The 84,485-nt window shown below is 61.3% G+C and carries 82 protein-coding genes, 2 tRNA genes and 3 pseudogenes (2 of these 87 cut by a window edge); 35 read left to right on the top strand and 52 right to left on the bottom strand.

Features of this window, described 5'->3' with window-relative positions; all coding sequences use genetic code 11:
* The 6 genes from BDB13_RS06610 to cspE all read right to left on the bottom strand — a co-directional run.
* Positions 1–366 carry the 5' portion of an RDD family protein gene (locus BDB13_RS06610; RefSeq protein ID WP_094270942.1) on the bottom strand. Its footprint begins 246 nt before the window's first position, so the window shows 366 of its 612 coding nt (coding positions 1–366); the start codon lies at positions 364–366; the stop codon falls past the left edge of the window.
* Positions 367–488: 122 nt separating this feature from the next.
* A tRNA-Thr gene (locus BDB13_RS06605) sits at positions 489–561 on the bottom strand.
* A gap of 30 nt (positions 562–591) precedes the next feature.
* On the bottom strand, positions 592–1,821 hold the full coding sequence (locus BDB13_RS06600; protein ID WP_094270941.1) for a DNA polymerase III subunit delta': 1,230 nt from the start codon (positions 1,819–1,821) through the stop codon (positions 592–594).
* Between the two features lie 36 nt (positions 1,822–1,857).
* Positions 1,858–4,785, bottom strand: a complete 2,928-nt coding sequence (topA, locus tag BDB13_RS06595) for a type I DNA topoisomerase (protein ID WP_094270940.1) — start codon at positions 4,783–4,785, stop codon at positions 1,858–1,860.
* A 168-nt stretch (positions 4,786–4,953) separates the two neighbouring features.
* Positions 4,954–5,538, bottom strand: coding sequence for a hypothetical protein (locus tag BDB13_RS06590; protein WP_169632425.1), 585 nt, complete (start codon positions 5,536–5,538; stop codon positions 4,954–4,956).
* A 188-nt stretch (positions 5,539–5,726) separates the two neighbouring features.
* A complete protein-coding gene (gene cspE / locus BDB13_RS06585) occupies positions 5,727–5,930 on the bottom strand; it encodes a transcription antiterminator/RNA stability regulator CspE (protein ID WP_003946117.1) in 204 nt (67 codons plus the stop codon).
* A gap of 459 nt (positions 5,931–6,389) precedes the next feature.
* On the opposite strand from cspE, the gene BDB13_RS06580 reads away from it, so the two are divergent.
* Positions 6,390–8,678: a DEAD/DEAH box helicase gene (locus BDB13_RS06580; RefSeq protein WP_094274721.1), complete on the top strand. Its 2,289-nt coding sequence runs from the start codon at positions 6,390–6,392 to the stop codon at positions 8,676–8,678.
* A 4-nt stretch (positions 8,679–8,682) separates the two neighbouring features.
* Here BDB13_RS06580 and BDB13_RS06575 read toward each other — a convergent pair whose 3' ends face one another.
* The 7 genes and pseudogenes from BDB13_RS06575 to ssd form a co-directional block, all read right to left on the bottom strand.
* On the bottom strand, positions 8,683–9,033 hold the full coding sequence (locus BDB13_RS06575) for an Rv3654c family TadE-like protein (RefSeq protein WP_094270938.1): 351 nt from the start codon (positions 9,031–9,033) through the stop codon (positions 8,683–8,685).
* Entirely contained in the window at positions 9,030–9,386 is a 357-nt protein-coding gene (locus tag BDB13_RS06570) for a TadE family type IV pilus minor pilin (RefSeq protein ID WP_094270937.1), read from the bottom strand. Before BDB13_RS06570 ends, BDB13_RS06575 begins: the two co-directional genes overlap by 4 nt.
* Positions 9,386–9,493, bottom strand: a pseudogene (locus BDB13_RS32830) (DUF4244 domain-containing protein); the annotation flags it as partial. The pseudogene BDB13_RS32830 and the gene BDB13_RS06570, both read right to left, overlap by 1 nt.
* A gap of 33 nt (positions 9,494–9,526) precedes the next feature.
* The gene (locus tag BDB13_RS32825) at positions 9,527–10,114 is read right to left on the bottom strand and encodes a type II secretion system F family protein (protein ID WP_094270936.1); all 588 of its coding nucleotides are present in this window, start codon (positions 10,112–10,114) and stop codon (positions 9,527–9,529) included.
* Positions 10,111–10,899 carry a type II secretion system F family protein gene (locus BDB13_RS06555; RefSeq protein ID WP_094270935.1) on the bottom strand — a complete coding sequence of 263 codons (789 nt, stop codon included), beginning with the start codon at positions 10,897–10,899 and terminating at the stop codon, positions 10,111–10,113. The genes BDB13_RS32825 and BDB13_RS06555 overlap by 4 nt, the downstream gene beginning before the upstream one ends.
* A complete protein-coding gene (locus BDB13_RS06550; RefSeq protein ID WP_094270934.1) occupies positions 10,896–12,080 on the bottom strand; it encodes a TadA family conjugal transfer-associated ATPase in 1,185 nt (394 codons plus the stop codon). The genes BDB13_RS06555 and BDB13_RS06550 overlap by 4 nt, the downstream gene beginning before the upstream one ends.
* Positions 12,077–13,177 (bottom strand): septum site-determining protein Ssd, encoded by a 1,101-nt coding sequence (gene ssd / locus BDB13_RS06545; protein WP_254922732.1) that lies wholly within the window; start codon positions 13,175–13,177, stop codon positions 12,077–12,079. Before ssd ends, BDB13_RS06550 begins: the two co-directional genes overlap by 4 nt.
* 331 nt (positions 13,178–13,508) lie before the next feature.
* Between ssd and BDB13_RS06540 the strand changes: the two genes are divergently transcribed.
* Positions 13,509–14,327 carry an HAD-IB family hydrolase gene (locus BDB13_RS06540; RefSeq protein WP_094270933.1) on the top strand — a complete coding sequence of 273 codons (819 nt, stop codon included), beginning with the start codon at positions 13,509–13,511 and terminating at the stop codon, positions 14,325–14,327.
* 387 nt (positions 14,328–14,714) lie between these two features.
* On the opposite strand, the gene BDB13_RS06535 is transcribed toward BDB13_RS06540, so the two are convergent.
* Entirely contained in the window at positions 14,715–15,467 is a 753-nt protein-coding gene (locus tag BDB13_RS06535) for an oxidoreductase (RefSeq protein WP_094270932.1), read from the bottom strand.
* Positions 15,468–15,669: 202 nt separating this feature from the next.
* On the opposite strand from BDB13_RS06535, the gene acs reads away from it, so the two are divergent.
* Positions 15,670–17,601: an acetate--CoA ligase gene (gene acs / locus BDB13_RS06530; RefSeq protein WP_094270931.1), complete on the top strand. Its 1,932-nt coding sequence runs from the start codon at positions 15,670–15,672 to the stop codon at positions 17,599–17,601.
* A 59-nt stretch (positions 17,602–17,660) separates the two neighbouring features.
* Here acs and BDB13_RS06525 read toward each other — a convergent pair whose 3' ends face one another.
* Complete coding sequence (locus BDB13_RS06525) at positions 17,661–19,061, bottom strand: MFS transporter (protein ID WP_094270930.1); 1,401 nt, start codon at positions 19,059–19,061, stop codon at positions 17,661–17,663.
* Between the two features lie 240 nt (positions 19,062–19,301).
* Between BDB13_RS06525 and nhaA the strand changes: the two genes are divergently transcribed.
* Genes nhaA through BDB13_RS06510 form a run of 3 tightly spaced genes read left to right on the top strand, consistent with a single transcriptional unit; the run spans position 19,302 to position 21,989 of the window.
* The gene (nhaA, locus tag BDB13_RS06520; protein WP_176459702.1) at positions 19,302–20,540 is read left to right on the top strand and encodes a Na+/H+ antiporter NhaA; all 1,239 of its coding nucleotides are present in this window, start codon (positions 19,302–19,304) and stop codon (positions 20,538–20,540) included.
* Positions 20,537–21,046 (top strand): phage holin family protein, encoded by a 510-nt coding sequence (locus BDB13_RS06515; protein ID WP_094270928.1) that lies wholly within the window; start codon positions 20,537–20,539, stop codon positions 21,044–21,046. Before nhaA ends, BDB13_RS06515 begins: the two co-directional genes overlap by 4 nt.
* 10 nt (positions 21,047–21,056) lie before the next feature.
* Entirely contained in the window at positions 21,057–21,989 is a 933-nt protein-coding gene (locus BDB13_RS06510; protein WP_094270927.1) for an alpha/beta fold hydrolase, read from the top strand.
* A gap of 3 nt (positions 21,990–21,992) precedes the next feature.
* Here BDB13_RS06510 and BDB13_RS06505 read toward each other — a convergent pair whose 3' ends face one another.
* The 4 genes from BDB13_RS06505 to nth are packed head-to-tail and all read right to left on the bottom strand — an operon-like array spanning position 21,993 to position 25,341.
* A complete protein-coding gene (locus BDB13_RS06505) occupies positions 21,993–23,183 on the bottom strand; it encodes a MarP family serine protease (protein WP_094270926.1) in 1,191 nt (396 codons plus the stop codon).
* Entirely contained in the window at positions 23,180–23,899 is a 720-nt protein-coding gene (locus tag BDB13_RS06500) for an NUDIX hydrolase (RefSeq protein ID WP_094270925.1), read from the bottom strand. Before BDB13_RS06500 ends, BDB13_RS06505 begins: the two co-directional genes overlap by 4 nt.
* Positions 23,896–24,549, bottom strand: coding sequence for a TlpA family protein disulfide reductase (locus tag BDB13_RS06495; RefSeq protein WP_094270924.1), 654 nt, complete (start codon positions 24,547–24,549; stop codon positions 23,896–23,898). The genes BDB13_RS06500 and BDB13_RS06495 overlap by 4 nt, the downstream gene beginning before the upstream one ends.
* 6 nt (positions 24,550–24,555) lie before the next feature.
* Positions 24,556–25,341, bottom strand: coding sequence for an endonuclease III (nth, locus tag BDB13_RS06490; protein ID WP_094270923.1), 786 nt, complete (start codon positions 25,339–25,341; stop codon positions 24,556–24,558).
* 80 nt (positions 25,342–25,421) lie between these two features.
* Here nth and BDB13_RS06485 point away from each other — a divergent pair, with 80 nt between their 5' ends.
* The 6 genes from BDB13_RS06485 (at position 25,422) to BDB13_RS06460 (ending at position 30,098) form a co-directional block, all read left to right on the top strand.
* Positions 25,422–25,685, top strand: a complete 264-nt coding sequence (locus tag BDB13_RS06485) for a hypothetical protein (protein ID WP_094270922.1) — start codon at positions 25,422–25,424, stop codon at positions 25,683–25,685.
* Positions 25,686–25,892: 207 nt separating this feature from the next.
* Positions 25,893–26,567 (top strand): Crp/Fnr family transcriptional regulator, encoded by a 675-nt coding sequence (locus BDB13_RS06480; RefSeq protein ID WP_094270921.1) that lies wholly within the window; start codon positions 25,893–25,895, stop codon positions 26,565–26,567.
* A gap of 175 nt (positions 26,568–26,742) precedes the next feature.
* Positions 26,743–27,168, top strand: a complete 426-nt coding sequence (locus BDB13_RS06475) for a nuclear transport factor 2 family protein (RefSeq protein ID WP_094270920.1) — start codon at positions 26,743–26,745, stop codon at positions 27,166–27,168.
* Between the two features lie 15 nt (positions 27,169–27,183).
* Positions 27,184–27,744: a TetR/AcrR family transcriptional regulator gene (locus BDB13_RS06470; protein ID WP_094270919.1), complete on the top strand. Its 561-nt coding sequence runs from the start codon at positions 27,184–27,186 to the stop codon at positions 27,742–27,744.
* 92 nt (positions 27,745–27,836) lie between these two features.
* The gene (locus BDB13_RS06465; protein WP_094270918.1) at positions 27,837–29,120 is read left to right on the top strand and encodes a carboxylesterase family protein; all 1,284 of its coding nucleotides are present in this window, start codon (positions 27,837–27,839) and stop codon (positions 29,118–29,120) included.
* Between the two features lie 51 nt (positions 29,121–29,171).
* The gene (locus BDB13_RS06460; RefSeq protein WP_094270917.1) at positions 29,172–30,098 is read left to right on the top strand and encodes a LysR substrate-binding domain-containing protein; all 927 of its coding nucleotides are present in this window, start codon (positions 29,172–29,174) and stop codon (positions 30,096–30,098) included.
* Between the two features lie 47 nt (positions 30,099–30,145).
* Here BDB13_RS06460 and BDB13_RS06455 read toward each other — a convergent pair whose 3' ends face one another.
* The 9 genes from BDB13_RS06455 to BDB13_RS06415 all read right to left on the bottom strand — a co-directional run bounded on the left by BDB13_RS06455 (position 30,146) and on the right by BDB13_RS06415 (position 37,443).
* Positions 30,146–31,492 (bottom strand): MFS transporter, encoded by a 1,347-nt coding sequence (locus BDB13_RS06455; protein ID WP_094270916.1) that lies wholly within the window; start codon positions 31,490–31,492, stop codon positions 30,146–30,148.
* Between the two features lie 142 nt (positions 31,493–31,634).
* Positions 31,635–32,648 (bottom strand): amidohydrolase family protein, encoded by a 1,014-nt coding sequence (locus BDB13_RS06450; protein WP_094270915.1) that lies wholly within the window; start codon positions 32,646–32,648, stop codon positions 31,635–31,637.
* 3 nt (positions 32,649–32,651) lie between these two features.
* Complete coding sequence (locus tag BDB13_RS06445; RefSeq protein ID WP_094270914.1) at positions 32,652–33,173, bottom strand: 3-hydroxyanthranilate 3,4-dioxygenase; 522 nt, start codon at positions 33,171–33,173, stop codon at positions 32,652–32,654.
* Positions 33,170–33,622 carry a RidA family protein gene (locus BDB13_RS06440; RefSeq protein WP_094270913.1) on the bottom strand — a complete coding sequence of 151 codons (453 nt, stop codon included), beginning with the start codon at positions 33,620–33,622 and terminating at the stop codon, positions 33,170–33,172. The genes BDB13_RS06445 and BDB13_RS06440 overlap by 4 nt, the downstream gene beginning before the upstream one ends.
* Entirely contained in the window at positions 33,619–34,389 is a 771-nt protein-coding gene (locus tag BDB13_RS06435) for a 2-keto-4-pentenoate hydratase (RefSeq protein WP_094270912.1), read from the bottom strand. Before BDB13_RS06435 ends, BDB13_RS06440 begins: the two co-directional genes overlap by 4 nt.
* Before the next feature lie 52 nt (positions 34,390–34,441).
* A complete protein-coding gene (locus tag BDB13_RS06430) occupies positions 34,442–35,917 on the bottom strand; it encodes a 2-hydroxymuconic semialdehyde dehydrogenase (protein ID WP_094270911.1) in 1,476 nt (491 codons plus the stop codon).
* 100 nt (positions 35,918–36,017) lie between these two features.
* Complete coding sequence (locus BDB13_RS06425) at positions 36,018–36,803, bottom strand: MBL fold metallo-hydrolase (protein ID WP_094270910.1); 786 nt, start codon at positions 36,801–36,803, stop codon at positions 36,018–36,020.
* Positions 36,803–37,273, bottom strand: a complete 471-nt coding sequence (locus BDB13_RS06420; protein WP_094270909.1) for a RidA family protein — start codon at positions 37,271–37,273, stop codon at positions 36,803–36,805. Before BDB13_RS06420 ends, BDB13_RS06425 begins: the two co-directional genes overlap by 1 nt.
* Positions 37,274–37,278: 5 nt before the next feature.
* Complete coding sequence (locus tag BDB13_RS06415) at positions 37,279–37,443, bottom strand: hypothetical protein (RefSeq protein ID WP_094270908.1); 165 nt, start codon at positions 37,441–37,443, stop codon at positions 37,279–37,281.
* 53 nt (positions 37,444–37,496) lie between these two features.
* Here BDB13_RS06415 and BDB13_RS06410 point away from each other — a divergent pair, with 53 nt between their 5' ends.
* Positions 37,497–38,513 carry an ArsA family ATPase gene (locus BDB13_RS06410; RefSeq protein ID WP_094270907.1) on the top strand — a complete coding sequence of 339 codons (1,017 nt, stop codon included), beginning with the start codon at positions 37,497–37,499 and terminating at the stop codon, positions 38,511–38,513.
* Between the two features lie 29 nt (positions 38,514–38,542).
* Complete coding sequence (locus tag BDB13_RS06405; protein ID WP_094274718.1) at positions 38,543–39,697, top strand: ArsA family ATPase; 1,155 nt, start codon at positions 38,543–38,545, stop codon at positions 39,695–39,697.
* 1 nt (position 39,698) lies between these two features.
* On the opposite strand, the gene BDB13_RS06400 is transcribed toward BDB13_RS06405, so the two are convergent.
* The gene (locus BDB13_RS06400; RefSeq protein ID WP_094274717.1) at positions 39,699–40,022 is read right to left on the bottom strand and encodes a WhiB family transcriptional regulator; all 324 of its coding nucleotides are present in this window, start codon (positions 40,020–40,022) and stop codon (positions 39,699–39,701) included.
* Positions 40,023–40,315: 293 nt separating this feature from the next.
* Between BDB13_RS06400 and BDB13_RS06395 the strand changes: the two are divergent.
* Positions 40,316–42,623, top strand: a pseudogene (locus tag BDB13_RS06395) (penicillin-binding protein).
* Between the two features lie 69 nt (positions 42,624–42,692).
* Here the strand turns inward: BDB13_RS06395 and BDB13_RS06390 are convergent.
* Entirely contained in the window at positions 42,693–43,169 is a 477-nt protein-coding gene (locus tag BDB13_RS06390; RefSeq protein ID WP_094270906.1) for a GatB/YqeY domain-containing protein, read from the bottom strand.
* Between the two features lie 57 nt (positions 43,170–43,226).
* Between BDB13_RS06390 and BDB13_RS06385 the strand changes: the two genes are divergently transcribed.
* From BDB13_RS06385 to BDB13_RS06375, 3 genes are all read left to right on the top strand, one after another.
* Positions 43,227–44,195: a metallophosphoesterase gene (locus tag BDB13_RS06385; RefSeq protein WP_094270905.1), complete on the top strand. Its 969-nt coding sequence runs from the start codon at positions 43,227–43,229 to the stop codon at positions 44,193–44,195.
* A 54-nt stretch (positions 44,196–44,249) separates the two neighbouring features.
* Positions 44,250–44,323: transfer RNA gene (locus tag BDB13_RS06380), tRNA-Pro, on the top strand.
* Between the two features lie 119 nt (positions 44,324–44,442).
* Positions 44,443–44,766 carry a hypothetical protein gene (locus tag BDB13_RS06375; protein ID WP_141210618.1) on the top strand — a complete coding sequence of 108 codons (324 nt, stop codon included), beginning with the start codon at positions 44,443–44,445 and terminating at the stop codon, positions 44,764–44,766.
* Here BDB13_RS06375 and BDB13_RS06370 read toward each other — a convergent pair.
* Positions 44,763–46,064 carry a wax ester/triacylglycerol synthase domain-containing protein gene (locus BDB13_RS06370; RefSeq protein ID WP_094270903.1) on the bottom strand — a complete coding sequence of 434 codons (1,302 nt, stop codon included), beginning with the start codon at positions 46,062–46,064 and terminating at the stop codon, positions 44,763–44,765. The genes BDB13_RS06375 and BDB13_RS06370 overlap by 4 nt on opposite strands.
* 71 nt (positions 46,065–46,135) lie before the next feature.
* Positions 46,136–47,710 carry an acyl-CoA synthetase gene (locus BDB13_RS06365; protein ID WP_094270902.1) on the bottom strand — a complete coding sequence of 525 codons (1,575 nt, stop codon included), beginning with the start codon at positions 47,708–47,710 and terminating at the stop codon, positions 46,136–46,138.
* 167 nt (positions 47,711–47,877) lie between these two features.
* Here BDB13_RS06365 and BDB13_RS06360 point away from each other — a divergent pair, with 167 nt between their 5' ends.
* The 5 genes from BDB13_RS06360 (at position 47,878) to BDB13_RS06340 (ending at position 52,528) form a co-directional block, all read left to right on the top strand.
* Positions 47,878–48,909 (top strand): ABC transporter substrate-binding protein, encoded by a 1,032-nt coding sequence (locus tag BDB13_RS06360; RefSeq protein WP_094270901.1) that lies wholly within the window; start codon positions 47,878–47,880, stop codon positions 48,907–48,909.
* Positions 48,910–49,153: 244 nt separating this feature from the next.
* Complete coding sequence (locus BDB13_RS06355; RefSeq protein WP_094270900.1) at positions 49,154–50,119, top strand: ABC transporter substrate-binding protein; 966 nt, start codon at positions 49,154–49,156, stop codon at positions 50,117–50,119.
* Between the two features lie 20 nt (positions 50,120–50,139).
* Positions 50,140–51,168, top strand: coding sequence for a FecCD family ABC transporter permease (locus BDB13_RS06350; RefSeq protein WP_094274716.1), 1,029 nt, complete (start codon positions 50,140–50,142; stop codon positions 51,166–51,168).
* The gene (locus BDB13_RS06345; protein WP_094270899.1) at positions 51,168–52,013 is read left to right on the top strand and encodes an ABC transporter ATP-binding protein; all 846 of its coding nucleotides are present in this window, start codon (positions 51,168–51,170) and stop codon (positions 52,011–52,013) included. Before BDB13_RS06350 ends, BDB13_RS06345 begins: the two co-directional genes overlap by 1 nt.
* Positions 52,013–52,528, top strand: a complete 516-nt coding sequence (locus BDB13_RS06340) for a pyridoxamine 5'-phosphate oxidase family protein (RefSeq protein ID WP_176459535.1) — start codon at positions 52,013–52,015, stop codon at positions 52,526–52,528. The genes BDB13_RS06345 and BDB13_RS06340 overlap by 1 nt, the downstream gene beginning before the upstream one ends.
* Before the next feature lie 56 nt (positions 52,529–52,584).
* On the opposite strand, the gene BDB13_RS06335 is transcribed toward BDB13_RS06340, so the two are convergent.
* From BDB13_RS06335 to BDB13_RS06325, 3 genes are all read right to left on the bottom strand, one after another.
* The gene (locus tag BDB13_RS06335; RefSeq protein ID WP_094270897.1) at positions 52,585–54,321 is read right to left on the bottom strand and encodes a cholesterol oxidase substrate-binding domain-containing protein; all 1,737 of its coding nucleotides are present in this window, start codon (positions 54,319–54,321) and stop codon (positions 52,585–52,587) included.
* Positions 54,322–54,418: 97 nt separating this feature from the next.
* Entirely contained in the window at positions 54,419–55,213 is a 795-nt protein-coding gene (locus tag BDB13_RS06330) for a metal-dependent hydrolase (RefSeq protein WP_094270896.1), read from the bottom strand.
* Between the two features lie 142 nt (positions 55,214–55,355).
* Positions 55,356–55,724: a hypothetical protein gene (locus BDB13_RS06325; RefSeq protein ID WP_094270895.1), complete on the bottom strand. Its 369-nt coding sequence runs from the start codon at positions 55,722–55,724 to the stop codon at positions 55,356–55,358.
* Positions 55,725–55,886: 162 nt separating this feature from the next.
* Between BDB13_RS06325 and BDB13_RS06320 the strand changes: the two genes are divergently transcribed.
* Entirely contained in the window at positions 55,887–56,585 is a 699-nt protein-coding gene (locus BDB13_RS06320; protein WP_176459534.1) for a response regulator transcription factor, read from the top strand.
* 26 nt (positions 56,586–56,611) lie between these two features.
* Positions 56,612–57,871, top strand: a complete 1,260-nt coding sequence (locus tag BDB13_RS06315; RefSeq protein ID WP_254922731.1) for a sensor histidine kinase — start codon at positions 56,612–56,614, stop codon at positions 57,869–57,871.
* On the opposite strand, the gene BDB13_RS06310 is transcribed toward BDB13_RS06315, so the two are convergent.
* From BDB13_RS06310 to BDB13_RS06285, 6 genes are all read right to left on the bottom strand, one after another.
* The gene (locus BDB13_RS06310) at positions 57,858–58,847 is read right to left on the bottom strand and encodes an LLM class F420-dependent oxidoreductase (RefSeq protein WP_094270893.1); all 990 of its coding nucleotides are present in this window, start codon (positions 58,845–58,847) and stop codon (positions 57,858–57,860) included. The two genes, BDB13_RS06315 and BDB13_RS06310, sit on opposite strands and share 14 nt — an antisense overlap.
* A 257-nt stretch (positions 58,848–59,104) precedes the next feature.
* Positions 59,105–60,556, bottom strand: a complete 1,452-nt coding sequence (locus tag BDB13_RS06305) for a catalase (RefSeq protein ID WP_094270892.1) — start codon at positions 60,554–60,556, stop codon at positions 59,105–59,107.
* Between the two features lie 33 nt (positions 60,557–60,589).
* Positions 60,590–61,099: a Fur family transcriptional regulator gene (locus tag BDB13_RS06300; RefSeq protein ID WP_094270891.1), complete on the bottom strand. Its 510-nt coding sequence runs from the start codon at positions 61,097–61,099 to the stop codon at positions 60,590–60,592.
* A 252-nt stretch (positions 61,100–61,351) separates the two neighbouring features.
* Positions 61,352–61,999, bottom strand: coding sequence for a hypothetical protein (locus BDB13_RS06295; protein WP_094270890.1), 648 nt, complete (start codon positions 61,997–61,999; stop codon positions 61,352–61,354).
* A complete protein-coding gene (locus tag BDB13_RS06290) occupies positions 61,983–63,479 on the bottom strand; it encodes a flavin-containing monooxygenase (RefSeq protein WP_094270889.1) in 1,497 nt (498 codons plus the stop codon). The genes BDB13_RS06295 and BDB13_RS06290 overlap by 17 nt, the downstream gene beginning before the upstream one ends.
* Positions 63,476–64,000: a TetR/AcrR family transcriptional regulator gene (locus BDB13_RS06285; protein WP_206041122.1), complete on the bottom strand. Its 525-nt coding sequence runs from the start codon at positions 63,998–64,000 to the stop codon at positions 63,476–63,478. The genes BDB13_RS06290 and BDB13_RS06285 overlap by 4 nt, the downstream gene beginning before the upstream one ends.
* A 195-nt stretch (positions 64,001–64,195) precedes the next feature.
* Between BDB13_RS06285 and BDB13_RS06280 the strand changes: the two genes are divergently transcribed.
* From BDB13_RS06280 to BDB13_RS06265, 4 genes are all read left to right on the top strand, one after another.
* Positions 64,196–64,888 carry a response regulator transcription factor gene (locus BDB13_RS06280; protein ID WP_094270887.1) on the top strand — a complete coding sequence of 231 codons (693 nt, stop codon included), beginning with the start codon at positions 64,196–64,198 and terminating at the stop codon, positions 64,886–64,888.
* Positions 64,889–65,023: 135 nt separating this feature from the next.
* Positions 65,024–65,332 (top strand): response regulator transcription factor, encoded by a 309-nt coding sequence (locus BDB13_RS06275; protein WP_094274714.1) that lies wholly within the window; start codon positions 65,024–65,026, stop codon positions 65,330–65,332.
* A gap of 16 nt (positions 65,333–65,348) precedes the next feature.
* Positions 65,349–66,572 (top strand): sensor histidine kinase, encoded by a 1,224-nt coding sequence (locus BDB13_RS06270; protein ID WP_254922730.1) that lies wholly within the window; start codon positions 65,349–65,351, stop codon positions 66,570–66,572.
* Entirely contained in the window at positions 66,569–67,603 is a 1,035-nt protein-coding gene (locus BDB13_RS06265) for a hypothetical protein (RefSeq protein WP_094270886.1), read from the top strand. Before BDB13_RS06270 ends, BDB13_RS06265 begins: the two co-directional genes overlap by 4 nt.
* A 6-nt stretch (positions 67,604–67,609) precedes the next feature.
* Here the strand turns inward: BDB13_RS06265 and BDB13_RS06260 are convergent, their stop codons facing one another.
* The 4 genes from BDB13_RS06260 to BDB13_RS06245 form a co-directional block, all read right to left on the bottom strand.
* Positions 67,610–68,506 (bottom strand): hydroxymethylglutaryl-CoA lyase, encoded by an 897-nt coding sequence (locus BDB13_RS06260; protein WP_094270885.1) that lies wholly within the window; start codon positions 68,504–68,506, stop codon positions 67,610–67,612.
* 1 nt (position 68,507) lies between these two features.
* Positions 68,508–69,722 carry a CaiB/BaiF CoA transferase family protein gene (locus BDB13_RS06255; protein WP_094270884.1) on the bottom strand — a complete coding sequence of 405 codons (1,215 nt, stop codon included), beginning with the start codon at positions 69,720–69,722 and terminating at the stop codon, positions 68,508–68,510.
* A gap of 38 nt (positions 69,723–69,760) precedes the next feature.
* Positions 69,761–71,536 (bottom strand): multicopper oxidase family protein, encoded by a 1,776-nt coding sequence (locus BDB13_RS06250; RefSeq protein WP_094274712.1) that lies wholly within the window; start codon positions 71,534–71,536, stop codon positions 69,761–69,763.
* A gap of 143 nt (positions 71,537–71,679) precedes the next feature.
* Positions 71,680–72,612 carry an oxygenase MpaB family protein gene (locus BDB13_RS06245; RefSeq protein ID WP_094270883.1) on the bottom strand — a complete coding sequence of 311 codons (933 nt, stop codon included), beginning with the start codon at positions 72,610–72,612 and terminating at the stop codon, positions 71,680–71,682.
* 145 nt (positions 72,613–72,757) lie between these two features.
* On the opposite strand from BDB13_RS06245, the gene BDB13_RS06240 reads away from it, so the two are divergent.
* Positions 72,758–73,432 (top strand): TetR/AcrR family transcriptional regulator, encoded by a 675-nt coding sequence (locus BDB13_RS06240; protein WP_094274711.1) that lies wholly within the window; start codon positions 72,758–72,760, stop codon positions 73,430–73,432.
* Between the two features lie 117 nt (positions 73,433–73,549).
* On the opposite strand, the gene BDB13_RS06235 is transcribed toward BDB13_RS06240, so the two are convergent.
* The 4 genes from BDB13_RS06235 to BDB13_RS06220 are packed head-to-tail and all read right to left on the bottom strand — an operon-like array spanning position 73,550 to position 77,191.
* Complete coding sequence (locus BDB13_RS06235; protein ID WP_094270882.1) at positions 73,550–74,584, bottom strand: aspartate-semialdehyde dehydrogenase; 1,035 nt, start codon at positions 74,582–74,584, stop codon at positions 73,550–73,552.
* 7 nt (positions 74,585–74,591) lie between these two features.
* The gene (locus BDB13_RS06230) at positions 74,592–75,857 is read right to left on the bottom strand and encodes an aspartate kinase (RefSeq protein ID WP_094270881.1); all 1,266 of its coding nucleotides are present in this window, start codon (positions 75,855–75,857) and stop codon (positions 74,592–74,594) included.
* 36 nt (positions 75,858–75,893) lie between these two features.
* A complete protein-coding gene (locus BDB13_RS06225; protein ID WP_094270880.1) occupies positions 75,894–76,829 on the bottom strand; it encodes a hypothetical protein in 936 nt (311 codons plus the stop codon).
* Positions 76,826–77,191, bottom strand: coding sequence for a hypothetical protein (locus BDB13_RS06220; protein ID WP_094270879.1), 366 nt, complete (start codon positions 77,189–77,191; stop codon positions 76,826–76,828). Before BDB13_RS06220 ends, BDB13_RS06225 begins: the two co-directional genes overlap by 4 nt.
* A 271-nt stretch (positions 77,192–77,462) precedes the next feature.
* On the opposite strand from BDB13_RS06220, the gene leuA reads away from it, so the two are divergent.
* Both leuA and BDB13_RS06210 read left to right on the top strand, forming a co-directional pair.
* A complete protein-coding gene (gene leuA / locus BDB13_RS06215) occupies positions 77,463–79,271 on the top strand; it encodes a 2-isopropylmalate synthase (RefSeq protein WP_094270878.1) in 1,809 nt (602 codons plus the stop codon).
* 197 nt (positions 79,272–79,468) lie between these two features.
* Positions 79,469–79,846 carry an SHOCT domain-containing protein gene (locus BDB13_RS06210; protein ID WP_094270877.1) on the top strand — a complete coding sequence of 126 codons (378 nt, stop codon included), beginning with the start codon at positions 79,469–79,471 and terminating at the stop codon, positions 79,844–79,846.
* A gap of 77 nt (positions 79,847–79,923) precedes the next feature.
* Here the strand turns inward: BDB13_RS06210 and BDB13_RS06205 are convergent, their stop codons facing one another.
* On the bottom strand, positions 79,924–80,817 hold the full coding sequence (locus tag BDB13_RS06205) for a LysR family transcriptional regulator (protein WP_094270876.1): 894 nt from the start codon (positions 80,815–80,817) through the stop codon (positions 79,924–79,926).
* 72 nt (positions 80,818–80,889) lie between these two features.
* Here BDB13_RS06205 and BDB13_RS06200 point away from each other — a divergent pair, with 72 nt between their 5' ends.
* Genes BDB13_RS06200 through BDB13_RS06190 form a run of 3 tightly spaced genes read left to right on the top strand, consistent with a single transcriptional unit; the run spans position 80,890 to position 83,816 of the window.
* The gene (locus tag BDB13_RS06200; RefSeq protein ID WP_094270875.1) at positions 80,890–81,831 is read left to right on the top strand and encodes an EamA family transporter; all 942 of its coding nucleotides are present in this window, start codon (positions 80,890–80,892) and stop codon (positions 81,829–81,831) included.
* Positions 81,832–81,856: 25 nt separating this feature from the next.
* Positions 81,857–83,110: a Mur ligase family protein gene (locus tag BDB13_RS06195; RefSeq protein ID WP_094270874.1), complete on the top strand. Its 1,254-nt coding sequence runs from the start codon at positions 81,857–81,859 to the stop codon at positions 83,108–83,110.
* A complete protein-coding gene (locus tag BDB13_RS06190) occupies positions 83,103–83,816 on the top strand; it encodes a type 1 glutamine amidotransferase (protein ID WP_094270873.1) in 714 nt (237 codons plus the stop codon). The genes BDB13_RS06195 and BDB13_RS06190 overlap by 8 nt, the downstream gene beginning before the upstream one ends.
* Here BDB13_RS06190 and BDB13_RS32820 read toward each other — a convergent pair.
* A pseudogene (locus BDB13_RS32820) lies at positions 83,813–84,166 on the bottom strand (low temperature requirement protein A); the annotation flags it as partial. The gene BDB13_RS06190 and the pseudogene BDB13_RS32820 sit on opposite strands and share 4 nt — an antisense overlap.
* Before the next feature lie 19 nt (positions 84,167–84,185).
* On the bottom strand, positions 84,186–84,485 hold the 3' end of the coding sequence (locus BDB13_RS06185) for a low temperature requirement protein A (protein WP_254922729.1). Its footprint extends 510 nt past the window's final position; 300 of the gene's 810 nt are visible here — the last part of the coding sequence; the start codon falls outside the window, past its right edge — the gene reads right to left on this strand; it ends in the stop codon at positions 84,186–84,188.

Here is an 84,485-nt window from a genome sequence, read left to right as displayed (position 1 = left end):
TTCGATCAACAGAATTGCCAGGCCGCCGACAACCATGACCGCGATTCCGGCACCGTTCACGCCGTCGATGTTGCTCGATTCATACGTGTCATACGTGCCGTAGGTTTCGTAGGTAGAGACTTCGGCGCCGGAGAACGCAATCACCGCACCGACGATCATCAAGATCAGGCCAGGCAGCGGCACGATGAAATTGTCGAGTAAATACGCCCAGACTCTCGAGATCCACGACGCGTATGGATAAGCAGGCTGCGGCGGCAGGTACCCCTGCGGCGACATCGGCGGCATCTGTCCGTACTGCGGCGGCTGGTTCGGCGGCACCTGTCCGTACTGCGGCGGCTGGCACGATCCCCAATTCTGCTCCGACATCGCGGTCTCTCCCCTGCTCAGGCGCGCATGCGCAAGATCAGGATAAACCGGTCGTCGAGTTTGTGTACGTACAAACGGCAAGAGCCCCACACCCAAGATTGCGGGTGTGGGGCTCTTGACCGAGCTGCCTGAGAGAATCGAACTCTCGACCTTTTCATTACGAGTGAAATGCTCTACCGACTGAGCTAAGGCAGCGTGCCTTTCGGCGAGGGCGAGTCTAACTGGTCAACCCCCAGAACGCGAAAACGGGGGTCGGAAAGCCTCCCCGATGCGCGCAACCATCGCGTCGAGAGCCCATTGCAACTTGACGTTGAAATCGACAGCCTCACGGCAAGCCAGCACCGCTTCGATGCACGTCAACAGCCCTTCGGGCGAAGTGCGAGCAGCCAGTTGGGCGGCTTCCGTCGTCTTATCCGGATGTGTGGCCGTCGACGACGATCCCAGCGAATAGGACAACGCGTCCCGGTACATACCGGCAAGGTCGATCAGCGTCCGGTCGAGAAGGTCACGACGCCCTCTCGTATCGCGAGATTTCTGTCGATCCTCGAGTTCTTTGATCAATCCGGCGGATCCGCGGATGGCACCGGCGGTGCCCTTACCCGTACCTCCGGCACCGAGCGAGACCTTCAGTTCTTCGAGCTCTTGTTCCTTGAGATCGGCATAGAGCGCCTTGGTTTCCGATTCGATCGACTTGACCAATGCCTCGGCCGCTTTGTACGCCGTAGATGCGGAAGCAGCATCGAATGCAAGTCGCAATGACCGTGATCGTTCATCGCGGGCACCGTCATCGGTAGCCAAACGCCGTGCTCGACCGACATGTCCACCGCTGATCGACGCGGCAAACGCCGCCTGTTCGGGAGAAAGCCCGTCGCGCTCGACCAATACCTGCGCAATCGACTCGACAGAAGGAGTCACCAATGGCATATGCCTACATCTCGACCGCAGTGTGACCGACATGTCCTCGGGATCGGTCGTGGGCGCACACAGCAGGATGACGGTGCGGTCCGGCGGCTCTTCGACAACCTTCAGAAGCGCATTTGCAGCACCCTCGGTCAACCGATCAGCATCTTCCACCACAATGATCTGCCAGCGTCCGGTAGTCGGCCGGCGAGACGCGATGTTGACAATCTTGCGCATTTCTTTGACCGGGATGCTCAAGCCGACAGGAACGATCCGTCGTACGTCACCGTGAGTTCCGGCCATCGTCGTCGTACACGCATGGCACTCGCCGCATCCTGGTGCGCCATCTGACGTGCATTGCAAGGCTGCGGCGAAGCAGAGCGCCGCAACGGAACGCCCGGACCCTGGCGGGCCCGTGAACAGCCACGCATGGCTCATATCGGAACCGGTGGAATCGCCCCTGGCGGCCAGCGCGGCGGCTCGCAAACTCTGCTCGACGTCGTGCTGGCCTACCAGCCGGCCGAACACACCGCGCTCGGCCACCTCAATACTCATGCAAAAACCCTAACCGCCGGTACCGACGAGCCCGGCTCAATCCTTCTTCGCCGGGGCCTTCTTTGCAGCGGCCTTCTTGGCCGGAGCCTTCTTTGCAGCCGTCTTCTTGGCGGCGGCCTTCTTGGCCGGAGCCTTCTTGGCAGCAGCCTTCTTCTTCACCGGTCCGCGGGCACGACGGTCAGCCAGCAATTCAGACGCGCGAGCATCCGAAATCGACTCGACCTCGTCGTCCTTACGCAAGCTGGCATTGGTCTCGCCGTCGGTGACGTACGGACCGAAGCGACCGTCCTTGATCACCATCGGCTTCTCACTCACCGGGTCGACGCCCAGCTCACGCAGCGGCGGAGTAGCCGACGCCTGACGTCCACGACGCTTCGGCTCGGCGTAGATCTTGAGCGCCTCGTCGAGCGTCACCGTGAACATCTGCTCCTCGTCCGCAAGCGAACGAGAATCGGTGCCCTTTTTCAGATACGGACCGTAGCGGCCGTTCTGCGCGGTGATCTCTTCCTTGGACTCCGGGTCGACACCGACAACGCGCGGCAACGAGAGGAGTCGCAATGCGTCTTCGAGCGTGATGGTGGCCAGGTCCATCGACTTGAGCAACGAACCGGTGCGCGGCTTGGGACCGGCAACCTTCTTGGCAGCCTTCTTCGCGGGAGCCTTCTTGGCTGCGGCCTTCTTCACCGCAGTCTTCGTGCTGCCCGCACTGATCTCTTCAGGCTCAAGCACCGGAACGATGTCCGGTTCCGGTTCGGCCGGCGGCTCAGGCAACAATTCCGTGACGTAAGGGCCGAAGCGGCCCTCCTTCGCGACGATTTCGTGGCCGGTCAGTGGGTCGACACCGAGCTTGCGACCCTCTTGAGGCGTCGAGAACAGCTTTTCCGCGAACTCGGGAGTGAGCTCGTCCGGCGGCAGATCATCAGGAAGATTGGCCCGTTGCGAGATCAGATCGCCTTCGGGATCGTCCGGATTTTGGACCATACGCTCGAGGTACGGACCGAAACGTCCGACGCGGACGTGAACATCACGGCCTTCGGCGTCGTCGAACAAACGAATGGAGTTGACCTCGCGGGCGTCGATCTCCTCGAGATTGACACCGACCATCTTCTTCAAGCCACCCTCGCGGGCCACCGAACCTTCGGCGCCGGTCTCGCCGCCGAAGTAGAAGCTGCTCAGCCAGTTGCCGCGCTGCTCTCGTCCACCGGCGATGGCGTCGAGGTCGTCTTCCATGCCGGCGGTGAAGTCGAAGTCGACCAGACGGCCGAAGTGCGCTTCGAGCAACCCGATGACCGCAAAGGCGACCCAGGCGGGGACCAACGCACTGCCACGCTTGTAGACGTAACCACGGTCGAGGATTGTCTTGATGATCGACGAGTACGTCGACGGGCGACCGATGCCGAGTTCTTCGAGCGTCTTGATGAGGCTGGCTTCGGTGTATCGCGCCGGCGGGTTGGTGCTGTGACCATCCGGATCGAGCTTCGTTGCCGTGACTTCCTGGCCCTTGACCAGCACCGGAAGTCGGGATTCTGCGTCGTCGGACTGTCCGCCGGCCTCTTCGTCGACACTCTCGACGTAAGCCTTGAGGAAGCCCGCGAACACGATGGTGCGACCGGACGCGGAGAACGTGCAGTCCTCACCCGTGCCTGCTGTACCCGAGATCCGCAACGTCAGCGTTGTTCCGCGAGCGTCGGCCATCTGCGAAGCAACAGTGCGCTGCCAGATGAGTTCGTAAAGCTTGAACTCGTCGGTATCGAGCTTCGAATGCAACTGCCCGGGAGTCTGGAAAACGTCACCGGCGGGACGGATCGCCTCGTGCGCTTCCTGCGCGTTCTTGACCTTGCGGGTGTACTGCCGTGGCGTCGGGTGGACGTACTCCGGGCCGTACAGTTCTGCGGCCTGCGTACGAGCAGCAGTGATCGCAGACTCCGACAGCGTCGTCGAGTCGGTACGCATGTAGGTGATGTAGCCGTTTTCGTACAACCGCTGCGCGATACGCATGGCCCGCTCGGACGTGAAGCGAAGCTTGCGGCCGGCCTCCTGCTGGAGCGTCGACGTCATGAACGGCGGGTACGGCTTGCGGGTGTAGGGCTTGTCCTCAGCGGAGGAAACCGTGAGGTCAACGCCCTGCAGTCCTTCTGCGAGACGACGCGCAGCGGCCTCGTCCAACACGGTGACGGCACTGCCCTTGAGTTTTCCGTCGGGTCCGAAATCGCGACCCGAAGCGACGCGCGAACCGTCGACAGTGACAAGACGAGCACCGAAACTGCGCGGGCTGGCCTCGGCGCCGGCATCGAGAGTGGCAGAGATATCCCAGTACGAAGCCGACTTGAACGCCATGCGCTCACGCTCACGCTGAACGATGACACGGGTTGCCACGGACTGAACGCGACCAGCCGAAAGCTTCGGCATGACCTTCTTCCAGAGAACCGGGCTGACCTCGTAACCGTAAAGACGGTCGAGGATACGGCGGGTTTCCTGGGCGTCGACGAGGTCGGTGTCCAACTCGCGGGTGTCTTCGGCGGCGGCACGAATTGCCGGCTCGGTGATCTCGTGGAAGACCATTCGACGAACCGGAATCTTGGGTTTCAGGGTCTCGAGAAGATGCCAGGCAATTGCCTCGCCCTCGCGGTCAGGGTCAGTTGCGAGGAATAGCTCGTCGGCGTCCTTCAAGAGCGCCTTGAGCTCGGCGACCTTGCCCTTCTTCTCCGGGCTCACGACATAGAGCGGCTCGAAATCGTTGTCGACGTTGACGCCGAGGCGGGCCCAGGACTCGCCCTTGTACTTGGCCGGAACATCCGCTGCACCGCGCGGCAGGTCACGAATATGACCGACCGATGCCTCTACGACGTAATCTTTACCGAGGTAGGGAGCGATTTTGCGCGCCTTGGTCGGTGACTCGACGATCACGAGGCGACGAGGGTTACCGGACGCTCCCTGACCGCTGCCGTTGTCCGCTTTAGCCACCTGCTGCCCGAACCTTCCTTTGGACGATCACTGCCGTCGGCAATGACGATCTACTGCCGTCGGCAGTACTGAGAACTAGACGTCTGGAGCAATTTATACCCCGTGCCGCCCTTTACAGAGTGACATACCCACAACACATTCGTGCAGATCAGTACAGTATGGGAACGATCAGACATGTGGCCAAGCTGACTCGACGTCCACGTGACGGGGTGCCTCCCCGAGGTATTCGACGAGCTTTGTCAGTCGCTTCTTCCCGGAAACTCGAAGCCCCGGACCCGGTGTCCGATTACCCAATTGAGTGGGTGCGATACCCACCCGCATCAATGCCTGCGCCAACGGCGCATGGGTGTTGGTGGCATGCGGGTCGAGGCCGAAGACGAAGCGGTCACCGTCCTCTTCCAGACGACCGGCGGCTACGGCCCAGACCCGGAGTTGGCGCGAGTTCGGGACCCAACCAGCCGGAACAGACTTCACGGCGCCTTTGGTCCACTGCACGGACAGCGGCAGCAATGCCGGCGTCGACTGCGTCCGCACCAGCGGGCTGCCTTCTTCGCTGCGCGTCACCTCCGCGCCGAGCCCGCATTGCGCGATTAATTCCGCGACAGCCTGCGCTCGCCAGTCTCGATCCACGACGATGGAGATCCGGGCACGATCCTCGGTGGTCACTACCTGACCGGGTCCGGCCAGCATGCCAGCGAGGTCGGTCACGGCCGGAGGAATCGACTCGGCGGAGAAAAAGGACAGTTGGCTCACAGAGTGCAACGTAGGGCACGAAGACCGCTGCGGCATAGACGGCCACTCAGCGGGCGAGTTGAAGAATCAACTTCCGACCGCCGGCAATAACACGAAAAGGAACGTCCCCCCACCGCTACGCAACTTGCGTCGCAACGATGGGGGACGATCCTGCCCAAAACTATTCACCCGAAGTACGAGCGGAAGAATCAGACTGCGCGAACTCCGGTCGCCTGGGGTCCCTTGGTTCCCTGGCCGACCTCGAACTCCACACGCTGGTTCTCCTCGAGGGTGCGGAAACCGTTGCCCTGAATCTCGGAGTAATGAACGAAGACGTCTGCGGAACCGTCTTCGGGAGCGATGAAGCCGAAGCCCTTTTCAGCGTTGAACCACTTCACAGTGCCCTGTGCCATGCTTTTCCTTCTCTTTCTAACACCGGATTCGGTGAACTGCCCTTATCAATTCACCGGGCCGGTTCCGACCGCCGTACTTTTGTTTCCCCCAGGCTTGAATCCTCGTAGGAAAGGCAAGACACCGCGCTCGCAACAACGATCCTGCGAGCGTGCACTTTCTCAAGCCAACGAACACAGAAGCTGCGACCGGTTGTCAGTCAACCATGTTCTGCGCGTACAGAACAGTCGAAATAGGTTAAAAATTTGCTACGAGAAAAACCGTCTGCCGGCGGCAATCCCGGAGGTCGCAGTCACCACCCCACGCCGACACGATTCAGAACCGATGCGTATCATCAAAACTGCAGGTAACGGCAGCTTCGCACTGCCGGGACACCCCGAACGCCGATCCCGGAGAGTCACGTGAACGCAGCCTCCCCAATTCCTGATCCCGGCGGGACCCCTGGCGAAACCTACGGACAGATGCTTCTCGGCCGCGTCGTAGCGGGTGTTACCGGAAACGAAGATCCGTTGACCTTCACGGCGCAGCTACCCGCTCGCCGTGCACAGTTCGCCGAATGGCCGGAGTGGTTGCACCCCAGCGTCGTACGTACGTTGCGCGAGCACAGCGTGACCGCCCCCTGGACTCATCAGTCCGAAGCTGCAAATCTTGCCCATCAAGGGAAACACGTCGTCGTCGCCACTGGAACAGCGTCGGGCAAGTCACTGGCATACCAACTTCCGGTTCTGACTGCGATGGCGTCGGACCCGCTCGCTACTGCGCTGTATCTCTCCCCCACCAAAGCGCTCGGCAGCGACCAACTGCGAGCAGTGCTGTCCCTCACCGACTTCGACGCCGAACTACGGGGAACCAACCCGAGCGCGTACGACGGGGACACCTCGACGGAACTTCGCACCTGGGCGCGTGAGAACTCACGATGGGTGTTCACCAATCCCGATATGCTGCATATTTCACTGCTCCGTACCCACCAACGATGGGCACACTTCTTCCGCAATCTGAAATACGTGATTGTCGACGAATGCCACTCCTACCGTGGCGTCTTCGGATCCAATGTCGCCCTCATTCTGCGCCGACTGCGACGCATCGCCGCCCGGTACGGAGCCGAACCCACCTTCATCCTGGCCAGTGCTACCACCGCCGACCCCGGCGTAGCCGCCTCCCGGCTGATCGGCGCTCACTGCACCGAAGTCACGGACGACGGGTCACCCCACGGACCACGCACCGTCGCGCTCTGGGAACCGCCACTCGTACCGGCACTCACCGGAGAGAACGGCAGCCCGGTACGTCGTCCTGCCGGCGCCGAAGCAGCCCGGATCATGGCCGACCTGATGATCGAAGGCGCTCGAACTCTCACCTTCGTCCGTTCGCGGCGCGGCGCCGAACTGACCGCCCTGGCGACCAAACGTCTACTCGCCGAGGTCGACACCGATCTGGCCGAACGCGTCGCACCGTACCGAGCCGGATACCTCGCGGAGGATCGTCGAGAACTGGAAGCAGCTCTCGCGGACGGCACGCTGCTGGGAGCCGCGACCACCAACGCCCTCGAACTCGGCGTCGACATCGCCGGTCTCGACGCCGTTGTCGTAGCCGGCTTTCCGGGAACCGTGGCGTCGTTCTGGCAGCAAGCAGGCCGGTCCGGCAGACGAGGCGAAGGATCATTGGTCGTATTGATCGCCCGCGACGATCCACTCGACACATATCTCGTCCACCACCCCGCCGCGATTCTCGAGAAACCGGTCGAGGCTACCGTCACAGATCCCGGAAATCCCTACGTTCTCGGACCTCAACTTCTCTGCGCTGCAATGGAACTCCCACTATCCGAAGCCGAGGTCGAGGCGTTCGGGGCACTCGAGGTCCTGACCGCACTCGCCGAGCAGGGCAAGATCAGACAACGCAAACACGGCTGGTTCGTCACTGCGGATTCCAACCCGCACGGCTCCCTCGACATTCGCGGCGGCATCGGCACCCAAGTAGCCATCGTCGACGGCCAATCCGGCCGAATGCTCGGAACCGTCGACGCCGGACGCGCGCCCGCCACCGTTCATCCGGGTGCAGTGCACATCCACCAAGGTGAGTCGTACGTTGTCGACGAACTGGACTTGGAAGTCGGCCTGGCCCTCGTCCATGCGGAGAACCCCGACTGGACCACCTCAGCGCGCGAAACCACCGAAATCACCGTCACCGAACAGCTCGAGCACAAGAATTACGGCGACATCGCCGTATCGCTCGTACGGGTCGAGGTCACGCATCAAGTTGTCGGCTACCTGCGCCGCCTGAACTCCGGCGAAGTCCTCGACTCGATCGAACTCGACATGCCGGAACATACTTTGCAGACTCGGGCCGTGATGTACACGATCACCCCCGAATTACTCGAGTCCGTCGGTGTTGCACCGGAGCGGTTCCCGGGATCACTCCACGCCGCAGAACATGCCGCGATCGGTCTCCTGCCGCTGGTCGCGATCTGCGATCGAGGAGATATCGGCGGAGTCTCGACTGCGGTACACGCCGACACCGGTCTGCCCACCGTCTTCGTCTACGACGGCCATGCCGGCGGCGCAGGATTCGCAGATCGCGGGCACAGTGAGCTCTCCCGCTGGCTCACCGCCACCCGCGACGCGATCACCTCGTGCGAGTGCTCCCACGGCTGCCCGTCGTGCGTCTACTCACCCAAGTGCGGCAACGGAAACGACCCACTCGACAAAGACGGTGCCATACGAGTTCTGACGGCGGTCCTCGACACCATCAACTGAGCACCTACCCGGACGGCCCGGCCCGAGCGGATGCCTCGGCGTCGCCGATACCGAAGGCCGACAACAACACCGGCGCCCGCACCCGGACAACAACATCCCACTCCTCGATCACACATTCCGCGAGGACAGTCCGCATCCGCACGGCAACTTCAGTGGCCTTCTCACACCCGGCGCCGGCGCCACGATCGAGCGCTCCGGCACCGGCCAATGCCGAAAGGTCTGCCGAAGACTGGGCACTATGACGGGCGACAACTGCCGAACCGACATGCAGGAACCCGCCCGTAGCCACCACGATTCCCGCCAGCGCAATGCACGAAAAGACTGTTGCAACACCGTCGTCGGACCGGATATTCATCCGCTCACCCCTGGTTCGACCGACGCCACCGCCTCCGCTGAAATATTCACCATGGGTAGCAACGCACTGTCCGCGCTCACCACCGCCACGGCAAATCCGTCGACGATCTGCACCGAAATTCGCGCGTCGGAAGGACCGATACGACGCGCCGTGGTGATCGCATTGTCGCGATCACCACGCGCAGTCAGTCTTGCCGCCTCACGAGCAGCATCCACGCACCGAACTTGCATCGACACTGCCAATACCGCTCCGATGCACAGCACCACCACAGCGATGATCGAGGCGAGACCGATCGCAGCCTCGACTGTGACCGCGCCGTCGTCGGATCGGCGAATACTTCTCGTGGACAACATCACACAGCTGTCTTGAGCGCTTTGTCGATGATCCCGGTAAGTGCAGTGACAATCGAATCACCAGTGACCACTGAATAAAGAACCGCACCGAACGCGGCAGCCGCGACAGCTGTTCTGCCGCGGAAGAATTGCGCGCTGCGTCAGATCAATCCGTCGCCGAGCACCGAAGTTGCCAATCCGATCACGACCGGCACTATTCCGAGGCAGAGAAACGCAGGCAGAAAGCACAGCCCGAGCGGACCGCTGATCAGCACACCGGCGCGTTCCGCTGATGCCGCGGCCGCATCCTCCGCCTCGCCTCTGCTTCGATCTGCGAGTTCGGTCATCGCGACGGAGAGTGACGTACCGGAACGCGAAGACCTGCGGGCCAACCGCGCCAGCGATTCCGTGCTGGGATCGAGAGCTGCCTCGCTCCAGGCCACATCCGGATCTGCACCCAAAGCCAAAAGGTCTGCCACCCGGCGGAGCGTGCCTGCCATCGGGTTCGGGGCCGTAACAGCAACCGCGGCAACAGCCTCCGCGACCGGAAGCCCTCCGCGCAGACAGGCGGCCAGCAGATCGAAACTTGCCGCCACGGCGAGAGGATCAATGTTGTCGACGTGCGTCTCCGGGCCGGGAAGGACATCCTCGGCCCCACGAAATATCTCCGTAGTCCGGGACAAAGATGTGCGCGCATTCGGAACAACGAGGAGCGAGCAGCCGACCATCAGGACCGCCTGCCACATCATGAGCTGACCTTCGCGGTGATCTTGTCGGTCCACAGCAGACCCAGGGAAACAAACACGGTTCCCGCGACGAGCATCATCCCGCCGACGCCTCCCCCGAAGAGCACAGTCAACGGGGAGGCACCCATCAGTTCACCCAATCCGATACCGAGAAGCGGAAGCCCCGCAAGGACGGATGCGGTGGCTCTCGCGCCGGCCAAGCCAGACTCGGTGCGCTGACGAAAGCGTTTGCGACCCAACATATCCGTCCGAACAGCGTCAAGCAGATCGGCGAGAGCCAACCCGTGGTCTTCGGCCACCGACCATACTGATCCGACTCGCGCCAACTCACGCTCGACCAGCGATCCGACAACTCCGAACGCGTCAGCAGCGGTGCCGCCCAATCGAGCCCGGGCAGAACCCCGTCGAAACACTTCCCCGACCTCACCCGCACACTCCTCACCGGCAACGGCACACGCCGAAGCGGGATGCGCACCAATCCGCAACTCCGCGATCAGGATCTCCAAGCCGGCAAGCAGGACAACCAGTTCCGAGTCTCTCGACCGGGTTACTTTCTTCTGCCGACCACGAATCATGGTCGTTCCGCAGATCACCACGACGGCCACTACCGCCGAGTATCCGCCGAACATCCAACTCAGGAAGATCACCAGAAACGCCGCCGGCAACAACCACGGCACTTTCCGGGATGCACCGGTATCCCGATCAACCAGAGCGGCAAGCCTTGTACGCGAATCCGCCACCGGCGCAACCATTACGGACAACGCACACAGCAACAACGTGACGCTCATCGAACGAGGCTCTCTCGATCGCGAAGGCGCAACAGCCGCTCGAGTTGATCGCGGCCCGGACCCACCGTCGGCCAGGCCTCGTTGATGCGTACGAAACCGTCGGCGCCACGCTCGATTACGCCGATCTGTTCGAGTCGCCTGGATCCGTCAGCACTGCGATGAACATGCAAGATCACCTGGACTGCTGCTGCAAGCTGACTGTGCAACGCATTTCGGTCCATCCCACCCAAAGCTGCCAGTGCCTCCAGCCTGGCCGGCACCTCCTCCGGAGAGTTGGCATGGATGGTTCCGGCGCCGCCGTCATGACCCGTATTCAAGGCTGTCAGAAGGTCGATGACCTCGGCTCCACGAACTTCTCCGACCACTATGCGGTCAGGGCGCATCCGCAGCGCCTGACGTACGAGATCGCGTACCGTCACCTCCCCGACACCCTCCACATTCGGCGCACGTGCAACTAACCGAACGACATGGGGATGCGGCGGAGCCAACTCTGCGGCGTCCTCGACACAGATGATCCGCTCTCGGGGATCGACGGCACCCAGGACCGCCGACAGCAATGTAGTTTTTCCGGCACCGGTGCCACCGATCACGAGAAACGCCAAGCGGCACGCAATGATTCGATCGAGCAACGTTCTGGCCCCCGGTTCGATCGCGCCGCGTTCGCACAGTGCGTCGAGTCCCTGCGTCGCCGGCCGAAGCACGCGCAAGGACAAGCAGGTTCCGCCCTGCGCAACCGGTGCGAGAACAGCGTGCAACCGAACACCGAAGTGACCGTCACCCACACCGTGCAGCCGACCGTCGACCCACGGCTGCGCGTCGTCGAGTCGTCTACCCGCCGACAAAGCCAACCGCTGCGCGAGGCGTCGTACCGCGGCCTCGTCGGCAAATCTCACCGTGGTTCGCTCCAACCCGACGCCTCGATCCACCCACACCTCGTCCGGCGCGGTCACCAGAACATCGGCGACACCGGGTTCGTGCAAAAGCGATTCGAGCGGGCCAGCGCCGGTCAGTTCGGTCTGGAGGATTCGCAGCACCTCCAACAAGTCGGTATCACCCAGCACCCCTGAGGATTCGGCGCGAACAGCGTCGGCCACCGTAGCCGCTGTCGGCTCCAGGCTTGTCGACGCCGTCAATCGTTCACGGACTCGCTCGAGCAGGTCCGCCGTGACCAGGCCGCTCATGCTGCAGTGCCCCAGATGCGTGCCCCTGAAGTAATCGCGTCCAGAACGGCGCCGGAACCGACACTCAAAGGACAATGACGTGTCAATTCCAACCCGCCACGCTCGAGCATCGACGCAAGTGATCGATGCCCACGCATGACCGCGATCAACGGCAAACCGAGCATGTTCGCAACATCGACCCCGCGGAGACCTCCCGGAGCCGGACCGCGCACCAGCAGCCCGATATTCGAATTATGTTCCGCCGCCCACACCCCCACCTTCTCGGCCGCGACACACGACGCCACCGTGGCCGGGACGACCATCACCACGAAGTCCGATGCTTCGAGAACCGCTTCGACCACCGGGCTTCGATCGCGCGGAACGTCGCACACAACCACGCCGCCCGACCGTCGTCCGGCGTCGAGCACCGCCGCCACAGCCGTGACCGAAGGACCGCAAACTTCCCGCCTGCTGCACGCGAGTACCCGCAGATCCTTTCCCAACGCGGGAAGTGCATCGCGAAGCGCTTCCGGCGACAACCGTCCACCCTCGACCGTCAACGCCGACCAACGCAACCCCGGAACAGAATCGATACCGAGCAAGACGTCCGCGCCGCTGCCGAGTGCGTCGACGTCGACAAGCAATGTCGGTGTGTGACGAGCAGCAGACGTCAAGGCAATCGCGGCGGCACTCACGGAAGCCCCTGCTCCACCACAACCGCCGACAACGGCCACGACTGTGCCGTCGCCGCGGCTTGCGGAATGCTCGGCCAGCACGGCGACCAACGCATTCTCGTCGGCGGGCAACGTGAACACGGACTGCGCCCCGATGGAGGTGGCGTACTTCCACTCGTCGATCGTGGGTTCCCCCTCGTTGACGATGAATACACGCGAACGTCTGGGGTTGCGACTCGAACAAGCTCTGGCACTCGCCGCGTCGAGAACTACGGCCGACGCTCGATTCCATTGCTGCCGCGAGACCGGATGCATCGCCTCGTCCACTGCCTGATCAATCGCGGCAGCGACGCGTCGCACACTGGCGAGAATCATCGGATCGTCGACCATCACCAAGACATCCGCGCCGGTCTGCCCTGTGCCTGCTGCTGCCATCGAGTTCATGGGCAAGAGCCTGTTCTCGATCGCCCGGAAACGACAGACACCCGAAGAAGTCTGTGGACAACTCGCGGTCTGTGGATAACTCACGCGACTGGGCCGGCGACTGCCCCCAGAAAAAGCGAACGACCCCCGTCTGGGGGGAGGCGGGGGCCGTTCATCAGTTCAGCCCCGGGGGGTTGGGCTGAACTCGTCCGAACGAATCGAACTGCGCTAACCCTACACCGCGGCAATCCTAAAAATGCAAGCCTGAGCAGCACTGATTCACAAATTTCGCCACAGAATCCCACGCTTTCGAGGCACATACGAACCGTCTGTCGGACTATCCTCGGTAGCTGTGACCGACAAGCTTGCGAATGGACTGACAACCGGGCGGACTGCCGCTTTCTTCGACCTCGACAAGACCGTCATCGCCAAATCCAGCACGCTGGCTTTCAGCAAACCGTTCTTCGCTCAGGGACTGATCAACCGACGCTCCGTCCTCAAGAGCAGTTACGCCCAATTTCTGTTTCTACTCTCCGGTGCCGATCACGATCAGATGGAACGGATGCGCGAACATCTCACCGCGATGTGCGCCGGGTGGGATGTGGAGCAGGTGAAATCGATCGTCGCCGAAACTCTGCACGACATCGTGGATCCACTCGTCTATGCCGAGGCTGCCGATCTGATCGCCGACCACAAGTTGAGAGGGCACGACGTCATCGTGGTGTCCGCTTCCGGAGAGGAAATCGTGGCTCCGATCGCCCGGGCGCTGGGGGCAACTCACTCTGTGGCGACGGCTATGAAGGAAACTGACGGGCACTACACGGGCGAGGTCGAGTTCTACTGCTACGGCCCCGGCAAGGTGGAAGCGATGGAACGACTCGCAGACCGGTACGGCTACGACCTCAGTTCCAGTTACGCCTACTCCGACTCCGTAACCGACTTGCCGATGCTCGAAGCTGTCGGGCATCCTACGGCAGTCAACCCGGACCGCGCACTTCGTAAGGCAGCGGCCGGAAACGGTTGGCCCATACTAACTTTCTCGAATCCGGTCTCCCTCCGGGCACGGTTGTCGGCGCAGTCGAACACTACGGTCGCAACTACGGCGGCAGTCGGCATCGGGGCCTTGACCGCCGGGGTTGTGACGTTTGCACTGTTGCGTCGAAAACGCTGAAATCCGAAGCCCACAAACAAAAATTGCCACTTGCTGTGAGCGGCGACACAGAGTACAAAGGAGTTACGGAAGAACGGAAGGCCAGGAACGGCTCGGAAGAGAAGGGCCGTTTCCCCAACTGAAATTCCCAGCACGGGCACTAGGGCACCCACGCGGAGCACAAGCCACTATAAGGGCAGAAGCGTTGTGGGCCTGCGAGATTCGTTCAGTTTGAGCGAGGACTCCGCACAGGTTGCGGAGACAAACTCAGAAGGGCGATCCCTCGCCGAGGCCACCCACACAACCCACCGAGCACGCTTGGTAACGAGCAGTCCGTGCTAACGGGCGGCGAAGTCGATTTATCGGCAGCGCCGCCCGTTTTGTGCGTGTACCTAGTTTGTGGTGGAGCTAGCCTGCGGCAGCAGCATCAGCAATCGACGCGGCTTCGCGAGCGCCGGCTTCGAGAGCACCACAGCACAGAATCACCCAACTGCCGACGCCCTCGGCCCGACCGGAGGCAAACCCCGCAGCACCATCCGCATACGCCTGCGGCCTACGCAACCAACTGACCTCCGGGACACCGAGGTTGTGCGGATCCAACCCGGACGACACGGCAACCAGACGAGACGCCGCCCGCGCCACAATTCCGTCGGCAGTGCCGAACGGACTCAATGCCAGAAGTTCACCGTGAACAACAGCAGCCAGAACCGGCGCCGGCGCCGACGTACCACCGGTGACGAGTTGAGCCAGGGCGTCGAGGCGTTCCCCAACTCCACGATCCGATCGAGGCCTACCGAGTTCGTCGGAATCCTCCACCAGATCCGCGGCCGCCAGCAGATGCAACCGCGCCAACGCCTGCAACGGCGCCCGCTTCCACGTCGCTTCCATCAACGGAAGGCTGTCTCCGTCGAGCGCCTGGGCGACCCGCAACGCGCCGGCAAGAATCGGATCTCCCGCCAGACCCTCGGCCGGCAACACTGTTGATCCGCCAGCCAAGGAGGCCGAGGCCCGGGCGGCGCGAACTGCGGCCTCCGCAGCAGTCGTCGGCCAACCCCGCCTGTTTGTTTTGTGCCGATGCACTTCACCGAGCGCGTCGCGCGCGTGATCAGCGGCGGCAAGAACGCCGGGGAGATCTACGAGGGGCTGCAAGGGATCAGTCACGATCAACGACGGTACCCGTCAGGTGCACCCGAAAAGTAGCCGCCCGCTTGTCGCCGTCGGCAACCACCCGTCGCATCGATTCGACCGATTGTCGCAGGACAAGCAGTTGCAACGTGATGCAACGGTGCGATTGACAGCTCTTGTGACTACCCTCACACGGAGCGATGTACTACCGATCCGAAGCGAAAGAAGGCCGTCAATCATGACCAGTGCAGCCGAAACAGACGTCCCGCAGGCGTACCCGCCCAGCGCAGAATTTGCCGCGGCCGCCAACGCCGGACCGGAACTCCAGGCTGCCGCCGACACCGACCGCCTCGGCTTCTGGGCCGACCAAGCCGAACGTCTGCACTGGCACGAAAAATGGACCGACGTCCTCGACTGGACCGACGCACCCGTAGCCAAATGGTTTGTCGGCGGCAAACTCAACGTCGCCTACAACTGCGTCGACCGCCACGTCCTCGCCGGCAACGGCGACCGCGTCGCAATCCACTTCGAAGGCGAACCCGGCGACAGCCGCGACCTCACCTACAACGACCTGCTCGCCGAAGTCAGCCGCGCCGCAAACACATTCACCGACCTCGGACTCGTCGCCGGTGACCGCGTTGCCATCTACATGCCGATGATCCCCGAAGCGATAGTCACGATGCTCGCCTGCGCCCGCCTCGGACTGACCCACTCCGTCGTCTTCGCCGGATTCTCCGCCACCGCCCTACGCTCACGCATCGACGACGCACAAGCCAAACTCGTCGTCACCGTCGACGGCCAATGGCGCCGCGGATCTGCAGCCCCCATCAAGGAAGCCGTCGACGAATCCGTCGACGGCGCGCAATCCGTCCAAAACGTGTTGGTAGTCAACAGGACCGGCATCGACGTCGCCTGGACGCAAGGCCGCGACCTGTGGTGGCACGAAACCGTCGCTACAGCTTCCCCCGAACACGAAGCTCAGCCGTTCGACGCCGAGCATCCCCTGTTCATCCTCTACACCTCCGGCACCACCGGTAAGCCCAAGGGCATCATCCACACCTCCGGCGGCTACCTCACCCAGGCGTCGTACACCCACCACAACGTCTTCGATCACAAAGCCGGACAAGACGTTTACTGGTGCACCGCCGACATCGGCTGGGTCACCGGACACTCCTACATCGTCTACGGCCCACTCTCGAACGGCGTCACCCAGGTCGTCTACGAAGGCACCCCGAACTCCCCGAACGAGCACCGCCACTTCGAGATCATCGAAAAGTACGACGTCTCCATCTACTACACCGCCCCCACCCTCGTGCGCACATTCATGAAGTGGGGGCGCGAGATTCCCGACGCCCACGACCTGACCTCGATCCGCCTCCTCGGCTCCGTCGGCGAACCCATCAACCCCGAAGCGTGGCGCTGGTTCCGCGACGTCATCGGCGGCGGCAAGGCGCCCATCGTCGACACCTGGTGGCAGACCGAAACCGGCGCGATCATGATCTCGCCGCTGCCCGGAATCACCGCCACCAAGCCCGGATCCGCGATGGCACCACTACCGGGTATCTCCGCGAAAATCGTCGACGACGACGCAAAGATCCTCGGCGCCGGCGGAAACGGCTACCTCGTGCTCGACCAGCCGTGGCCGGCGATGCTGCGCGGCATCTGGGGCGACATGGAACGCTTCAAGGACACCTACTGGGCCCGCTACGCCGAAGAAGGCTGGTACTTCGCCGGTGACGGCGCCAAGTACGACGACGACGGCGACCTCTGGGTTCTCGGCCGCGTCGACGACGTCATGAACGTCTCCGGCCACCGCATCTCCACCTCCGAGGTGGAATCGGCACTGGTCAACCATCACGGTGTGGCCGAAGCCGCCGTCGTCGGAGCAGCCGACGAGACCACCGGCCAAGGCATCGTCGCCTACGTGATCCTGCGCGAGGGCGTCGAAAACACCGGAGAAATCCTGATCGCGGAACTCAAAGCACAGGTGTCCAAGGACATCAGCCCCATCGCCAAGCCCCGTCAGATCACCATCGTGCCCGAGCTCCCGAAAACCCGCTCCGGCAAGATCATGCGTCGACTCCTGCGCGATATCGCGGAAGGCCGCGACCTCGGAGACACCTCAACGCTGGTGGATCCCAAGGTATTCGACGCAATTCGCGGAAAGTAGGGCCTGCGGCCCTGTGCGCCTTTTTGGTAGTGGGCACTACCAAAAGGGCGCACGGGGGGCTATGCCCCTACATCGTCGAGCGACTCGTCCTTCGTCTCACGCATGACGAGCAGCGCGACAAACGTCAGGGCCGCGGCAACCAGCAGGTAGATTCCGACCCAGCCGACGCCGTAGTGGTCGACCAGATAGACCGCGATGAACGGTGCAACTGCCGCACCGAGGATGCTTGCGGTGTTGTAGGCGATACCCGAGCCCGTGTACCGGACGTTGGTCGGGAACAGTTCCGGGAGAACAGCACTCATCGGCCCGAAGGTCAGACCCATCAGGATCATGCCGACGATCAGGAAAGCCAGCATCCGGCCGTCGCTCATGCCGTCGGACTGCAGGAAAAGGCCGAACGTGAGACCGAATACCATCAACATGCCCGTGATGACCAGCAGCGTGATGCGTCGGCCGTAGCGGTCAGCCAGCCAACCCGATACCGGCACTGCGGCAGCGAAGAAGACCACTGCGATCAGCTGCAGCACAAGGAAATCGGTGTATTTGAAGCCCGCTCCGACGCCGCCTTCGGCGGGAGTCTTCGCGATTCCGTAGCTGAGCACCCACGTGGTCATGAGGTAGAACAGCGTGTAGGTGGCGAGCATGACGAAGGTACCGATGATCAGCTGACGCCAGCTGGTCTTGAATACCTCGGCGAGTGGTGTCTTGACCTTCTCGCCGCGCTCGACTGCGCGCGCGAACACCGGAGTTTCCTCGAGACGAAGCCGCACGTACAGGCCGATCATCACCATGATTGCGCTGAGCAGGAAGGGAATTCGCCAGCCCCACGAGAGAAATGCTCCGTCGAGGTCCGGATTCGCGCTGTCGTGGTTCATCATCAGCGAGATCGCCAGGAACAGACCGTTCGCAAGGAAGAAACCGATGGGCGCGCCCAACTGTGGCCACATGGCCGCCCAGGCCCGCTTGCCTTCCTTTGCCGTCTCGGTTGCAAGCAACGCTGCACCGGACCACTCACCGCCGAGGCCGAGTCCCTGACAGAAACGCATCAGCGCAAGAAGCGCCGGTGCGAGCAAACCCACTTGCGCATAGGTCGGGAGCACACCGATGAGGAACGTCGCGACACCCATCGTCAGGAGCGAGCCGACCAATGTCGCCTTGCGGCCCACCCGGTCACCGAAGTGACCGAAGAGGATCGAACCGAGCGGACGCGCTACGAACGCGAGACCGAACGTCGCCAGCGACGCCAGGAGCGCGGTGGTGTCGTTGCCTTTGGGGAAGAAGAGATGCGGGAACACCGAGACCGCAGCCGTCGCATAGATGTAGAAATCGTAGAACTCGATCGACGTGCCGATCGTGCTGGCGACGATGATTCGACTGCGAGGCACACCGCCGACTGTGTCAACGCCGGTTGTGTCACCACCGTCAGGCGTCGGCGGGTTCTTACTCAGTGACGTACTCACTCGGGGTGCTCCTGCAGCTCTACAACGGTTGTCCAATTGGTGGGATGAATCCCAATCCGTAGGAATTCAACACGGGCGTCATTTCGTACGCAAATTCGGTTCCGAGCCCGATCCGCGATAAAATCTCGTAAAAGGTGAGCCGGGAAGTCTGGTCGGCACGTGATTTTTCGCGTCCATATGTCCGCAGCGTCCGTATGTCTGCACACCGAACAAAGGTCGTATCCTCGCGTGATCTCCACTATGCGGTCAGAGTTGTCCCGCTACCTCCGCACCGAAACAGTGGGCGGGTCCATCCTCCTGGTCGCCGCTGCCATCGCTCTGATCTGGGTCAACTCGCCCTGGGGTGACAGTTACCTCGCATTGCGCGACTTCCAGATCGGGCCGTCGGCGCTCCACCTCGACCTCAGTCTCGGCACCTGGGCACAGGATGGTCTGCTTGCCGTCTTCTTCTTCGTGGCCGGCCTCGAACTCAAGCGCGAACTGGTCGTCGGGGAACTCGCTGACCGCAAAGCCGCCATGCTTCCGATCATCGCCGCGTGTGGCGGAGTTCTCGTTCCCGCGATCATCGCGGCGTCGATCGGCTGGGGTACCCCGGGCATGGAAAAGGCGTGGGCCATCCCGGTTGCCACGGATATTGCTTTTGCCCTCGGAATCCTGGCCTTGACCGGTTCCCGCATTCCGACCAGCGCGCGGGTATTCCTGCTCAGCCTTGCCGTAGTCGACGATCTCCTGGCCATCATCCTGATCGCCGTACTGTTCACCGCGTCGATCGCGATGCTGTGGTTGCTTACCGCTGTGGCGGCACTTGCCGTCTATGCCTACGCCCAGCACAAACGCATCACAACACCGTTCCTCTATATTCCGCTAGCTCTTCTGGCCTGGTATTCGATGCACGAGGCCGGTATCCATGCCACGCTCGCCGGCGTCGCACTCGGCCTACTCACGCGGGTTCGTCGTGACCCGGACGAGGAGTATGCGCCCGGGACCCGGCTGGAACATCGCATCCAACCGTTCTCGGCAGGGTTCTGTGTTCCCGTGTTCGCACTGTTCGCGTCCGGCGTTCCCATCAACGGCGCGGTGCTGGGCGACATCTTCACCGAACCCTTCGGGCAGGCTGTTGTTGTCGGCCTCCTTGTCGGAAAGACCGTCGGAATCTTCGGAATTTCCCTGCTCGCGATCAAATTGGGTATAGCCACAAAACCCAAGACGCTGGAACTGCGGGACATGTTTGCCCTCTCAGTTCTCGGCGGCATCGGGTTCACCGTTAGCCTGCTTGTAGCAGACCTCGCACTGGACGGGGTCGGCGATGGCAGTGAGGCCGAAATAGCAAAGGCCGCAGTTCTCGTGACATCGTTGTTGGCGTCGCTGATCGGATCAGCGCTGCTGTGGCGACGTGGGCGGTTTCATGCGGCCCGAGACGAAGAGTCCGCTGCCATCGCTACGGACGCTAGAGAACTACCTGGAGAGGTCGACAAGTGAGCTTGACCAACGGAGAGAGCCAGCGCTTCAACGGAGACGGAGTGCCGAACACGGTGTCCTCGATTCCACTGACCGATGTGGACGCCCGCACACCGAGCGAAGCCAGCATCGGCGCCCTTGTCAGGGATGCGACAGCTCAGGTCTCGACATTGGTGCGTGCAGAAGTCGAGCTCGCCAAGGCCGAGGTCACCGGCGAGGTCAAGAAGGGCCTGCAGGGCAGTGTCTTCTTCATCCTGGCATTCACGGTTCTGCTGTTCAGTTCCTTCTTCTTCTTTTTCTTCCTGGCAGAGCTGCTCAGCCAGTGGCTCGATCGTTGGGCTGCGTTCTTGATCGTGTTCCTGATCATGGTGCTGACCACCGCGCTGCTCGCGCTGCTGGGCTACATGCGCGTCCGGAAACTCCGGGCTCCGGAGAAGACGATCGAATCGCTCAAGGCCGCCAAGAGCGTCTTTCCCGGTAGCCACGACGACGTCAAGCCGTCGGTCGAATTCAACGCACGTAGGTAACGAAACCGCTGTGTCAGCCCCAGATCCATCCACCGTCAGATTCGACGGCCCCTGGATTCACCGGGATATTCACGCCAACGGCATCCGGTTCCACGTCGTCGAAGTCGGCGACGCCGATCCGGATGCCCCCTTGGTGGTGCTCCTACACGGATTCGCCGACTTCTGGTGGTCCTGGCGCCATCAACTGACTGCGCTGTCGGCGCAGGGCTTCCGAGTGGTTGCCTTGGATCTGCGTGGGTACGGCGACTCCGACAAACCACCCCGCGGCTACGACGGCTGGACGCTGGCCGGGGATGTCGCGGGGCTTATCCGGGCGATGGGATACGGCAAGGCCACGCTGATCGGTCACGCCGACGGCGGACTGGTGTGCTGGGCGACCGCCATCCTGCATCCACGGTTGGTGCGCTCGATCGCGTTGATCTCCTCACCGCACCCCCTCGCACTCAAACAAGCCGTCATCCGCGACCGGTACCAGCGCAAAGCACTCGTACCGTCGTTCCTGACCCATCAGATTCCGTTCCGGCCGGAGAGGCGCCTGACTGCCGACAACGGTGCCGAGGTGGAGCGTCTGGTGCGTGCACGCTCGGGTCCGGCATGGCCGGAGCAAGCGGAATTCGACGACGTCGTCACCAAATTACGTTCCGCGATTCGGATTCCCGGCGTCGCGCATTCAACGCTGGAATATCAGCGTTGGGCCTTCCGCAGCCAACTCCGCCACGAGGGTCGCAGATTCATGCGACTGATGGATCAGGTGCTCCGCATTCCGATTCTGCAGATTCACGGCGACCTGGATCCGTACGTGCTGACACGCACTGTTCGACGCAACAAGCGTTGGGCGCCGGAGGAACAGCTTCACACAATCCCGGGAGTCGGCCATTACGCCCACTGGGAAGCCCCTCAGCGAGTCAACGACGCACTGAGGGACTTCCTTACCGCCGACTAGCTCCTAGAGAATGCAGGCGCCCGTAGGGACGGGCGTCGACGCACCGGCGGCCATCCCCAGTTGACGCGACACCTCGTTCGCGGTGAGGACAAAGCCGGTGTCACTGTCGTCGATAGCAGCACCGAACACGACACCCAGCACTTCACCTTGGTCGTTGACCATGGGTCCACCGGAATTGCCCTGCCGGATCGATCCGCGAACGGTGTACACCTCACGCTTGGTGGTGCCGGCCTTGTAGATATCCGGTCCGTTCAGGTTCAGGACCTCACGTACTCGCGCTGCGCTGGCCGTGTAGGGACCGCCGCCCGGGTAACCGAGCACCAGGGCGTTGTCCCCGGTCTGCGCGGGCTTCGAGGCGAACGGCAGAACCGGTACCTCGAGTCCGGGCACCGCCAGGATGGCGATGTCGACGGAGGAATCGAAGAGCACGACCTTTGCCGGCAACGGACCGGTCAGGGTGTCGACGGTGATGCTTTCGGTACCGGCAACAACGTGGGCGTTGGTCATGACGCGCTCCGGCGCCACGACGAACCCGGATCCTTCGAGCGCGCGCTGACAACTCGGCGCAACACCGTTGATGCGCAGAACGCTCGGCCGCAACTGCGCGGCCAGCGGGCTGGCCAGAACACTGGCGTCGGGTGGTTCCACATCGGTGATGGGGGTGCGTCCGAACGGGCCGATCACGTCGGGCAGTCCTGACGTGTCGAGCAGGGCCGAGAACTCTGTCGGGATCTGTCGGAGCCACTGCGGCGCGAGGTCGTCGACACCGGCCAGGACGTTCGAACCGCGCACGGCGGCCGCCACGCTCGGCTGCGACGACGATGTCAACGGGATGGCCAGAAGCCACGCCGCGACCACTACGGCAACCGCTTGCAACCCGGCGCCGATCACGCTGTCGACTGATCGCGCGACCGGACTGTGCATGCCACTTCGCGCAGCTCGGCCCAGCACCATTCCCGATACTTCACCGATTATCACCAACACCACGATCAACGAAATGCCGGCCAGAATGCGCAGCTTGCCCTCGCTGACATGCACCAGGACGTGCGGCGCCAGGAGGATGCCGGCAACAGCACCCAGGATCACTCCGACAAACGCCAACGCCGACGCCACCGCTCCCTGACGCCATCCCGACGTGGCCGCGATGAGCGCCACCAGCACGATGGCAAGGTCTACCCACCGCGAACCTGTCATCGGGGCACCGCCGAATCTTCGATGTCTTCGCCGATTTCTGCGAGTGCCGTATCCAGATCCCTCACGTCGTCGGTATCCCACGGAATTTCCCAACCGGACACCGCGAACAGTGCGGCCAGGATGCCCGCGGTGAAACCCCAGACGAGCATGCCGTCGGCCAGGAACGCCGGGCCTTGATACCCGGCCTGATGGCGAACCTGGAAGCGGTTGTCAGGATCGAGGAGCGTGCGCAGCGGCACCCGCGCTACCCGGCCGACCTCACCGGAGTCCTGAATGCCCACAGGCATCGGGCTCTCCCAGTAGGCGATCACCGGAGTCACATCGAACCCGGACGGTGGAATGAAGATTTCGGGCAACACCGTCAGCGGGAGAACTCCGCTCGGATCGACGCCGGTTTCTTCCTGCGCCTCACGCAGGGCAGTGCCGACGGGACCGTCGTCACCCGGATCAGCGGCGCCGCCGGGAAACGCGACCTGGCCACTGTGCTGACGCATCGTCGACGCACGTTGAGTGAGCAGTACGTCGGCTCCCTCAGGCAACCCGCCGAGGCACAGTGGATCAGCCTCGCGAGGTCCACCGAAGAGAACCAGCACCGCCGCGGGACGTGTGTGGGCGCCTCGGGGTGCATGCCGGTTCAGTACGGGATTGAGACGGTGTGGATCGGTGGGTTCGGTGCTGGAAACTGCACGCAACCATTCGGGCACCTGTGCGTTCATACGACAACTCCCAAGTACTGCGCCGTTGCGGCAGCGATTTCATCCGCACTGCGGAACGGTTGGGGCAACACCTTTGCGACGGTTCCGTCGGGGCGGATAAGTACCGAGACCGGTAGAACGGGGGGCGCACCGAGTGCGATCCGCACCTTCCCGTCGCCGTCCTGAACACCGGGCAGTCGAACGGAGTAGTCGATGAGTCGTGTCAATGCGTTCTCCTGATTCGAATCGGAATGCACCGTCAACACATTGACACTCTGCCCTGCACGATCCGCAAATTCCTGGAGGTGAGGCAGTTCTTCTGCGCATGGCGCGCACCAGTACGCCCAGAGGTTCACGAGCGTGGGTTTTCCGGCCACCGCGGCCGCGAGATCGACCGAACTGCCGTCGGCGATGCAGTCGAGGGTGATTCCGGTGAGCGCCGCTCCGGCCGGAGCGGGGGCAACCGGCGTCGGACAAGCCGCCAACCCGGCTTGCTCTCGAAGTTGGCCGAGCGATTCCGAGGACGGTGTGAACGTGGGCGGACGGTAAGCCGAAGTCGACGAACCACCGGACACGTTCGGGGCGTCATCTACCCCGCGTGGCCAGATCGCGACGACGAGCGCGGCAACCAGGGCAAGCGCAACGAGGGACCACCGAGCAGCACTGGACATCAGCGATCACAACCCGGCCAGAGCGAGCAGGTGCTCAGTCTCCGGCCCCTTGACCAGTGCGGCAGCTTCCGCTTTGTCGGTCGGCCCGAGCCCGTACGACGGGCAGTCCTTGGCCAGGACACACACGCCACACGCTGGTTTCCGTGCGTGGCAGACGCGTCGTCCGTGGAAGATGACGCGATGTGACAGCAGTGTCCATTCCTTACGTTCGATCAGCTCTCCGATGGCATGTTCGACTTTGACGGCATCTTCTTCGTCCGTCCACTTCCAACGTCGAACCAGTCGGCCGAAATGGGTGTCCACGGTAATTCCCGGGACGTCGAATGCGTTTCCCAGGACGACGTTGGCGGTCTTACGTCCGATTCCTGGCAGCGTGACCAGATCTTTGAGCTTGTTCGGCACTTCGCCGTCGTAACGCTCGAGCAGCGCTTGGCCCAATCCGATCAACGACGTGGTCTTGTTCCGATAAAAGCCGGTGGACCGGATGTACTCCTCGAGTTCGAGCCGGTCGGCTTCGGCGTAGGCACGAGCATCCGGGTATCGCGCAAACAGCGCCGGCGTCACCATGTTGACGCGAACATCTGTGCACTGTGCTGACAGGATGGTTGCCACTGCCAGTTCGAGAGGCGTCGTGAAATCAAGTTCGCAGTACACGTGCGGGAATGCCACCGCGAGCTGCCGGTTCATCCGACGTGCGCGACGTACCAACGCCAGATGCGATTCTTCACCACCAGTACCGGTGGACCGCCGTCGCCGAGGTGGCTCTGAACGCTCGGTTGGGGTGGTCTGCACTCAGACAACTGTACGGATATGTCCCGACACGACATTTTGTCGTGTCGATTCCGAGATGTTGGCCGTGTTTACTTTCCCGTATGCAAGGACTCGCTGTGATCCTCTTCCCAGTGCTGTTGATGCTCTTCGCCTTGGCGATGGAGAGGGTCGAACGGCGACTGCGTCGACTCTCGGTGCGGGAAAACGAAGTGGCCGAGTTCCTGGATCAGGCCAGCCAGGACGACGTCGCAGCGCTGGCCAGCGACGGATTCCCGCACGCATTCGCACGGTTCCACTTACAACGGAAAGGGCGTCGCACCAGCAGTCAACTCGGCAGCGGTCGGGATGATCGCCCCGGCCACTGAGCCCCTCGAAGGCGATACAAACTAGCCAATTCTTCCGCTGTCAGGAGAATTTTCGGCCCTTACGTGGCATCAATCACTCGCTCCGGCCACTCGGGACGTAGACTTCGGTGCCGTACCTGTTGCATTACGCACAGATTGCGCAGGTACAAAGATAGATAGTGAAATAAGCGACACCACAAACGAACAAAATCCCAACAAGGAGCGCACGTGGACGACGTCCTGGCAAGAGCCGGCATCTTCCAAGGAGTCGAGCCCTCAGCGGTAGCGGCGCTGACCAAGCAGCTGCAACCGGTCGACTTTCCCCGTGGACATGTCATCTTCAACGAAGGTGAACCGGGCGACCGCCTGTACATCATCGTGTCCGGCAAGGTGAAGATCGGTCGACGCTCACCCGACGGCCGCGAGAACCTGCTGACAATCATGGGCCCGTCCGACATGTTCGGCGAGCTGTCCATCTTCGACCCGGGCCCCCGCACCTCGACAGCCACCACTGTCACCGAGGTTCGCGCAGTGAGCATGGACCGCGACGCACTCAAGGCGTGGATCCAGCAGCGTCCCGAGATCGCAGAGCAGCTGCTCCGCGTTCTCGCTCGCCGCCTGCGTCGTACCAACAACTCGCTTGCCGACCTGATCTTCACGGACGTTCCCGGCCGTGTCGCCAAGGCTCTGTTGCAGCTTGCACAGCGCTTCGGCACCCAGGAAGGCGGCGCACTGCGCGTCACCCACGACCTCACTCAGGAAGAAATCGCCCAGCTGGTCGGTGCTTCCCGTGAGACGGTCAACAAGGCACTGGCCGACTTCGCACACCGCGGATGGCTTCGCCTCGAAGGCAAGAGCGTTCTGATCTCGGATTCCGAGCGTCTCGCACGTCGCGCACGCTAGGTTCTTCCAGCTCGACCTTTCGGCCGCTCCCACTTCTTGTGGGGGCGGCCGAAGTCGTTTCCGGCCTACCGTTGTACCTATTGGTACACTTTGTACCGATTGGTACAAACGAGCCGAGAGGACCCCGCTATGACCGTCAGAGCGCCCATTCCCCCCCTTCACCCCCGAAACCGCCATCCAGAAGGTTCGCCTCGCCGAGGACGGCTGGAATTCACGCGATCCACACAAGGTGTCCCTGGCGTACACGCCGGACAGTTGGTGGCGCAATCGGTCGACGTTCGTCACGGGCCGCACCGAGATCGTCGAGCTTCTCACCGAGAAATGGAATCGCGAACTGGACTACCGCCTGATCAAGGAACTGTGGGCCTACGACGCCAACCGGATAGCGGTTCGATTCGCGTACGAGTGGCACGATCACGACGGACAGTGGTTTCGCTCCTACGGCAACGAGAACTGGGAGTTCGATGCCGACGGCCTGATGCACCACCGCCACGCCAGTATCAACGACGTCTCCATTGAGGAATCCGAGCGAAAGTTCTTCTGGGACCTGACCGGGCCACGCCCACAAGATCATCCGAGCCTGACCGAGTTGGGTCTGTGATGGAAGAATGCACGCATGGCCAGACAGGTAGCTGAACGCTCCGACACAATCCCCGCCCTCGCGGGTGTGTTCCGAACGTACGGGTTCGACGGAGCAAGTCTCGCGGTCATCACCGAACACACCGGGTTGGGCAAAGGTAGTCTCTACAACTTTTTTCCGCGAGGCAAGGAAGAGATGGCCGAGGCCGTACTCGACGAGGTAGACACCTGGTTTGATTCGAAAGTCTTCAACCCTCTTCGTGCAGAAGCAGTTCCGGCACCGGATCGCGTCCGAGACATGTTCGACGCGATTGCCGACTACTTTCAGTCCGGGCAACGGATCTGTCTATTCGGAGCATTTGCGCTCGGCCAGGAACGCGAGCGCTTCGGGACGAAAGTGCGGTCGTACTTCGACGAGTGGATCGACGCGCTGACCGTCGCACTCGAGACCACGGACGATCCCACCGGGCTCGCGGAAGAAGCTGTTGCCGGGATCCAAGGCGCGATCATGATGTCGCGCGCATTGGCCGACGAGGCCGTGTATTCCAGATTAGCGAAGCGCCTCGAACATCGACTGTTGGAAGCTCTTTCGCAATAGTGCATATCGCCCGACCATAAAGGTATTTGTGTCGCTGTCACGCGGTGGCATGCTCACATCAGACAAGACGCAGATACAACGCTAGGGGATGCATGTCCGAGGTAATCGCCGGCACGACTTCGGGACAGTTCCGGGGAGTCCGACGCGAAAGTTCGTTGTACTTCGGCGGAATTCCGTATGCGCGTGCCGGCAGATTCCAGCGGCCCGAACCGGCCGAGCCGCAGATCGGAATTTTTGATGCCACCGCACCGGGAACAGTATTTCCGCAACCACCCTCACGACTCGAACGTGTCATGGGGCCGCCTGTTCCCGAACCAGAGCAGAGCGAGGACAGTTTCACGGTCACGGTCACTACGCCATCCTTGACCGGGCGACGACCTGTGATGGTGTGGCTGCACGGAGGTGGATACTCCAGTGGCGGTGGCTCCCTTCCCTGGTACGACGGTGACGCCTTGTCAACGGAAGGCGACGTCGTCGTGGTCTCGGTCAACTACCGAGTCGGCGTTCTCGGATATCTCCTCCTCGACGGAGTCAGCGAAGGCAATCTCGGAGTCCACGATCAGATCGCCGCGATCGAATGGGTACGGACCAACATCGATGCTTTCGGCGGCGACCCTGATTCGATCACCCTGTTCGGCCAATCCGCTGGTGCACATTCGATAGTGAACCTGTTGAGCAGCAATGCCTCCCGCGCCGGAATCCGCAGAGTCGTATTGCACAGCAGTCCACGTCTGGACTTCAACTTTTCACACTCGACAGCAGTCGAGAACGGCAAAGTTTTTGCGCGGATACTCGGCGGCAATCCGAACACCGCTCCCCTCGCCGATATGCTGGAGGCATTTCGTGGAACAGCGATCGAGTTCGGACAGCGATCAGGCAATGTGGTTCAACCACCGTTCGCTCCCGTCTCCGGAGTAGCGCCGCTCCCCGAGGAATCAGGCACCTTCACCGATGCCCCGGACGCCATCATCGGCTACACACACGACGAAGGATCGGCGTTTCTGCGCGTGACACTCGACCCATCGCGGGACAAAGAGGAAGCGTTGACGCAGAACATGTTTGCCGATACCGCTGTGGAGTTGGCCGATATGTTTGCGGCTACCGGAGCCTCGGTGTACACGTATCGTTTCGATTGGACTCCCGAGGAGAACGCTTTCGGCGCCCCACACTGCATTGATCTCCCGTTCGTCTTGGGATCCCAAAAGGCTTGGCAGGGTTCGCCAATGCTGGGCGACGCCGAGTGGTCGACTGTCGACGAGCTGGGTCGCCGGATTCGACAGCTCTGGATTTCGTTTGCACATAACGGAAGTCCGGACGGCGGAAAATCATGGAAGACGTACACACCGGAGAATCCGATCGGAATCACCTTCGCCTGAGCAACTTCGAGCATCTGTTCGTCAGCGGCAATCCCAGCTAGGATTGCCGACATGGACATGCCCAAGCTCCTCGACGGGCGACTCAAACTCCGCCACCTCTTGCTGGTCGACGCATTGAGTCGTCAGGGCAGCGTGGTCGGTGCCGCCGCTGCACTTCACATCACGCAACCTGTGGCAACTCGCAGCCTCCACGACATCGAGTCGATTCTCGGCGTCTCACTCTTCGATCGCGGGCCACGCGGCATCACTCCGACCATTTTCGGCGAGGCCTTCACGGCTCACGCTCGAGCCGTCATCGCGCAGCTCACCGAAGCCGGCCGGCACGTGGTGGAACTTGCCGACGCAAACCGTGGAACCGTCATCGTAGGAACGCATCTCGCAGGATCAAATGTGTTGTTGCCCGGCGCTATTGCACGCCTGAAGGTTCATCATCCGCTGCTCACAGTGATCGTTCGAGAGAGCACCCCCGAACAACTGCTCACCGATCTCGAAGCCGGCCGAATCGACCTGATTGTCGGCCGGCTCACCTCACCGACCGACGGCACCGCAATAAGGCGTAATCTCTACGCCGAATCAGTCGAACTTGTTACCCGCGTTGATCATCCGCTGACCGAGCGCGAAGACATACAACTCGAAGATCTTCGCAACTTTCCCTGGATCTTGCCCGGCGTCGAAACCGTCCTCCGCCGCGAACTGGAAGAGTTCTTTGTCCGCAACGGCCTCCCGATGCCCGAGAACCGCGTCGAGGCAACATCATTCCTCACAGTTCGACAACTGCTGATCGAGACCGACATGATTGCCGTACTTCCGAGCCTGATTCCCCGCGACGACGCTCGTCTGACCACGCTTCCGATCACTCTCGATCCGATCGGCCACAGTGTAGGTATCACGACTTCTGCCACCAGAACGTCAAGTCCGTCCGCAGAAGCACTGATCGTCACGTTGGGCGCCTTTGCCAAAGAACTCATGCATCCATAAAAGGCCCGCTCCCATCCCCGGGAGCGGGCCTTCGATCATGCAGTCTCTCAAGCGTTCTCGGACATACGAACCTCATCGTACTGCAACCCACGCGATGAATCCGGCACCACCCGGAACAGTGCGATTGCGCCGGCCAGACTGATCGAGCACATTGCCACCAGGTACCAGGTCACTCCGACCGAGGAACCCGTGGCGTCGAGCAGTGCCGTTGCGATCATCGGAGCCAATCCGCCACCCAGAATCGCACCGCTCTGCAGAATCAGCGACGAACCGGAGTATCGCACCTTCGCCGGGAATGTATCCGCGATGATGGCACCCTGGACGCAGTGCGTCACCGGGATGATCAAACCCATCCCGATAAAGGCGACGACGGCGACAACTTTGTTCTCGGTGTTCAGAAGCGGGAAGAAAACAATGCACCACAACAGGATTGCCGCGGATCCACCGATAAACATGTGCCGTCGGCCGTACTTGTCTGCCACCTTGGTCCAGATCGGAATCGAAATGAACCACACGGCTGCCGCGGCAGTGACACTGAGAACCAGGAACTGCTTGTCGTAGCCCAGATGTTGGGTGCCGTATGCAAGGGTGAACACCATGAAGGCATACGCCACTGCCGAGTTCGCAACGCAGGCAGCCAATGTGAGCGAGAGACGAGGGAAACCGACCTTGAGCGCCTCACGCAGCGGGAAGCGTACAATTTCGTTCTTTTCCATGATTCCCGCGAACGACGGTGACTCGGTAACGCGTAGGCGAATCACCAGTCCGATCGCAACCAGAACGAAGCTGAGCAGGAACGGAATACGCCATCCCCACGAAGCAAAGGCCGAGTCCGACATCATTGCGCTGATACTGAGGAAAAGTCCGTTGGCGAGAACAAGTCCGGCTGGTGTACCCATTTGCGGGAAGCCTGCATACAGGTTCTTCTGACCGGCCGGCGCATGTTCCATCGACATCAGTGTCGCCCCGGCACCTTCGCCGCCCAGCCCGATGCCCTGGATGACTCGCATCAGGACCAACAGCACGGGAGCCCAGAATCCGATGGAATCGTAGTTCGGGATCAGGCCGATCAGGGTGGAGCCGACGCCCATCATCACCAGCGAGACGACGAGTGTCGCCTTGCGGCCGATACGGTCACCGAAGTGTCCGAACACGAGGCCACCCACCGGTCGAGCGATGAAGCCGACGGCAAATGTGCTGAACGCAGCCAAAGTTCCCGCGGTGGGACTCAGACTTGGGAAAAATTGCTTGTTGAAGATCAGCGCTGCGGCTGTTCCGTAGAGAAAGAAGTCGTACCATTCAAGAGTTGTGCCGGCGAGGGTTGCCAGGGCAACTCTGCTGCGGGCAGCTTTCTCCGGCAACGGCTTTCCGTCACTGGTTACGCTTTGGGTCATCGCGGATACCTATCGATTGGATGGGCGGCAGGCGGATGGTGGAATCTTCTGTCGCCGACCGTGGTTCACGAGCGTCGTCGATCGTTGTTGTTGAATTGTGCGCGCCCGAGACATGACTCACAAATGCCGAAACACTCGTTAGCTATACCCAAACAGGCATACCCGACAAACCGAGGAACCGTTCGGCATTCCCCCGCGAAATTAGCTGTCGTGCAGCATCATCCAAGAACTCACTCTTACGAACAACATTTCCGACAGGTCGTTCACCCAGCGGATACGGGTAATCACTTCCCACCATCACACGGTCCACCCCCACCGTGTCCACCAGCAATCTCAGCGCACGCTCATCGAAGACGACAGAATCCACGTAGAACCTGCCCAGGTAATGCGAGGGCGGATACTCCGACGTTCCGATGATGTCATTTCGGCCGTGCCAGGCGTTCTCCATCCGGCCGAGCCAGAATGCGAAAGATCCACCGCCATGTGCAAATCCGATCTTCAGCCGATCATCGATCTTGTCGAAGACGCCGCCGAGGATCAGTGCGAGTATCGACAAATGCGTCTCGGCCGGCATCGCGGTGAGCCACTGCGCCATCCAACGATCAAGCCGGGGCGAGTTGGCCATATCCCACGGATGCACGAAGACCGGTACGTCCAGCGACGCGCAATGCTGCAGGAATGTCACGACCCCCTCACTGTCGAGATCGAGATCGCCGACGTGATTGCCGATCTCGACTCCCCGGTGCCCGTTCGCAATGCAACGCTCGAGTTCACGACAGGCGGCATCGGTGTCTTGCAACGGAACCTGACAGAACGGAATAAGTCGGTCCTTCGCGGGTTCTACGATCTCGAGTGCAAGATCGTTGAAGATCCTCGAGATTCTGGTCGCCTGCTCACCGGTGCGGCCGTAATTGAAGAATGCGGGTGTCGGCGAGACAACTTGCGTCTGCACCCCGTCCGCATCCATATCCCGAAGGCGCACCTCGGCATCCCAGGCATCGGACTGGACGCGTCGAAACTCCTTGGTACCCATCATGATCATGGCTTCAGTCTCTGACTCCACCTTCATCCACGGAGCCTCCGGACCTGCATCCGCCGAGAGATCCGGCCACCCCTTGGGCACGTAATGGGTATGAACGTCGATCATGTCGCTCATCGCTCAGCCCTTGCCTGGATGCAGTGTGCCGCAGTTTTCACACGTGCGCGCTTCTTCGCTCTCGTAAAATGTGACGAAGACCGGTGGGAGGTCGGCGACGATGTCGCGCACCTGTAGTTCCACCTCGTAAATCTTGTGATCACATTCCAGGCAGTACCACTGAAACTTTTCCAGCGTTCCCTCGACACGGACGCGCTCGATGACAAGGCCGATCGAACCGGCAGTCGGGCGCTGCGGCGAATGCGGGAGATTTCCTGGCAGCAGCCAGGTTTCACCCTCCCGGATGTCGACGCGCTGGGGTCCGTCTTCCGTCATGACGTTGACGTGAATGTCACCTTCGAGCTGGTAGAACCACTCCTCGTACGGATCGAGGTGATAGTCGGTGCGCTGATTGGGTCCACCGACTACCTGCACGATAAAGTCGTCTCCCAGCGCCATCGTCTGGTTGTTGACGGGCGGCTGCAGCAGATGCCGGTTGTCGTCGATCCACTTCTTGAAGTCGATGACGGGCGGAATCACGGTCATGATGCATTCTCCGTATCTACGAACGCTGAGCGTCGGGAGGCGGGCACGTACGCCACGCCGGAAATTTCGATGAGCAGATGTGGATGCGGCAGTTGATGAACGGCCACAGTCGTTCTCGTCGGGCCGTTTTCGTCGAACAGTTCGGCGTATACCTCGTTGTATCCGCCGAAGTCGTTCATGGACACTAAATAGGACGTGACCTGGACCAGATCGCCCAGTTCACCGCCCACTTCGGCGAGGATCGCGGCAATGTTCTCGATAACGGCACGCGTCTGCGCCCGAATGTCGAGCGACGTCGTACCCATTTCATCGACCTCGACACCGACAAACGTGTTGTCCGGCCTCCGCGAGCTGGTACCCGATACGTAGACAAAATCTCCGACGACCTTGACATGCGGGAACTTACCGCGAGGCCTGGCCAACCTCTCGATGACCTGAGCACCACTCATCGAACACCTCGCACCGAAACGGTTCCCAGTCCCGCAACGTCGCACTGTGCTGTTACCTCATCAAGCTGTATTGCCGCCGTTGCCGCGCCGGCCAGAATGACCTGCCCGGCACGCAAGGGGATTCTGCGTCGACGGGCAATGTCCAGCAAGGCGTGGAGTGCTTGTGCCGGATCGCCAAGGATCGCCGACGTCGAACCGACAACCTCTTCGCTACCGACCTTCATACGGACAACTCGATCCGAGACATCTTGCAAAGGCTGCCACGGCCCGATCACATATCCGGCGGCACTGGTGTTGTCCGCGACGACATCGGTGTAGGTGAAGCGAAAATCGCGATATCGCGAATCGATGATCTCCATTGCCGCGGCGACCGCGTCGACGCATGATTCGATGTCGACACTCGGATCATCGAGGTCGACGTCCTTCGACAGTCGGTACGCCACTTCAGGTTCGATCTTGGGATGAATGAAGGACGACAGGTCGACGTCGCCGCCGTTCTCCACTGTCATCGCGTCGGTCAGTTGGCCGACGATAACCTCGGAGACACCCATCTGGGCCATCTTGGCTTTGCTCGTGAATCCGAGTTTGACGCCGACAATGGATTCCCCGCGCCCGACACGCCTTTCGAGGAGAGCGTTCTGAATCTTGTACGCGTCGTCGATGTCGATGTTGTTATCGTCAGCCAGGCTCGGTGTGTCGGTGCAACTGGTCTGAGCATCGTCGAGACGACGCGCGAGCGCAGCTATGGTGTCTTCTGGGGTTGTCATTACGACTCGCTCATTTCTCGGGACTCGAGTGGATCTGTTGTGGCTTCGATATTCACAGCTGCACGCACACGTTGGTGGGTTCGGTATAGAAGTGCAGCGAGGATTCTCCACCCTCGCGGCCGATCCCGGAAAGACCCGATCCGCCGAACGGAGAACGCAGTTCACGGGTGAACCAGGTATTGACCCAGGAGATTCCGACGTTCATCTTCTGGGCAACGCGATGTCCGCGGCGCAGATCGTTGGTCCACACGGATGCGGCCAGCCCGTATTCGGTGTCGTTGGCCAAAGCAATAGCCTCTGCCTCGGTGTCGAACGGTATGAGCGCGGCAACGGGTCCGAAGATTTCCTCGCGTACTGCGCGGTCCTTGTTGGTCAGGCCGGTCCACAGTGTGGGTTCGATCCAGGATCCACCGGCCAGCGCTTCGCCGAGGTCTGGAATGCCGCCACCGGTGAGAACTTTCGCTCCCCCTTGCTGCGCGATCTCGAAGTAGTCGAGGACCTTCTTGCGATGAGCCTGCGAGATCAGCGGGCCGGTTGTGGTCGCGTCGAGCGTCGGATCGCCGAGACGCAATTCCTGCGCCCGCTCGACGAGCCCGCCGGCAATATCGTCGAAAATGTTGCGGTGCACGTAGACTCGCTCAGTACAGAGACAGACCTGTCCGGTATTTGTGAATACCGATTTGGTGAGGCCGGTCAGTGCTTCGTCGATGTCGACATCGTCGAACACGATTGCGGCGTTCTTGCCACCCAGTTCGAAGGAGACCGGGAGAACCCGTGGCGCAACTGTTTTCATGACGTGAGATCCCGTTGCCGATGAGCCGGTGAAGGTGACACCGTTGATACCGGGATGTGTAGTGAGGAACTCGCCGGCCGAGTTGGCGCCGAAGCCGTGAACGACGTTGTACACGCCGGCCGGCAGGCCCACCTCTTCGAGCACCTCTGCCAGCAACGACGCTGTGGCTGGGGTTTCTTCGGACGGCTTGACCACCACGGAGTTTCCACAGGCGAGGGCCGGTGCAACTTTCCACGTCAAAAGAAGCAGCGGCAGGTTCCACGGCACGATGACAGCGACCACGCCGAGCGGCTTACGGATCGCATAATTCAGGGCCTGCTTGCCTCCGGCTAGGTCCGTGACAAACGATTCCTGCCCGGCCGCAGCCACGATGTCGGCGAATGCCCGAAAGTTCGATACGGCGCGAGCGACGTCCAAAGACCGAGCCTGTGTGATGGGCTTCCCGGTATCTGCCATCTCGGCAGCAACAAACTCCTCGAACCGCTCCTCGATCCGGTCGGCCGCGCGGCGCAACAATGCAGTTCGCTCCCCCACCGGTGTATCCGCCCAGCCGTTGTCCAAGGCCCGCCTGGCCGAGGTCACAGCCCGATCAACCAGCGCGCGGTCGGCCTCGTGGACCCGGGCGAGAACACGGCCCGTTGCGGGGTCTACCTGCTCGAAGCTCGATGACTCGTCCGGTTCGACATACGCGCCATCCACGTAGTTGCGGATCCATCCGTCGCAGTGTGTGGTCATGGACCAACTATTGACCTGCATCCCATGTCGAACAAATGCAAAAACTGCCGCCAGCCATGCCTTAATAGGCATAGCTGGCGGCAGGGGCTACTGCAAAGGTTCAGCGGCGCAAATACGCCAACTGCACGTTCACGGATTTCTCGGCAACCGGCCACAGCTTGGGGTCGACGTCCGAATAGACATGTTCGACAACATCTCGGACAGATGCCGAATCACCGAGCGTCACCAACGCCGCTCGCACCTGATCGAGCCGCTCTTCGCGGTGAGCAAGATACTTCTGCGAAATCTCTTGCAAATCAGGCAGTTCCGGACCATGACCGGGCAATACCGTTCGCCCGTCACCGAGTTCGATGAGTGCGCGCAGCGAGGTGAGGTAGTCCCCCAGATCGCCGTCGGAATCGTCGAGAACCGTTGTGCCGCGGCCGAGGATTGTATCGCCGGTAAGCACGCTGCCATCGTTTTCGATCACGATCGATACGGAATCGGCAGTATGGCCGGGAGTTGCGACGATCCGCAATCTCAGCCCGGCAACCTCGATGACTTCGCCGTCGACAAGCGTCGTACCGCTACCGCGCAAAAACTCCGGATCCACGGAACGCACTGGTGCCGAGGTTAATTCGTGAAAACGGCCCACCCCGCCGGTGTGATCGAAATGCCGGTGCGTGATCAACGTCAACACAACCCGACCGGTTCCGGCCACACGGTGCAGATGTTCTTCGTCATTGTCACCGGGATCGACGACAACACAGTCGGCATTGCCCGGTAGCTGCAAAATCCATGTGTTGGTGCCGTCGAGCGTCATCATGCCCGGGTTGTTTTCGAGCATGACCGACGCAATGTCGGTGACGGCGCGAAGCTGCGCGTAGGCGGGGTGAACCGTTGCCATCAGCGAACTTCGACGATCATGTCCACCTCGACGGCTGCACCGAGGGGAAGTTCTGCAACACCGACAGCAGCACGGGCGTGAATGCCCGCGTCACCGAAGACCTCACCGAAGAATTCGGACGCACCGTTGATCACGCCGGGCTGACCGGTGAATCCTTCGGCGGACGCAACGTAGCCGACGACCTTGACGACTCGAACGACATTGTCGATGCCCACCAGCGCGTCGACAGCAGCAAGTGCGTTGAGCGCGCAGACACGCGCGGCAACCTTCGCATCTGCTTCCGACACGCCCGCACCGAGTTTGCCCGTCAGCGACAATTTTCCGTCCACGAACGGCAACTGCCCGGACGTGTAAACGTGATCGCCCGTACGAACGGCCGGGACGTACGCCGCAACCGGTGCGGCAACTGCGGGAAGCTCGATGCCGAGCTCGGCCAGACGCGCTGACCAGGTCTGTGGTGCCTCACTCATGTACTTCAGCCCTTCGGACGCTTGAGGTACGCGACGTGCTGCTCGCCCGACGCGCTCGGCAGTACGGTAACCAGTTCCCATCCGTCGACACCCCAGTTGTCGAGGATGGCCTTCGGATTGTGGACCAGAAGCGGGGTAACGGTGTATTCCCAGGAAGTCGTTTCACTCATGCGGTGAGCCTATCCCGCGCACAAGTTCGGTCCCAGACTTATAGGCTCGCGGTGTGGTTGCATCCCAAGATGAGCTGAGCAAGACCTGGCCGGAGTCTGCATCGAAGGCCCGCTTGCATTTTGTGTCGGGCAAAGGCGGAACCGGTAAGTCGACGGTAGCTGCCGCGTTGGCGCTCGCGTTGGCCGAAGGCGGTCGACGCGTGTTGCTGGTGGAAGTGGAGGGTCGCCAGGGAATTGCGCAGCTCTTCGACGTGCCGCCTCTACCGCCTCAGGAAACCAAGGTCGCTGCCGCCGAGGGCGGTGGCGTCGTAATGGCCCTGGCCGTGGACATCGAGACCGCGTTCCTCGAATACCTCGAGATGTTCTACAACCTGGGCTTTGCAGGACGCGCGATGCGTAGGTTCGGGGCCATCGAGTTCGCCACCACCATCGCTCCGGGTCTACGGGACGTGCTGCTCACCGGCAAGATCAAGGAGTGCGTGATCCGCACCGACCGGACTGGCAAGCGGGTGTACGACGCCGTCGTCGTCGACGCTCCGCCGACGGGCCGGATCGGCAGTTTCCTCGACGTCACGAAGGCGATGGCCGACCTGGCGAAGGGCGGACCGGTGCATTCGCAGAGCGAGGGCGTTGTGCGGTTGCTGCATTCACCCGAGACCGTGGTGCATCTGGTTGCCTTGCTCGAGGCTCTACCGGTGCAGGAAACTGCAGATGCCGCGGCGGAACTGGCCCGCGACGATCTCAATCTCGGGGCCGTCATCGTCAATCGCGCGAGCCCCACTTTCCTGCCCGAAGGCACCCTTGCCGATGCTGCGACCGGAAACATCGATGCGGACGCAATCCGGTCGACGCTCTCCGGTGTCGGTCTGGATCTGTCCGACGACGACTTCGCCGGCCTGCTGACAGAAACGATCGAGCATGCCTCGGTACTCGAGGCTCAGGAAGCCAGTGCGGAGAAACTGCGTGAGATCGACGGCGCGCGTATGCAATTGCCGGCACTTGCCGACGGCGTCGATTTGGGCGGGTTGTACGAGTTGGCCGAGTACCTCATGGAACAAGGTGTCCGATGACCGAAACCACTGAATCCGCCGAAAACGTCATGAACAGCAGTGGCCGCACCGGGCGTCGCAGTGCCCCGGTGCTCGACATTTCCGCGATCATCAACGATCCGACGTCACGAATCGTGGTGTGCTGCGGCGCGGGCGGCGTCGGGAAGACCACGACGGCGGCGTCGTTGGCGCTGAGGGCAGCGGAGCAAGGTCGACGCGTCGTCGTCCTCACGATCGATCCGGCGAGGCGTCTGGCGCAAGCACTCGGCGTCGAGGAACTCGGCAACACACCACAACCGGTGAAGCTCGGACCGGAGGCCACCGGCGAGTTACACGCGATGATGCTGAACATGCGTCGCACCTTCGATGAGATGGTGATCGAGCATTCCAGCCCGGAAAAGGCCGAGCAGATCCTGGCGAACCCCTTTTACCAAACCGTTGCCACATCGTTCTCCGGAACTCAGGAGTACATGGCAATGGAGAAGTTGGGGCAGCTCGCGTCGGACGACAAATGGGATCTCGTTATCGTCGATACACCTCCGTCACGGAATGCACTCGATTTCCTCGACGCGCCGCAGCGGCTCGGTACGTTCCTCGACGGACGCATGATCCGCCTTCTTTCCGCACCCGGGCGCGGCCTGACCAGGCTGGTAGCGGGTGCCATGGGATTGGCGCTCAAGGGTGTGTCGACGATTGTGGGCAGCGCGATGCTTTCCGACGCGTCGGCGTTCGTTCAATCGCTGGATTCGATGTTCGGCGGTTTCCGAGAGCGCGCCACCAAGACCTACGAACTCCTTCGCCAGCCTGGCACCCATTTCTTGGTGATCGCTGCTGCGGAACCTGATGCGCTGCGGGAGGCTGCATTCTTTGTCGATCGACTAGCTGGTGATTCGATGCCGTTGGCGGGGTTGGTGTTGAACCGAACGCACCCGACCCTGACGGCTCTACCAGCAGATCATGCGGTGACGGCTGCCGACAAGCTCGAGGCCGAGGAGAATCCGACCGACGCGGAGGAATTGACGGCGGCGGTCTTGCGTATTCACGCTCATCGCGCGGTTATTGCAAAGCGCGAGGTGGGGTTGCTCAGCCGATTCACCGCAGCGCATCCACGGGTTCCGTTGATCGGTGTTCCGTCGTTGCCGTTCGAGGTTTCCGACCTCGAAGCCTTGCGCGCTGTGGGTGATCAGCTCACCCGCAAGGGTTAGTTCAGACTGCGGAATGCTGCTGACGCTGGCCTTCGAAGAATTCGGACCAGGAGTCGACGTCGGGGTGCTGCTTGAGGAGAGCGCGTCGCTGACGCTCAGTCATGCCGCCCCAGACCCCGAATTCGACGCGATTGTCGAGGGCGTCGGCGCCGCACTGCATGAGGACGGGGCAATGCCGACAGATAGTTGCTGCCTTGCGCTGCGCAGCACCACGGACAAATAGCTGATCGGGGTCTACCTCACGGCAACGTGCCTGGGTTACCCAGGCAATGCGAGCCTCTGCTTGCTCGACGTCCAAACGGCTACTCGGGGTGGCTGTGTACATTCTGGTCCCCTTTACAAAAGTCTGACCGTCGCCGTGGGGCGAGCAGCGCAACATCTCGGACTTCGCGATTATCACGACGAAAGCTGAGACACATTCGTGATCAAGTGTTACGTCGATCACATCGTTCACACAATTTAGGTAAAGAACCGCCTGGACGCAAGACGGTCAACCGCATTTTTTGGTACGGGAGTACAAACCGGGTGTTCAGGACGTTTTGTGCATAAAAAAATTTCTAGAACCGTGTCCACTAGGTGGGCACACGTACTCTGTAGATCGTGTCGATTGCAAAAACAGTGGCGAAGCTCGCCGGAAGCTCTGCTTTGGCCGGAGTTCTGCTAGCCGGAATCATGTTCCCCGTAGCAGGTGGGATGGGATTCGCATCCAACCGAGCCGCGGATACCGTCGACAATGTCTCGGCGGAGTTGGTCGAAGGTACGGTTCCCGCGGTCTCGACGATGGTCGATTCAGCCGGCACCCCATCGCCTGGCTGTACGACCAACGACGGTTCGAAGTCCCGAGCGACAAGATCTCCAACAACATGAAGTTGGCGATCGTCTCCATCGAGGACCGGCGATTCCCCGATCACAAGGGAGTCGACTGGCAGGGAACCATGCGCGCATTCCTGACCAACACCACCTCCGGTGAAGTTCAGCAGGGCGCGTCGACGCTCGATCAGCAGTACGTGAAGAACTACCAACTGTTGGTCGTCGCAAAAACCGATGCCGAACGCCGCGCCGCGATCGAAACGACTCCGGCTCGAAAGATCCGTGAAATTCGTATGGCCCTCACCCTGGACAAGGAACTCACGAAAGACGAGATCCTGACCCGGTATCTGAACCTGGTGCCGTTCGGCAACGGTTCCTTCGGAATCCAGGATGCTGCGCAGACGTACTTCGGAGTCAATGCCGCAGATCTGACTGTCCCGCAAGCCGCGATGCTCGCCGGCATGGTTCAGTCCAGTTCGGCTTTGAACCCGTACACGAACGTCAAGGGCGTCACCGAGCGTCGCAACACTGTGCTCGACACGATGATCACCAACATTCCCGATCGCGCCGACGAATTCCGGGCAGCCAAGTCGGAGCCGTTGGGTGTCCTCGAGACCCCGAACAGCTTGCCTCGCGGATGCATCGCAGCCGGTGACCGCGGATTCTTCTGCGACTACGCGCTCAAGTACCTCTCGGACTCGGGTATCAGCCGCGACCAGATCAACGAGGGCGGCTACCTCATCAAGACCACTCTCGACCCGACGGTTCAGGCGACCACGAAAGCCGGTCTCAACGCGAACGCGAAGGCCAACCTCGACGGCATCGCCAATGTCATGAGCGTGATCCGCCCCGGCCAGGATTCACACAAGGTTCTCGCGATGGCCAGCAGCCGAACCTACGGTCTCGACGCCGATGCCAGTGAAACTGTTCAGGCTCAGCCGTATTCGCTCTCCGGCGACGGAGCGGGTTCCGTATTCAAGGTGTTCACCACTGCGGCAGCGATGGAAAAGGGCCTCGGCATCGACTCCATCCTCGACGTTCCCCGACGATTCGACGCCAAGGGATTCGGTAGCGGCGGTGCGGCCGGATGCCCGGTGTCCACATACTGCGTCGAGAACGTCGGCAACTATCCGGCGAAGCTGTCCGTAACGGATGCTCTTGCGCAGTCCCCAACACCGCATTCGTGAAGCTCATCGTGGATACGGGTGTGACACCGACCGTCGACATGGCCGTGCGTCTGGGTATGCGCTCGTACGCGGAGCCCAACACGTCCGGGTTCGACGAACGCAGCATGGCCGACTTCCAGAAGGATCAGAATCTCGGTTCGTTCACACTCGGCCCCACGTGGATCAATCCACTTGAATTGTCCAATGTCGCAGCAACTTTGGCGTCGCACGGCAAGTGGTGCCCGCCCAGTCCGATCGACTCCGTCGTCGACCGCAGTGGCAAGCCGATCACTGTCACCGAGCAGGGATGCGAGCAGGTAGTCGAGCCCGGCCTGGCCGATACTCTCGCCAATGCCCTGAGCCGTGACGACGTCGGCGCCGGCACTTCGGCTGGTGCTGCGAGCAGCGCCGGCTGGAACCTGCCGATGTCCGGCAAGACCGGTACGACCGAGACGCACAAGTCGTCGGCGTTCCTCGGATTCACCAACAACCTCGCAGCCGCCGTCTATATCTTCGGAGACTCCCCGACGCCGGGCGAAATCTGCTCGAGCCCGCTACGTCCCTGCGGCAGCGGCAACCTGTACGGCGGTACCGAACCTGCGCGAAGTTGGTTCGCGGCAATGATGCCGGTGGCAAACAACTTCGGCCCGACGGCCTTGCCTCCGATCGATCCGAAGTACGCACACGGATCTCAGAACGGTCAGGTCCCCGAGGTTGTCGGGCTGAGCCAGTCAGCAGCAACGTCCCGACTGCAGGAATCAGGCTTCACCGTCAACCCGGTGACAGCCGCGTCCAATGCGCAAATCGGCACGGTAACCGGCGCATCTCCGTCGGGTTCGGCAGTCCCCGGTTCCACGATCACGATCTACATCAGTGACGGATCGGTGCGAGCTCCGGCCCCGAATGCGCCGGCACCCGAGACGCCACCGGCAGCGACACCACCTCGCTAGTCACAGCTGACAAGAACGGCCGCTTTCCTCCTAAGGAGGAAAGCGGCCGTTCTCGATTGCGAGTGATGTTTACAGACGCGACTTCACGGCAGAAGAGATACGTGCGCCGTCCGCCTTGCCCTTGGCCAAAGCGTTGGCCGCCTTGATGACCTGGCCCATCTGACGCATCCCCGGACGCTCACCGAGTTCCTCGGATACCTGAGCCATCGCGGTATCGACGACGTCGACGAGTTCTGCGTCGGTCAACGGCGTCGGCAGGTACTCGTCGATGATCTGAGCTTCTGCGCGCTCTTTCGCGGCGAGTTCACCGCGGCCGTTCTCGGTGTAAATTTCGGCGGCTTCTCCGCGCTTCTTCGATTCCTTGGCAAGAACCTTGATGATTTCTTCGTCGGTGAGAACCCGTGCTTCCTTGCCGGCAACCTCTTCGGTCTGGACTGCTGCCATGAGCATCCGGAGGGTGGCGGTGCGGAGCGGATCCTTTGCCTTCATGGATGCGACCATGTCGGTACGGAGGGTGTCTTTGAGCGTTGCTGTCGTGTCGGACATGGGTGAAACGCTACGCGCACACCGCACCGTCCGTCCTCTTAGTTATATCCTTGACTGGTGTCTGACCAGTTCCGCACCAATCTGACCCGCACCGCACTTGGTGCCGCGGGCGTCGCTGCACTCGGAATCGGGTACGCATCCGGCATCGAACGCAATGCTTTTGCATTGCGTGAGGTGACAATGCCTGTACTCGCACCGGGTTCGTCCTCGCTACGGGTTCTCCACCTCAGCGATCTGCACATGATGCCGAACCAGAGGTTGAAGCAGAACTGGCTTCGCGAACTCGAGAGCCTCGATCCTGACCTCGTCGTGAACACGGGTGACAACCTGTCGCATCAGCGCAGTGTCCCCGCAGTTGTGCAGGCGCTCGGCGACCTTCTTGCACGTCCCGGCCTATTTGTCTTCGGCAGCAACGATTACTTCGCTCCGAAGCCGAAGAACCCGCTGAGCTACATCTTCGACAAGAAGAAGCGCATCACCGGAGATCCCCTGCCCTGGGGAGACCTGCGTGCGGCCTTCACCGAACGCGGCTGGCTCGACGTCACGCACGTACGACGCGAACTCGAAGTATCGGGCATCAAAATCGCAACAGCAGGTGTCGACGATCCGCATCTCAAGCGTGATCGCTACGACACCATCTCCGGGCCACCCAATCCGCTGGCTGATTTGAAACTCGGTTTGACACACTCCCCGGAACCTCGCGTACTCGATCGGTTTGCGGACGACGGTTATGACTTGGTTCTCGCCGGCCATACGCACGGTGGGCAACTGTGCCTGCCGTTCTACGGCGCATTGGTGACCAACTGCGAGTTGGACCGCTCACGGGTCAAGGGGCCATCCAAGTGGGGCGCTCACACCCAATTGCACGTCTCCGCGGGAATCGGAACGTCGCCGTGGGCACCGGTGCGATTCTGCTGCCGTCCCGAGGCAACTTTGTTGACGTTGATTCCTGCGCCGAGGCGTGAACCGGAACACTCGTCGGCACGCAGTGATGCGCAGTCACAAGCACCAGTTTTACGCAACTGACCAGCGGATTTAATACCTGCCAACTTCGTGCTGTAAGCTAACCGAGGTTCGACACGGGGTGTGGCGCAGCTTGGTAGCGCGCTTCGTTCGGGACGAAGAGGTCGTGGGTTCAAATCCCGCCACCCCGACAGTGAAGAACTTGAAGAAGGCACTTTCTCCGCAAGGAGAAGGTGCCTTCTTTTGTTGCGGACCTTTCAATTGTGAACTTTTCCGGGTGCGCTACCGTGCACTCGAGGAGGTGGTGACAGTGAGCAAGAACGAGGACTTCGCACACAATGACATAGCCAGCCGCAGTCGCCGAGAAAAGGCGTTGGGGCTGGCCAAGTTTGCGTGGGATCGAGGGATCACCGGCGCCGAACTGCTGGACATGCCCGACGATCGGTTGCGCAAGCTCGCTCGGGCGGCCGACGCGAACCCGCCGAGCACCCGCGAGACCTGGACCATTGCGGCAGGGCTCATCAACGAGAAGGATCAGTGGGCGTCGAAGCACCCCGATAGGCCGGAATCGCAGCGAGCGCATCCCGACGAGAAGATCATGTGGGTGAAAAAGCCGATCGAGCCCTGGCTTTAGCGAGTCTTCTGCTTCTCGAGACACGCCAACACGCGGGCTGCGTTTTCCTCCAGAATCGCCGCGTATTCGCGGATATCGCCGGCATCCGGAGTGCCGCTCATCACCGAAATCGTGAGCACATCACCTACCGAATAAATTCCGTGATTGAACGGACTCCGCGGTGACACGTATGGAAATGATGCGGTCAGCACGATTGTGGAATCACCCAGAGTCATGGTGGCCGGGCCGCGATTGACACTGCTCGCGACAGTCCCCAATTTCGGCTCACTCGCGAGCTTCGGATTGACTGCGATTGCCGGAAGTGCGTCTTGCAGCGCACGCACTGCTCGGTAAGCGTCGGGAAATCCGGCTTTGCCCTTCACATTGTTTTCCGTGATGGCAACGATTCGGTCCGCGGGATCTTCCTTGTCCATCGCCAAATCGATGTGATAGCAACCCATGTGGTTTTGTCCGCGCACATCGGCGTCGGCCGGCGCTCCGGACATCACTTGCATGGACCGCGGACTCTTGTCGCCGAAACGCTCTTCCAACGAAAAAGAAATAATTGCCTGGGCGATGCTGGTGACCGTCGCTCCCGGCCAGAATCCCTTGACGTCTCGAATCTGCTTCAAGTCGAGGTTGATTGCGGCGGCTGACCGCTTGCCCGAAAACGTCACAGCGCCGCCACCGGAATTGGGGGCATCGTATTTCCTGGTCTCCGGCAATGCGCGAAATGCGCGGACATATTGTCGCGGAGTGGCGAGAAGTCCTGTGAGCGACAACCTCCACGGGTTGGGCGCTGTCAGTTCCGGAACAAACTCCGGAAGAGGCGTCGACGAGAACAGAGCCTGAACAATCGCTTTATACACACGACCGTCACCCAACGCATGTGACGCCTTCAAAATCACTGCGGTGGCTTCACCCTGCACGCCAGGCGCGTCACGAATCCCTCGAATGACATGCAGTCGCCAGAGGCATTTGTAGGGGTCGACGATCTGTGCGGCAATCTCGCTGAAGTATTGGAAAACACCTTCCCAGGAGGATATTTCGGTGTCATCCTCGACATGATCGGCGATGTCGAACGGTGTCGTGTCGATCCAGTACGGAAAATTCAATCTGCCGGGAACCCGGGTGAGCGTCCATCGCAATTCAGGTATCTTCGACGCTCGATCCCCGAGAAATTCCAGTAACTCCGACTTACCCAAAGGAATCGACGTACCCGAATCGAACAAGAAGATCGTCAGAACATCCGTCGATCTGTTTTCGACATTGGCCCCGATCAATTCGTAGTCAACCGAAGTCAGTTGGTTCCTGGGCATAGTTGCATCTCCGACACGGTAAACAGCAATGGGGAAAATCAACCATAAACTTTCCCCATTGCTACCGCGAATCAGCTACACGCCAGCGACGATGTCTCCGCGAGGGTTTCCTTCGCCCAGCGGTAGTCGGCTTTACCGCTCGGGGAGCGCAGAATTTCCGGAACCAGCACGATCGAACGCGGAATCTTGTACCCCGCGACATGAATACGGCAATGCTCGGACAGGTCATTGAGCTCGACGTCTTCGAAGCCAGGACGGACCTGAACGACGGCCGCAACTTTTTCACCGAATCGCGCGTCGGGAGCCCCTGCAACCAGAGCGTCGAAAACCGCTGGATGGGTTTTCAGTGCCTGCTCAACCTCTTCGGGGTAAATCTTCTCCCCGCCGGAGTTGATGCACATGGAACCGCGGCCCAGCAGCACGATCGAACCGTCTGCTTCGATCGTGCCCATGTCTCCGGGCACAGCCATCCGGACGCCGTCGACGACGGGGAATGTCGCGGCAGATTTCACCGGATCTTCGAAGTAAGCGAGGGGAACATGCCCGACCCTCGCGATGTAGCCGACGGTGTCGGATCCCGGCTCGATGCGACGGAACTCGTCGTCGACCAGAATCATGTTGGGGTTGGAGCGAATTCGTCGAATTCCGTCCTCACCGAATTCGAGGACGCCGTCATGGCCGGATTCGGAAGCGCCGAATGTGTCCTTGATGACCAAGCCGGGGAACCGGGCCTTCAATTCTTCCTTGAGGTTCAAAGAGAACAGCGCGCCGCCGGATCCGATCATCTTCAGCGTCGAGAGATCGTATTTGCCATCCGATGCCGCGATCGCATCGGCGATGGGACGGGCGATGGCGTCGCCGACAACCGTGATTCCGGAGATCTTCTCAGCTTCAATGAGTCGGGGTACGTCAGCCGGATCGAAGCCTCGGGTCAGCACTCGTGGCGCTGCCATCAGGAATGCGGCAAGAAGTGAGTAGATGGCGGCGCCGTGCATGAGCGGCGGAATGAGCAGGAGCACAACAGGGTTGGTGTTCGCAACGGCTGCAGCAACCACTTCTTCGACACTGAGAAGCGGCGGACCACCGAAGTTCGCGCCGCCGAGTGCCGCGAGGTAGAAATCTTCCTGGCGCCAGACAACGCCCTTGGGCATGCCCGTCGTGCCACCCGTGTAGATGACAAAATGATCGTCGCCGGAGCGAGGACCGAAATCCCGTAGGTCGGACGCCGCAGCCAGGGCGCTTTCGTACTCGTCCCCCACGACAAGAATGTTCTGAATCGCTGGGCATTTTGAGACGACTGCACGTGCAAGCGGTGCGAACTCGCTCTCGACCAGCAGTGCCACCATCTTCGAGTTGGTGTAGACGTACTCGAGTTCGACGTCGGTGTAGCGGAAATTGACGTTGATCGGAACGGCCCTGATCTTCATGCAAGCCAACAGCGCCTCAACGTATTCCGCACAGTTCCGCATGTGAATTCCGACGTGCTGCCCCGGTTCGACGCCGACGGACTGAAGGTGATGCGCCAATCGGTTGGCCCGTAGTTCGAGTTCTCGATAGGTGAAACGTTGACCCTCGAGAATCAGCGGCGTGCGATCAGGAATTGCATCGGCCACAGCCTCGAACAGATCGGCCACGTTCAGGGTCATCGGATTCCTCACTACAGCGTCTTCGCTTACTTGCACAGGTCTTTCGCGAAGCTAACACGTTCACTGACGCAGTGACGGTGAATTGCGTCAGGATGTCCGAACGACGGGAGAAATCATGCACTCGATGCAATTGCGAGCCACTTTCGTCGAAAGGATACCCTAACCTAATGTACTTACGCTCTCCGCTCCGGAACCGACGTTCGGTCCGCATCGCCATGGTCGCCCTGGCGACCGTTTTTGCCGCAACCGCCTGCGGAACTTCCGACGCCGGCAGCAACGCGACCGGCAATACCGACGTTGCAACCGGCGGCAAACTGTTCAGCACCGCCGACTCGGAAACGGCGAAGCTCGGCAGTGACGCTGCACCCGGGGAGTTCCCTCGCACCGTCAAGCACGCACTGGGTGAGACCACCCTCGATGCCAAGCCGACCCGCGTCATCGTTCTCGACAGTGGCGAGCTCGATCAAGTCCTCACACTCGGCATCACCCCGGTCGGCATCGCCAGCCAGGAGAGCACAACCGGTCAGCCGGCGTACCTCGCCGACAAACTGGCGGGAGTTCCCGATGTGGGCACCGTCAACAGTCTGAACTTCGAAGCGATCGCCGCACTCAAGCCCGACCTGATCCTGGGCAGCAAGTTGCGCCAGGACAAGTCCTACCCGCAGCTTTCCGCGATCGCACCGACAGTCTTCAGCATCCGCCCCGGCTTCCCCTGGAAGGAGAACTTCCTCCTTACCGGCGACGCATTGGGTGAGGAGACAAAGGCGCAGCAGGTCCTCAACGACTACCAGACACACGCCGATCAGGTCCGTGAGTCGATCGACGGTTCACCGACCATCTCCCTGGTGCGCTTCATGTCCAGCAGACTCCGCCTGTACGGCAACCTTTCGTTCATCGGTGTGATCCTGAACGACGTCGGACTTCCCCGACCGGAAATCCAGGACATCGACGAATTGGCAGTCGAGGTCAGCCCAGAGACCATCACCCAAGCCGAGGGCGATCGAATCTTCTACTCCAGCTTCGGAAAACCTGCCGATACCGGCCAGACAACCGTGATTGCCGGACCTCTGTGGGCCAGCATGAATGCCGTCAAGGAAGGCCGCGCAACCGAGGTCAACGACGAAACCTGGTTCATGGGCCTCGGCCCGACAGGTGCAAGCCTGGTTCTCGACGACCTGCAGGCAATGCTCGGCAAGTAGCACCACCGCCGTTCATTCTCGAAGTGAGCACCGTTTCTGCATAGTGGGCACCCCTTCCAGTTCGCTGAAACCGGTGCTCACTATGCACAGGCGGTGCTCACTCCCCTCGCGCCGGCGTCCGGTCGCCCTTTACTTCTGATTTGACAATTTAAGGCACAGTACTGGACGCTCTGTTTAGCCTAACCTCATTTTGGTTAGGCTGGCATAATTTCGGGCCTCGTTTCTCACCAAGGAGTGCACTGCTGTGCGATACCGTCCCGCGTCGATAGCGTCACTACTTGTCAGTCTGGCCCTAGTCGGCGGCGCAACCGCTTGCTCCACAGACCCTTCCGTCTCAGCGGAAACCACAGCAGCTTCCGAGACCACATCCTCGGCAGCGAGCGCCGCCGCAGTTGCCGCATTGGTCGCCCAGTTCCCCGCAGTTCCGCCGAAAACCGTGGTAGCGGCCTCTGTACCCCTGGCCGAGGTTCTCACCCTGCTTGAAATTCCGGTCGCCGGCGTTCCGTCGACAACGACGCAGCAGCTTCCCGCCGCTCTCAACGACGTGCCGCGCATCGGCTCGACGATGGCTCCCGATGTGGAAAAGATCATCAAGCTCTCCCCCGACCTGGTGATTGCGGCGGAAACCTCGCGCAGCACGATCGAAGCCAGCTTGGCCTCGACCACCACACCTGCAGCGTTCCTCGAGACCGACAGCTTCGGTGATCTGAAGCTCGCCGTCGAGGTGTTGGGCGAAGCCTTCGACAAGCAAACCGAAGCCGACAAAATTCTGGCATCGATGAATGCGAACGAGACAGCGCTTGCAACAGCCGGCGCGTCGACCGATGCTCCGAAGGTTCTGGTTCTGATCGGCGCCACGGATTCCTTCATGGTGATGAACAACAACTCGTTCATGGGTAGCCTCATCGAGCTGTCCGGTGCCGACAACATTGCGGTGTCAGCGCTCGGGGTGAAGGAAACCTACAGCGCCGTGAATCTGGAGAACATCATCGCGGCAGCGCCGGACGTGGTGCTCGTCCTGCGATCGGGCAACGTCACCGAGGGACAAGCGGCCTTCGACGCCGAGGTCGCGAAGAACGCTGCCTGGAAGAGCCTGCCCGCCTACGCCAACGATCGCATTCACGTTCTGGACTACTCGACCTTCGGCTACACCTCGGTCGGCCAGCTGGACAAGGCCGTCCCCACGCTCACCGAACTCCTCTACCCGTGAGCTCCCCCACCGCCCCACCAGTGAGCTCCCCGACTGCGCAACCCGTCAACTCTCCGTCAGCACCTACTCGCCAGCGCGCGAAGTGGGCACTTCCCATTGCTTGGATTCTGCTCGGAATAGTTGCGCTGGTCAGCCTCGGCCTCGGCAGTGTGCAGATTTCCCCAGCCGAGATCATCGCGGTTCTGTCGGGCAGCAACGACAGCGCGTCCCTCAGCACAATTCTGTGGGATGTGCGGTTGCCGCGTGTACTGCTCGCCCTGCTGGTGGGAGCGAGCATCGCGGTGTCGGGCGCGCTGCTTCAGACAGTGATGGGAAACCCGCTGGCTGATCCCGGTCTGACGGGAGTCACCAGCGGTGCCGCAGCCTTGGTCCTCGTAATTTTGCTGGCCGCACCGAGTTACAGCTCGATGATTCCCTTTGCAGCCTTTGCCGGCGGCGCTATCGCCGCGACAATCGTTTACGCACTGGCGTGGCGTCGCGAAGGAATCAAGCCGCTGAACATCATTCTGGCCGGAGTCGCGGTCAATGCACTGGCCGGTGCGTTCATTGCATTCCTGTCGCTTCGCTACAGCGATCGACTTCCCGCAGCAATCCAGTGGATGAACGGCAGCCTCGCCGCAAAAGGTATGAACTCTGTCTGGATGATCCTGCCCTACACCATAATTGGGCTGCTGATCTCTCTCCTCTGCATTCGTTCGGCGAACATCATGCGCTTGGGCGACGACGTCGCGCGCAACCTGGGCGAAGGGGTAAACCTCACCCGCATCCTGCTGTCGTTGGTCGCTGTCTTCCTGGCCGCGATCGCGGTGGCCGCCGTCGGGATCATCGGATTTGTGGGCTTGGTCGTTCCGCATATCGCCCGGATGATCGTGGGATCGAATCACGCAGTGCTCATCCCGATGAGTATTGCGGTCGGCGCCCTGCTTGTCTTGGTCTCCGACACGATGGGACGAACACTTTTCAGTCCCACAGAGATTCCCGCCGGAATCATCATGGCGGCGATCGGCGCCCCCTACTTCCTCTACCTCATGCGTAGGCAGGGCGTCTGATGTCAGAGAGTGCAGTGACACTGCTCGAAGCTCTCGACGTCAGTGTTTGTTACGGCGAAAACCGCGTGGTGAACAACGTTTCCCTGACGGTGGGATCAAACGAGGTTGTCACCCTCATCGGGCCCAACGGGTCGGGAAAATCGACCGTCATGAAAGCGCTGAGCGGTCAGCTCTCGCCCCGCACGGGAGTTGTGCGCCTCGAGGGATCCGACATGTCGTCGTGGTCTTTGCGTCGACGGGCCCGGGCAATCGGAATGCTCAACCAGAAGAACACGGCGCCAACGGATATGACGGTGCGCGAACTGGTCGGCTACGGGCGGCACCCTCATCATCGTTGGTATCAGCGGCCCACCGAAGAAGACAGCGAGGCCGTCGACTGGGCCCTAGCTCATACCGAGCTCAAGAAGCTGGCGGATCGGCTTGTCTCACAGCTCTCGGGCGGAGAAGCCCAGCGGGCGTGGCTCGCGATGGTGCTTGCCCAACGCCCCCAGGTTCTGCTCCTCGACGAACCAACCACGTACCTCGATATTGCTCATCAGCACGAAGTTCTCGAGGTAGTCACGTCGTTGAACCGCACGTTGGGAATTGCCGTGTTGATGGTGCTGCACGACCTCAATCAGGCGTCGACGTTCAGTGATCGCATAGTCGCCCTCTCAGCGGGACAGGTTGTCTCCGAGGGAACTCCCGGTGAGGTTCTGACTCCCGATCTGATTCGTGACGTGTACGGCATGGAAGCCGAGGTGGAGGAGCATCCCCTCACCGCGCGCCCCCGAATTCATCTGGTTCGACGGCAATGGAATGTCGCCGAGCCCGCCATCCCGATGTACACACCCGAGGAGAACTAATGCTGTCCGATGCAGAACACAAAAAGGCTCTGGACGCCTACCGCACCTTTCTCACGGAGCGCAAAACCGTAGTCATCTCGACGAAGGACCAGAACGGCGAGCCGTTCCTGTCGATCGTTCCTTTTGCCATTCACCAGGATTCGCTCTACGTCTACGTGAGTGAGATCGCGGATCACTACACCTACCTGCACAACGCAGAGACTGCCTGTGTCCTGATCCACGGGGGCGAGAGCGAATCTGCCAATCTCTTCGGCATCGAACGAGCTCGCTTCGACTGCACCGTCACGGAGTGTGTGGAAGAAGGACACGATGACGTGTTCGAGAACCTCGGGGCACGTACAAACGCCAAGATGGTTGATCTCCTTCGCACCCTGGACTTCCACCTCTTCCGCCTCACACCGAAACAGGGGCGCTACGTTGTCGGCTTCGGTAAGGCTTTCGACGTGAGCTTCGACGGCAATCGTTTCGACCACGTTGTCATCGACAAGAAGCCAGTCGCCGCGGAAAGCAACTGATACAACCTCTTCCGACTGTTGCCCAGTTCTGTCGTCGAGCTGGGCAACAGTCAGTTTCAGGGCATGAACCGGTCGATGAACGAGTTACTGAAGATTCGATGCGGGTCGTACTTGTCGAGGGTCGCGAGGGCGAAGTCCCAATTTCCGTCGTTACCAGCCCTGAAGCTGGCGGGAACTGTGCGAGTGAGGAATTCACCGTCCTGATACGCCGCATCTTCGGTGAATGCCCATCCCTTCGACCACTCGGGCCGGAAGGTGGCGTAGCCGCCGGAGTAGTTCGCAACCATCCACCGTTCCATTTCTCGCAGGAACGCGGACAGTCCCGGTGTACCGGGAATCGACACCACGTTCATCCAGATGGCAGTGTCCCAGTCGCCGCGGTCTGCGCGCGGACGGACTGCGGAAAGGTCTGGCGCACCGGCACTGTCGACCATCACTTCACCTTGATCGTCGACACCACACAACCGCACTTCGAACGGCATGTTGACGGGATACTGCCCCATTGACGCGTAGTGCGTCATCCGCTCGTTCAGCCAACTCGTCATCTCGTGGACGACGCGGGCGATGTTGGACCGCTTGGTGATAACGGCGCCACCACCGGCTACGACGCGTAACGTCGTGTGCCGCAGGTAGAACAGGACGTCTTTGGACCAGCCCCACAGGTCATCGGTGTCGGTGAGCACCAATCCTGCTGCGACGGCGCCGAACTGGGAGGCCCCGAATGCCGGCGTAGTGCCCTGCAAGCCTTTGGCCACCATGCCCAGCGGCGTGGTCACTTCTTCGGGGATCGCGTCGGAGAAGAAATAGTTGTACGGCCCGAACACTTCTCGCGATTCGGGAGGCTTGACGGGTGCCGGGGTCCAGACCTTCAGCCAGGGAGTCTCTGTGAACGGGAACCAGATTGCCTCGACGCGCCCGGAGGCTTCGACAAAACTCTCGTAGGTGCGGCCCGGCGAGCCGGGAGGCGCAAACAGTTCCCGCCAGGGGATGTCGGTGAAACTCTGGCAGCGCAGCCGGTAGTTCTCACCAGCTTGCAAGGTCACGGACGTGACGAAGGTGCGTCCGAGGTGGGTCAGGAACGCGGTGCTTTCGAAGTCGGAACGCGTGAATTCGCGTAATCGATAGCAGCTCTCGGATTCATCCCAAGCCACCACAGTGATGGCGGTGATGAGATTGCTCAGGGAGCCGTACGACTGGCCTGGCGTAATCGTCTCGCCGGCAGCCGGGTAGGTAGCGCCGTGCGCGCCGATCGTGAGGGCTCCGGCAATGGACAGTTCCCCGATGGCCGGGGCATTGGCCCATCCGAGTCCTTGTGCTTGGAGCGCCGAGAGGATTTTCTCGATGCTGGCTCCCGCACCGGCGGTGACGGTAGACGGCGCGCCATGCTGCACTACAACCGAATTCAGATGGACCATGGTGTCCACGAGCAGTACACGATCAACCGATGCTCCGGGTACGACGGTCAGCGGACTCCACCCGTGCATAGTGCCGCGCGCCCGCACCGTGTACCCGTGCTGATGCGCCCAGTTCGAGAGAATCACAACGTCATCCGCGCTTCGAGCGGTTGCCGTCCAGACGCTGTCGAGAACAATTTCCTTGGACCAGTTGGTGTACGCCTGCTGCGAGAGCGGAATGCCGGCCGGAAACTCGGGCGGAGGGGCGAGCGTGGACTGCGGACCCCACGGAACCGCTCCGGCCGGCGCCCAGGAAACACCGGCAACTGCGACTGCTCCGGCTCCGGCCGCGAGGAATCCGCGTCTGCTTACCGAACCGAACTTTGCGTCTTGATCCACTGCCCACTCGTCTCTGCCGAATCGGTCTCCGTCAGGGACGAACGTAGAACAGATTTGATTACGATGCCAGTGGTTCCGTAATAATGGTTTCTGGAACCTACGAACCAATCACCGCGTAGATCGCCTCCGGCGCACCGTCGAAAGCTTTGACGATCAGCCACACCGTCAAGAGCGTGAGCGCCGGGCCGATCAGAATCTTCTCGAAGTTGCCGCCGGCCCGAATCGAGAGGAACGACGGAAGGCGCTGCTCCCACCAGCGTTTACCACCTAACGGAATGAGCGGCGCAAGAAACGGCACGCCTTCCTTGGTGATCGCGTCACCGAGACAATGCGTCGCGCAACCCAACGCGACCGCGACACCCAATCCGGTGGAACCCGCCTCGCTGGGATACCACTGCCACGTCAGTGCAGACAGCGCCAAGGCTATCGCCGACACGATCAGCCAGCCCTTCTCCTTCGCGAAGTCGCCCGCCAGTCCGCGGATCGCGAGCCCTAAACAGAAGAACAGAGTGATGATGATGGCCGGCTTTCCGAACTGCACGACCAAAGCTGACACTCCGGCGCCCAGGCCGGCCGCGAACAGTGCGGTGTGCGTGAGCGTCCGGTGCCCGCCGCGCCGCTTGCCGTCCTTCTTGCCTTTTGTGAGGCGGTAAAATGCCACCGATACTGCGTCGACACCCTGCGCGAGGGCCTTGCTGATCGGCCCGAACGACCGCGCGACAGTCGATTGACCGGTGTCCAGATCCGGAAGCAGCGCCGCGCCCGCACAGACCCCGGCAAAGGTCAGAGTCTCGGCAGTGGACGTGGGCCCACCCCAGTCGAGCGGCAAGAGTTCGGCAACCACCAGACCAACGGCAGCACCGGACATCGCGTGGGTGGGACCCATAACCATGAAGCACAACACCTTCCGAAGCGCGCCCCGACACGTGCGTCGGGGCCGCTCCAGAACGTAGCAAGAGCTACCGACAGACTTTCCTCATTTCGGCACGGCCGTACCGTTCCTACTCAAAGAAATTGCTACGTAGCTACTTTCATCAGCAGGAAACTGCGAGTGTGACGCTACTGTCCGTCGCTTCAAAGCTCGCGGCCTTGTCACCCTCGTCGGCACCGGGGGCGATCACCGAGGCTTCGGTGGCGGTTGCGGGAATGCTGTCCGCCAGGCTGAGCTCACCCTTCGCGACCAGCGCGTCGATATCTTCCGGGGTCAGGTCGCGGGCACACCCGTCGGTCTCAATAGCCTGGCCCATCTCCACGGCGGGAGTGGAGACAACAGTCGGTGTGGTCTCGGGGACGGAGCCGTTGGCCCAGGCAATGCCGGGCACGGCGATCGCTGCGACAGCGGCGATTCCGGCGGCAGCGACGGCCACTCGACGGCGGGTGGTGGTGATGATGGTCTTGCCCATGGCGATCTCCTCGTTCAGGTGTCGCGGCTCGGATTGCCTCGACACCAACGAACCTATTGGCGGAAAACTCGGCGCTCGTTAGCGAACTCTTAGGGATTCATGAGAATGCGAGAGCATCGTCACCGGAGAGCAGGTCGCGCAGAATCCGGTGGCACTATAGCTATGGTGAGCACACCCGAACGCATCCTGATCGTGGACGACGACGCCAAGGTTCTGACCTCCCTCGAACGCGGACTGCGCCTCTCGGGATTCGAGACCGACACCGCAGTCGACGGTCGATCTGCGCTTACCGCCGTGAGCAAGCGCTGTCCGTCGGCAATCGTCCTCGACGTCAATATGCCCGGCCTCGACGGCGTCGGCGTGGTCACTGCCTTGCGCGCCATCGGCAACGAGGTCCCGATTTGTGTTCTGAGCGCTCAAAGTTCAGTCGGTGATCGCATTGCCGGACTCGAAGCCGGCGCCGACGATTACCTCACCAAACCGTTCGAGTTGGCGGAGCTTGTTGCCAGGCTACGGGCGTTGTTGCGACGCACCGGAAATGCCGCGACGCAGACGGAACGTCCGATATCCGTGGGCCCGCTCACTGTCGACCTTCCCGGCCATCGCGCGTATGTGAACGGCGCTCGAATCGAACTGACAAAAAGGGAATTCGATCTCCTCGCAGTTCTCGCCGAACATGCCGGGGTCGTGCTCAGCCGGCCTCAACTCCTCCGCCTCGTGTGGGGCTACGACTTCGATGCCGACACCAACGTCGTGGACGTCTTTGTCACCTATCTACGTAAGAAACTCGAGGCTGACGGCGCGCCTCGACTGATCCATACCGTCCGCGGAGTCGGCTTTGTCTTGCGGGCCGAACGATGAAGCGTTCGTTGTCATTACAGTCGAGAGTGGCGATCGCCTCCGGACTGGCCGCTGCAATCGTCATCGCCGCGGTGTGTATTGCGTTCGTAGTTTTCTTGCGCGTCAATGGGTCTGCCCAACTGGATCGCACTCTCGATTCCGTTACGCTTGAAATGGCCACTAACTCGGAATACGCGATCCGAACCGAACCGGCGACGTCCATATCCGACCCTGCCGTCACCGAACCCGGCACAGACGCCACTCCCATTCCCGCAGCACCACTTGCCGATTTCCGCACTCGCGATATCCCCCTCCCCGGAGACAGTGGAGCCGCCCTGGCGGTCAGCATTCCCGAAGATCCACTGACACAGGCAATTCGAGAACAAACATTCCAAGTCGCGGCCGCAGCTGTTATCGCGATACTTGTTGCGGCAGGGCTCGGGTGGGTACTCGCCGGCCGCGCCGTGCGTCCACTCCAAGAACTGACGAAGACGACCAGTTTGATCGGCAACAACCTCGATGCCGAGGAACTTGCGCGTCGTGCGCCGTCTGTCCGGGGCACCCGCGAGGCAGAAGAACTCTCCGAAGCGATACACAGCATGCTCAGTCGAATCGAACTCGATCGCAGCCGAACAAAGCAGGCTCTCGAATCGGCTCGAGATTTCGCCCGCGTGTCAGCTCACGAACTTCGCACACCCATGACGTCGATGCGTACCGACCTGGAAGTCCTTGCGACGCTGGAACTCACCGAAAATCAGCGCAACGAACTCGCGGCCGAACTGCTGGTGTCACAACGACAGATCGAACGCACTCTCACTGATCTGGAAACGCTCGCACTCGGGGAGGTCGCGGACACCTCGGAATACGAGCAGGTCGATCTAGTGGAGCTTGCCGACCGCGTCGTCGATGAAGCCCGGCGACTACACAGCGGGACGGCGATTACGTTGGACGGTCCCGAAGATCTGACGGTTCAAGCGTTCCCGGCCGGAATCCGGTTGGTCCTGACCAACGCCATTACCAACTCTGTCAGGCACGGACGGGCCACTCGGGTCGATATCGCCGTAAGTTCCGGCACAGGTGCCGGTTCGGCTGTCATCATCGTCGACGACAACGGCACTGTCATAGACGAATCCATCCGGGAGTCGATGTTCGAACGTTTCGTACGCGGACCCGGCGCCGCCGACACCGGCAGCGGGTTGGGATTGGCGTTGGTCGCACAGCAAGCCGGTCTGCACCGCGGGCAGGCCCGTCTCGATGAGAGCCCCCTCGGCGGCACCCGACTGACCTTCACCGTCAACCCAATCTGACGTGCAACGCCTCCAATAGCGGCTTCGCAGCCTCGTCGAAGAATCGATCCTGGGTATCGCCGCCGATCTGAAGCAGGGCAATGTCGGTAAAGCCGGCATCGGCGTATTTGCTCACCGCATCCACAATCGCATCCAGATCCGGACCACACGGAATACTCTCTGCCACATCCTCTTTGCGAACAAACTGGGTGGCCGCAGCAAAGCTTGCCGGAGTCGGCAGTTCCGAATTGACGGACCAACCGCCGCCGAACCAGCGGAACTGCTCATAGGCTCGGGTGATCGCGGCGTCTCGGTCGAAGTCCCACGCTATCGGAATCTGCGCGATGGATCGTCGTGCCGGCTCCAGCCCGAAAGCTCGACTGTGGAGGTGCTTCCACTGTCGAATCAGATCCGAATCCGGTTGCACCCCAATGAGGCAATCCGCCATGGGCCCGAACTTCTCAACCGATTCCTCCCCTGACATCGCCACGGCGATCGGGACGGGAATCTCGGGCAGATCCCAGATCCGAGCGGATTGCACATCAAAATACTCACCCTTCCAACTCACCACGTCCCCGGAGTGCAACGCCCGAATGATCGCAACGGCCTCCTGCAACATGTCTTGCCTCGTGTCGATGGATGGCCACCCGTCACCCACCACATGCTCGTTCAGGCTCTCGCCGCTCCCGACCCCGAGGGTGAATCTTCCGTCGGCGAGAATCTGCATCGTGGCGGCCTTCTGCGCGATGACCGCCGGGTGATAGCGAACCGTCGGGCATGTCACATACGTCATCAACCCAACCGACTCGGTGGCGTAGGCGACTGCACCGAGAACCGACCAGGCATACGGCGCATGTCCCTGCGCGCTCAGCCACGGGGAATAGTGATCACTCATAACCTCGAAATCGAAGCCGATGGTCTCGGCCCTCACCGCATACCGAACCAATTCCTTCGGGCCGGCCTGCTCGGTCATCAACGTGTAGCCGAATCTCGTCATGACTGACCAACTCCTGACCTCGAAAAGAACACTCGTATGAATCGACTGCCCGCCAGCGCCTCACTCGAAACAGTTTCGGTCGACGCGGATCATGGAATGCACGTCGTGGCGAAGGAGGACCGTCGTGGACACCGTTGTCGAATTCATTCTCGCGTGCCTGGTTTATTGGTGGGGACTGCTGTAGGACACGAAAAAACGGACCGCTGCAAAGGGACTTCCTCTGCAGCGGCCCGCAACAGCCGAATCTTCAAGCAGGTCTACTGACCTGCGCGTACACCCTCTTCGACGCGCTTACCGAGATCGGCGTCGACGTTCTTCCAGTACTCGAAGACGCGCAGCAGAATTTCCTCGCTGACACCGCCCAGCGCATGGCCGACGATATTGCCGACCAGTCGTTCACGCGAGGCGTCGTCGAGAACCTCGCGGACGAGTGTTCCGGCCTGCGTGAAGTCTCCGTCCTCGGCGTGCTGGATGTATCCGGCGCGAATTGCTTCGCCGTCGAACGACCACAGACCTTCGTCACCGGCAACCGACGGATCGGCGTGCGGTCCGCCGTACGAGTTGGGTGCGTACACCGGCGTCGTCGGAGAGTTGAAGCTGTAGCGCATGGCGCCCTCCTTCGAGTAGGAGTTCACCTCGTTCTTCGGAGCATTGACCGGCAGGTCTGCGTAATTCGTGCCGATGCGGTAACGGTGCGCGTCGGCGTAGGAAAACACTCGGCCGAGCAGCATCTTGTCGGGGCTGAAACCGATGCCCGGCACCACATTCGACGGTTCGAACGACGCCTGCTCGATCTGCGCGAAGAAGTTTTCCGGGTTGCGGTTGAGGGTCCACTTGCCGACCTCGATCAGCGGGTAGTCCTGCTGTGACCACACCTTCGTGAGGTCGAAGGGGTTGAAGCGGTAGCCCTCGGCTTCGTCGGCGGGCATGACCTGGACCTTGAGAGTCCAGCTCGGGAAGTTCCCGGCCTCGATCTCGTTGTACAGATCTGCGCGGTGGTAATCGGGATCCGTACCCGCAAGAGTGTCGGCCTCGGCCTGGGTCAGGAACTCGATACCCTGATCGGTCTTGAAGTGGTACTTCACCCAGAAACGTTCGCCCGCAGCGTTAACCCACTGGTACGTGTGCGAACCGAAGCCGTCCATGTTGCGCCACGTCTTCGGGATACCGCGGTCACCCATCAGCCACGTCACCTGGTGTGCGGTCTCGGGACGCAAAGTCCAGAAATCCCACTGCATGTCGTGATCGCGCAGACCCGAACCCGGCAGACGTTTCTGCGATCGAATGAAGTCGGGGAACTTGATGGCGTCCTTGATGAAGAACACCGGGGTGTTGTTGCCGACGAGGTCGTAATTGCCCTCCTCGGTGTAGAACTTCATCGCGAAACCACGCGGGTCACGCCAGGTATCGGGGGAACCCTGCTCACCAGCGACGGTCGAGAAACGCACCAAGGACTCGGTCTTCTTGCCGGGCTGCAGGAAATTTGCCTTGGTGTACTTGCTGACATCGTGGGTGATGACGAGTTCGCCAAATGCACCGCCGCCCTTGGCATGCACGATGCGCTCCGGGACACGCTCACGATTGAACTGGGCCAGCTTCTCGATCAGGTAATGGTCGTGAAGCAGAACCGGTCCCTGAATACCTGCGGTCAACGACTCGTCGTCGCTGGCTACCGCGATACCGAAGTTGTTGGTAGTGGGCTTGGTCATGGCGAAGCCTCCTGCGTGTAGTGGGCTGTGCGTTTAACGGGCTGTGTGCTTTAGCGCGCGGTCTGCATCTTGATTCTGGGAGACGGCGCCAAGTTCGGGGGTGGATTCAGTAGAAATCGTCAGACAATCTTTGCAACGGCCCCAGAACACGACCTCGGCTTCATCGATCTCGAAGCCGTGATAATCGGAAGGTTCAAGGCAGGGAGCTTGGCCGACAACACAATCGACGTCGACGACCTTGCCGCAGCTACGACAGACGAGATGGTGATGGTTATCCCCGGTCCTCGTCTCGAACCGTGCCGGCGAACCCGCCGGCTCGATGCGTCGTAGCAACCCTGCGCTCACACATGCCTTCAGCACGTCGTAAACGGCCTGGGTGGATACGGATCCCAGCTGTTCCCGCACCTGTGCGGCAACAGTATCTGCATCCGAATGCGGTTGGGCTGTAACTGCATTCAGAACGGCAAGCCGCGGCGCAGTGACTCGCAACCCGGCTGCGCGCAGTTGCGCCCGGGGGTCGAAATCCTGCCCGTCGTCTTGCATGACACCCAGTATGCGCCTTTTCTGGAATTAGTCAAGAAAAGGATTGCCTAAGTTAAAGGGAGACTGGCATCACACTGCCGGCCGGGGAACAAATCAGCCGAGTCCGCCGTTGAAACCCTCGTTGGCGTCCGAACAAGCCCCGGGCCCCACCCCATTGTCGCTGCGAGCGACCATCCGCCGAGAGGCGCCTGTGGGACGTCGACACCGAAGGCCGCCCGGCAATTACGCTGAGCGGCCTTCACCCTTTTCAAGCTATCGATGCTTGGCCGGGCCGGTCCTCATCTTTCCGTCCGTGATCACGATCCCTCGATGCGAGCCTGCCACCAGCCAGTTCGGCAGAGTAGGACCTTCGGGTTCCACGTCGATGCGGGCGTAGCGGAACCTGCCGGTGAGCCTCGCCGACGCAATCGCCAACCCTCTGCCTCGCTCGGGCTGCGCAAATCCCAACGCACCGGCGATGGGTAACCGCGGGCCCTTTGCCCGCGCGTCGGTGGTAACTTTCCAACCGTCACCCTGCGCGGTCATGTTTCCGAGGACCATCCCGTCGAAACGGGCAAGAACCTTCGGGAGTTGCCAATGGGTTCGTCCGCCGTGAACGGAAGCTTCCGAATCCACCGCAATGAAGGGCACCGACATCCGCGGCATCGGTCCGAGCCGCCTGCTCGGCATCTGCAGCACCGGACTGGCCAATATTTCTCGGTACGGGCCGACCGGCGAATCGAGATAGTCGACCATCATCGCCACCGTGATCGGAATGGTCTGACCGCGTTGCCCGAGGTCGCGACCCGCCGACGTGCTGCGATGCCACCACAACGTGGCCGCCACCCGTGCCGGCCACGGCGGCGGACTACTCACAGGCCATTCGGTTCTCTCAGTGTCAGATTCAGGAACGCTCCACATCAGCGACCCTCCCGACTGTGCGAACCGCATAGTTCTCGCGATCGAAACGGCTCAGTCTGGAACGGAACGTGAAGGTGAAAGTGGGCCATTGCACCGAGTTTCGACCCTCGGAATCGATGTACCAACTCGAACATCCTCCCTTGTTCCAGACTGTGCGCTGCAAATCGTGCTGAATATCCTGGTTGTAGCGCACCTGTACAGAGTCTTCGACATCCAGAGAATCAATACCCTCGCTCTTCATGATGCGCAGGGCGTCGTTGATGTATTCCGCCTGTGATTCCAGCATGTAGACAATGGAACTGTGCCCAAGATTGGTGTTGGGCCCGTACATGAGAAAAAGATTCGGAAATCCACTGACCGTCGTACCCTTGTACGCGCTCGGACTTCGGTTCCAGTGTGATGCCAGCGTCTCCCCTGATATACCTCTGATTGCATGTGCGACAGGCGGTTCCGTCGGTGTAAACCCGGTGGCGAAAATGATCGTGTCAACCTCGTGTTCAACACCGTCTCCGTCGACAACGCCATGTTCGGTGACCGACACCAACCCACTGTCGACCAGGCCCACATCCGGTCGGTCCAGCGTGCGCAACCAGTCATTGGACAGCAGCATCCGCTTGCAGCCGATAGTGAAGTCAGGCGTCAGTTTTCGGCGCAACTCCGGATCCTTCACTTGCCGACGCAGATGCGCCTTTGCCACCTTTTCGAAAGCCGGAAGCACCCACGTGGCATGCGACATAGCCGCACCGAGCAACTCCCTGAACCCGTAGACCACACCGCGAATTGCCTTCTGCGTCGCGGGAATCCTTGCGTACAAGGTCTTCTGTGCCGATGAGAGTGTTCGATCACCGCGCGGAATCACCCAAGCCGGGGTTCGCTGAAAGACGGTCACATGCGCCGCAGAATCAACAATCTCGGGAACAAACTGTACTGCCGACGCCCCGGTCCCGATCACCGCGACCCGCTCGCTGCGCAGGTCGTGCTCGTGATTCCAGGTGGCCGAATGGAAGGTAGTCCCGGAAAACTGTTCCAGACCCGGGAAATCCGGAGTCTTCGGTGTCGACAAGGCCCCTGTTGCTGCAACCAGAATCTTGGCCGTCAAGGAACCGACCGACGTCTGCACATGCCACACTGCCAGCTCGTCATCCCACACCGCTGCTTCGAGCTCACAGTTGAGCACTACTCGACGCTCGATTCCGGAGTCGGTGGCCACCTTCTTCAGGTAGGCGTAGATTTCGGGCTGCCGGGCAAAGGTATGACTCCAATCCGCGCTCGGCGCAAAAGAATACGAGTACAGCGCCGTCGGAACGTCGCACGCGCAACCGGGATATGTGTTGTCTCGCCATGTTCCGCCGATGTCGGCGCCGCGCTCGATCAGCACGACATCCGCTCCAAGATCCTCGCGGAGCAGCCTCGCCGCCAATCCCAGACCGGCGAATCCTGCACCGACGATTAATGTTTCGACATGTTCGGGAAGTTTCACTTCTTCTCCACTCGGGATTGCCAGGCCGGCAACAAGCGCGATCTGAGCGCGCGATCGGTTTCAGGGGTACGAAAAAGGGCAGAGACTGCAAGCCCACGAACAAGTTCGATAGTGAGTTCTACGGATTCGGCATCGAACCGATCCCCGAACACCTCGGCGCTGCCGAGTTCGAGAGCCTCACTCACCTTGCGCTCGAGGGGCACTGTCGCGGCATGTAGCACGGGATCCGTTCGGGCTGCGACCCACAATTCCAACGCCGCGTAGAACAGTGGACCGGAAAACGCATCCGCGAGAATCTCCAGACCGCGTCCACTGCCGACCTCAGCCGTGAGAATTTCTGCCAACCGCTTGTCCACCAGATACTCGACAGCCGCAACCACCAGAGATTCCTTCGTCGGGAAGTGATGCAGCTGGGTCCCCCGCGAGACGCCGGCACGGCGAGCGATCTCCTGGGTGCTCGTCCTCGCATAGCCCAACTCGACCAGCGATTCGACTGCCGCGTCGAGCAGCCGTCCTCGCATCGAAGCGGTGCGTTCCACCTGCGTACGGGTCACTTTCACATCGGACGTGGGCTCGATCACACCATGACTGTAAATGGAAAACAGAAAACAGTCCAGACTGACTCCAAATCTTAGCCAGCGGATAGCGCAACCCATACCAACCGAGCCGATTTGCCTGATAACGTCGTCGCAACGCCAGAAGGGGATTAGTCCAATATGCCGGTACAGTCTGCATTTCCGAATCGTCGCGTGGGGCTAGTGGAGGACCACGAATCGGTCGCGATCGGCCTGTCTGTCATGTTGAAAGACGAACCCGATCTGGAACTCGTATGTATTGCAACGACCGTCTCCGAATTGCTCGCCCAGAAGATTCCCCTCGACTTGGCAATTCTCGATCTCAGACTGGCAGACGGATCGTCGCCCAAAAGCAATGTCGAGCAACTCCGCGCATCCGGACTCGAAACCCTGATCTTCACCGGAGCCGAGAACCCGTATCTGGTGCGATCGGCAGCAAGAGCGGGTGTTCTCGGCGTGGTTCGCAAGTCCGAACCCGCTGCCGTTGTGATCGACGCAATTCGAACTGCCGCCTCCGGCATCCAGGTGGTGACCACCGAGTGGGCTGCCGCTATCGACGGAGACCCTGGACTGGACGAGGTCGGCCTGAGTCCCCGCCAACTCGACGTCCTCGAACTGTATGCCTCCGGCGAGAAGGCCGATCGCGTCGCGCGACTCACGGGACTGGCGCCACAGACAGTCAACGACTACCTCCAGCGCATCCGAATGAAGTATGCCGCCGTTGGGCGTCCGGCACCGACAAAAACCGATTTGTACAAGAGAGCAGTCGAGGACGGCGTATTGCCTATCCCGGAAAGATCCACGCCTCCGGAGCGGGTCGATGAACTTCGCTAACGATGCCCCAGACTCTATGGGCAGTAGAAGTATTGTCTGTTTTGCCGCGAAAGCCCGAACTACATTCACTGTAAGTAATGGGTGGTGCAATCAATCGAGTACAACCCTTCTGCGCTACAAACGAAGGACACACCGATGACAATCACTTTGGACAGTCTCACAATCCCTTCGGATAATCAGTCGATCACGACCGCACGCCCCGCCATACTTGAACTCGTCAGGCCGAACCTGTCTGATCGAGAAATCGAAGTCCTCCGCGAATGGCTCATGAGTGACTCCAAATCATCTGTAGCGCAAAGACTCTTCATCAGCACCGGCACCGTCAACACCCATCTCTCACGCATCCGAGACAAGTACGTACTTGCAGAAAGGCCCGCGTCCACCAAATGCGAACTCCTCGTACGTGCAATCCAAGATCGGATCGTCGCTATCGAAGAACTCTGACAGTTCAGGGGCGAGCATGGTGATGCCTGACGTCGACACGAGAGTCGCATCAGACGACACAGCCGTGACAACGGCCGGGGACAACATCCGGCGACTCTTCGGCAGGTTCATCTGCGTCGGGTACTTTCTTTATCTGATATTGCTCATCCCGGATATTCACGAGGCGTCGACGCTGTCCGATTGGTGGTGGAATCCGCTCGCAGTTGTCACCATTTTCGGTGCCGCACTCGCACTGGGACTTTCGACGTTCCATCGAGATGTCATCTGGGTCAGCCGTATGGCCGCGGTCAATGCAATCGTATTCATCGTCGTCGAGTTGCTGTGGTGGCCTGCCTGGAACGGCGAACACATCTCCGACTACGGTCTGTGGACCACCAACTTCCCCGGAGTCGCCAGTCTCGCCGCAGCAGCCGCCTGGCGACCGACGGCAGCTTTCGCGCACCTCCTCATCGCGGTTGTCATCTCGCAGTTGACCAATCACATCATCCGGGTCAGTCCGACGATGCACCTTCTAGTGCCCGACCTGCTCTTTGCGTTCACCTTCTGCGCAGTATTCGTGGCAGCAGCAGTCATGGCATTGCGGACGGGACAAGAACTCGACGCCACTATCGCCCGTACCCATGCTGCCGCTGCGAGCGCTGCAGCGGCCGAGGCAAAATCCGTCGAACGCGAACGATTCGACGCACTCATTCACGACACCGTGATGTCCACTCTTCTCTCGGCGTCACGAAACAACAGCGATCCGACGGTGATCGAACAAGCTCGCCGAACCGTCGCCAGGCTCGACGATCTGCGCTCCGGCACCGATCACGAAACCAATTTCGACATCGATGGAGTTCTTGCTCAATTTCGTTCGGCAGCTTCGGAACTGGACGAGAATATTACTTTCGACGTCGACAACACCGGCCCATCCGCCGTGGACGTGTACCCGACAGACTCGATTCGAGCCATGTCCGCAGCCCTCGCGGAAGCGTTGCGCAACAGCATGAAACATGCCGGCCCGACTGCTCATCGCCGAGTTTCCGTCACGGTAACGGGCACCCAACTCGAAGTGCTCGTCGCAGACAACGGCGTCGGATTCGACCCGACGACGGTCAGCACACATCGACTTGGAATCGCAGTCAGCATTCGCGGGAGAATGCGTCAACTCGAAGGTGGATCTGCACGTGTGCAGTCAGCGCCGGGACGGGGAACCACCGTCGTACTGGATCTGAAATCCACCGCTGAGGCGCACTCGTGATCCGCCCGGACGGACGAGATGTCCGTGACCTCCTCGGAATGCACAGCGTGGCCGCACGCGCCATGGCCACACTCTTTGCCGTTACCTGTGCAATCTCTGTGCTGTACACCAGTTCCGACGTCAGCGCGGTCTGGCCCCTGTGGTTGGCTGCCCTGGTCTGTTCGGCCTCAGCTTTCACTCTTGTCCTCAGCGACGGCGATCCCCTGCCGCTCGGGCAGAGCATCGCCCTTTCACTGACCGGCGTGGTATCGAGCGCTGCGGTCCTGGCGGTGGTTCCGGTACCGCTGAATGATCAAGCTCAGCTGTGGCAATTCGGTATGTCGACGGCCGTCTTCACATTCATGTGTGTCCGGGGCCGGACCGGGTTCGCGTGGTTCGGTCTTGTTCTGATGATCGCCACGACCATGATCTGGTCCGCCGTCACCGACCAGGGCAGCCTGGTCGGGTTGTCCATGACAGCCATCAACGCGGGTCCGGTCCTCATGTCCACGTTCTTCGCGTACACGATCCGGCCGCAGGCGAAGATCATTTATCAGCTTCGTGAACAATCTACCCAGCGCATTGCCGCCGAATCCGCAGCATCAGCGGCCCTGGAGGAACGCGACGAACAACTGAATCGATTGGATCGCCTTGCCCGCCCTCTCCTCGAACGAGTGGCGTCCGGCATACCGCTGAGTCCCACAGAACGTCAGGACTGCGAATTGCTCGAAGCAAAGTTGCGAGACTCCCTGCGCGCCCCAGGTTTACAGAAGACAAGCGTTGTCGACGCTGTACATGCCGCCCGAAGCCGAGGTGTCGAGGTAGTGATGCTCGACGATCACGGGATGGACGATGCGGATCCGGAGGTACGTGAACGCCTGCACCGAGCTGTGGTTGACGAACTCGCAACAATCACTTCCGGAACGGTGACCATTCGCATTCTTCCCCCACGAAGGACTGCGATGGCCACAGTCCTGATCGACGCCGAAGACGTTCGACGCATCGAATTCGATCACAACGCCGAGCAGGTCATACGCGCCGAAGCTCGGTAATACGAACTATCTGATCCGATCGCCTGCGCGGAGGAGATTGCTGGGAACAGCGTGTCCCACAATTTCTTCCGCGATTGCGGCGGCGCGAATGGATGCGTCCAGGTCAATTCCCGTCGTGATTCCCATATCTGCGAGCATGTAGACCAACTCTTCGGTGGCGATGTTGCCACTGGCACCAGGCGCGAACGGGCAACCACCGAGCCCACCCGTGGACGCGTCAAGATTTTGCACCCCATGCTGAACAGCGGCCAAAGCGCAGGCCAGACCACTACCGCGGGTGTTGTGGAAATGAGCGCCGAGGACGAAATCTCCCACTCTGGCATTGATCGCCTCGATCAGACGTCCGACGCGCCCCGGGGTGGCGGTGCCGATGGTATCGGCTATCGAAAACTGATCGGCCCCGAAAGATTTGGCCTGCTCCGCAATTCGCAGAACACGATCAGGATCGGTGGGACCGTCGAACGGGCAGTCCCAGGCTGTCGCGACTATGACCTCGACGCGTCCGCCGGCGTCGTGAACGATCTGGGTAACCTCCCCGATCCGCTCAGTGGCCTGCTCCGTTGTGGAACGAACATTGGCCTCGCTGTGACCATTCGAAGCCGATACGACGTATTCGACGGTCTTCATCCCGGCGGCAACAGCGCGCTTCGCTCCACCGATTCCGGCGACCAATGCCGAGAATTCGATACCGGGCCAGCGATGCAATTCTGCCGCCAACTGCTCCGCGTCGGCCAGTGCCGGCACTGCGCGGGGCGAGACGAACGACGTCGCCTCGATACGCGGAACACCCGTCGCGGCAAGGGCTTCGATGAGTCGCAGCTTTTCCGCCAACGGCACGGGGTCTTCGATTTGCAGGCCGTCACGTGGTCCGACTTCACGGATACTCACACTGGTCACCGTCATGTCAGATCACGCCCTCCTTGTGCAACGCAGCCTGGTCTTCGGTAGAGATACCCAGAAGTCCACCCCAGATCGCGTCGTTGTCGACGCCTGGCGACGACGCTCCGGCATAACGAACCGACCCTGGCGTTTCACTGAACGTAGGCACGATTCCGAGCCCGAGGACGTTCTCGCCAATTCGCTCGTCGAAGTGATCGACCAACATTCCGCGCTCGATCAACTGCGGATCCTTGACCACGTCTTCCACCGTATTGATCGGCCCGGCAACAACTCCCACATCAGTCAACCGATCGACAAGTGTCACGGGATCCTGATCCTTGACCCATTCGGCGATCAAATCGTCGAGTTCGTCCTGATGTTTTCCTCGCGCAACGTGATTCGAGAACCGATCATCCTGCGCCAACTCCGGTCTGTCCATGATGGCGCACAGACGCACGAAGAGCGTGTCCTGATTTGCCGCGATGACAACCCAGTTTCCCTCGGAGGTCTGATAGATGTTGGACGGCGCAATCCCTTCCAACCGAGTGCCCGAGGGTTGCCGGATGATGCCACCGCGGTCGTAATCCGGAATTGTCGATTCCTGCACTGCAAGACACGATTCGGTCAGCGCCACATCGACTACCTGCCCACGTCCGGTTCGCTCACGGGACAGCAGAGCCGCCAGTACTCCCTGCACGGCAAACATTCCACCGAGGGAGTCGCCGAGGGACAGCGCAATCCGCGGCGGCGCCTGCCCGGGATAACCGTTCAAATGCCGAAAGCCACTGACAGCTTCGGCCACCGAGGCGTAACCCGCACTCTTCGCCTTCGGTCCCGTCTGCCCGTACCCGGACACTCGGGCCAACACCAGCTTCGGGTTGCGCTCACTCAGTACGTCGAAGCCCAGGCCCCACTTTTCGAGAGTGCCCGGTCGAAAGTTCTCGACGACGACATCGGCGTGTTCGATCAGATCGAGAAACAGATCGCGGCCGGCGGCGACCCGTAGATCCAACGTGACACACCGCTTGTTGCGTGCGTGAACCGTCCAGAAGAATCGGTGGCCGTCCTGCTCGGCTTGTCCCCACGTGCGGAGCGGGTCAGGACGATCGGGAGATTCGATCTTGATGACGTCGGCGCCCATGTCGCCAAGCAGTTTTCCGGCGAACGGTCCCGCGATCAATGTCCCGAGTTCGATCACCCGATATCCGTCCAGGGGCCCGGTGGGCGAACCTTCCGACACAGCAGCCTCCTCAGGGGAACGTCTCTCCCTATGCGAGGTTACGTCACCAGGCGGTACCGCAACATCATGTCGTGGTCCTCGTGATCAAGCATGTGGCAATGCCAGACGTACCCCTGCAGGTCGTCCATACCGGTGCCGGCGTGCCCGCTGTGATCTGTCATCCCGCCCCTTGGGAACGTCGCATCCGGATCGAAACCCAATTCGTCAGCCGTCGGAAAGCGCATCGTTACACGAGTTATCGAGTTGGCGTCCACGATCACGGTGTCCTTCGCCCCCGTTTCCCAGACTTCGGGCGGTCGCATCGGCGAGGTCACGAAGGCGTCGGCCGACGGAGTCCACCTCGCACCGATATCCGGCACCGGATACTTCGCCATGAGCGCCGAGGCATCGATACTCTGCCGGCCCAGGACCTGAAAAGTCACCAGGTGCAGGTGAATCGGATGCGGTTCTGTGGTGACATTTATCAGGTTCCATTGCTCGGTTGTCCCCTGCCGTGGCATTTCCAGATCATCGGACGTATACCGCAAGTTGTTGAGCGACATGATCATCGACGGATAGTCGGCCGGGCGTGAAATCTGCATGATCGTGAGATCACGAACCACATCCGGCTTCCCCAGAGGAGCCTCTACCAGCCCCATCTGCTGGGGAACCGATCCGTTGAATCCCGTGCTGTTGCCCACCACGAACCTGCAGAACACCGGCATCAGCACCGTACCGCGTTGCGCCACAGCAAGAGGTACCGGTTCGTCGTTGCGCAACTCGATCGCCGTGCCAGCCTCGAGCAGACTGAAATCGACCAGGATATCTGCCCTCTCCCCCGGACTCAGCCGAATGCGATCGGTAGGCGCCGGAGAGGCAAGAAGCCCACCTTCGGTACCAATCACCCAGAACCGCATACGATTTGCGAAATACAGGCTGAAGGTCGAGTACGACGCCGCATTGAGCAGCCGCAGGCGATACATGCCCCGCGCCACCTCGATCTTCGGCCACACGACGCCATTGACCACCCCCACATCGCCCGGGGTTGCCGGATCCCACTGCCCCTGCGGTGTCGTCCAGATCGAACGAACGCTCTGGTGTCCGTCCGAGGTGAAGATCTTGTCCTGCAAGATCATCGGGATCTCGAACTCGCCAGACGGCAGACCGAGCGAATTGGACGACGTCCCACTATCCGCATCGTCACGCAACAAGTACATGCCGGCGAGCCCCGCGGACACATTGAGCCGCGTCATTCCCATCGCATGATCGTGGTACCAGTGGTTTCCGGCCACTCGACCCGGCGTGTACTCGTGTGTCAGTCCTTCACCCGGCCGCTGAATCAGCTCGGGATGACCGTCGTACTGCGGCGCGGTCACTCCGCCGTGCAGGTGCAGCGACGTGGGAACCTGAGTGCGATCGAGGTCGCTGACGCCATGCAGACCCGGGTCGACATCAGCTGCAAATGGATGTGCACCAATGTTATTGGTGTATCGCACCTGCACGGCTTGGTCGATATGAGCCTCGATCGTCGGCCCCAGATAGTCCATTCCCCCGTACCCGAGCGACGGTGAGTACGGGAGATCGGGATGAAAACGATGCATCGACGACGCCGCTCCGAGGTCGATCCCGCTGCCCGTCACGATCGGTGGAACAGCGAGAGTCTGACGGAAAGGTTCCAGCCTCGGCGACGGCAACTGAAGCGGCCTCAACGGATCGATGTTCGGCAACGTGGGTAGGTCTGCAGCAGCCGATCCCACCGACAATGCGCCGAGTCCTGCCACTAACCCCAAACCTTGAACAAATGATCGTCGACGGATCTTGTGCGGCTTGTCCACGACAGACTCATCCACTGCAGGCCCCTTATCGCTGATGGCATCCGAACCGGGTTACCCAGGACCGCGCTGCACCAAACAGCCAGATTTCGACGCTCCACCCCGACGAACGCACCTCATCGTCGGGTGAAACCCCGGTTCCTACGTCAAACGCTCTGATGCGCCTCGGCGTTTCGTGGGTAGCGTTCCCGAATCTCCGCTGGTGTCACAACCCTCGGATCGAGGGGCTGATCATCGCGCAAGTGGCGCTCCAAAACCTTACCGGTCATCGGTGCAACAACTTTCAGCGCAGCTTTCATTGCTGTGGGCGAACTACCCACGCGCACGGCAATTCTCACCGCCGGTGTAATTGCTTTGTCCACCAGCGCCGGTTGATCGAACCCACCCATGGTCCGCATCCACCCGGGCAGGGTTGCGATTGTCGCCGGCGCCACCAGCCGACTGAATGCCGCGAACTTCGTCCGCCCTTCCGCGCGAGGCGTTCTCAGCAGATAGTGCATCGCACGGTTGGCACGCTCGGAAGTACACAGCCTGGGTCGAACTTCGGCAAAGTACTCGCGCACCTCATCTCGGGAACGCGGAACATCCGACGCCTTACAGGTCTGTAGTTCTGCGGCGATCACGCATTCCTCCCAGTACCGCTGCTCTTCGAGAGCAGACAACGGACCTGGACCGTACATCTCGTAGCACTTGAGCACTGAATGCCAACCCGTCACGTGAATCCAGAGCTGCGAAGCCGGATTGTTTGCGCTGTAACGAGATCCGGTTATCGGCTCGATTCCCGTGGCCTGCGCATGAACAGCCATCAGGTGGTCGGACAACGCCGTCGCGGTCCGCCCGTCTGCGGTTGCCACGGTGAGGAAATACGCCAACGTTCGGTCGAGTCGCCCCGCCGGATCGCTGTAGATCCCGTTCATGTCGGCCACGGCAGCAGCCAGGAATGGGTCGAAGTGTTCGAGTACCACCGATCGCTGGAACCCGATCAATGCCGTCGGCGCAGCCCAGATCTTCCAACTCGGTGAACCTGGACCGAAGAAGCCGTAATCCTCACGCGGCCGATCCATCGTCAATTCTGACATTTTCGGGTCCCCATTCGAGTGCCGGATTGAGCCACCTTTGAATACAACGCCACCGTAGCAATGGACCCCTTCGAATACAACGGTTGCGTATGATTCAATGGAAAGTGGCAGGCAGATACAGGTGAGACTGGGAAGTGAGGCGCAGATGGCCAGCTCGCAGACCCGTACGACGGACGCGCCGCGGCGCAAGTACGCTCCCCGAATGGCGCCGGAGCAGCGGCGGGAACAACTACTCGACGCCGCGTTCACGATCACCGGCCGCATGGGACTCCACAATCTCAGCATGGAAGCCGTTGCCGCAGAGGCCGGCGTCGGCAAGCCAGTCCTCTACACGGTCTTCGGCACAAGAACCGACCTGGTCGAAGCTCTCCTACGACGCGAACACGAGCGAGCAGTCACTCAGGTTCTTTCCACCATGCCCACCGATATGAGTGACATCGGCCCGGCTGCGTCGTACGCCGGAACCGTCGGCGCATTCGTCGAAGCAGTACTGGAGAATCCGACTCGTTGGCGTTTGATCCTCACGCCGGCGGAAAATGCACCGAGCGAGTATCACGGCCTCCTGAAGCTCGCCCGCGGCTCTATCCTTACCCGGGCCGAAGACCTCGCGCGCGCCGGTATCGCACTCGAGCCGAAACTCGAAGGCCTGGACCCGGCTCTACTTGCCCACACCATGCTGTCATTCGCGGAAATGCTCGGGCGGTTGGCAGTCAGCGATCCCGAAACCTACACCCGGGAACGACTCTCGGCCTTTGCCGGTGCTCTCGCCCAGTCGGTATCGAACGGTCCAGGCCGCGAAGCTGGCACCCTTTTCCTCTAGTGAGCACCCATTCCAGCGCGCTGGAAACGGTGCTCACCGTGCACAAAGGGTGCTCACTCCGGGCACAAACGGAAGTGACCCCGCACCAGAAGGTACGGGGCCACCTACAGATGACGCTCAGCCGACCAGCAGCTCCGCGATCTGAATGGTGTTGAGCGCAGCACCCTTACGCAGGTTGTCGCCCGAAACGAAGAGCGCGAGTCCGCGGCCCTCGGGAACACCCTCGTCCTGACGGATACGTCCGACCAGCGAAACATCGCTACCGGCAGCAGCCAACGGCGTCGGAACCTCGACGAGTTCGACACCGGGAGCGTCGGCAAGGATTTCCTTCGCGCGAGCGACAGAGATCGGGTTGGCGAACTCGGCGTTGATCGCGAGGGAGTGGCCCGTGATCACCGGAACGCGCACGCAGGTACCGGAAACCAGGAGGCCCGGAAGGCCCAGGATCTTGCGGCTCTCGTTGCGGAGCTTCTGATCCTCGTCGGTCTCGCCGCTGCCGTCGTCGACCAGCGAACCTGCGAGGGGCAGGACGTTGAACGCGATGGGAGCAACGTAGTTGTTCGGGGCCGGGAAATCGACAGCGCTGCCGCTGTGGACCAGCTTCTCGGCGTCACCGACAACTGCGCGCACCTGGCCGAGGAGTTCCTCGACGCCGGCGATGCCGCTACCGGAAACAGCCTGGTAGCTCGAGACGATGAGACGCTGCAGGCCGGCTTCGTCGTGCAGCACCTTCAGCACCGGCATTGCTGCCATGGTGGTGCAGTTGGGGTTCGCGATGATGCCCTTGACCAGGTTCTTCGCGTCCTGCGGGTTGACTTCGCTGACCACGAGAGGAACGTCGGGATCCTTGCGCCACGCGGAGGAGTTGTCGACAACCGTGGCGCCGGCAGCGGCGAACCGCGGAGCCTGCACGCGCGAGAGCGTCGCGCCTGCGGAGAAGAGGGCGATGTCGATGCCCTTGAGGTCCTCGTCGGAGGTTGCAGCAGCATCCTCGACGACGATCTCTTCGCCGCGGAACGTCAGCTTCTTACCGGCAGAACGAGCCGATGCGAAGAACCGCACCTTGTCTGCGGGGAAGTTTCGCTCTTCGAGCAGTGTGCGCATAACGATGCCGACCTGACCGGTCGCGCCGACTACAGCAATGGTTGTCATCTGGAAACTACCGTCCTGTTCCTGCGTGTACTACCGCTACTTCGTCTCCACCAAGTCCGAACGCGGCGTGGATAACCCGCACGGCGTCGTCCAATTCGGTGTCCTTGACCAGCACGGAAATGCGGATCTCGGAGGTGGAGATGAGGTCGATATTGATGTTCGCTTCCGCCAGTGCCTCGCAGAACGTTGCCGTGACGCCCGGGTGGCTACGCATGCCGGCTCCGACGAGGGAGAGCTTTCCGATGTGGTCGTCGAACAAGATCTGTGTGAAGCCGATCTCGTCCTGACGCTTGGTCAGCATCTCGACTGCCTTGGGGCCGTCGGCCGTCGGGAGCGTGAAGGTGATGTCCGTCTTGTTGGTCTCCACCTTGGAGATGTTCTGCAGCACCATGTCGATGTTGATCTCGGCATCGGAAACTGCGCGGAACACCTTGGCGGCATGTCCCGGTGTATCCGGCAATCCGACAACGGTGACCTTGGCTTCGCCGCGATCGTGCGCGACTCCGGTGAGCAGGGCCTCTTCCACAGGAATGTCCTCCATCGATCCGGACACGATTGTTCCGGGCTTGGTGGTGTATGACGAACGGACGTGCACGGGCACGTTGTAACGACGGGCGTATTCGACGCAGCGGAGCATGAGCACCTTGGCGCCACTCGCTGCTAGTTCGAGCATTTCCTCGAAGGAAACGGTCTCGAGGCGATGAGCGTCCGGGACGATGCGCGGATCAGCGGAGAAGACGCCGTCGACGTCGGTGTAGATCTCGCAGACGTCGGCATTCAGTGCAGCTGCCAAGGCAACAGCAGTGGTGTCCGAGCCACCACGTCCGAGCGTCGTGATGTCTTTGCTGTCCTGGCTGACGCCTTGGAACCCGGCAACGAGAACAATCGATCCCTCGTCCAGCGCAGTGCGCACGCGGCCGGGTGTGACGTCGATGATCTTGGCGTTGCCGTGGCTGCCGGTGGTGATGACTCCGGCTTGCGAGCCCGAGAACGAGCGGGCCTCGGCACCGAGTGAATGAATTGCCATCGCGACCAAGGAGTTGGAGATGCGCTCACCAGCAGTCAGCAGCATGTCCATTTCACGGGCCGGCGGTGAAGGGCACACCTGCTGAGCCAGGTCGAGCAGCTCATCGGTGGTATCGCCCATCGCTGACACCACGACGACGACATCATTGCCGGCCCTCTTGGTCTCGACGATCCGTTCAGCGACTCGTCGGATGCGCTCGGCGGATGACACCGAGGATCCGCCGTACTTCTGGACGACGAGAGCCACGCGTTTCTACCTCCAGGTCGAAATTGATTACAGATATCAGAGGTCGAGCTTACCGAGGTGGTCCTGGGACTTCCCGACGCGTCCTGAGATCCTGCTTCGCATCGACGTCGCGGAATGAGAACTACCCGCCACGTAACCCACCACTGCAACGGCAACTCCGCAGGCAAGAAGGACACGAATGCTGCTGACCAGCGACGTTGCGAGAGTGTCGTACACCGCAACGGCCGCTGCGGGCGACGGGATGTCTTGATCTTGTAAATAGATGCGCCGTACGACGGTCTGTGTCGCCAACAGCGCGATCATCGCTATCGCAGTGGCGAGGCCGACCAGTGACAACGCCCGCATTCGCTGGGGTGCGATCGCGACAGCTGCGACGGCACAGATCGCTGCGGCCCAGGGCAACCACACTGCGGCGCGGTCGAGTGCATTCGACCACCGCTGCGCTTGCACCAGTTCGTCGGATTGCAGGATGTCGAACTGCGGATCGAATGCCGGGAGCCTGTCGACGAGGGTGAAGCCGCGATCGCGTAGACGCGTCCGCAGTTCGGTCATGACCGGCTCCAGGGACACGGTGACGGTTCCCGTATCGTCGGCGCGCACTATGCCGTCGGTTGCCTGGCCGGTGACGGCAGCGGCCAGTTGTGCGTGGGCTTGACGGTTGACGCCGGTCCAGAGCGTCGCGAATTGATCGCTCGAAACCAGCGTGAATGCCACCTCGCGAACGAGGTTCTCGGCCGGACGTGTCAGCACCTGCGGAAACCCGTCCAGCCGCCGAGTCAGCTCTTCGGTCAGTCGATCGGCCACTGCTGCTTGTACTGCGGGATCCGCCGCCAAGGGCGCCACGGTCTCGACATAACTGTCGGTGTCATTGACCTGGGTGTGGACGAACAGAGCGACCACTGATGCTGCTGCGGTCAGTGCTGCGAGAACGATCAACAACGAACAGACGATCCAGCGCAACGCTCGCGTCACGCGGAAGTGGCGCGATAGGGCCGAATCTTCGCCGTGATGCGGTGAATACGGAGGTCGTCTGTGGGTATCCGGAAGGTCTCGGTGACTCGCACCGTCATCAGATTGCGCCCGAACAGGCCCGCATCGAGGAGGTACTCGGCAATCACGTCGTCACCGTCCACCGTCCAGTCGATGTCGCGAATCGCGCGCACGAGACGATACTGTGGACCTCCAGAGAGGCTGCGCCGCAAATGATTTCCCGAAAATCCTGTCTTCAGCCCGACTTCGTGCCGAACTGCGTCCGGGGCCAACGGAACGGAACTGCCATCGTGGCTGAGCAAAGCGTCGAGATAGGCGCGTGCCACGTCGATTCGGGGATCCATGTGGTCAGTCGATCACTTCGAAGTGCGAAACAACAGCACCGAACGCCCGACAAATTCGGCATGTCGCGCAACCCCACCACCTTCTTCCACATCTCAGGAGTAGAGTGCACAGCATGCAGCGCGCACTCCTCCTTGGTTGCCGCGACGGGGTCTGATCCAGACTGGCCTCCCGTCGCGGGGTTTTGTGTGCGCCGGTCGACCAAGCCTTCCGGACATTCGGTCATGACCAACAGGTCATCAGGCCGGGTCCACAATCCTGGAGATCACACCAATGTCCCCCGCTGACGCATTCACCACCGGCTCTCGCACCATCACCCCTCCCACGAAGCCGGCGCCCGCCGACCAGCCTGCGTGGAACACGCAGAAGAACTCGTCGATGCCGACGTTCCGCTACCGCTCCTTCTCCGAAGAAGTAGAGACGGTCTCGCTGCCTGACCGCACGTGGCCCGACAAGATCATCGATCGTGCACCGCAGTGGTGTGCCGTGGACCTGCGTGACGGCAACCAGGCCCTGATCGATCCGATGAGCCCGGCGCGTAAGCGTCGCATGTTCGACCTGCTGGTCCGCATGGGCTACAAGGAGATCGAGGTCGGTTTCCCGTCCGCAAGCCAGACGGACTTCGACTTCGTCCGCGAGATTATCGAAGACGGAGCAATCCCGTCCGACGTCACGATTCAGGTGCTGACGCAGTCGCGTCCCGAGCTGATCAAGCGCACGTTCGAGGCGTGTGAAGGTGCCGAGAACGCGATCGTGCACTTCTACAACTCCACCTCGATCCTGCAGCGCCGCGTCGTCTTCCGCGCCGACAAGACCACGATCAAGAAGATCGCCACCGACGCCGCCGAGCTGGTACTCGCCGAGTCGAAGAAGTACCCGGACACCAACTGGCGCTGGGAGTACTCCCCCGAGTCCTACACCGGCACCGAGCTCGAGTACGCCAAGGAAGTATGCGACGCCGTCACCGAAACCTTGGGTGCGACGCCGGACAACCGGGTCATCCTGAACCTGCCGGCAACCGTCGAGATGGCCACCCCCAACGTGTACGCCGACTCCATCGAGTGGATGCACCGCAACCTGGCCCGTCGCGACTCCGTCATCCTGTCGCTGCACCCGCACAACGACCGCGGAACAGGCGTCGCTGCAGCCGAACTGGGCTACCAGGCCGGCGCCGACCGCATCGAAGGCTGCCTGTTCGGCAACGGTGAGCGCACCGGAAACGTCTGCCTGGTCACCTTGGGCCTGAACATGTTCACGCGCGGCGTCGACCCACAGATCGACTTCTCCAACATCGACGAAATCCGTCGCACGGTCGAGTACTGCAACCAGCTGCCCGTCCACGAGCGTCACCCGTATGGCGGCGACCTGGTCTACACCGCGTTCTCCGGCAGCCACCAGGACGCCATCAACAAGGGCCTCGACGCCATGAAGGTCGACGCCGACAGTCAGAACGCCGACATCGACGACATCCTGTGGCAGGTTCCGTACCTGCCCATCGATCCCAAGGACGTCGGCCGCAGCTACGAGGCCGTCATCCGCGTCAACTCGCAGTCCGGCAAGGGTGGCGTCGCGTACATCATGAAGGCCGATCACGGTCTGGTGCTGCCGCGTCGTCTGCAGGTCGAGTTCTCACAGTCGGTCCAGAAGATCACCGACGGTGAGGGCGGCGAGGTCTCGCCGAAGGAAATGTGGGACGTCTTCCACGAGGAGTACCTGGCTCCCGTCATGCCGCTCGAGCGCATGAAGCAGAAGGTCACCGCTTCCGAAGAGGACGGCGGCACCGACTCCATCACCGCAATCGTGAAGGTGAACGGCAAGGAGCAGGAGATCTCGGGCACCGGCAACGGTCCGCTCGCAGCCTTTGTCGACGCTTTGGGCAGCATCAACTTCGATGTTCGGGTTCTCGACTACTCCGAGCACGCCATGTCCGCTGGTGACGACGCGCAGGCTGCGGCCTACGTCGAGTGCGCCGTGACCGGTCCGGACGGTCAGAGCACCGTCGTCTGGGGCGTCGGAATTGCTACCTCGATCACGACCGCGTCACTGCGCGCCGTGGTGTCGGCGGTAAACCGCGCGAGCTAATTTCACCAGTTCTCTCAACTGTGGCTCCTATCCGATTCGGATGGGAGCCACAGTCATTTCGTCCGCGCCCCGAGTTTCCGGTGGCCGCCTCAAAACTAATTATTCATCGCGAATCACCCATCAAGGATGATGCAGACACTGCTTGCGCGTGAGATAGTCAGCTCAGATTAATCCACCTTGCGAAATGGAGCTCGACAATGGATTCCTTCTGGGATTTCCTCTGGCTGATCGTCATCACGTTCGCGTTCGTCGCGTACCTGATTCTGCTGTTCTCGATCATTACGGACCTGTTCCGCGATCACAAGACTTCCGGATGGAAGAAAGCGATCTGGATTTTCTTCCTCTTCGTCATCCCGTGGCTCACCGCGCTGGTGTACCTCATCGTGAAGAGTGACGGAATGGCGCAGCGCTCCATGGAAGCTGCCAAGCATGTTCAGCAGGCACAGGAGAGCTACATTCGCGAGGTTGCCGGTAAGTCTCCGGCCGAATCAATTGCTGATGCCAAGGCACTTCTCGACGCCGGCACCATCACGCAAGATGAATTCGCAGCGCTGAAGGCTAAGGCCCTCGCCTGATACCTTCCCCACGATTAGTGTGGGGATGCACTACCGAAACGGGAGCGACACTAATCGTGTCGCTCCCGTTTTTGCGTTCATTCTGCGACTGCTCTCACGACATCGCGGAAAGCGTCGAGCACCAGTCCGATCGCCGGACTTCGCTCAGCCTGTAATCGCGTTGCCAATTCATAGATACGGGCCGCCCGCACACCGGCCAACGGTTTCCTCGATACCCCGGAATGAGTGACCGCATGCCGGGGCATCAATGCCACTCCGTGCCCGGCCGCCACCAACTCCTCGATGACACGGAAATCGTTTATCCGATGCCCGACTCGCGGTTGCACCCCGGTAACAGCCGCAACCGAAAGCAGTACGTCGTCGACCGGAAACCCGCCACGCACGCTAATCCAATTCTCGTCGGCTAATTGTTCCAACCGAACCGAATCTTGCTTGGCCAAGGGATGATCCGGCCGCAACACCAAGTCGATCGGTTCGCGCATCAGAGTCTGCACGGTGACGCGCGGAAATGATGTTCCGACGGCGCGCTCGTCGCGGTGCGTGAGAATCACATCGTGATCAGCCAACAATCCCGGGACCGCCGACGCCGGTTGATCGACGTCGCAGGCATCGATGTCCACGCCCGACCCTTGCAGCGCCGTCAGTACCCCGGGCAGTAGTAGCGCGGCGCCTGACGGGAAGAACGCGACGCGCACTTTGCCCCGGGGCGAACCCCGATACAACGCCATCTCCGCGTCGGCACGCTCGAGAGCGGCCACGACGTCGTCCGCCCGCCGGACCAATGCGCGACCCGCGTCGGTGAGTCGAAGCTTGCGGCCGTCAGGCTCCAGGAGGGGCACGCCGGCCTCACGGGCGAGGATCTTGAGCTGCTGTGAGACCGCGGACGGCGTCATCGAAAGTGCTGCTGCGGCAGCTGCGACGGTTCCCCTGTCGGCCAGTTCTCGAAGAACTCTCAACCGGGTCGCATCCATGTAGCAAAACTACATCAATGGTGCATCTTTATTCGCTTGTGCTGATGCTTTGAACGGCTCACGATAAGTGCCATGACTCCCCGCGACCGGCTGCTCGGATTGACCGTCATCGTCTTGTGGGGACTCAATTTCCTGGCGATTCGCGTAGGCCTCGACCATTTTCCGCCGTTCTTCTTTGCCGCACTGCGCTTTCTGCTCATCGCGATTCCGGTGGTGATTTTCGTGCCCCGGCCGCAGGTTCCGATGCGATGGTTGCTGCTCTACGGTTTCGGTTTCGGCTTCGGCCAATTCGCGTTTCTGTTCTGGGCGATGCACACCGGAATGCCGACCGGGTTGGCGTCGCTGGTGCTGCAGTCATCTGCACCGTTCACGGTTCTGTTGGGCGCCGTCCTGCTTCGAGAAAAACTCAGCGTGTGGCAGGTTTCCGGGATCGGCGTCGCGGTGGCCGGCATGGCGCTGATCGGCTGGGATCGCTCGCATCATGCGGCATTGCTGCCCGTGATCCTGACACTTCTGGCGGGCTTGTCCTGGGCATTCGGCAACCTCGGTAGCCGTCTTGCCGCCGCGAATACCGTCGGCGATCCGCAGCCGATGCGCCTGATGTTGTGGATGTGCGTCATTCCCCCGCTGCCGATGCTGGCGTTGTCGGCGGCGGTCGAAGGCCCCACCGCGGGCTGGCGTGCACTCTCGACGGCATTGAGCATCGACGGCCTGCCGTCACTGATCGGCCTCGCTTACATCGTTCTGCTGGGCACCATCGTCGGAACGGGCATCTGGACCACACTGATGAGTCGCTACCCCGCCGGCAAAGTGGCTCCCCTCTCCCTCCTGGTCCCGATTGTCGGAATCGGCGCGTCCTGGCTGTTCCTGCATGAGACACCCAGCCCGTTGTCACTGGTGGGAGCCGTTATCGTCATCGCGGGGGCGATCGCCACCCAGAGGCGCCCAGCACCGGCGGCGACTGTTCCCTCGAGCACAACTCCACTCGAACCACCTGCGCGACTCGGCGTCTGAGCGCGCGCTGTGCAAAACTCGGGCCGTGGGAACTGGACTAACGATCACGGCGCGCGGAAAGCTCGCCCTGCGCGCTGCCGCAGCAGCATCCTGGGCATCGCAGAAAGCCGGCCGAGGCAAAGGGTCGATGATCGGCGGGCTGATAGCCCTCAAGATCGACCCGACGCTCATGACACAGCTCGGACGCGGAAAACGCACCGTCGTAGTCACCGGAACCAACGGCAAGTCCACGACGACGCGCATGACCGCAGCGGCTCTCGCCACCGTCGGCGAGGTGGCGACGCAAGCGGACGGTGCCAACATGGACGCCGGCATCGTCGCAGCCCTGGCAACCCGCTTGAACGCTCCCATCGCCGTGCTGGAAGTTGACGAACTGCACGTCCCTCACGTTGCCGACGCCGTGAACCCCGAAGTGATCGTGCTGCTGAACCTGAGCCGCGATCAGCTCGACCGAGTCGGCGAGATCAACATGATCGAACGCAGGTTGCGGGCATGCGTTGATGCGCACCCGAATGCGGTCATCATCGCGAACTGCGACGACGTATTGATCACGTCGATTGCCTACGACGCACCCAATGTCGTGTGGGTTGCCGCCGGCGGCGGCTGGGCCGGAGATTCGGTCAGCTGCCCGCGCACCGGCGAGCCCATCGTGTGGGAGGGAAAGCACTGGCGCAGTACGGGTTCGGACTTCGCGCGGCCTGAGCCGTCATGGTGGCTCGACGACAACAACCTGTACGGCCCGGACGGCCTGACCATCCCGATGACACTGACTCTGCCCGGAAAAGCCAACCGCGGCAACGCCGCTCAGGCTGTTGCCGCAGCGGTCACCTTGGGCGCAGACGCGGCAGATGCCGTTGCCGCAGCGTCCACAGTCCAAGAAGTTGCCGGGCGCTACAGCACCGTCCAGGTCGGAGCCCACTCCGTCCACATGCTGCTGGCAAAGAATCCTGCCGGCTGGCAGGAAGCCCTGTCCATGATCGATCCGAGCGTCGACGGCCTCGTTATCGCTGTCAACGGGCAGGTCCCGGACGGCGAAGACCTCTCATGGCTGTGGGACGTGAAATTCGAGCACTTCGAAGGCGTCAAAGTGATCGCTGCCGGCGAGCGCGGAACCGACCTGGCCGTCCGCCTCACCTACGCCGGTGTCGAGCACACGCTTGATCCGGACCCCTTGCGCGCCATCGCTTCCTGCCCGCCCGGACGCGTGGAAGTGCTCGCCAACTACACGGCATTTCGCGACTTGAACACTGCTATCGCCAAGGAGACCCGCGATGTCTGACTCGACAGTGCGTATCGGCCTGGTCCTCCCCGACGTCATGGGCACCTACGGCGACGGCGGCAATGCTCTGATCCTGCGTCAGCGTCTGCGGATGCGCGGGTACGACGCCGAAATCATCGACATCACACTCAATGACCCGGTCCCGGACTCACTCGACGTCTACACCCTCGGCGGCGCCGAGGATTCCGCTCAGCGACTCGCTACCCGGCACCTCACCAAGTACCCGGGCCTGCAGCGCGCGGCCGAGCGCGGCGCACCCGTGCTGGCTATCTGCGCGGCCATCCAAGTTCTGGGCAACTGGTACGAAACCTCCAGTGGCGAGCGCGTCGACGGCGTCTCCATGCTGGACGTCACCACCTCACCGCAGGAAAAGCGATCCATCGGCGAAGTGATCACCAAGCCTCTGATCGACGGACTCAGTGCCCCACTCTCAGGTTTCGAAAACCATCGTGGTGGAACAACTCTGGGTACCGCCGCCTCAGGATTTGCGCGTGTCACCCATGGCGTCGGCAACGGTGTCGGCGACGGCCTCGAGGGCGTCGTCCAGGGTTCCGTGATCGGCACCTACATGCACGGACCGGCATTGGCCCGCAATCCTGAACTGGCTGATCTACTGCTCAAGCGCGCTCTGGGCGTAGACGAACTTGCACCGCTTCATCTCCCCGAGGTGGATCAACTGCGCAAGGAACGTCTCTCCGCTCGCTAGCCTTCGGCCGTGGAGCCTTCGGACTTGGTGCCTTCGGTGAGAATCAACTCCACTGCGAGGAGCGCCGCGCACGCCAAGCCGGCGACAAGTTCCGGCACGGCGGTGAAGGTGCCACCCAGAACGACGACGACGGCGATTGCGAACGGAGCCAACGTTCGCGTCGACGAATCATGCAGCCGAATGTGAATGAACCACAACGCCGCAAGGATGACCGCGACAGGAATGGTGACGGCAGCCCCGGTCACCAGGGCGCTACCGTCCCCGTGGGCGGTCCAATAGTCGACGCGCGCAGCCAATCCGGCGCCGATGGCCGCTGCTGCCGCAAAGATGAAGTAGTGCCCGAAACCCCAGACGAACGGTGACGCATCGTCACCGCCGAGGGCATCGCCCGCGTTTCGCTGGAAGTAAGTACAACCACCACAGGCTGAAAACGATGAGGATGCCGCCGATCACGACGTACGCGACCTTGGCCGCCGGGTGTTCGCCGGCCACCGCGTCCTGAATCGCCACCGTCGTCGACAGGATTGTTTCGCCCAGGACAATGATGAAAAACAGCGAGTACCGCTCGGCAATGTGGTGCGGATGCCACGGCGTCATCCCCGGCTTCTCCGAGATGACCGGCACCGCGAATTCGCAGAGAACCAGGAACAGGAATGTCGGCACGTAGAG

Origin of the sequence: Rhodococcus sp. OK302, from assembly GCF_002245895.1 — a bacterium.
In the GTDB taxonomy this organism is placed as follows: Bacteria; Actinomycetota; Actinomycetes; order Mycobacteriales; family Mycobacteriaceae; genus Rhodococcus_F.
Note: the sequence above shows the minus strand (reverse complement) of the source record. Positions and strands in the feature narration are given on the sequence as shown.

What these genes read in the sequence shown, in the direction of transcription:
- BDB13_RS06340 (WP_176459535.1), top strand. Translation starts at nt 52,013, where the DNA reads ATGCTGTCCGATGCAGAACACAAAAAGGCTCTGGACGCCTACCGCACC.
- BDB13_RS06495 (WP_094270924.1), bottom strand. Translation starts at nt 24,549, where the DNA reads ATGTCCAGTGCTGCTCGGTGGTCCCTCGTTGCGCTTGCCCTGGTTGCC.
- BDB13_RS06430 (WP_094270911.1), bottom strand. Translation starts at nt 35,917, where the DNA reads ATGACCACACACTGCGACGGATGGATCCGCAACTACGTGGATGGCGCG.
- BDB13_RS06245 (WP_094270883.1), bottom strand. Translation starts at nt 72,612, where the DNA reads ATGTCAGAATTGACGATGGATCGGCCGCGTGAGGATTACGGCTTCTTC.
- BDB13_RS06445 (WP_094270914.1), bottom strand. Translation starts at nt 33,173, where the DNA reads ATGACCGTGATTCCGCCCGTCATCGACTTCAAGAAGTGGATCGACGAC.
- BDB13_RS06465 (WP_094270918.1), top strand. Translation starts at nt 27,837, where the DNA reads ATGTCCGAGGTAATCGCCGGCACGACTTCGGGACAGTTCCGGGGAGTC.
- acs (WP_094270931.1), top strand. Translation starts at nt 15,670, where the DNA reads ATGACCAGTGCAGCCGAAACAGACGTCCCGCAGGCGTACCCGCCCAGC.
- BDB13_RS06300 (WP_094270891.1), bottom strand. Translation starts at nt 61,099, where the DNA reads ATGCAAGACGACGGGCAGGATTTCGACCCCCGGGCGCAACTGCGCGCA.
- BDB13_RS06280 (WP_094270887.1), top strand. Translation starts at nt 64,196, where the DNA reads ATGCCGGTACAGTCTGCATTTCCGAATCGTCGCGTGGGGCTAGTGGAG.
- BDB13_RS06200 (WP_094270875.1), top strand. Translation starts at nt 80,890, where the DNA reads ATGACTCCCCGCGACCGGCTGCTCGGATTGACCGTCATCGTCTTGTGG.
- BDB13_RS06360 (WP_094270901.1), top strand. Translation starts at nt 47,878, where the DNA reads ATGTACTTACGCTCTCCGCTCCGGAACCGACGTTCGGTCCGCATCGCC.
- BDB13_RS06330 (WP_094270896.1), bottom strand. Translation starts at nt 55,213, where the DNA reads ATGGTTATGGGTCCCACCCACGCGATGTCCGGTGCTGCCGTTGGTCTG.
- BDB13_RS06365 (WP_094270902.1), bottom strand. Translation starts at nt 47,710, where the DNA reads ATGACCCTGAACGTGGCCGATCTGTTCGAGGCTGTGGCCGATGCAATT.
- BDB13_RS06310 (WP_094270893.1), bottom strand. Translation starts at nt 58,847, where the DNA reads ATGACGAGATTCGGCTACACGTTGATGACCGAGCAGGCCGGCCCGAAG.
- BDB13_RS06370 (WP_094270903.1), bottom strand. Translation starts at nt 46,064, where the DNA reads ATGCCCAGGAACCAACTGACTTCGGTTGACTACGAATTGATCGGGGCC.
- BDB13_RS06420 (WP_094270909.1), bottom strand. Translation starts at nt 37,273, where the DNA reads ATGAGTGAGGCACCACAGACCTGGTCAGCGCGTCTGGCCGAGCTCGGC.
- BDB13_RS06600 (WP_094270941.1), bottom strand. Translation starts at nt 1,821, where the DNA reads ATGAGTATTGAGGTGGCCGAGCGCGGTGTGTTCGGCCGGCTGGTAGGC.
- BDB13_RS06220 (WP_094270879.1), bottom strand. Translation starts at nt 77,191, where the DNA reads ATGGATCCCCGAATCGACGTGGCACGCGCCTATCTCGACGCTTTGCTC.
- BDB13_RS06505 (WP_094270926.1), bottom strand. Translation starts at nt 23,183, where the DNA reads ATGACAGGTTCGCGGTGGGTAGACCTTGCCATCGTGCTGGTGGCGCTC.
- BDB13_RS06455 (WP_094270916.1), bottom strand. Translation starts at nt 31,492, where the DNA reads ATGACCCAAAGCGTAACCAGTGACGGAAAGCCGTTGCCGGAGAAAGCT.
- BDB13_RS06485 (WP_094270922.1), top strand. Translation starts at nt 25,422, where the DNA reads ATGCAAGGACTCGCTGTGATCCTCTTCCCAGTGCTGTTGATGCTCTTC.
- BDB13_RS06405 (WP_094274718.1), top strand. Translation starts at nt 38,543, where the DNA reads ATGAACAGCAGTGGCCGCACCGGGCGTCGCAGTGCCCCGGTGCTCGAC.
- BDB13_RS06190 (WP_094270873.1), top strand. Translation starts at nt 83,103, where the DNA reads ATGTCTGACTCGACAGTGCGTATCGGCCTGGTCCTCCCCGACGTCATG.
- BDB13_RS06260 (WP_094270885.1), bottom strand. Translation starts at nt 68,506, where the DNA reads ATGACGGTGACCAGTGTGAGTATCCGTGAAGTCGGACCACGTGACGGC.
- BDB13_RS06435 (WP_094270912.1), bottom strand. Translation starts at nt 34,389, where the DNA reads ATGACAACCCCAGAAGACACCATAGCTGCGCTCGCGCGTCGTCTCGAC.
- BDB13_RS06400 (WP_094274717.1), bottom strand. Translation starts at nt 40,022, where the DNA reads ATGTACACAGCCACCCCGAGTAGCCGTTTGGACGTCGAGCAAGCAGAG.
- BDB13_RS06270 (WP_254922730.1), top strand. Translation starts at nt 65,349, where the DNA reads ATGGTGATGCCTGACGTCGACACGAGAGTCGCATCAGACGACACAGCC.
- BDB13_RS06550 (WP_094270934.1), bottom strand. Translation starts at nt 12,080, where the DNA reads ATGAGCGGCCTGGTCACGGCGGACCTGCTCGAGCGAGTCCGTGAACGA.
- BDB13_RS32825 (WP_094270936.1), bottom strand. Translation starts at nt 10,114, where the DNA reads ATGATGTGGCAGGCGGTCCTGATGGTCGGCTGCTCGCTCCTCGTTGTT.
- BDB13_RS06345 (WP_094270899.1), top strand. Translation starts at nt 51,168, where the DNA reads ATGTCAGAGAGTGCAGTGACACTGCTCGAAGCTCTCGACGTCAGTGTT.
- ssd (WP_254922732.1), bottom strand. Translation starts at nt 13,177, where the DNA reads ATGAACTCGATGGCAGCAGCAGGCACAGGGCAGACCGGCGCGGATGTC.
- BDB13_RS06570 (WP_094270937.1), bottom strand. Translation starts at nt 9,386, where the DNA reads ATGTTGTCCACGAGAAGTATTCGCCGATCCGACGACGGCGCGGTCACA.
- BDB13_RS06285 (WP_206041122.1), bottom strand. Translation starts at nt 64,000, where the DNA reads ATGCGAGGACGGCTGCTCGACGCGGCAGTCGAATCGCTGGTCGAGTTG.
- BDB13_RS06275 (WP_094274714.1), top strand. Translation starts at nt 65,024, where the DNA reads ATGACAATCACTTTGGACAGTCTCACAATCCCTTCGGATAATCAGTCG.
- BDB13_RS06240 (WP_094274711.1), top strand. Translation starts at nt 72,758, where the DNA reads ATGGCCAGCTCGCAGACCCGTACGACGGACGCGCCGCGGCGCAAGTAC.
- BDB13_RS06320 (WP_176459534.1), top strand. Translation starts at nt 55,887, where the DNA reads ATGGTGAGCACACCCGAACGCATCCTGATCGTGGACGACGACGCCAAG.
- BDB13_RS06235 (WP_094270882.1), bottom strand. Translation starts at nt 74,584, where the DNA reads ATGACAACCATTGCTGTAGTCGGCGCGACCGGTCAGGTCGGCATCGTT.
- BDB13_RS06470 (WP_094270919.1), top strand. Translation starts at nt 27,184, where the DNA reads ATGGCCAGACAGGTAGCTGAACGCTCCGACACAATCCCCGCCCTCGCG.
- BDB13_RS06500 (WP_094270925.1), bottom strand. Translation starts at nt 23,899, where the DNA reads ATGAACGCACAGGTGCCCGAATGGTTGCGTGCAGTTTCCAGCACCGAA.
- BDB13_RS06210 (WP_094270877.1), top strand. Translation starts at nt 79,469, where the DNA reads ATGGATTCCTTCTGGGATTTCCTCTGGCTGATCGTCATCACGTTCGCG.
- BDB13_RS06305 (WP_094270892.1), bottom strand. Translation starts at nt 60,556, where the DNA reads ATGACCAAGCCCACTACCAACAACTTCGGTATCGCGGTAGCCAGCGAC.
- nhaA (WP_176459702.1), top strand. Translation starts at nt 19,302, where the DNA reads ATGCGGTCAGAGTTGTCCCGCTACCTCCGCACCGAAACAGTGGGCGGG.
- BDB13_RS06460 (WP_094270917.1), top strand. Translation starts at nt 29,172, where the DNA reads ATGGACATGCCCAAGCTCCTCGACGGGCGACTCAAACTCCGCCACCTC.
- BDB13_RS06295 (WP_094270890.1), bottom strand. Translation starts at nt 61,999, where the DNA reads ATGTGGAGCGTTCCTGAATCTGACACTGAGAGAACCGAATGGCCTGTG.
- BDB13_RS06555 (WP_094270935.1), bottom strand. Translation starts at nt 10,899, where the DNA reads ATGAGCGTCACGTTGTTGCTGTGTGCGTTGTCCGTAATGGTTGCGCCG.
- BDB13_RS06450 (WP_094270915.1), bottom strand. Translation starts at nt 32,648, where the DNA reads ATGAGCGACATGATCGACGTTCATACCCATTACGTGCCCAAGGGGTGG.
- BDB13_RS06325 (WP_094270895.1), bottom strand. Translation starts at nt 55,724, where the DNA reads ATGGGCAAGACCATCATCACCACCACCCGCCGTCGAGTGGCCGTCGCT.
- BDB13_RS06580 (WP_094274721.1), top strand. Translation starts at nt 6,390, where the DNA reads ATGCTTCTCGGCCGCGTCGTAGCGGGTGTTACCGGAAACGAAGATCCG.
- cspE (WP_003946117.1), bottom strand. Translation starts at nt 5,930, where the DNA reads ATGGCACAGGGCACTGTGAAGTGGTTCAACGCTGAAAAGGGCTTCGGC.
- BDB13_RS06390 (WP_094270906.1), bottom strand. Translation starts at nt 43,169, where the DNA reads ATGTCCGACACGACAGCAACGCTCAAAGACACCCTCCGTACCGACATG.
- BDB13_RS06440 (WP_094270913.1), bottom strand. Translation starts at nt 33,622, where the DNA reads ATGAGTGGTGCTCAGGTCATCGAGAGGTTGGCCAGGCCTCGCGGTAAG.
- leuA (WP_094270878.1), top strand. Translation starts at nt 77,463, where the DNA reads ATGTCCCCCGCTGACGCATTCACCACCGGCTCTCGCACCATCACCCCT.
- BDB13_RS06205 (WP_094270876.1), bottom strand. Translation starts at nt 80,817, where the DNA reads ATGGATGCGACCCGGTTGAGAGTTCTTCGAGAACTGGCCGACAGGGGA.
- BDB13_RS06425 (WP_094270910.1), bottom strand. Translation starts at nt 36,803, where the DNA reads ATGGCAACGGTTCACCCCGCCTACGCGCAGCTTCGCGCCGTCACCGAC.
- BDB13_RS06575 (WP_094270938.1), bottom strand. Translation starts at nt 9,033, where the DNA reads ATGAATATCCGGTCCGACGACGGTGTTGCAACAGTCTTTTCGTGCATT.
- BDB13_RS06415 (WP_094270908.1), bottom strand. Translation starts at nt 37,443, where the DNA reads ATGAGTGAAACGACTTCCTGGGAATACACCGTTACCCCGCTTCTGGTC.